A 102400-nucleotide genomic window follows, 5' to 3' on the forward strand; every position below is an offset into this window, starting at 1 on the left:
CGCCCACACCACCCCAACGCCCCTCACATCCCCCCTGTGCACCCTGTGCGCCCCTGCGCCGGCGCCACCGGAGCGCGCGCCGACGCGCTCGACGCTCCCGCGAACTGGCCCGCCGCGGCGACCGACGCCGGCCGGTTCCAGCTGGTCCCTGTCCGCCTCGCCCGCGATCTGCCGCTGATCTCCACATGGATGAACGACCCAGCAGTGGCGGCTTTCTGGGAGCTGGCCGGTCCCGAACGGGTCACCGAGGCCCATCTGCGCCCCCAGCTGGACGGCGACGGACGCAGCGTGCCCTGCCTCGGGCTGCTGGACGGTGAACCGATGAGCTACTGGGAGCTCTACCGCGCCGACCTCGACCCGCTCGCGCGGTACTGCCGCATCCAGCCGCACGACACCGGCCTGCACCTGCTCATCGGCGCGGCTGCGCACCGGGGGAGAGGGCTCGGCTCACTGCTGCTGCGTACGGTCGCCGACCTCGTACTGGATCAGCGTCCCCGCTGTGCGCGCGTACTGGCGGAGCCGGATGTGCGCAACGTCCCCTCCGTCGCCGCCTTCCTCGGCGCCGGCTTCCGGCTCGGCGCCGAGGTTCAGCTGCCCGGCAAGCGCGCGGCCCTGATGGTGCGCGACCGCGAGCTGCGCCACGAGCTCTGACCCGGTGGCCGCGTCCCGTGTGCTCCGCGGCCACCGCCACCTCAATCCACGCCTCCCCACAAGGAGCAACTCCCGTGTCCCGAAGCTCGTCCTCGTCCTCCTGCCATGATGTAGCCCCGCTAGCCGTCCCCGTGGGCATCGAGAGAGGGTCCGACCACTGGAACCGCGCGTCCCGGCGGCTGCTCGCCAAGATGCTCGCCGAGTTCTCCTACGAGGAGATCCTTCAGCCGCAGCCCGCCCCCGGTGCCGCTCCCCGGAGTTACGTCCTCCCCGTGGACGACGACCTCACCGTCCGGTTCCGGGCCCGCCGGGGAGCCTACGGCCACTGGAGCGTCGACACCGCCTCGCTGGAGCCCGGAGTGGACCCGCTGGCCTTCGTATCCCGCGCGCGGACACTGCTGGGGATGAGCGGTGAGACAGCGGGCCATTTCATCCGCGAGCTGACCGCCACCCTCACTGCCGACACTCAACTGCTGGCCTCCGAACTGCCCGTCGCCGACCTCGCTTCACTGGGCTACGCCGAGCTGGAGGGGCACATGACGGGCCACCCCTGGCTGGTCGCCAACAAGGGGCGGCTCGGTTTCTCCGGCGCCGACGCCGCACGCTGGGCGCCCGAGATCCGCACGGCACGCCCGCTGCCCTGGCTCGCAGTCCACCGGCGGTTGGCGACGTACCAGGGGGTGCCCAGGCTGGCCGACGCGGAGCGGCTGTACGCGCGCGAGCTGGGCGAGGAGACCATCGCCTCGTTCCATCAGGCGTTGCGGTCGCGCGGTGTGGCCCCTGAGGACTATTTCTGCATGCCGGTGCACCCCTGGCAGTGGGATGAGACGGTCGTGCCGCTGTTCGCCGCGCAGTTGGCCGCTCAAGAGATCCTTCCGCTGCCCAGCGACGGCGATCTGCGGCTGCCGCAGCAGTCCATCCGTACGTTCCTGAACACCAGCAGGCCCGACCGGCATACCGTCAAGCTGCCACTGGCCATCCTCAACACACTGGTGTGGCGCGGACTGCCGACCGACCGCACGCTGGCGGCGCCGTCCGTCACCGGCTGGGTGCAGCGACTGTGCGAGCAGGACGCGTTCCTCTCGGAGGAGTGCCGGGTGATCCTGCTGGGCGAGGTCGCCTCCGTGGCCGTCCCGCACCCGGTGTACGAGCCGCTCACCGAAGCGCCCTACCAGTACCGCGAACTCCTCGGCTGCATCTGGCGCGAACCCCTCACCCCCATGCTCGGCCCGGACGAGCGCGCCCGCACTCTCGCCTCCCTGATCCACACGGACGTGCACGGCAACTCCCTCACCGCCGAACTGGTGGCGCGCTCCGGCCTGGAGCCCAGGGTCTGGCTCAGGCACCTGTTCGCCTCGCTGCTCCCACCACTGCTGCACTTCCTCTACCGCTACGGCACAGTCTTCTCGCCGCACGGGGAGAACACCATCGTCGTCTTCGACCGGCAGGACGTACCGGTCCGGCTGGCCATCAAGGACTTCGTGGACGACGTCAACGTCAGCGCGGAGCCCGTGCCGGAGCTCGATGCCATGCCGGAGGATGTACGAGGCGTCCTGCTCAGCGAACCGCCCGCCTTCCTCACCCAGTTCATCCACTCCGCGCTCTTCGTCGGAGTCTTCCGCTACCTGGCCCCGCTGTGCGAGACGCAACTCGGCGTGGACGAGGACGACTTCTGGGCTCTCGTACGTGCCGAAATCGACCGCTACCACGAGCGCTTCCCCGGGCTGAAGTCCCGCTTCGAGACCTTCGACCTGCTGACCCCGCGCATTGAACGGCTCTGCCTCAACCGCAACCGGCTGCACACCGACGGCTACCGTGACCGGACCGAGCGCCCGCATGCCGCGGTCCACGGGACGGTGCGCAATCCGCTGTACTCAGGGCGGCACTGAAGACGGCAACCGTGAGTGTCCGTATGTGCACGGGGTGAACCGGCGCGTGCCGGTCCGTAGATGGCTGGAAGAAGCCGTTCGGGGTGGGAAGCAGCGGGGCGGAGTGTCAGTGGCGCCACGTAAGGTGTCGGGTCTATGAGCAAGCCCGCCGTCACCGAACTCCTCCAGGCCGCCGTCACCGCCGTCGCCGGCACGGAACGTCCAGGTCAGGCCGCCATGGCCGAGGCCGTCGCCGAGGCCGTCGAGACCGGCCGCCACCTCCTCGTGCAGGCGGGCACCGGCACCGGAAAGTCCCTCGGCTATCTGGTTCCCGCGCTCGCTCACGGCGAGCGGGTGGTGGTCGCCACCGCCACGCTCCCGCTCCAGCGCCAGCTCGTCGAGCGCGACCTGCCGCGCACCGTCGAGGCGCTGCATCCGCTGCTGCGCCGCCGCCCGGAGTTCGCCATCCTCAAGGGCCGGTCGAACTACCTGTGCCTGCACCGGCTGCATGAAGGGGTGCCGCAGGAAGAGGAGGAAGGGCTCTTCGACCCCTTCGAGAGCGCCGCCCCCACCTCCAAGCTCGGCACGGACCTGCTCCGGCTGCGCGACTGGTCCGATGAGACGGAGACGGGCGACCGCGACGACCTCAAGCCCGGCGTCTCCGACCGAGCCTGGGGCCAGGTCTCCGTCTCCTCCCGGGAGTGCCTGGGCGCCAGCAAGTGCGCATACGGCGCCGAGTGCTTCGCGGAGGCTGCCCGGGAGCGCGCCAAGCTCGCCGATGTGATCGTCACCAACCACGCGCTGCTGGCCATCGACGCCATCGAGGGCGCCCCCGTGCTCCCCGGCCACGAGGTGCTGATCGTCGACGAGGCGCACGAACTCGTCTCCCGCGTCACCGGCGTCGCCACGGGCGAGCTCACCCCCGGCAGCGTCAACCGCGCGGTGCGCCGTGTCACCAAATTGGTGGACGAAAAATCAGCCGATCAGCTCCAGACCGCTTCGGAAACCTTCGAGCGGCTGATGGAGCTCGCCCTGCCGGGCCGGCTGGAGACTCTTCCGGAGGACTTGGAGTACGCCCTGATGGCGCTGCGCGACGCCGGTCGCACCTGTCTGAGCGCGCTGGGCAACACACGGGACAAGTCCGTGCAGGACGAGGACGCGGTCCGCAAGCAGGCCAAAGCATCGATCGAGAACGTCCACGACGTCGCCGAACGCGTCCTCCACTGCTCCGAGTTCGACGTCATCTGGTACGAGCGGCACGAGCGCTACGGCGCCTCACTGCGGGTCGCTCCGCTGTCCGTGTCCGGCCTGCTGCGCGAGAAGCTCTTCACCGACCGCTCCGTCATCCTCACCTCGGCCACCCTCAAGCTGGGCGGCGACTTCAACGGGGTCGGAGCCTCGCTCGGCCTCGCACCCGAGGGGATCGGGGGCGACAGGGAGGGCGAGGAGACCGAGACGCCGCCCTGGAGGGGGCTGGACGTCGGCTCTCCGTTCGACTACCGCAAGCAGGGCATCCTCTACGTCGCCAAGCATCTGACGCCCCCGGGCCGAGAGGCCCAGCGCGGCGACATGCTGGACGAACTCGCGGAGCTGGTGGAGGCGGCCGGCGGCCGGACGCTGGGCCTCTTCTCCTCCATGCGGGGCGCGCGGGCCGCCGCCGAGGAACTGCGCGGCAGGCTGGGACTGCCGATCCTGCTCCAGGGCGAGGAGACGCTGGGAGAGCTCATCCGGCGGTTCGCGGACGACGCGGAGACCTGTCTGTTCGGCACGCTGTCGCTGTGGCAGGGCGTCGATGTGCCGGGCCCCAACTGCCAGCTGGTGGTGATGGACAGGGTGCCGTTCCCGCGGCCCGACGATCCGCTGATGAGCGCCCGGCAGAAGGCGGTCGAGGAGACGGGGGGCAACGGTTTCATGGCGGTGGCGGCCACCCACGCCGCGCTGCTGATGGCCCAGGGCGCGGGCCGGCTCGTACGGGCGACGGGGGACCGCGGCGTGGTCGCCGTCCTGGACCCGCGCCTGGAGCGGGCCCGCTACGGCGGCTTTCTGCGGGCCTCCATGCCGGACTTCTGGTACACGACGGACCCCAACCAGGTCCGCCGCTCCCTCGCCGCCATCGACGAGGCGGCCAAGCAGGCCTAGCAGGTCGGCGGGTCCGGCCGGGGGATGGGGGTTCGGGCGTGCCAAGCGCGCCAGGCGCCGGGGAACGGCAGCGGCCCTCGAACGGCTCTTCGTGTCACGGGCCGCCGGTTCCGGTGCGCACGACGGCGGGCCGCCGGTTCCGGTGCGGAGGGAACCAGCGGCCCGTGAGCCTTCAGCCCGCGTACGGGCTGCCCAGCTTTGCCGGTGCAGAGAGAGGCGCGGGGCTCAGACCCTGCGCAGTACGGCGACGACCTTGCCGAGAATCGTCGCGTCGTCGCCCGGAATCGGCTGGTACGAGGAGTTGTGCGGCAGCAGCCATACGTGCCCGTCCTCGCGCTTGAAGCGCTTCACGGTGGCCTCGCCGTCAAGCATCGCCGCCACGATGTCCCCGTTCTCGGCGACGGGCTGGCGGCGCACGGTGACCCAGTCGCCGTCACAGATCGCGGCCTCGATCATCGAATCGCCGATGACCTTCAGGACGAACAGCTCGCCGTCGCCGACCAGCTGGCGCGGCAGCGGGAAGACATCCTCGACCGACTCCTCGGCGAGGATGGGGCCGCCCGCCGCGATCCGGCCGACCAGCGGAACGTAGGAGGCCGACGGCTTTCCCGCGGTGTCGGCTGCGGCCTGGGCGCTGCTGGGGGTGTCCGAGCCGCGTACCTCGTAGGCGCGGGGACGGTGCGGGTCCCGGCGGAGGAAGCCCTTCCGCTCGAGGGCCATCAGCTGGTGTGCCACCGAGGAGGTGCTGGAGAGCCCCACTGCCTGGCCGATCTCCCGCATGGACGGCGGGTACCCGCGCCGCTGGACCGAATCGCGGATCACCTCGATCACCCGGCGCTGCCGATCGGTGAGCCCCGAACTGTCGGCGCGGATGCCTGGAGGTCGGCCGGGCAGCGATCGCTTCGCCTGTTGGCCTTCCTGAATCTCTGCGTTCATGGCGCCATTCGCGGGCTGAATTTCGTCAATTGGCTGAGCCGCTGTCGGAGCTGTGCGGTTCTGGGAGGTGATGGTGGCGCTGTCTGCGGTCGTGGTCACGTCGTCGGCCCCTCTCGAGAAGTTCTCCCTAGCTGGACAACGGTAGTTGCTTTCGAAAGGTTGCGCCAAACACACGTTCGAGTGAAAATCCGCAGTTCGCCTGACTTCTGCGGCTCAGCAGGTGTATAGGCCGCGCCGTCTCTCTCGCCGGGCGTGGCGGGTCCTTTCGGAATGTGATGACGCCGCGTATGCCGTGTGCCTCTGTCATGTGCCGCAGGTGCATCACGCAAACCTCGCGTGCGTCGTCCGTCGTGTGATTCCCGCCTGGCCGTGCTGCGTTCGCGCTGCCGTCGTGGGGGTTTCCGCGCTCTGTTTCCCGTTGCCGCCCGTTGCTGTCCGTAATTACTTATGTTGTCGAACTTTCATCCCGCCGCGTCGCCGCTTCGGGTCGGCGCCGCGCCGCTGTCTTTGCGTTCGCCACACTGCACGCAGCGGGCCGCCGCTGTTCCGCACAGTCTGGCAGGCGTCCCCCGGCGGCGTCCCGTCGCCCTGCTTCGCGTAGGCTCGTGGGCCGCGCCGGGGGGCGACACGCGTGACGGCTGACTTGACCGTCGGCTACCAGATCTAGTGGTTTGATGAGCGCACGCCACCAGAAGTTGTGTCCCCGAGTGCTCACGCCGGAGAGACTTCGCCTATGCTGGTGGCCCGTCGAGGGGCCCCTGTGACGGGGGTGCCGCGGCGTGATCTGTCATGCACGGTGAGGGCCCTGTGGGTCCTGGGAGGGTGGAAACGATGCACTGCCCCTTCTGCCGGCACCCCGACAGCCGCGTGGTCGACAGCCGTACGGCCGACGACGGAGCGGCCATCCGGCGGCGGCGCCAGTGTCCTCACTGCTCCCGCCGCTTCACGACCGTGGAAAATGCGTCACTCACTGTGATCAAGCGGAGCGGTGTCACCGAGCCCTTCAGCCGGGACAAGGTGATCGCCGGAGTCCGCAAGGCGTGCCAGGGGCGCCCCGTCACCGAGGACGCCCTCGCCCAGCTCGGGCAGCGAGTCGAGGAAGCCGTCCGGGCCACCGGGAGCGCGGAGTTGTCCACACACGACGTCGGACTGGCCATACTCGGCCCGCTCCAGGACCTCGACCTGGTCGCCTATCTGCGGTTCGCCTCGGTCTACAAGGCGTTCGAGTCGCTGGAGGACTTCGAGGCGGCCATAGCCGAACTGCGCGAAGCGCATCCACGTAACTCCGGCCCTGGAGCGCGGGACGGCGAAACCGCCGGAGGCCAGGAGGAGACCAGCGCCCGGGAGGGGGCCGGCCGGACCGGGAGGGGCCGGACGGCCGGGGCAGACGCGCAGGCGCCGTCCGGGGTGGCCTCGCCCGCGGGCGGTGCCGGAGCCCGGGCGGAGGGCTCGCCGGACGGACCAAGCCGTGGGGCCGACGAAGCTCCCGCGGCCGCTGCCGCCGACTGAGCGGCGACCGGCCCCGCTGTGCGGGGCCCACAGGCCGGGGTACGGCCTCGGCGCACACAGAGACCTGGCCTGGACACGCACCGTGTCCGGGTCACCAGACAGGCACAGTTCTCGGGGAAGAACCGGGGCACGTTGGGGCGTTATGTCCCACACAGGGAGGCGGAATGACAGAGACGACGAGCGGCCCGGCACGCGGCTCCCGCGCAAAGGGCAGCAAGGCGAACAACGGACTGCGCATCGAGCGCATTCACACGACCCCCGGAGTGCACCCGTACGACGAGGTGAACTGGGAGCGCCGCGACGTCGTCATGACCAACTGGCGCGACGGCTCGATCAACTTCGAGCAGCGTGGCGTCGAATTCCCCGACTTCTGGTCGGTGAACGCGGTCAATATCGTCACGAGCAAGTACTTCCGCGGAGCCGTGGGAACGCCGCAGCGGGAGAACAGCCTCAAGCAGCTGATCGACCGGGTGGTGAAGACCTACCGGGCCGCTGGTGAGAAGAACGGGTACTTCGCCTCCCCCGAGGACGCCGAGATCTTCGAGCACGAGCTCGCCTACGCCGTGCTGCACCAGATCTTCGCCTTCAACTCCCCGGTGTGGTTCAACGTCGGAACCAAGCAGCCCCAGCAGGTCAGCGCCTGCTTCATCCTGTCCGTCGACGACTCCATGGAGTCGATCCTCGACTGGTACAAGGAAGAGGGAATGATCTTCAAGGGCGGCTCCGGCGCCGGCCTGAACCTCTCCCGTATCCGCTCCTCCAAGGAACTCCTCTCCTCGGGCGGCAACGCCTCGGGCCCCGTCTCCTTCATGCGCGGTGCGGACGCCTCCGCCGGCACCATCAAGTCGGGCGGTGCGACTCGCCGCGCCGCCAAGATGGTCGTCCTGGACGTCGACCACCCGGACGTCGAGGCGTTCATCGACACCAAGGTCAAGGAGGAGGAGAAGATCCGCGCCCTGCGGGACGCGGGCTTCGACATGGACCTGGGCGGCGAGGACATCGCTTCCGTCCAGTACCAGAACGCAAACAACTCCGTGCGCGTGAACGACGAGTTCATGAAGGCCGTCGAGTCCGGCTCGAAGTTCGCGCTGCGCGCCCGGATGACCGGCGAGGTCGTCGAGGAGGTGGACGCCAGGAAGCTCTTCCGCAAGATGGCCGAGGCCGCCCACGTCTGTGCCGACCCCGGTATCCAGTACGACGACATCATCAACCACTGGCACACCTCGCCGGAGACGGGCCGTATCACCGCCTCCAACCCGTGCAGTGAGTACATGCACCTGGACAACTCCTCGTGCAACCTGGCGTCGCTCAACCTCATGAAGTTCCTGCGCGACGACGACAAGGGCAACCAGTCCTTCGACGCGGAGCGCTTCGCCAAGGTGACCGAGCTGGTCATCACGGCGATGGACATCTCCATCTGCTTCGCCGACTTCCCGACCGAGAAGATCGGCGAGACCACTCGTGCCTTCCGGCAGCTGGGCATCGGCTACGCCAACCTCGGCGCCCTGCTGATGGCCACCGGCCACGCCTACGACAGCGACGGCGGCCGCGCCCTGGCCGGTGCCATCACCTCCCTGATGACCGGCACCTCCTACAAGCGCTCGGCCGAACTCGCCGCCGTGGTGGGCCCCTACGACGGGTACGCCCGCAACGCCGAGGCGCACCGCCGGGTCATGAAGCAGCACAGCGACGCCAACGACGCCGCCACCCGGATGGATGACCTGGACACCCCGGTGTGGGCAGCCGCGACCGAGGCGTGGCAGGACGTGCAGCGGCTCGGTAAGAAGAACGGTTTCCGCAATGCGCAGGCGTCGGTGCTGGCGCCGACCGGCACCATCGGCCTGATGATGGACTGCGACACCACCGGCGTCGAGCCCGACCTGGCCCTGGTCAAGTTCAAGAAGCTGGTCGGCGGCGGCTCCATGCAGATCGTGAACAACACGGTCCCCAAGGCCCTCAAGCGCCTCGGCTACCAGCCCGAGCAGGTCGAGGCGATCGTCGAGCACATCGCCGAGCACGGCAACGTCGTGAACGCTCCCGGCCTCAAGCCCGAGCACTACGAGGTCTTCGACTGCGCCATGGGTGAGCGCTCCATCTCCCCGATGGGCCACGTCCGGATGATGGCGGCAGCCCAGCCGTTCCTGTCCGGCGCCATCTCCAAGACGGTCAACATGCCGGCGAGCAGCACCGTCGAGGACGTCGAGGAGATCTACCTCCAGGGCTGGAAGCTCGGCACCAAGGCGCTGGCCGTCTACGTCGAGAACAGCAAGGTCGGCCAGCCGCTGTCGGCCAAGGCCAAGGAGGAGAAGAAGGCGGAGGCGCCCGAGCCGGAGAAGGTCGTCGAGTACCGCCCGGTCCGCCGCCGGCTGCCCAAGGGCCGTCCCGGCATCACCACTTCCTTCACGGTGGGCGGCGCCGAGGGCTACATGACGGCCAACTCCTACCCGGACGACGGTCTCGGTGAGGTCTTCCTCAAGATGTCCAAGCAGGGCTCCACCCTCGCGGGCATGATGGACGCCTTCTCCATCGCCGTCTCGGTCGGCCTCCAGTACGGCGTTCCCCTGGAGACCTACGTCTCGAAGTTCACCAACATGCGCTTCGAGCCGGCCGGGATGACGGACGACACGGACGTGCGGATGGCTCAGTCGATCGTCGACTACATCTTCCGCCGCCTGGCGCTGGACTTCCTCCCCTTCGAGACCCGTTCGGCGCTCGGAATCCACTCGGCGGCCGAGCGGCAGCGCCACCTGGAGACGGGCTCCTACGAGGCGACGGAGGAGGAGTTCGACGCCGACGCCCTGGCACAGTCGGCCCCCAAGGCCGAGCAGGCGGGCCAGTCGGGGCAGGCGGGCCAGTCGGCTGTGTCGGCTTCGAAGGAGGAGGCCAAGGACGCCAAGGACGCGCAGCGTACGGCCGCCGAACCCGAGGCCGCGACGCCCGCGCCGAGGGAGGCCCACAACTCCACGGAGCTGCTGGAGATGCAGCTCGGCCTCAACGCCGATGCCCCCCTGTGCTTCTCCTGTGGCACCAAGATGCGCCGCGCCGGAAGCTGCTACCTGTGCGAGGGCTGCGGCTCGACCAGCGGTTGCAGCTGACGGCCGCGCTGACGGCAGCTCTTGGCCTCCCGGCCGGCAGCCCTTGCTGAGGGCGACGGCTGACGGCGGACGGCTGAGGGGCGCCGGGGGCCCGTATCGCTGACCGGGGCGGGGACCGACCGAGGGTCGGTTCCCGCCCCGCAGCATGTCCTGGCGGAGGTGCGAGCGGCGCCAGCCTGAGTCGGGGCGAGAGCGGGGGAGGCGCATCGGGAGCTCGCGAGGCGCACGGGGGAGCGGGGCACGTCAGTACGAGACGCGGGCTGCTCTCGTACCGGGCCGGGGGGTCGCTGAGATGGCCGTACGATAGCGCGGTGCTGGTCAAGTGGATGCGCTGCACCGTCGTCGACCGCCCGGGGTTCGCACGGGCACAGCGGAAATGGGCAGGGCTGCTCGGCGAGCCCGGTTTCCGGGGGCAGGGCGGGGGCTGGAGCCGGTCCCGCGAAGGAGTCGTCCACCTCTTCGGCTTCTGGGAGAGCCGCGCCTTCTACGACTCCTTCATGGCGCGCTCGCACGACCGGCTGCATGCCGCCCAGGTCGGAACATACAAGGACCTGCAGGTCAGGCTCTTCGAATACCGCTTCGATGTGAAGACCGGCTTCCGTCCCGTCTTCACGGACGCGGATCTGCTGCGCGTGGCCCACTGCCGGGTGCGGCCGGAGCGGATCGAGCACTACACGCTGATGCAGGAGAAGGTGTGGAACCCGGCGATGGCAGGGTCCCCCGGGATGCTGCGCGGCGTGTTCGCCCAGGCGAACACGGAGGACGAATTCCTCGTCCTCTCGATGTGGGACTCCGCCGCCGAATACGGAAAGTATCGAGTGGAGCGTGTGGAACGGCTGGCGCTACGAGCCCAGACCGGAGCCGACATCGCCCATGTCACCGGCGACGTGATCGATCTGGAGCCGTCCTGGACCGTCTGACCTAGGGTGGAGCTCATGGCACGTCCTCGCCGTATCGTCCTGCTCCGCCACGGAGAGTCGGAGGGAAACGCCGACGACAGCATCTACGAACGCGTGCCTGATCACGCTCTGCCACTGACCGAGCGCGGTCTGCGCCAGGCCGAGGAGGCTGGCAAGCGGCTCCGTGAACTCTTCGGCGAGGAGCGCATCTCCGCCTACGTCTCGCCCTATCGCCGCACCCGGGAGACCTTGGCCGCGCTGGGCATCGGCCCGGCCCAGATGCGGGTCCGTGAAGAGCCCCGACTGCGGGAACAGGACTGGGGCAACTGGCAGGACCGGGACGACGTACGGCAGCAGAAGAAGTACCGCGACGCCTACGGTCACTTCTTCTACCGGTTCGCCCAGGGGGAGTCGGGCGCCGACGTCTACGACCGTGTCGGCGCCTTCCTGGAGAGCCTGTGGCGCAGCTTCGAGGCGCCCGACAATCCACCGAACGTACTGCTGGTCACGCACGGGCTCACCATGCGGCTGTTCTGTATGCGCTGGTTCCACTGGACGGTGGAGGAGTTCGAATGCCTCTCCAACCCGCGCAACGGTGAGACCCGCGCCCTCCTGCTGGGCCCCGAAGGCCGCTACCACCTCGACCGCCCCTTCGAACGCTGGCAGGCCCCCCGGCCCTACGGAAGCCCCCGCCCCTCCGGGAGCCTCGGCTCCTCCGGGTGACCTGGCCCCCTGGGCGAGCCGGCCCCTCGGGAGGACCTGGCCCCTCGGGCGGTCTCGGCGTCTGGCCGGCCTGGTGACCTGGCCTCTCCGGGCCTGGCCCCGAGGAGAGCCCTGGTGGCTATGAAAGTCCTGGCAGCCACCGGAGTCGCCGCTAACATCGTCGGGACATGAGCGCTCGATTTCCCGCACCCAGCCACGGTGAGCGGATCTCTCACGCCCTCGCCAGCCTGCGCGGCCTGGCCGTGGGAGACGCCCTGGGCTCACAGTTCTTCGTCCCCGACAACCTTTCCGCCCTGCGCCGCCGCGAGCTGCCGCCCGGCCTGTGGAAGTGGACCGACGACACCGAGATGGCCGCCTCGGTGGTGGCCGTGCTCGCGGCGCACGGTCATGTCGACCAGGACGCGCTGGCCGCTTCCTTCGCCGAGCACCACGACTTCTTCCGCGGCTACGGCCCCGCGGTGAACCGGATGCTCCGCCTCATCCACCAGGAGGGCGGCGACTGGCGCGAGTTGGCCGCCGCCCTCTTCGACGGCCAAGGCTCCTGGGGCAACGGCGGCGCCATGCGAGTGGCCCCGCTCGGCGCATGGTTCGCCGACGACCCCGAGCGCGCCGCGGAGGAGGCCGAACGCTCCGCCACGGTCACTCATCGACACCCCGAAGCCGTCGCCGGAACCCGCGCGGTCGCCGCAGCCGCCGCCCTCGTCGCCGGCCAAGCCCAGGCCCGCCCCGAAACGCCGGGTCGGACGGGAGGGGGTGCGGACATCGGCACGGGTCAGGGCGCCGGGGAGGCCAGGCACGGGCCCGCCACGCCGAGCTCTCCGGCCGCACCGGCTATACCGCCCGCATCGGCTGTACCGACCACACCGCTCACCGCCGAGCGGCTGCTGGCCCGCGTCCAGGAGCTGGTCCCGCGCAGCGCCGTACAGGCGGGGCTGCGCCGTGCCGCCGACATGCTCGACTACGCCGACGTCGGCACGGTCGCAGCGGTCCTCGGCTGTGGCCGACGCACCAGCACGCAGGACACGGTGCCGTTCACCCTCTGGGCCGCTGCCCGGAATCTTGGCGACTTCCGCGCTGCGTTCTGGACCACTGCGAGCGCCGGCGGCGACGTGGACACGACCTGCGCCATCGTCGGCGGGATCGTGGCGGCGGGCGGACCCGCCTCGGCTCCGCCCGAGGAATGGCGCGACCGCACGGAGGGATTTCCCGGCTGGCTCCTCGACGCCGTGGGTTGAGCCCCTCAGAGCCGGAAGTCGAGAGAGTGCGCTCCATTTCGCGGACTCTCTGTCACCAATTCACCCCCATCCGCGATCACCTACGCCTTCTCGGGACTCTTTTCCTGTCTTCTTCACCGTCTTCGGCGGACTCCCCTGAACTCGCCGCCCCTACAGCGGATACGCTAGTTATTGCCATGCCGTACGAGTCTCCTACCCATCGCGTCGAGCGTTCGCTCCGCGCCACCACCGGCGCCAAGATTGTCGCCGGAGTGGATGAGGTCGGCCGTGGAGCCTGGGCGGGACCCGTGACGGTCTGCGCCGCGATCACGGGCCTGCGTCGTCCTCCCGTCGGCCTCACCGACTCCAAGCTCATCCCTGAGCCCCGCCGCAGCGAGCTCGCCGAAGTACTGACCAGTTGGGTCACCGCCTATTCCCTTGGTCACTCCACGCCGGAAGAGATCGACGAACACGGCATGACCATCGCCCTCCGGCTCGCCGCCGTCCGCGCCCTGGACGGCCTGCCCCAACGGCCCGACGCCGTGATCCTGGACGGCAAGCACGACTATCTCGGAGCGCCCTGGCGGGTGCGTACCGTCATCAAGGGCGATCAGTCGTGCGTTGCCGTCGCTGCCGCCTCCGTCATCGCCAAGGTGCGCCGCGACGCCCTGATGGCCGAACTCGCTCCCGAGCACGCCGAGTTCGGATTCGAGGACAACGCCGGATACCCCTCCCCGGTGCACAAGGCAGCCCTGGAAAAGATCGGCCCCACCCCGCATCACCGGCTGTCCTGGGCATATATGGATGCCCTGACCCGCTGGAAGCACCTCAAGCGCATCCGGAGCGAGCCCACAGAACAGATCGGCCTCTTCTGAACCGGATCGGTCGGACGACGCCGTCACGAAGTACCGGAACTCAGTCGCGGGAATACCCGCGTAACCCGTACCCGCTGACACGTCTGTTTCCGTCCTTTGATAGACAACACCTCATGCCTCTCACTCCCGAGGAGCCACAGATTTACGAGAGCGTCCCGGGCACCCGCGCATCAGCGGGAGCATCCCGAACTCCGCAGGCATCCCGCACCGCAGCCCCTATTCCCGGCCCCCGCCAGGCGCCGCGCCCAGCACCACCGCGCGGCGACAGCAAGGGCCCCAGCACTCCGGGCCGCCCAGGCGGGCCACGCCCGTCGAACCGGTCTGCTTCGGCCAAGCCGACCTCCTCCCCGGAGCCCACGGCCCGGATCCACCTCGTCTCCGCGACCGATGAGACCGCGGTGGAGGTTGCCGACGAGACCGTCGACAAGCTCCTCGACGAAGGCCGAGCACCCGGCGAGATCCTGCTGCTGACAACCGGTGACCAGCACCCGTGGGCAGAGCACGAACTCTCCTTCGGCGAGGACTCCTACTGGCGCCAACTCGCCGATGTCGAGGACGTCTTCTGTGCCCACGCCTCCGTCGTGGCCCGCACGGCACAGCGCCCCATCGTGCTGCTCGCCGTCAACGGTGGCACCGACCCGGAGGCTGCGGCAGCCCTGCCCGCGGCTCTGGAAAAGGCCACCGAGCAGCTGATTGTCTGCGGCGACCCTCAGCGCGTCCGCGCCCTGCTCTGATCCACGGCTCGCAGGCCGGCCGAGCGGAGCCCGGTGCGTCAGCCGGGTGCCTCAGGGCCGGCGCTCCGCGACAGCGTCGACCTCGGTGCGGCTCTGACCTCGACGTAACGCTGCTCGAAGGGCGAGGCGTGGGCGGAACGGCCGGTGCCGGCCTGCGCACCGACCGGACCGGGCACCCGGCACCGATTCCTTGAGCTGCACGCCGGGGACACTCCGTGAGCTGCGAGGCCGGCATTACCTCGTGCTCTGGGCTGCAAGGCTGTTGTGACTTGCAACGCTCGGCCGATGCTGGGCGATTTGGAGCCTCCTCGGCGGTCCGTCCAGGGATACCTCCCGGTCAGCCCTCGGTTGCGAGAACCAACGGCAGCACCTCCTTCGCCCCAGCCCGGCGGAGCATCCTTGCGGCTACCGCGAGCGTCCAGCCCGTGTCGGTGTAGTCGTCCACGAGCAGGACGGGGCCCTCAAGCGCGTTGAGGGACCCAGCCAGCTCCGGCGGGAGCTTCAGAGCCTCGTGGACAGCCCGCAGCCGCTGGGCTCCATTGCTGCGTGCCGCGTTCAGCATGCCGAACTCATCTGCGCATGTCAGTGCTCCGAGCAGTGGGATGCGGCCGATGCCGGCGATCCGTTCCGCGAAGGACCGCACCAGTTGCGGTCGAGTGCGGGACTCGATCGCCACGACGCCTGCCGGACGCCCGGATGCCTCTGGTGTCCCGGAGGCCCAGCCGCCAGGGCTCTTGGCCCAGTCCGAGAGAACGGTCACCGCACCGTGCAGTACGTCGTCCGGCACCGGCCCGTCTCCTCCTTGAGGGGACAGCAATGGACGCAGCCGGTTTCCCCAACCGATGTCGGACAGTCGTCCGAGAGCTCGCCCGGCCGATGCTTGCTGCTGCTCGGGGATCTTCCCCTTGAGGTCCAGGCCAACGACCTGCATACCGGTGGGCCACATCTTCCGGGGCTCGATCCGTACCCCGGGCCTGCGCAGCTCGCCGCGGGCCGCGACGACGAGGGACTCATCGACCTGTGGGCTGAATCTGCCCCCTGCGCAGTTGTCACACCGGCCGCAAGGTGCCGCCGCCTCGTCATCCAGTTCGCGCCGCAGATACTCCATCCGGCACTCGGTCGTCTCGGCGTAGCCGCGCATCGCGCGCTGCTCGGCCTTGCGCTGTCGTTCGACCCACTCGTACCGGCCGGCGTCGTAGTGCCACGGCTGGCCGGTGGCGAGCCAGCCGCCCTTGACCCGCTGCACGACCCCGTCCACATCGAGCACCTTGAGCATCATCTCCAGCCGGGAACGGCGCAGCTCAACCCGCGGCTCCAGAGCGGCAAGCGACATCGGACGGTCCGAACCCGCCAGCACATCGAGCGTGCGCCGCACCTGTTCCTCCGGAGGGAAGGTCAGGGAGGAGAAGTAGCGCCAGATCGCCTCATCCTCCTGGCCGGGCAGCAGCAGCACCTCCGCATGGTCCACCCCGCGGCCGGCCCGGCCGACCTGCTGGTAATAGGCGATGGGGGAGGCGGGAGAGCCGAGGTGGACGACGAAGCCGAGATCCGGCTTGTCGAAGCCCATGCCCAACGCCGATGTGGCCACGAGTGCTTTCACGCGGTTGGCGAGGAGGTCGGCCTCGGCGGCTTCTCGGTCCGCGTTCTCCGTCCTGCCCGTATAGGAGGCCACTTCGTGTCCGCACTGGCGAAGAAAGGCTGCCACCTCAGTGGCGGCTGCCACGGTGAGGGTGTAGATGATGCCCGAGCCAGGGAGGGATTTGAGGTGCTCTCCCAGCCACGCGAGACGGTGTGAAGCGTCGGGGAGACGTAGAACGCTCAGGCTCAGGCTCTCCCTGTCCAGGGATCCGCGCAGCACGAGCGCGGGAGCCGAGGCTGCTTGGCCGCCGCTGTCCGCTGCTGTGCCTCCGGTGCCGAGTTGGTCGGCCACGTCCGCTGTGACGCGGGCGTTGGCGGTGGCTGTGGTGGCGAGCACCGGGACTCCGGACGGCAGCTCTGCGAGCATGGTGCGCAGCCTCCGGTAGTCCGGGCGGAAGTCGTGGCCCCAGTCGGAAATGCAATGTGCTTCGTCCACGACGAGCAGGCCGGTGGAGGCGGTGAGGCTGGGCAGCACGTTATCCCGGAAGTCTGGGTTGTTGAGGCGCTCAGGACTGACGAGCAACACGTCGACCTGCCCGTCGGCCACCTCGGCTTCGATGGTTCGCCATTCCTCCGGGTTCGCGGAATTGATGGTGCGGGCCTGGACGCCGGCTCGCGCTGCCGCCTCCACCTGGTTCCGCATCAGCGCCAGCAACGGGGAGACGATCACCGTCGGCCCCGACCCGCGCTTGCGCAGAAGAGCGGTCGCAACGAAGTAGACGGCCGACTTGCCCCAGCCGGTGCGCTGCACGACCAGGGCCCTTCTCCGCTCCTCGACCAGCGCCTCGATGGCCCGCCACTGGTCGGCGCGCAGCCGGGCCGTTCCCCCGCGGTCACCGACGAGGTCGGCGAGCACCGAGTCGGCTTCTTGCCGCAGCTGTGTGTCACTCATGCGTCCATGCAACCCGATGTCGCCGACGTCCGAAGACACGGCCTGTGGAAAACCCAGAACTAATATGACAAACACAGGAGTGGGCTCGGCTGTGGATAACTCACGACCCCGAGTTTGCGATGTGCGCGACCGTCGAGCCATGACACAGCACGACCGCGAGCCTCGCGGCAACGAACCAACCCGTCCCTTCTCTCCGGACCCAACGGCCTCGCCGCAGGCGAGCGTCTCTCTGCGAGATCCCGCCGAACTCGCCGAGGCACTGCCCTACCTGCTCGGCTTCTATCCGGACGACTCCCTCGTCGTGGTGGCACTCCACGGCGAGCGCGGACGCTTCGGCGGGCGACTCAGGATCGGTATTCCCGACGCCGAGAGCAGCTGGGCAGCGTTTGCGCCACAGATCGCCGATTGTCTGGACACCAGTTCACAAGCCCGGGGCGCCCGACCCGACGGCGCCTTGATCTTCCTCTGCCAGGAGCCCGGCGAAGGCCGCACCGGCAGGGAAGTCATGGAGCGGCTTCGCCCTCTCGTGCAAGAGCTGCGACGCGCCTGCGGACATCTGGAGATGCCTGTATACGAGGCGCTGTGCCTCTCGGAAGGCAGGTATTACTCCTACGTCTGTCCCGATCCCCTCTGCTGTCCGCCTGAGGGCCTCCCCCTGGCAGAGGCAAGTACGTCGGCGATGGCCGTCGCGGCCGCATACGCCGGTGTGCCGATGCACGGTTCGTTGCGCGAGATGGAGAAGCGCCTTCTTCCGCTCGGGCCGCCGTTCGCCGAGGAACAGACTCGGGTTCTGGACGAAGTGAGTGCGGAGCTCATTCCCCGCATGCTGACCGCGGAAGGTCGGCAACGGGTACGGACCGAGACTCTGTCCCTCCTCGGCCGGCTCATGGAGCGCTTCCAGCAGCGCTCTCCCACGGCGGCGACACAGACGAGCCAGGACGCACACGACGACGGCTTGCTCAGCCATGACGAAGCGGCCTCGGCGATCCTCGGCCTCCAGGACCGCGACACCCGTGACAGGGCCGCCGAATGGATGGAGGGGGTGGAAGTGACCCCGGCCCTCCGGCTCTGGCGGGCACTGGCCCGGCGCTGTGCCGGCCCCTACACCGGACACGCCGCGGCGCTGCTCACGCTGGCCGGCTGGGTCGCCTGGTCGGGAGGTGACATTCCGACAGCCCGGGTCGCACTCGGTCTCGCGCTCCGAGCCGACCCGGACTATCTCTTCGCCCAACTCCTGCACCACGCCTGCAACGAAGGGCTGGACCCCAAGGAGGTGCGTCGTTGTCTGAGGGGCGAACCGGGAGCGAGGCCGAGCGGAGAAGGGGTGGAGCAGCAGGGCGAAGTGGAGGGCGAGACCACCTTGTGAGCACTCGCAGGACTCGCCGCGGCCGGGGAGGAATGAGGTGCGAGCGGCACCGCGGAACGGACTGTTTATCGTCAAGGAGACGACTATGATCACGCCATGCCCTATGACCCGTCGGCCTTCCCGCCTTTCGCCGTCACCGTCGACCTCGTGGTGCTCACCGTGCGCAAAGATGCGCTCTATGCCCTGGTCGTACGCCGCGGGGAGCCCCCGTATCAGGGCCGGTGGGCGCTCCCGGGCGGCTTCGTCCGAGGGGACGAGGGTCTGGAGGCGGCGGCAGCGCGTGAGCTCACCGAGGAGACCGGACTGCGGTCCCAGGCCCTGGAGGACCAGGACGCCGGTGCACACCTCGAGCAGCTCGCCACCTACGGCGCACCTCAGCGCGATCCCCGAATGCGGGTGGTCAGCGTCGCATACCTCGTCCTCGCGCCGGATCTGCCCTCGCCCATCGCGGGCGGTGACGCGCGCAGCGCGCGATGGGCGCCGACGGACACACTTCTCGGCGCGGGGGACGGAGGCGGGTGGGAGGCCGAGCAGCAGGTGCCGCTCGCGTTTGACCACGACGAGATCCTGCGGGACGGGGTGGAGCGGGCCCGATCCAAGATCGAGTACTCCTCGCTCGCCACAGCTTTCTGCCCGCCTGAATTCACGGTGGGGGAGCTGCGCCGGGTCTATGAAGCCGTGTGGGGCGTGGCGCTCGATCCGCGCAACTTCCACCGCAAGGTGACGGGTACGCCCGGGTTCCTGGTGCCGACCGGCGGGACGACGACCCGTCAGGGCGGTCGGCCGGCACAGTTGTTCCGTGCTGGTGGGGCCACGCTGCTCAACCCGCCCATGCTCCGTCCGGAGGTCTGAGGCCGGAAGGCAGCCGACGTCTTGCTTCCGCAGTAGGGCTGGCCGAGCTGTTACCCGGAAAGTCGGAAATGTCGCGTTATCTTGCAGTGGTGCGTCCGCCACGCATTCTGCAGGAGAAGCGATGATTCAGGCCATCGGACTGACCAGTGCGGTCCGGCGCAAGCGCCTGCCGCATGTCGACGACCTCACCTTCGAGGCGCGCTCCGGCAAGGTCACCGTATTGCTGGGCCCGGCTCGCTCGGGTAAGAGCGAGGCGCTGCGGCTGATGCTCCAACTTGTTCCGGGGCGTGGTGTGGCGCTCTTCCGAGGGCGTCCGGTGCAGCGAATCCCGCACCCGGCCCGGGAGATCGGTGTTCTGCTCGGTGATGTCCCGGGGCACCCGGCCCGCACCGCTCGGGCTCATCTGCGCATGCTGACCGCAGCGGCGGGGGTCCCGGAGGAGCGGGCGGACGAGGTCCTGGACGTGGTCGGGCTCAGTGGGCTGGCGGACCAACGGCTCGGTGACTTCTCGCTCGGGATGGACCGCAGACTCGGAATGGCAGCGGCGTTGCTGGGCGATCCCCACACGCTGGTGCTGGACGAACCGACCCGCGGACTGTCGCCGCGGGAGGCCAGCTGGCTTCGCGGGCTCCTGCGCGGATACGCGGAGCAGGGCGGACTGGTGCTCCTCACCTCGCGTGATCCGAAAGAGGCGGGGCGGCTCGCAGACCGGGTGGTCACGATCGACCGGGGTCGGCTCATGGCCGACCAGGAGGCGGCCGATTTCTCCCGCACCAGACTCCGTCCTCGGGTGGTGATCAGGACACCGCACGCGGAACGGTTTGCGGCCGTGCTCTCGCAGGAGGCCCGGAGCGCGGACCGCACGAAAAGCGAACGCGGGGCTGTGGAGGTGGTGTGCGAGGGAGGCAGCACGGTCCTGGTCTATGGGAGCACTTGCGCAGCGGTGGGGGAGTCCGCTTATCGGCACGGAATTCTGGTGCACAGGCTGACGGAGGAAATCGGTGACGCCGGGGACAGCACCCGGCCGGGACCGCTGAACCGGGCGGACGGACGACCCTCGCCACGGGAGGCAGGGGGCTTGGCGCTAGCTGCGACCGCCGGGAATACGGGGGAAGAAGCGAAGGGGGAAGGCGTGGGGGTCTGTTGTGAGGATGTTGATCAGGCAGAACGAGGAAGCTCCGCTATGCGGGAGGGAGGGGGAGGCGTCGTTGCTGCGTCCGGGCACGCCTCCGTTCCGGCGCCCGGCAGCTACCAGCCGGTGGGCAGTACATCAGCGCGGAGCAGCGCATCCGCACCAGAGGTGGAGCCGCAGGCCGGAACCGGAGCAAGCGCTGTTTCCGCCTCCGCGGGTGGTGAGCGGAGCGCCGAGGCGGGGCAGGGCGGGGCGCAAGCGCACCCGGCCGTGGAGGGGCGGCCCGCAGAGGAACAGGAGACGGAGCCGACGGTGGAAGGCGGCCAGCTGCCGGACGGTGCGCTGGTCCCGGCCGGGCACGAGAAGCCGGAGGCCATCGCAGGGGGTTCCCCGGGTGATCCGGTACGCCGGGGACAGCGGGCGCCGGGCCGTTCTTCGGGCGGGCCCGCGGTGTTCGGCACCGACCCGGCTTCCCAGTCGCCGACACCCGACCCGTCCCCGGTCGCCGGGGGTTCGGACTCGGGTTCGCTATCGGGCTCTGCTGAGGCTTCGGCTGCCGATGCGGTTGCAGCGGCCACAAAGGAGCCGGCTTCCGGCTCCGCTGCAATCGGCACCGGCACTACACCCTCGCCCTCTGCTGCATCCGGTACCACTGCTTCCGTCTCGTCGGATGCACCGACCAGGAGAAGCACGGAAGCGGCCCAGGCCCGAACCCACCCGGAAGACCGGGCTCAGAGCCACCGCCCGGACAGGGCGACCGCAACGGGCGGTCCTCGGCCCCGGGACGTGACCTCCGCAGCAGGCGGAGGGGCAGGCAGGCCCGGAAGTGCGAAGCGCAGGGGCGGTCTGCCTCCCGAGTTGCCTGTGGTCCGCAGGCCGGGGCCGGTGGCGCCGCTGCGGTATGAGCTGCTTCGGCTGTTCGGCGTGCGGACGCCATGGGTGCTGATCGGGCTGGCGCTGCTCACCGGACTGGGGATCTCCGTCGTTGTGGCTGGAACAGGCGCGGGGGGTGCGGCCGACGCTGCGACCGGTAGCGCGCCTGGTCTGAAGCTGCTCACCGGGTGGCCACCTGGTTCGCCGTTCTTTGTGCCGCCGGCAGCGGTTGTGGCGGGGCTGGTGGGGGCCATGGCCTTCGGGGAGGAGTTCCGGTACCCCGCGCTGGTACCGGCTCACGTGCCGGTGCCGCGCAGACTCGGGCTGCTGATGGCCAAGCTCGTGGTGACGGCTGGTACGGCAGTGGCCCTGTGTGTGGCGACGGCCCTCTGCAATGCGGCAGCGCTGATTCTGTTTTACGGAGCGGACAGCCTGGCTCTCGCCTTCCCCGAGCGCACGTTCGACATCGGCAACCTGACCAGCTTCTCCGTTCCCGGCGGTCCGGGGGCCGGAGCCGTGGTGCCCTCGTTGGGGGTGCAGGTGATGGCGGTGCTCGCGCTCTGTGTCGGATGCGCCTGGGCGGGGCTGCTGGCCGCCGGGGTGTTCAGGTCGACCGCGCTGGGTGTCGTCGCCGTTGTGGCCGTGCCCGCGCTGGTGGCACCCCTGGTGCGGAAGGTGGCGGCCGCTTCCGGAGGGGAGTCGTTCGAAGGGGTGCCGGAGCGCCTCCGCTCGGTGCTGCTCTTTCCCTGGCCTTCGGCAGTGGAGCAGTCGGGCGCGGTGGCGACCGGGATCGTGTCGCAACCGGTGGGCCGTGCCCTCGCGTTGTCGGTCACCGCACTGTTCTGTGCGTACGCGTTCATGTCTCTGCGCGGCAGGCCGAGACAGCGGTAGTCGGACGGGGAGGCCGGCAGATGAGGAGGCGGATTGCCCGTACAAAGGAGCGATGTTGAGCTGCTGCGAGCCGGAACCGGCATAAATCCGCCAGGTGTTCACATGCTGTCGGGGCCAATTCGGCACTCAAGTCCGGCAGATGGCTCTGACCACCAATGATGTGGTCCGTTCTTTCCGATAAGGCGTCAATTGTAAGGAAGCCAGCGATCACCCTTTCGTGTGCTTTTCACCAAAGCCCTCAAGACCGTCCTGACCTCGGCCGACACAAGGGTCGTGACTACCCTTGCGCACTCCATGATGACCGCGGCTCGCCCCGTCGACACCGGCCTCGCAGGCCCGGGCGAGCTGGACCGCTACGCATACGCCGAGTCCACGGGAACGGCGCGTACCACAACCAACGCCTCGGCGTGGGAGGGTTCCGAGGCTGAGATGAACCGAGTGGGCCGACGTGCGTCCGGTAGCCGAGGCAGGGGCCTGCACGGCCAACTCGTCCAGCAGCTCGGCCAGATGATCGTCTCGGGGGACCTGGGCGCGGACCGGCCGCTCGTCCCGGAAGAGATCGGCCAGCGCTTCGAGGTCTCGCGTACGGTCGTGCGCGAGTCCCTGCGCGTCCTCGAGGCGAAGGGGCTCGTCAGCGCGCGTCCCAACGTAGGCACCCGGGTCAGGCCCGTCAGCGACTGGAACCTCCTCGACCCCGACATCATCGAATGGCGGGCCTTCGGCCCCCAGCGGGAGGGGCAGCGGCGCGAACTGTGCGAGCTGCGCTGGGCCATCGAGCCCCTCGCCGCCCGCCTCGCCGCCGGACAGAGCCACGACGACGTACACCAGCGCCTCGGCGACATGGTGGAGATCATGGGCCACGCTCACGCCCAGGGCGACACCCTCACCTTCTCGCGTGCCGACGCCGAGTTCCACGGGCTGATCCTGCAGGCCGCGGGCAACCGGATGCTGGAGCATCTCTCCGGCATCGTCTCCTCGGCGCTTCAGGTCTCGGGCGGGCCGACCGCCTGCTGCGAGCAACCGACGGAGAACGCTGTGGGGCACCACCGCCGGGTCGTCGACGCGCTGGTCGCGGGGGAGGCGGCTGTTGCCGAGGCGGCCATGCGTCAGGTGCTGAGCGGGCCCGCCGAGTCGGTGGCCGCCGCGCAGCCCGCGCAGGGCGCACCTGCTCCGGCGGCCGCCTCCGGTCAGCCGGCCCAGGCGACGCCGCCCGCGCAGGCCGGTCAGCCGGGGACCCATGGGGTGCCCGCCGGGGCGGGTCAGCCGGGTCAGCCAGGCGGTGCCGGTGCCGCCGGCGGGGCGGATCATGTGGTGCCCGCCCCCCGCGAGCACTGACCGGCGCGGGCGCGCTCAGGGCCGGTCGGCCGTCTCCGGCAGCCTCCCTGGCGCCGTCCCCGGCGGCGGTTCGCGCCCGCGTCGCCTCCAGAGCTGTCTTCGGCGGCTCGGTCCGCGCGGGCAGGGCGCGGCCTCGGCGCGAGAGCGACGCAGCATCCATGCGGACGCCTGCCGGACCGGCCCGCATCCACGGTCGGCGCCGTGCGCCCGGAACGCCCCCGCGCCCTGCGGCCCGGCCTGCGCCAGTGGGGCCGGTTGCGTCCGCGGGTCCGGCTTCAGTTCGCTCCCGGGGCTCCGCACTCTGTGCGGCCGTGCTTCCGTCATCCGGTGGCACGGCCGCACGCACGGGCTCGGCTTCGCGTCGGCTCCGTCGGCGGTGGCCGGGCGTCGCGGTTCCAGTCCGGTCGAGGTCGTGCGTCCAGGCAGGCGGTCGGCTCGGCCCCGCGGCCGGGCTCCCCGCCCGAGCCTGCCTGCGTCGTACGGGTCCGAGAGTGTGTGCGGCACCTGCGGGCTCCGCAACCGGGTTGCCGTGCCCGAGTCGGCCAGCGCGAGCCGCAGCCGCGGGAACCGCGACCGGTCCGGGCCCCGAGCTCCGACGCCGAGATCCGGAAGGCCGAGCTCCGAGTCCGAGCCCCGCGCCCGCCTCCGGCCCCGGGCCACGCCCGCTCCGCGTACCCGGAGCCGACCGCATCGGATTCCGGCACCCCGAATGGGATGCGGTCGGCCCTGCCCCTCGCCCGCAACTGCCTCCGCAAACCTGCCCCGCACTCCGCGTCCGTCCCGAGTCCGCACCCGTTCCCGCACCCGCACCCGCACCTGCGCCCGGCTCCGCCCTGGACACCGGCGTTCGGCCCCTTGGGCTGTGGCCCCAAGCCAGGCACGAGCTCAACCCCGGCTTCCGGATCGCGGTGGGTCCGAGCAGCCCCACTCACCCACATGGGCAGCTGCGCTCACCCGCACGAGCACCCGGTTCATCCGGTTATCATCGCGGTTGTTCGGGTATGCGGTGTGACTCGGGCCACGTGAATTGGGCGTAACGCTTCCCGTTCCCATGCGATGACTCAAGAGGTGACAGCGGAGGAGGGAATACGGGCGCTCCGTCCGGGGCTCTTGTTCTTGCCTGTTGTTTCTCCACTGCTCCGCCCGCGCCGTCGGTTCATCCCCGCCGGCGGTCCGCCGTTTCCATCGTTCCGAGAGGTTGTTCGTGTCGGCCAGCACATCCCGTACTCTCCCCGCGGAGATCGCCGAGTCCGAGTCCGTGATGGCGCTCATCGAGCGGGGGAAGGCTGAGGGGCAGATCGCCGGCGACGACGTACGTCGGGCCTTCGAGGCTGACCAGATTCCGCCAACCCAGTGGAAGAACGTTCTGCGCAGCCTCAACCAGATCCTCGACGAGGAGGGTGTGACGCTGATGGTGAGTGCAGCCGAGGCGCCCAAACGCACCCGCAAGAGCGTCGCAGCGAAGACCCAGGCCAAGCGCACCGCCACCAAGACGGTCGCCGCCAAGACCACCCAGGCCAAGAAGGCCGCGCCCACGAGCGCGGCTCCCGCTGCCCCGGCCGCCCCCACCGCCTCCGTCGCGGGTACCGCTCCCGGGCAGGAGCCCGCAGTGGAGGAGGCCGCGCCGAAGCCCGCCAAGAAGGCCGCAGCCAAGAAGACCGCTGCGAAGAAGACTGCAGCGAAGAAGACAGCCGCCCCCAAGAAGACGGCGGCCAAGAAGTCCGTCGTCGACGAACTCCTCGAGGGCGACGAGGAACTGGCGGAGGACATCGCCGCCAAGTCCGCCGGCAAGCCCGGCCCCGAGGACGGCCCCGCTGCCGAGGTCAAGAACGAGAACGAGGGCTTCGTCATCTCCGACGATGACGAGGACGACGCACCGGCCCAGCAGGTCGCCGCTGCGGGGGCGACGGCAGACCCGGTCAAGGACTACCTCAAGCAGATCGGCAAGGTGCCGCTCCTCAACGCGGAGCAGGAGGTCGAGCTCGCCAAGCGGATCGAGGCCGGTCTCTTCGCCGAGGACAAGCTGGCCGCCGAGGAGAAGCTGGCTCCCAAGCTGCAGCGGGAGCTGGAGATCATCGCCGAGGACGGGCGCCGCGCCAAGAACCACCTGCTGGAGGCCAACCTCCGCCTCGTGGTCTCGCTGGCCAAGCGCTACACGGGCCGCGGCATGCTCTTCCTGGACCTGATCCAGGAGGGGAACCTCGGTCTGATCCGTGCGGTCGAGAAGTTCGACTACACGAAGGGCTACAAGTTCTCGACGTACGCGACGTGGTGGATCCGTCAGGCCATCACCCGCGCCATGGCCGACCAGGCCCGCACCATCCGTATCCCCGTGCACATGGTCGAGGTCATCAACAAGCTCGCCCGTGTGCAGCGCCAGATGCTCCAGGACCTGGGCCGCGAGCCCACCCCGGAGGAGCTGGCGAAGGAGCTGGACATGACGCCCGAGAAGGTCGTCGAGGTCCAGAAGTACGGCCGGGAGCCGATCTCGCTGCACACTCCGCTGGGTGAGGACGGGGACAGCGAGTTCGGTGATCTGATCGAGGACTCCGAGGCGGTCGTCCCGGCGGACGCGGTCAGCTTCACGCTGCTCCAGGAGCAGCTGCACTCAGTGCTCGACACGCTCAGCGAGCGTGAGGCGGGCGTCGTCTCGATGCGCTTCGGACTGACCGATGGCCAGCCCAAGACGCTGGACGAGATCGGCAAGGTCTACGGGGTGACGCGTGAGCGCATCCGTCAGATCGAGTCGAAGACGATGTCCAAGCTGCGCCACCCCTCCCGCTCCCAGGTCCTGCGGGACTACCTGGACTGACGGACGTCGGTGGTCTGCCGAGTCGGCACAGGCATACGCAGAGGCCGGTGAACCCGAACCACGGGTTCACCGGCCTCCGCCGTGCTGTGCCTGTTGTGCCGGTCGTACGGGCCGTCCCGAACGCGGGAAGCATCCACATCGCATGAGCCCCCGATACCCGTTCGTGTGAACGGTCCCCGGGCCCCATCTGAACGGTCCCTGGGCGCACGTCCCGGGTGGCCCGGGATGCGACCCGAGTGGACACGGAACACCCTGGGTAGTCAGACGATTCCGTATGGTCAGGAGGTCGGTCTCATGCGATCGATGCGCTGTAAGCGAACACGCGCCAGCCGCACCCCGGGGCGCCCGGGAAGTCGTCTCCTCGCCCTGGGGGCGGCGCTGATAGCGGCGCTGCTCGCTCAGGCGGCTCCACAGGCCGTCACACAGGGCGCCGCGCACGACAAGGGTCCCGACGACCGTGTCGTCATCGGTGGGGGCCCGGTGAGCGCCGAGGCGCACCCGTGGGTCGTGGCGCTCTCCAGCCGCGCCAGGTTCGGCCCGCAGCGCTCGGGACAGTTCTGCGGCGGCGCCATCGTCGGCCCGCGCACGGCGGTCACGGCGGCGCACTGCCTGAGCCGGGAGGTGCTGGGAGCGGAGCCCTCCCAGGTCGACGACCTGCGCGTGATCACGGGGCGTGGGGACCTGACGACCACGGTGGGCAAGGAGATCGCGGTGGAGTCGTCGAAGGTCAATCCGGGCTACGACTCCAGGAGCAACCGAGGCGACATCGCCGTGCTGCGGCTGGCCTCCCCCGTGCCGCAGGAGTCCGTCATTCCGATGGCCCATCATGGCGATCCCGCTTACCGTGCGGGCGCATCGGCCCAGGTCTTCGGGTGGGGCGACACCACGGGGCGGGGCAGCTACGCGAACACCCTGCACGCCACGCGCGTGAATGTGCTGCCGGATACGGACTGCCGGCGCGCCTATCCCGGCTCTGCGAACGGCACCTACGACCCGGACACCATGATGTGCGCGGGGCTGAAGCAGGGCGGCAAGGACGCCTGCCAGGGCGACAGCGGCGGCCCGCTGGTCGCCCAGGGCAAGCTTGTGGGCCTGGTCTCGTGGGGCATCGGCTGTGGCGAGCGGGGCCGTCCGGGCGTCTATACGCGGATCTCAGCGGTCGAATCGGTCATCCAGCCCCAGGAAGGCGCCCCCGCGCCCGCAGGGACCTGAAAGGCCCGCCGAGTGCGCTCGCGAACCTGGGCGTGCTCGGCGGCGCCGACGGGGCGGCCCTGGCGGGGGCGAGAGGCTGTCAGGCCAGCAGGCCGCTCGGACGAGCCGGCGCTCCGATGAACCGACGCTCAGACCGACCCGGACGGGGCACAGACCGCCGGCGCACGGAGCCGCGGCGCTGACGCCGGAAAATGGCAGGGCATGACCTCGGAAGACGACGCGATGGCGCCGGAAAATGACGAGGGCGGACGGTTCTCCCGGTCGGGAGGACCGTCCGCCGGTTCCGGCCTGTGCCGGGTTAGCTCGTCGGACGTGGACGCGAAGGCGTCGGATCAGCAGGTCATCGTTCGTCGTCGCCTGCGGTGGGAGGAGTCGCGGTGAGCTTCTCCGTCTCGTCCTGTATCTCCGCGGCGATCTTCTTGAGTTCTGGCTCGAACTTGCGGCCGTGGTGGGCGCAGAACAGCAGCTCTCCGCCGCTCGTAAGGACAACGCGCAGGTACGCCTGAGCGTTGCACCGGTCACAGCGGTCGGCTGCTGTCAGCGGAGTCGCTGGGGTCAGAACTGTAGTCACGTCGCCTCTTCTCTAGCTCGACGAGCTGTCGTACCAGGGTCAACATCCAACCAGGCCGAAAACGTTCCCGCACTGGCCTTCATTCCCGGACTTTTTTGGCCGGGAGGCCGGATAGTTGCCGGGTGGCGGCGAATGGGCCGTATTGCAGGGGTTGGGAGCTTTCCTTCGGTGGCCGTCGGTTGTGGTCCGTCGGTGTGTTCGGTCTTTTGTTGGATCTGTGACGGTGGGTGGTGGCGGGGTCTGCCAGTGGCGCTGGCAGGTCCTCGTCGTGCCGTTGTGTTGTCGTCCGACTCCGGGCCGTTCCAACCCTTCGTTGTGGAGGACGTGCCCGGAGCCTAAATGGTTCATGCCTGGATGGGAACGTGATGTGTGCGGCACCGGAGCCTGTTATCGAACAGAATATCGAAGGTGAGCTAGCATGACAGTTCCCCTGATCCGTCTCCTGGGTCGCACACTTCCGTCTCCTGGGTCGCGCAACACGTGCCGTCCTGGGCCTCGGTACCCTCTGACGCGGCAACCCAGCCGTCTCAAGCAGAATTCAGCGAGGAGCGAACCGCGTGACCGCCGACATGTCCGTGCCGTCCACCGCACTGCTGACCGGGGCAGACCGCGAGGGCGGTTCCAATTACACCGCGCGGCATCTGCTTGTCCTGGAAGGGCTGGAAGCTGTCCGCAAGCGGCCGGGCATGTACATCGGCTCGACCGACAGTCGTGGCCTGATGCACTGCCTCTGGGAGATTATCGACAACTCGGTTGACGAGGCACTGGGCGGGTACTGCGACCGCATCGAGGTCATTCTCCATGAGGACGGCTCGGTCGAGGTCGGTGACAACGGACGTGGCATTCCGGTCGACGTGGAGCCCAAGACAGGGCTCTCCGGTGTCGAGGTCGTGATGACCAAGCTGCACGCAGGCGGCAAGTTCGGTGGCGGCGCCTACGCGGCCTCCGGTGGTCTGCACGGTGTGGGCGCGTCTGTCGTCAACGCGCTCTCCTCCCGGCTGGACGTCGAGGTGGACCTCAACAGCAGGACCCACAGCATCAGCTTCCGCCGCGGTGTGCCCGGCATCTTCACCGAGTCCGGGCCCGACGCACCGTTCGACCCCTCCAGCGGCCTGCTCAAGGGCAAGAAGATCCCGAAGAACCGCACGGGCACCCGGGTGCGCTACTGGGCGGACCGGCAGATCTTCCTGAAGGACGCCAAGCTCTCCCTGGAGACGCTGCAGGCACGCGCCCGCCAGACCGCGTTCCTGGTGCCCGGACTGACGATCGTCGTACGGGACGAACGCGGGCTGGAGGACGAGGGCGTTGTCGAGGAGACGTTCCATTACGACGGCGGTATCAGCGAGTTCTGCGAGTACCTCGCGCCGGACAAGGCGGTCTGCGATGTGCTGCGGCTCCAGGGGCAGGGCACCTTCAAGGAGACGGTGCCGGTGCTGGACGACCGTGGTCACATGATCCCCACCGAGGTGCAGCGTGAGCTCGGCGTGGACATCGCGCTCCGTTGGGGCACCGGGTACGACACGACGCTCAAGTCGTTCGTGAACATCATCGCCACCCCCAAGGGCGGCACCCATGTCTCGGGCTTCGAGCGCTCGGTCACCAAGACGGTCAACGAGGCGCTGCGTACGCACCGGTTGCTGAAGGTCGCGGACGACGACGTCGTCAAGGACGACGCCCTCGAGGGACTGACCGCCGTGGTGACGGTGCGGCTGGCCGAGCCGCAGTTCGAAGGGCAGACCAAGGAGGTGCTGGGCACCTCGGCCGCCTCGCGCATCGTCGCGCAGGTCGTGGCCAAGGAGCTGAAGGCGTTTCTCACCTCCTCCAAGCGGGATGCCAAGGCGCAGGCCCGCGCCGTGCTGGAGAAGGTCGCCGCCGCTGCCCGTACGCGTATCGCCGCGCGGCAGCACAAGGAAGCGCAGCGCAGGAAGACGGCGCTGGAGTCCTCGGCGCTGCCCGCCAAACTGGCCGACTGCCGCGCTGACGACATCGACCGCACCGAACTGTTCATCGTCGAGGGTGACTCGGCGCTCGGCACCGCCAAGGTGGCGCGCAACTCCGAGTTCCAGGCGCTGCTGCCGATTCGCGGCAAGATCCTCAACGTGCAGAAGTCCTCCGTCTCGGACATGCTGAAGAACGCCGAGTGCGGGGCGATCATCCAGGTGATAGGAGCCGGGTCCGGGCGGACCTTCGACATCGACCAGGCCCGCTACGGGAAGGTCATCTTCCTTGCCGACGCGGACGTGGACGGCGCCCACATCCGCTGTCTGCTGCTCACGCTCTTCCAGCGCTACATGCGGCCGATGGTGGAGGAGGGCCGGGTCTTCTCCGCTGTGCCGCCGCTGCACCGGATCGAGCTGATCAACCCGAAGAAGGGGCAGGACAAGTACCTGTACACCTACTCGGACAACGAGCTGCGCCAGACGCTGCTGGAGCTGGAGAGGAAGAAGATCCGCTACAAGGAGTCCATCCAGCGCTACAAGGGCCTCGGTGAGATGGACGCCGACCAGCTGGCCGAGACGACCATGGACCCCCGGCACCGCACCCTGCGGCGGATCAACATCAGCGACCTGGAGGCGGCGGAGCAGGCGTTCGACCTGCTGATGGGCAGCGAGGTGGCGCCGCGCAGGGAGTTCATCAGCTCCTCCGCCGCGACACTGGACCGCTCGCGTATCGACGTCTGACCGGTTGCGGCTGCCACCGTCGCCGCCAAAGCCACCGCCACCTGTCGGTCCGTCTCCGGCTGGTGCGTCTCCGAACGGGCCCGGCTCTCCTCGGGGCCGGGCATGCGGGTGCCACCCGTCCCTTCGTCCCGTTGACAGGGCCGTCACCTGAAGGGGTGAAGGGACGGGATTGGGCTGAAGGTGATCTTGGGCCTGCGCCCATCCTGGGGCATGCGTATCGATGATCCCTGGTACGACGCTCTCGCCACAGGCGGCCCCGAGCCGGGCGATGCCTCCTACGGTCCGCCGTCCGGGCCACTGCGGCCGGCCCCGGCGGCGGCGCAGGACGTGTATCCGGTTGTCCAGCGCAGTGCGGCCTTTCAGCAGCTCCGACGCCGGTACCGGCGCTTCGTGCTGCCCGTCAGTGCGGTGTTCCTGCTGTGGTATCTCGGCTATCTCTTCCTCGCTGTGAGCGCACCCGGGGTGCTGGCGAGACCCGTGGCCGGCGTGCTGAACGTCGGCATGGCGGCCGGGCTCGCACAGTTCGCCGCAACGTTCCTGCTGGCCTGGCTGTACGCGCGCCACGCCCGGCGGCGCAGGGACCGGCTCGCGCTCGAACTGCGCTGGGAGACGCAGGAGATGACCCGCGGGGCGGTGTCCGCCGACCTGGCCGGCGGAACGGCGGCGCCTGTCGCGGCCGGGGAGGGCGGGCGATGAGCGGCAGCCATCGGATGCTGGCTCTCCTGCTGTTCGGCATCGTGGTCGTCGCCACGCTGGCGATCACCAGATGGGCGGGCAGCAGACGGCAGAGTTCCCCGGAGGAGTTCTACGCGGGTGGCAGGCTCTTCACCCCCATGGAGAATGGTTTCGCCATCGCGGGTGACTACATGTCCGCCGCCGCCTTCCTGGGCACGGCCGGACTGATCGCGCTCTACGGGTACGACGGAATGCTCTATTCCGTGGGCTTCCTGGTGGCGTGGTTGTTCGTTCTGCTACTGGTTGCAGAATTGGTGCGCAACTGCGGGCGCTTCACCCTCGCCGATGTGATCGCCGTACGGATGCGTGAACGGCCGGTCCGGATCGCGCTGGGGTGCTCCTCGGTGACCGTTTCGGTGCTGTACCTGGTGGCGCAGTTGGTCGGAGCGGGCAGCCTGGTGGCTCTCCTGCTGGGCGGTCATGGGGGAGCGGTGCGCACCTGGACGGTGCTGGGCGTGGGTGCGCTCATGACCTTCTCCATCGTCTGTGGCGGGATGCGGGCGACAACCTGGATCCAGATCGGCAAGGCGCTGCTGCTGATGGGCGGTGCGCTCGCGCTCTGTGTGCTGGTGCTGCTGCGCTTCGGTGGCGACCTGGGCGCGCTGCTCAGCAGCGCGGCCGAACGCAGCGGCCACGGCAAGGACTTCCTCGCCCCTGGCCTGCGCTATGGCGGCGCAGGCTGGTACACCCGGCTCGACGTGCTCAGTCTGGGGCTGGCGCTGATGCTCGGTACGGCCGGACTGCCGCACATTCTGGCGCGCTTCTGCACCGTGCCGACCGCGCGGGCCGCCCGTCGTTCAGCAGTGTGGGCGATCGGGCTCGTCGGCGGCTTCTATCTGATGACCATCGTCCTCGGCGCCGGTGCGGCAGCGCTGGTGGGCACCGGTGCGGTACGTGGGGCGGACCCGTCAGGGAACGCCGCCGTTCCGCTGCTGGCGGCCGAGTTGGGCGGCGGGGTGGACTCCACCGGCGGAGCCGCACTGGCAGCGCTGGTCGCCGCCGTCGCATTCGCCACCATCCTGGCCGTCGTCGCGGGCCTCACCCTGGCCGCATCCGCTGCCGCGGCCCGCGACCTGTACGGGGCGCTCACGCGGCGGGAGCGGCCCGAAGGGTGGCTGCGTGAGGACAGGTGGCGGCGGGAGGACGGGCCTCGGCGTCCGCGCGGCTGGGAGCCGGCCGTGGACCAGGGAGGGCAGGGGCCGGGGCGCAGGGAGGTGACCGTGGCACGGGTGGCCGCCCTCGTCGTCGGCGCCGTCGCCGTAGGGGTGAGCCTGCTCGCGCAGCAGCTGAATGTTGCGTTCCTGGTGGGCCTCGCCTTCGCCGTTGCCGCCTCGGCCAACCTGCCCGTGCTGCTGTACGGCCTCTTCTGGCGGCGCTTCACCTCGCGGGGCGCTGTCTGGTCGGTCTATGGGGGCTTGACTGCCGCAGTGGCACTGATGGTGCTCTCGCCGGTTGTTTCGGGCGGCCCTCAGGCGCTGTTCCCCGGACGCGACTTCGCGTACTTCCCGCTGGAGAACCCCGGGCTCGTCTCCGTCCCGCTGGGCTTCCTCGCGGGCTGGCTGGGCACGCTCCTTTCCCGTCGCGGGAGCGCCGACGCTGCCGCGTACGCCGAGGCGGAGGTGCGCTCCCTCACGGGCGCGGGCGCGGTCTGAGACCCCGGAACCCCGCAGGAACCTCACCGGCGCGGCGTGACGTCCTCCGGGTGGAGCGCTTCGGGGAGCACGACAGTGAACTCCGCGCCGCCGTCCGGGCCCTGGCCCACCCGCGCGGTGCCGCCATGGCGCTCCGCGAGCCGTCGTACGAGTACCAGACCGAGCCCACGGCGGCCGTGTGCGGGTGGTTCCTTGGTGGACCAGCCCTCTGTGAAGACGGCTTCCCGGTGCTGCGGCGGGACACCGGGGCCGCTGTCGCTCACCCGCAAGGTGAGCCCGGTCTGCCGGGTGCCGGCGTCCGGGACGAGTGCCACCGTCACCCGCGCACCAGGCGAGCCGGCCGCCGCGTCCAGGGCGTTGTCGACCAGATTGCCCAGCACGGTGGCCAGCTCCGGCGGATCCACCAGACGGTCGGGCAGCAGGGTGCCAGGGGCGATGCGCAGGGCGACCGAGCGCTCGGCGGCCACCGCCGCCTTGCCGGTCAGCAGCGCGGCGAGCATCGGGTCGCGTATGTGCTCGGAGAGCTCCTCGGACGTCGCCCGGTGCACCCCGACCGCCTCGCTCAGATAGCTCACCGCGTCCTCGATCATGCCCAGTTGCAGCAGTCCGAGCAGGATGTGCATCCGGTTGGCGTGTTCGTGGTCCTGGGCGCGCAGTGCGTCGATCAGCCCCTGGGAGCCGTCGAGTTCCCGGCCCAGAAGCTCCAGTTCGGTCCGGTCGCGCAGGGTGGCGACGGCCCCTCCGTCGGCGGTCGGCATCCGGTTGGCGACCAGTACCCGGCCGCCGCTGACGGTCAGCAGGTCGGAGCCCGGCACCTCACCGGCCAGCACCCTGGCCGTACGCCCGGCGCCCAGGGCGTCCTGCGGGGACAGTCCGATGTGCTGCTCACCCAGGTCGAGCAGCCGCTGCGCCTCGTCGTTGACCAGCCGGATACGCCCTGTGGAGTCCAGCGCGACGACGCCTTCCCGGATGCCGTGCAGAACGGCTTCCCGTTCGGCCAGCAGCGCGGTGATGTCCGAGAACGCCAGGTCGTGTGTGCGCTTCTGGAGTCTGCGGAAGACCAGCAGCGCGGCGAGTGCGCCCACGCCGAGCGCCCCGCCCGCGTACGCCAGCAGTCCGGGGACGGCGCGGGTGAAGCGGTCGCGCACGCTGTCGTAGGCGATGCCGACCGAGACGGCGCCGACGACCTTCCCCGACTCGTCGCGCAGCGGCACTTTGCCCCGTGCCGATCTGCCCAGTGTGCCCTCGTCGATGTGATGCACCTCCCGGCCGGCGAGCGCCGGTCCCGGGTCCGTGGAGACCCGGTGGCCGAGGCGGTCGGGCTCCGCGTGCGACCAGCGGATGCCGCGGGTGTCCAGCACCACGATGTAGCTCGCGCCGGTGGCGTGCCGGGTGCGCTCGGCCAGATGCTGCACGGGTCCGTTGCGGGAGGGGCCGGCGCCGTCGGCCAGCAGGTCGTCCAGGCCGGGTTGGGCAGCTGTCGCCTGGGCGATGGCCAGCGCCCGGCGGGATGCCTGGTCGTCGAGCTGGTTGCTGAACGGCGCCAGGAACAGCCCGGTCGCCACGGCGGTCACCCCGGTGACGACCGCCAGCTGCATGAGCAGCACCTGGGAGGACACACGTCGCGGCCAGCCGGGAAGACGCAGCTGCTGCCGGGGACCGCGGCGTGCGCGTTGCTGAGGGCGTACGCGGAACATGCGGCGGAACGGTATCCGCCGGGAGCCACCGGTGCACCAGGCCGGAGGCGGCGCACTGTTCGGTGGTGCGGTCGCTTTGACTCAGGCAGGGGGAGCGGTCGGCAGCTGCTCGATCCGTACGACGTCCAGCCGAACCGGGCCGGCCGGTGCGGCACCGCAGCTCGCGGGTACGGGAGGTCCGTCGGCGGTCTCGGTCAGGGTGACGCACCAGTGGCGCCCGTCCACATGGGCGACGGTCACGCTCCAGTGGGCACTTTTCGGCTCCTGCTGCGCGGCCTGCGAGCCACGCACAGTCAGCGCGTGCGCGCGGCTCTCCCCTGTGTGCTCCCTTACGGCCAGTTCGGCCGCCTGCCCCGGGCGGTCCCAGGCCGAGCGGCCGCGGCAGCCGTCCGTCAGCACATGGCCGTCCCGTACGGCGTCCAGTACGCCCTTCACCGCGGGGGCGCCGAGCCGTCCGTACGCGTAGCCGTAGGGCAGCACCAGCAGGGTGGGCGCGAAGCGGTGGCCGCCAATGTGGGTGATCTCCCAGACGTTCGCACCGCCGGACGCTTCGAGTTCGGCCGCGAGCGGTCGGCCGAGCAGGGCGCAGCAGCGGTCCCGTTTGCCGTTGGTGCACACCAGCGCCAGGGGGTCGCCCTCGTACGGCTCCCAGCCGTCACCGCGTACCGGCGCGCCCTCCAGGGTCGCGAAATCCAGCTCGCGCAACTCGTGCAACCTGTCGCTCGGCAGCACCTTCGTGCGGATCCAGGAGGCGCCCGGAACCGTGCAGGCCAGATAGACACGGTGCGGGGCGCTCGGGGAAGAGCTGTCGGCATGCCGCCCGGGGCGGCGGATCAGCGCGACCCGGCCACCATGTGCGCCGGCCGCATCGTCGAGCGCCTGCCCGAGCTCCGGGTCGAGATGGCTCTGGACCAGCGCCTTCTTGCCCCAGGGGCCCGGCTGCTCGATCAGCAGCCAGGTACGGGCCGTCGCCGCCGTCCCCGCGAGGGGTTCGGCAAGGGCCCGGGAGGCCGTCGCACACGTGCTCACACAGGTGAGCCTAACCTGGGCTGCCATGCGGCGCGCGGGCATGCGCCCGCGCGCCGCGCCACCCCTTGCCCGCCCGCGCGCTTGCCTGCTTGCACGCCTGTCCGCATGCGCGTCTGTCCGCCTGCGCGCCTACGCGGCTGCCCGCACGCCCTTCGCTGTCGCACTGCCTGCCGCTTCCACCCTCGGCCCGACGTGATCCTGAGCCGAGGCCCGGGCAGTCCGCTTCGGTACGATCGGCAGCCGTCTCGGGGCCACGGGTCGCAGGTCACAGGGAATCCGGAGCCGCGAGGCCGTGGGGACACGAACCAGGCAGGAGGGGCGGAACGCGTGGGCGATGCGGAGGCCGGTGCACGGGTCGGCACGGAGGCCGGTACACGGAGCGGCACGGAGACCGGCGAGGGGGTCAGCACGGGGAGTGGTGCGGCGACCGGCGAGGAGGTCAGGACGGAGAGCGGTACGCAGACCGATGCCCGGCGGGGCGCGGTGGGCGGCCGGATCCCGGTCCTCGTACTGGCCGGGTTCCTCGGCTCCGGGAAGACCACCCTGCTCAACCATCTGCTGCGCCGCGCCAGAGGCACCCGCATCGGAGCGATCGTCAACGACTTCGGCAGCATCGAGATCGACGCCATGGCGGTCTCAGGGCAGGTGGATTCGATGGTCTCCATCGGGGACGGCTGTCTGTGCTGCGCGGTGGACACCAGTGACATGGACGAGGTCCTGGATGTCCTCGCACGCCCCGCTGCGGGTATGGACGTCATCGTGATCGAGGCCAGCGGGGTGGCCGAGCCGGAGACGCTGATCCGGATGGTGCTGGCCAGCCGCAGCCCGTACATCGTCTACGGCGGACTGGTGGAGGTCGTCGACGCGGCGGAGTTCGAGGCCGTACGCGCGCGCCATCCCGAGCTGGAGCGCCATGTCGGTGCGGCCGACCTGCTCGTCCTCAACAAGGCCGACCGGGTGACCGGAGAGAGCCGGGAAGCGCTCCATGCGGAACTGCGGCGGCTCAGCCCCGGCACGCCCGTCGTCCCCGCTTCGTTCGGCCGCGTCGATCCCGCGCTGCTGTTCGACCGCGTACGGCGCGAGAGGCCACCGGTCGAACAGCTCTCGTTCGACTCGCTGCTCTACGGAGATGGAGACGGGGACGGCGACAGCGACGGCGGTGACGAGTGCGGCCACGGCGAGTGCGGCCACGGCGAGGGCGAGTGCCACGCGGAGCACCTGCACGCCGCCTACGAGACGGTGGAGTTCGTCTCGGACGCGCCGCTGGACCCGCGCCGCTTTCTGGAGTTCCTGGATGCCAGGCCGGAGGGTCTGTACCGGATCAAGGGCTACGTGGACTTCGGCGCGGCCGACCCGGACAACCGCTACGTGGTGCACGCGGTGGGCGGTTTCCTCCGGTTCGCGCCGGAGCGGTGGCCCCGCTCGGCCGGGCGGCGTACGGAACTGGTGATGATCGGCGCCGGGATCGAGGACGCCGCCTTGCGCGCCGGGCTCCACGTGTGCGTCGCCGGACCCGAGGGGCCGGACGAGCGCGCCGTGTGGGGCGTGCTGCGGTACGTGGACAGTGCGGGGGAGGAGGAGCCGGACGCGCTGGTTGCGGCCGCCGAAGAAGCGGCCGAAGAAGCCACCGATGACGCGGCTGATTACGCGGCAGATGACGCTGCCGAAGGCGCCGCCGAACCCTCGCCGTTGTAGGCCGTTGTAGCCGCGCGCCGTCGCCGCGGGAGGGGTGCTGGGGGCATCGCCCCAGCACCCCAGGGCCCCTGGCCGCTACACCGGTCCGGCCACCGCCGCGATCTGCTTCTTCAGCGGCAGCCCCGAACCGTCCCTGCGGGGGTCGGGTTCGGGCAGCTCGGCGGGGGTGCCGGTCCTGGTCGCCGCCAACGCCGGTGTGGCGCCCGCCCAGGCCAGCCGCAGCCGGTCCTCGCCCTTGAGGAAGCGCTGGCAGCGCACGCCGCCCGTCGCGCGCCCCTTGCGCGGGTACTGATCGAAGGGGGTGAACTTGGCAGTGCTCAGCGCGTCGTCGAGGGTGCCTTCGGAGCCGGCCGCCGTGAACACGGCCCCCTCGGTGCCCGGGTCGACGGCGCCGAAGAAGATCACCTTCGCGTCCTGGGCGAGCTTGATGCCTGCCACGCCGCCCGCGGGGCGGCCCTGCGGGCGTACCTGGCTCGCCTGGAAGCGCAGCAGCTGCGCGTCGTCGGTGACGAAGACCAGATCCTCCTCGCCGGTGCGCAGCTCGGCGCCGCCGACGATGCGGTCGCCCTCCCTGAGGGTGATGACCTCCAACTCGCCCCGGTTCGCCGGATAGTCGGGCACCACGCGCTTGACGACGCCTTGTTCGGTGCCGATCGCCAGGCCAGGTGAGGACTCGTCCAGCGTGGTGAGGCAGATCAGCGTCTCATCGCCCTCCAGCGTGAGGAACTCCGAAATCTGGGCCCCACCTGCCAGATTGGGCGAGGTCGCCGTCTCCGGCAGCTGCGGCAGATCGACCACCTGCAGCCGCAGCAGGCGGCCCGCCGAGGTCACAGCGCCGACTTCGCCGCGGGTGGTGGCCGGCACGGCCGAGACGATCACGTCGTGCTTGACGCGCTTGGCCGCCTCCCCGAACTCCATACCGCCGTTGGCCGTACGGGCCAGCAGCCCGGTGGAGGAGAGCAGCACCCGGCACGGGTCGTCGGCGACCTCCAGCGGTACGGCGGCCACCGGCACCTCAGCGGAGTCCAGCAGTTCGGTGCGGCGCGGGGTGCCGTACTTCTTGGCGACGGCGGACAGTTCGGAGGAGACGAGCTTGCGCAGCTCCGTGTCCGACTCCAGGATCCGGGTCAGCTGCTCGATCTCGCCCTTGAGCCGGTCCCGCTCGTCCTCCAGCTCGATGCGGTCGAACTTGGTGAGCCTGCGCAGCGGGGTGTCGAGGATGTACTGGGTCTGGATCTCGCTGAGGCCGAAGCGCTCGATGAGGGACGCTTTGGCCTCGGCGGCGTTCTCACTCGACCGGATGATTCTGATGACCTCGTCGATGTCGACGAGCGCCACCAGCAGACCCTCCACCAGGTGCAGCCGGTCGCGCCGCTTGCCGCGCCGGAACTCGCTGCGCCGCCGCACCACCTCGAACCGGTGGTCGACGTAGACCTCCAGCAGCTCCTTGAGGCCGAGGGTGAGCGGCTGGCCGTCCACCAGCGCGACGTTGTTGATGCCGAAGGACTCCTCCATCGGCGTCAGCTTGTACAGCTGGGAGAGGACGGCCTCCGGGTTGAAGCCGTTCTTGACCTCGATCACCAGGCGCAGCCCGTGCTCGCGGTCGGTGAGGTCCTTCACGTCCGCGATGCCCTGGAGCTTCTTGGCGTTGACCAGGTCCTTGATCTTGGAGATGACCTTCTCGGGCCCGACGGCGAACGGCAGCTCGGTGACCACCAGACCCTTGCGGCGGGCCGTGACCTGCTCGATGGACACCGTGGCCCGGATCTTGAAGGAGCCGCGCCCGGAGCGGTAGGCGTCCTCGATGCCCTCCCGGCCGACGATCTTGCCGCCGGTCGGCAGATCGGGACCCGGGATGAAGTTCATCAGGGTCTGCAGGTCGGCGCCCGGGTGCTTGATCAGGTGCCGGGCCGCTGAGATGACCTCCGTGAGGTTGTGCGGCGGCATGTTCGTCGCCATGCCGACGGCGATCCCCGACGAGCCGTTCACCAGCAGGTTGGGGTAGGCGGCCGGCAGGGTGACAGGCTCTTCCTCGCTGCCGTCGTAGTTGGCGCCGAAGTCGACGGTCTCCTCGTCGATCGACTCCACCATCAGCCCGGCGGCCGGCGCGGAACGGCACTCCGTGTAGCGCATCGCCGCGGGCGGGTCGTCGTTGCCCAGCGAACCGAAGTTGCCGTGCCCGTCCACCAGTGGCAGCCGCATGGAGAAGTCCTGCGCCATGCGCACCAGGGCATCGTAGATGGGGGAGTCACCGTGCGGGTGGAGCTTTCCCATCACCTCGCCCACCACACGGGCGCACTTCACATACGACCTGTCGGGGCGCAGGCCCATCTCGTGCATCTGGTACAGGATCCGGCGCTGCACGGGTTTCATCCCGTCGCGGGCGTCGGGGAGCGCGCGCGAGTAGATGACCGAATACGCATACTCCAGGTAGGAGCCCTGCATCTCGTCGACGACGTCGATGTCGACGATGCGCTCCTCGAAGTCCTCTCCCGGCTCCGGGGCCGGTGTACGGCTTTTACTGCGGCGGGCCATCGCGGCTGCGGCTCCTTCGCTGCTTCGTGCTTCGCTCTTGTGCTCTCGGGTCGTGCTGTGGGACCGACGTGCTTCCGGCTCTTGGCCGACGGCGGCTCGGCGACCGACGGTTCTCGGTCGACCATTGTGGACCGCCCCACTGACAGGGCTGTCGCTCGGTAGACCGTACGGGAACTTCGCACCTTGTCGGCGTGGTTGCATACAGTGACAGGGCCGCCGGTCGCGTGAGGCGCCAGGCGGTCGGCAGTTCCCGGCGCCCGGCCGGGATATCCCCGCAAGCGAAGGGACTCCACGCCCATGGGTCACACGGCCACGCCCCCGCCGGCCACCGGTGGGCTGACAGCGACGGAGCACCGGCTGGCCAACGGCCTGCGGGTGGTGCTCTCCGAGGATCATCTGACCCCCGTCGCCGCTGTCTGCCTCTGGTACGACGTCGGTTCCCGTCACGAGGCCAAGGGCCGCACCGGCCTGGCCCATCTCTTCGAGCACCTGATGTTCCAGGGCTCGGCGCAGGTGAAGGGCAACGGACACTTCGAGCTGGTGCAGGGCGCGGGCGGTTCGTTGAACGGCACCACCAGCTTCGAGCGCACCAACTACTTCGAGACGATGCCGGCCCACGAGCTGGAGCTCGCCCTGTGGCTGGAGGCCGACCGGATGGGCTCGCTGCTGGCCGCCCTGGACGAGGAGTCCATGGAGAACCAGCGCGACGTGGTCAAGAACGAGCGCCGCCAGCGCTATGACAACGTGCCCTACGGCACCGCCTTCGAGCGGATGACCGCCATGGTCTACCCCGAGGGCCACCCCTACCACCACACGCCGATCGGCTCCATGGAGGACCTGGACGCGGCCTCCCTCCAGGACGCGCAGGAGTTCTTCCGTACGTACTACGCGCCCAACAACGCGGTGCTGTCCGTGGTCGGCGACATCGACCCGGAGCAGACCCTCGCCTGGATCGAGAAGTACTTCGGCTCCATCCCCGGCCACGACGGCAAGCGCCCCCCGCGGGACGGCGCGCTGGCCGAGCTGATGGGCGAGGAGAAGCGCGAGGTCGTCGAGGAGGATGTGCCCTCCCGCGCGCTGATGAACGGCTACCGCCTGCCGCACGACGGCACCCGCGAGGCCGACGCGGCGGACCTGGCGCTCACCGCGCTCGGTGGCGGTGAGTCCTCCCGTCTCTACACGCGGCTGGTGCGGCACGACCGCAGCGCTGTGGCGGCCGGTTTCGGGCTGCTCCGGCTGGCCGGCGCGCCCTCCCTGGGCTGGCTGGACATCAAGGCGTCCAGCGGTGCGGAGATCGCCGACATCCAGGCGGCGGTCGACGAGGAGCTGCGCCGCTTCGCCGAGGAGGGGCCCGGCGAGGAGGAGATGGAGCGGGCCCAGGCCCAGTTGGAGCGCGAGTGGCTGGACCGGCTGGCCACGGTCGGCGGACGCGCGGACGAACTGTGCCGGTACGCAGTGCTCTTCGGCGACCCGCAGCTCGCACTGAGCGCCGTCGGACGGGTGCTTGAGGTGACCCGCGAGGAGGTGCGCCAGGTGGCGGCCCAGCGGCTGCGCTCCGACAACCGCGCCGTGCTCGTGTACGAACCGCTGGCGGAGGGCGAGGCGGGGACGGCGGACGCGCACGAGGCGGCGAACGAGGACGAGGAGGCCGGGCAGTGAGCGAGACACCGGCGAGCGCGGACCGGAGCGCCGCACAGACGGCGAGCACGAGCCAGAGCCCGGCGGGAGCGGCGGGCACGAGCCCCGCGGGAATCGCGGAGACAGCAGGGAAGAGCATGGAGTTCCACCCCCAGCCGCTCAGCGGCACCCCGAAGCCGTGGGCCTTCCCCACCCCGGAGCGCAGCACACTGCCCAACGGGCTGACGGTGCTGCGCTGCCACCGTCCGGGCCAGGAAGTCGTCGCCGTCGAGGTGAACCTGCAGGCGCCGCTGGACGCGGAGCCCGAGGGCCTCGACGGGGTCGCCACCATCATGGCCCGCGCGCTGAGCGAGGGCACGGACAAGCACACGGCCGAGGAGTTCGCCGCCGAGCTGGAGCGCTGCGGGGCCACGCTCGACTCGAACGCCGACCACCCGGGTGTGCGGGTCTCGCTGGAGGTGCCGGCCTCCCGGCTGCCCAAGGCGCTAGGCCTGCTCGCCGACGCGCTGCGCGCCCCCGCCTTCCCGGACAGCGAGGTCGAACGGCTGGTCGCCAACCGGCTGGACGAGATCCCGCACGAGCTGGCCAACCCGGCCCGCCGCGCCGCCAAGGAGCTCTCCCGCGAGCTGTTCCCCGCCACCTCGCGGATGTCGCGGCCCAGACAGGGCACCGAGGAGACGGTGCGGAGCATCGACGCGGCAGCGGTGCGCGCCTTCTACGAAGCCCATGTGCACCCGGCGACGGCCACGGTCGTCGTGGTCGGCGATCTGCAGGGGGTGGACCTCGAGGCAGCGCTCGCCGAGAGCCTGGGCAGCTGGACGGGTGCAGCCGTGGCGCCGCGCCCGATGCCCCCGATCACCGCGGACGACACCGGCCGGGTCGTCATCGTGGACCGGCCAGGAGCGGTGCAGACGCAGCTGCTGATCGGCCGCGTCGGCCCCGACCGGCACGACCGGGTGTGGCCCGCGCAGCTGTTGGGCGTCTACTGCCTGGGCGGCACCCTCACCTCCCGGCTGGACCGGGTGCTGCGCGAGGAGAAGGGCTACACCTACGGCGTGCGCGCTTTCGGCCAGGTGCTGCGCTCAGCCGAGGACGGCAGCGGCGCCGCGCTGCTGGCCATCAGCGGCTCGGTGGCCACCGATGTGACGGGGCCCGCGCTGGACGACCTGTGGCAGGTGCTGCGGAAGCTGGCGGCCGAGGGGCTGACCGACGAGGAACGGGACGTCGCGGTCCGGAACCTGGTGGGTGTCGCGCCGCTGCGCTACGAGACGGCAGCGGCCGTCGCCGGGACGCTGGCCGACCAGGTCGAGCAGTATCTGCCGGACGACCATCAGGCCCGGCTCTACGCCCAACTCGCCGAGACAGGCACGGTGGAGGCCACGGCGGCCGCCGTCAGTGCGCTGCCCGCCGACCGGCTGGTGACGGTGCTCGTCGGTGACGCGTCCCAGATTGCCGATCCAGTACGGGAGTTGGGGATCGGCGACGTCAAGGTGGTCTCCGGTTCCTGAGCCTTCGGGCGGGGCACGAGAGGCGGTCAGAAGTGGGGCCCGGGAGGAGGAATCACTCCTTCCGGGCCCTTCTCGATGTCCGTTTCTGTCGCGGTTGCTGGCGAGTTGGAGTGTGGCGTAGGTGACAAACCCCGGGTTTCGTTTGCCGCTCGGAGTTGGCCCCGTTTAGCGTCGGTGCCGCTGTCCGTCAGAAGTGACCGCACCCGCGGCCGACGGACAGACATCGCCGAATCCCCGAGGCGCACCTGCCGAGGGGGACCGGGGACCCAGGTCCCATTGGGGTGAATCGGACGGCCTCGCAAGAGGCGGCCCGTAGGAGACCTTCCTGCTCCGAACCCGTCAGCTAACCCGGTAGGCGAGAAGGAAGGAAAGGAGTACGCCTCCGTATGGCGTTCACCCGTGCCACTGGCAAGCACAGGCGTCCGAGCAAGGCCCGCAACAGGGCCGCTGGGGGAGCGGCAGGCATAGCCGGTCTCGCCACCGTGGGCGTCGTCGGGTCCATCGCCTCCCCCGCCTTCGCCGCGAGCGGTGGGCAGGGCAACGCCCCCGTCCAGCACGACGCCAAGATCAGCGAGGTTGTCGGCGGCCCGATCTCCGACACGCTGGACCAGCAGGCGTACGAGCAGGCCCTCCAGGCCGAGCAGACCAAGGCCGAGTCCGACGCCAGGGAAGCGGCGGCCAAGGCGAAGGCCGACGCCAAGCGGAAGGCCGACGAGGCCAGGCGCAAGGCGGCCGCCGAGAAGGCGGAGAAGGAGCGCGAGGCCAAGGAGAAGGCCGCGCGGGAGGCCAGGCGGGCGAAGCTCAACGCCTATGTGCTGCCCGTCGAGGGCTCGTACGTCTCCACCGGTTACAAGCAGGGCGGCGGCATGTGGTCGTCCGGCAGCCACACCGGCATCGACTTCCACGCGGGCATGAACACCCCGGTCCACTCCGTGGCCGCCGGCGAGGTCGTGGAGGCCGGCAACGGCGGTGCTTATGGCAACAACATCGTCATCAAGCACAAGGACGGCACGTACACGCAGTACGGCCACCTCAACTCGATCGGCGTCTCGGTCGGCCAGCAGGTCAAGCCGGGCCAGCAGATCGGCCTCTCCGGCTCCACGGGCAACTCCTCGGGCCCCCACCTGCACTTCGAGGCGCGCACCTCGGCCGAGTACGGCTCGGACATCGACCCGGTCGCCTACCTCCGCCAGCACGGTGTGAAGGTCTGACCCGACGCGAGGGCCCGCGCCCGGCGCCGCAGCACACAAAGGGCGCGCACCATCGGGTGCGCGCCCCTTGTCGATGTCGGCTGTCGATGTCGGCCGTTGTCGCTGTTCGCCGTGACGGCGTAAGCCCTTCACCTCCGGTCGGACGGTCAGACCGTCTCGGGCAGCTCATCCAGCCCTTCGGAGACCAGCTTCGCGAGCCGGTCGAGGGCTTCCTCGGCACCTTCCGCCTCGGAGGCGAGGACGATCTCCTCGCCCCCCTCCGCACCCAGGCCGAGCACACCGAGCATGGAGGCCGCGTTGACGGGGTTGCCCTCCCCCTTCCGGACGGTGACCGGAACCCCGGCCTCCGAGGCGGCACGGACGAATGTGGAGGCGGGGCGGGCGTGCAGGCCCTCGGCCCAGCCGACGGTGACGCGGCGCTCAACCATGGTGTTGCCCTTCGATCGTCGGTCTTGTCTGGTTGCCATGACTGCCGAGGTGCCCCGTGAGCCGGCGGGTGCGGGCCAGGAAGCGACGGCGTTCATGTCAGCGACGATACGACGCATCCCCGCACCCGTGAGCACGTGCCCTCCCTCCGCCGTACGCTGGCCCCATGCCGAGCCCCGAGGAGCGCGCCTACCCGGCCCACTGGGAAGCGGACGTCGTGCTGCGCGACGGCGGTACGGCCAGGGTCAGGCCGATCACTCCCGATGACGCGGAGCGGCTGGTCAGCTTCTACGAGCAGGTGTCCGACGAGTCGAAGTACTACCGCTTCTTCTCGCCCTACCCGAAGCTGTCCGACCGCGATGTGCGCCGCTTCACGCACCACGACTACGTCGACCGGGTCGGGCTGGCGGCGACGATCGCCGGCGAGTTCATCGCGACCGTCCGCTACGACCGCATCGACCACCTCGGCCGCCCCGCGAGCGAGCCGGCCGACGAGGCCGAGGTCGCCTTCCTGGTCCGCGACGACCAGCAGGGCAGGGGAGTGGCCTCGGCGCTGCTCGAACACATCGGCGCCGTCGCCCGGGAGCGCGGCATCCGCCGCTTCGCCGCCGAGGTGCTGCCCGCCAACACCAAGATGATCAAGGTGTTCACGGACGCCGGCTACTCCCAGAAGCGCAGCTTCGAGGACGGCTCGGTCCACCTCACCTTCGACCTGGAGCCCACCGAGCGCTCCCTGGCCGTCATGCGGGCCCGCGAACAGCGCGCCGAGGGCCGCTCCGTCGCCCGGCTGCTGGCCCCCGGCTCCGTCGCCGTCATCGGGGCCAGCCGTACGCCGGGCGGCGCGGGGCGCGCGGTGCTGGGCAGCCTGCGCACCGGCGGCTTCCCAGGGCCGCTGTACGCGGTCAACCACGCGCTGGACCCGGCGGCGGCGCCCACCCTGGCCGGGGTGCCCGGCCACCGGTCGGTGCGGGAAATCCCCGAGCACGTCGACCTGGCCGTACTCGCCGTCCCCGCCGATCAGCTGCACACCGTCGTCGCCGAGTGCGGCGAGGCGGCGGTGCAGGGGCTGATCGTTCTCACCGAGGGGGTCGGCCGGGACGAGCAGCGCGAGCTGGTCCGGCTGGCCCGCTCCTACGGCATGCGGCTGATCGGCCCAGGGGCCCTCGGCCTGATCAACACCGGCGAGGACGTACGGCTCAACGCCACCCCCTCCCAGCGGATGCCGGCCCGGGGCAGGATCGGCGTCTTCACCCAGTCCGGCGCCATCGGCATCGCCCTGCTCGACGGGCTGGACCGGCGCGGCAGCGGACCCTCCTCCTTCGTCTCGGCGGGCAACAGGGCCGACGTCTCCGGAAACGATCTCCTCCAGCACTGGGACGAGGACCCGGCGACCGATGTCGTGCTGATGTATCTGGAGTCCATCGGCAACCCGCGCAAGTTCACCCGGCTCGCCCGGCGCACCGCTGCCCGCAAGCCGGTCGTCGTGGTCAAGGGCGCACGGCAGCGCGGCAGCGCGCCCCCGCCGGGCCACGCGGCGCCCGCCTCCCGCACCCCCGACGCCACCGTCTACGCGCTGCTGCGCCAGGCGGGCGTCCTGATGGTGGACACCTTCACCGAGCTGCTGGACACCGGGGTGCTCCTCGCCGAGCAGCCGCCGCCAGCGGGCCCGCACGTCGGCATCCTCGGCAACACCGAAGCGATGAGCCTGCTGACCTACGACGCCTGCCTCACCGACGGGCTGCGCCCCCGCCCCGTCGTGGCGCTGCCCACCTCGGCAGGACCCGGCGACTTCGGCAGGGCGCTGCGGGAGGCGCTCAGCGATGCGGCCACGGACGCGGTGCTGGTCACCGTCATCCCCGCCGTCCCCGCCGAGCTGCCGGGCGGCACCGGCACGGCCGGTGACCAGACGCCGCCCGACGGCCAGGTCGAGGCGCTCGCCGACGCACTGCGCGAAGCCGTCGAGGCCGTCGCCGCCGCCGAGGGAGCGCCGCGCAAGCCGGTGGCCGTCGTCCACCTGGCGATGGAGGGCCTGCAGAAGGAACTCGCCAAGCGCGGACTGCCCTCCTACCCGACGCCGGAGCGGGCGGCGCGCGCCCTGGCCGAGGCAGTGCGCTACTCCCGGTGGCGGGCGGAGGCCGGCGACCCGGGCAAGGTGCCCGACCTCGACGTGGACGAGTCCGCCGCCGCTCAGCTGCTGGCCGACGCGACGCCGGCGACGCCCGAGCGCGGCCGCACCCTCCCGGACGAGGAGACGGCCCGGCTGCTGCACAGCTACGGCATCGCCGTCCAGCCCACCTTGCCCGCACCGGACGCCGAGACGGCCGTCGAGGCGGCCCGCACCCTCGGCTTCCCCGTCGCCCTCAAGACCACGGCACCCCATCTGCGGCACCGCGCCGACCTGGGGGGCGTACGGCTGGACATCGCGGGCGAGTCCGGGCTGCGCCGCGCCTACGAGGAGCTGACCCAGGCGCTGGGCGCACCCCAGGAGCTGCGGCCGGTCGTCCAGGCGATGGCACCGCGCGGCGTGGGCACCGTCGTGCGCGCCACGCTCGACCCGGCCATCGGCGCCGTGCTCTCGTTCGGTCTCGCGGGCACGCCCTCGGAGCTGCTGGGCGATACGGCGCACCGGCTGGTGCCCGTCACCGACAAGGAGGCCGCCGGGCTGGTGAGGGCGATCCGCTCGGCGCCGCTGCTGTTCGGCTGGCGCGGCGCGGAGCCCTCGGACACCGCAGCGCTGGAAGAGGTGTTGCTGCGGGTCTCGCTGCTGATGGACGATCATCCACAGGTGGTCGCCGTCGAACTCGACCCGGTCGTGGTGGCGCCCCGGGGTGTGACAGTGCTGGGCGCCTCGGTCCGCGTCGCCGAGCCGGGAACCCGCCCCGACCTGGGGGCTCGTCGCCTCCCGGCGTACTGACCGTGCGCCGGGGGCGTACGGTGGGGAGCGGGCCGGAGCTGCGCCGCCTCACGGCCCTTAGGATGGCTGTCATGGCGAAGACCGGTACGACGACGCAGGGTCTGCGTGAGGCGATCGAGCGCAGCGGCTACTACCCGGCCCTCGTAGCCGAGGCTGTCGAGGCAGCGGTGGGTGGCGAGCCAGTGGCCTCGTACCTCGTGCATCAAGAGACGACGTTCGACTCCAACGAGGTCCGCCGCCACGTCACGGTCCTGGTGCTCACCCGCACCCGCTTCCTCGTCAGCCACACCGATGAGCAGGCGGCTGACGGCACCTCGCCCTCGCCCTACGCGACCACCTCCACCGAGTCGGTGAAGCTGGAGCGGATCTCCTCCGTGGTGCTCTCCCGGGTGGTGGCCAACCCCGAGTCCTACACCCCCGGCACCCTGCCCCGCGAGGTCGTACTGACCATCGGCTGGGGCGCCGTCTCCCGCCTCGACATGGAGCCCGCCACCTGCGGCGACCCCAACTGCGAGGCCGACCACGGCTACACCGGCTCCGCGACCGCCGACGATCTCTCGCTGCGGGTCAGCGAGGCCGGTGACGGCCCGGACACCGTGCGCCAGACCCTCGCCTTCGCACAGGCGCTGTCCGAGGCCACCGCCGGAACCACCCGGGTCGGACCCCCGCAGTGACCGCTGAGAACATCCCGCACCCGCTCCCGACGGCCCCGCACCCGCTCCCCGACGGCGCCTTTCCGGACGCACCGCTCGACCCGCGCACCGCGCCCGTCCCCCGCTACGGCACCGCCTCACTGGCCGACCTGCTGCCCTCCCTCGCCGCCGGACTCGGCGTCCCCGGCATGACGGCAGGACTGGCGCTCCCGCCCGCCGACCGGGTCTGCGTCTTCCTGGTGGACGGCATGGGCTGGGAGGCTCTTCGGGCGCACCCGGACGAAGCACCGTTCCTCACCTCGCTGCTGCCGAGCTCGACCGCCGGCACCGGTGAGCCGATCACCTCGGGCTTCCCCTCCACCACGGCCACCTCGCTGGCCTCCGTCGGCACCGGCCGGGTCCCGGGCGAGCACGGACTGCCCGGCTACACCGCGCTGGACCCGGCCACCGGCCGGCTGATGAACCAGCTCCGCTGGCAGCCCTGGACCGACCCGCACGTCTGGCAGCCGTACCCCACCGTCTTCCAGCAGGCCGAGGCCGCCGGAGTGGCCACCTGCCAGGTGACGGCGCCGCACTTCGAGCACACGCCGCTCACCAAGATCGCACTGTCCGGCGGCACCTTCCTCGGCCGGCTCTCGGCCGAGGACCGCATGGACCTGGCGGCCCAGCGGCTCGCCGCCTCCGACCGCGCCCTCGTCTACACCTACTACGCGGAGCTCGACGGCAACGGCCACCGCTACGGCATGGACTCGGACGCCTGGCGCGGCCAGCTGATGTACGTCGACCGGCTCGCGCAGCGCCTGGCCGAGCAGCTTCCACCGCGCTCGGCGCTCTACATCACCGCGGACCACGGCATGGTCGACATCCCCGAAAGCCCCGAGGCCCGGATCGACTTCGACGAGGACTGGGAGCTGAGCGCCGGAGTCGGCCAGCTGGGCGGCGAGGGCCGGATGCGGCACGTCTACGCCGTCCCCGGCGCGGCGGGCGACGTGTACGCCGTCTGGCGCGAGGTGCTGGCCGAGCAGGCGTGGGTGGCCACCCGCGAAGAGGCCATCTCCCTCGGCTGGTTCGGGCCCGGCGTGGAGCCGCGGGTGCACGGCAGGCTCGGCGACGTCATCGCCGCGATGCGCGACGACGTCGCCGTCATCGCCACCCGGCGCGAGCCCAAGGAGTCCGAGCTGATCGGCATGCACGGCTCGGCGACCGCCGCCGAACAGCTCGTGCCACTCCTGGAGGTCCGCACCTGAAACGCCGCGCCCCGCGCCCGCGTCCGTACGCGTGCGCCCCCCGGCGTTCGATACGCGCCGCCCCGCCCGGGGGATCGCACTGAGGAACCGCACCGAGGAACCGCACCGAGAAAGGCCGAACCTCCCATGCCAGAGCTGGTGTTCTTCTCCGGAACGATGGACTGCGGAAAGAGCACGCTCGCGCTCCAGATCGAGCACAATCGTTCGGCGCGCGGACTGCAGGGCATGATCTTCACCCGGGACGACCGCGCGGGTACCGGCAGGCTCTCCTCCCGGCTCGGCCTGGTCGCCGAGGCCGTCGAGGTGGCCGAGGACCTCAACTTCCAGCAGCACCTGGTCCGCCATCTGACCGCCGGCGGACGCACCGACTACGTCATCGTCGACGAGGCGCAGTTCCTCTCGCCCGAACAGGTCGAGCAGCTGGCCCGGGTCGTGGACGACCTGGGCATCGACGTCTACGCGTTCGGCATCGCCACCGACTTCCGCACCCGCCTCTTCCCCGGCTCCCAGCGGCTGATGGAGCTCGCCGACCGGCTGGAGACCCTTCAGGTGGAGGCGCTGTGCTGGTGCGGGGCCCGCGCCACCCACAACGCGCGCACCGTCGGCGGCCGGATGGTGGTCGAGGGCGCGCAGGTGGTCGTGGGCGACGTGGGCGAACCCAGCGGCGAGGTCGGCTACGAAGTGCTGTGCAGGCGCCACCACCGCAGGCGGCTGACCGCGGCCTCGGCGGGCGCCGGTGCGCTCTCGCCCGACGTCCTCCCGGTGGACGAGCCCACCGCCGCACCGAAGGTGCCGCCCGGGCGCGGGCTCAGCGATCCGCTGCGACGGGCCGGATCACACTGAAGTGCGCGCCCTCCGGGTCCGCGAGCGTCGCCAGCCGCCCGTACGGTGAGTCGTCCGGGCCGCGCACCACCCGGCCTCCCAGCTCCGTGGCGCGCTGTGCCATCCCGTCCGGGTCCTCCACCGCGAAGTACGTGCGCCAGTGCGGCCCCCGGTCGCGCGGCAGTGCGTCGCCGACCCCGTGGATTCCGGCCACTGGTGCACCGTCCGCGCACAGCGTCAGATAGTCGGAGCCCGGCGCGTCGATGCTCTCCGCGTCGTAACCGAACACCGCCTGGTAGAACTTGACCACCGTGCCGGTCTCCCGGGTGACGAGCTCGAACCAGACCGGAGCCCCCAACGTCCCGCGCGGCGCCGTCCCCAGGGCCGGAACGTGCGCGTCCTGCCACAGCCCGAACGGGGCACCGTGCGGATCCGCGACGATGGCCATCCGCCCCGCCGTCTCCGCGTCCAGCGGCCCGACCGCGACCGTACCGCCGTACGAACGGACGGCCGACGCCGTCTCGTCGGCGTCGGCCGTCGCCAGATAGGGCAGCCACGCGGTCGGCAGCTGTCTGCCGTCCGCCTTCTTCCCCAGCCCCGCGACCTCGTTCCCACCCGCGACCGCCCGCACATACGGGCCCAGCTGCTGTGGTCCGGCCCGGAACTCCCAGCCGAACAGCCCCTGGTAGAACTCCTTGCCGACCTCCAGCCCGTGCACCATCAGGCTCGCCCACGCGGGTGCGCCGGGCGTGTGCCGTAGCCGAGTCGCTGCCTCGGTCATCTGCTTCGCTCCTTGACCATCATCGATGCGGTCGTGCGGGTGGAATTGCCCCGGCGTCCTTGCCGGAGCTGCGTGACTACTCGCCAGTGCAGATGCTGTCACCACCTGTCGCGCCGCGCTCCCCGGCCGCGCCGCTTTTTTGCCGCTTCCAGACGGAGAATCCCCGATCCGTGTGCCGTCACCAGGCCACCGACCCGGCGGACCGGGGGCTGCGCGAAGATGGCGCCATGACAGCCATCATCTCCGTACCGGCGCTCGCGGGCGACCTCGCGGCCGGGGCCGCACCCGTGCTGCTCGACGTGCGCTACAAGCCGGGCGACCCCCCGGGCCTGCCCGCGTACCAGAAGGGCCACCTGCCGGGAGCCGTCTACATCGACCTGGAGAGCGAGCTCGCCGCCGAGCCGGGAGAGGGCACCGGCCGCCACCCGCTTCCCCCGCTGGACGTCTTCGGCGCCGCCATGCGCCGTGCGGGTGTCCGTGCCGACCGTCCCGTCGTCGTCTACGACGCGGGCGGCCTGGGCGGCGGCTGGGCGGCGGCCCGCTGCTGGTGGCTGCTCCGCTGGGCGGGCCACCCCGATGTGCGGGTACTGGACGGCGGCCTGGAGGCGTGGCAGAGCTACCGCGACCCGGAGGGCGGGGAAGCGCTGCCGGTCAGCACCGAGACCCCTGACCCCTCACCCGGCGACTTCACCCCCTCACCCGGCGGCCTGCCCACCCTGGATGCGGACGAGGCCGCCGCGCTGGCCCGGCGCGGAGTGCTGCTGGACGCGCGCGCCGCGGAGCGCTATCGCGGTGAGGTCGAGCCCATCGACCCGGTGGCAGGCCACATTCCGGGCGCCGTCTCGGCCCCCACCACGGAGAACCTGACCGACGCCGGTACGTTCCGGTCCCCGAGCGCCCTCGCGGAGCGCTTCGAGGCCCTTGGCGCAGGACGCGACACCGAGGTCGGCGTCTACTGCGGCTCCGGCGTCTCAGCGGCGCAGGAGGTGCTGGCGCTGCACCTCGCCGGCATCGAGGCAGCCCTCTATGTGGGTTCTTGGAGCGAGTGGACGGCCGATCACGCGCGTCCGGTGGCCACCGGACCGGAACGGGGCTGAGGCTGCCGGCGATTCCGCGTATGCGGATTCAGGGAGCACGAGGGGCGCTGGGCCGACAGGCCCGGCGCCCCTACTCAAGTCCGCCGCATGGGTGCGCGACCCCGGACGGCCCGGTCACTCCTTCTTGCGGCGGGTGCCGAAGACGATCTCGTCCCAGCTGGGCACGGCGGCGCGCCGCCCGGGGCGCACGCCGTCCGCCTCGGCCTGCCGGTCCGTGTTGCCCTTCAGCCGGTCCCGGTGGGAGCCGACCGACCGCGGCATCAGCACGTCCGCGTACGCCGACCCGGCGCTCGCGGCGGGAGCGGGCGGCTCCACGGCCTCCTGCTCCTCCTCGCGCTCGCTCTCGGCGTCCTCCACGCTCTTGGCGGAGGCGGCGGCAGCCTCGTCGTCCTCGTCCCCCGCTGCGGGCCTGGACTCCGGGACCACCAGGTCGCCCCGGAAGCTGGGCACCGCCTCCAGCAGGCTGGTCAGCGAGTCCGGGGTGCCGCTGCCGTCCTCGGCGCCGGGCAGCTGATCGTCCTCGTCGCCCGGCGCCGGCGCGGGTGCCAGCGCGGCGGGCTCCAGTTCGTTCCGGCCGGAACCGGAGCGCTCGCCCCGGTCCGTGCGTTCCCGCGGCAGCCGGGCGATCCGGGGCACGAACGGGAAGCTGGGCTCCGGGGTGTCGTCGGTCTCGCCGATGAGCGCCCTGGCCTCGTCGTCCACCGCCTGCACCAGCCGGCGCGGCGGGTCGTAGGTCCAGGTCGCCGAGTGCGGCTGGGCCGCGACGCGGTAGGCGAGCAGCACTTCCCAGGTGCCGTCGTCGCGCCGCCAGGAGTCCCAGTGCACGGAGTCCTTGTCGGCGCCGCGCAGCAGCAGCCGCTCGGCGACGGCCTCACCGAGCTGCGGTCCGACGTTCTCGCCGGGGCGTCGCACGGGGGTCTTGCGGGCGCGCTCGGCCATGAACGCGCGCTCGGCGAGCACGGGGCCCTCGAAACGGCGCACGCGGTCCACGGGGATACCCGCGAGGGACGCGACCTCCTCAGCGGAGGCACCGGCTCGTATACGCGCCTGGATGTCCCGAGGCCGCAGGTGGCTCTCCACCTCGATCTCGATCTGGCCCAGCCGCGCCCGGTCGTTCCGGACGGCGGCGCGCAGCCGCTCGTCGATCGGAAGCGTGTATTCCGTGCTGTCGGCAGCTTTGAGCACCAGTCGTGTGCCGTCGTTGCTGACGGCCACGACACGCAGTTCGGGCATGGGGACCTCCCGGGTGGTGCCTGCCGACGTCACGTGCGTCGCTGCTCCCGCTAGACGAGTGTGGCCTGCCCGGGTGCAGCCTGCCACAACCTTGCCGACTTCCTCGGGGTCCGAGGCTGTGTCCAGATCGTTGTTCGAATCGTTTGGAACTGCCCGGAACCGCCGCTACGGCACGGTTACCTCCTCACAACGCACAGTGACCGCGGTGGTCACCGTGTGCAGCCAGCGCCGGGTCAGAACCGAGACCAGGGCTCGTCACACTACTCCATTAGGGCCACCCGGGTGGACCGCCGCGCCACCGAAGTTGCTCCGGAGTAAGGGAGTTGACGCCCCAAGAGTCCATTTGGCCTGGATACGGGGGTGGGAAGCGTCACAGAACCACCCGAAATGGAACCTTCGCCTTCGCTCGAAAGTCCCCTATTCGTGCACAGTGCTTGGAGTGTGCGATCAAGGGCGGTAGATGGACAAGAGCGACAAGCGATCGATATCCGGCAATGCACCCGGAAAACAGGAAGGGAGCACGAGTGCCAAGAAGCTGGATCTGAGCGTGGCCCAGGTGCTGGGCAGTGCGGTCGCCGCGGTGGTCGCCGCGTTCGCGGCCGGTCAGCTCGGGGTGTACGGCACCTTCCTGGGAGCCGGCGTCGTGAGCCTGGTCGCCACCAGTGGCGGTCCGATCTTCCAGCACTTCTTCAGCAGAACGGGCGAGCAGCTCAAGGAAGTCACCGTCCCGCCCAAGGCACGGCAGGTCCCCGTACGGGACCCGGCCGCGGGCTGGAAGCCGGAGAGCGCTGACGGCACCCGGGTGCTGCCCAACGCGGCCGCCACCCAGGCGCTGCGTACCGACGACGCGACCCGGATGCTGCACGGCGACGACGCGACCCGGATGCTGCGCCGCGACGACGCGACCCGGGTGCTGGGAACCGTCAAGCGGCCCGCGGGCGCGGACGGCGCACAGGAGCATGCCGGGGAGCGTGCCGCGGACCGTCCCGAGGGGCTGCCGGGGAACGGGGAGTTCACGCCGGCCACCACCCACGGCACCAAGTGGCGCGGATGGCGGCGCACGCTGCTGCCCGCTGTCGTGGTGTTCGTGATCGCGATCGGCGGCATCACCCTGTACGAGGCGATCTCGGGTCACAGCGTGTCCGGCGGAAAGGGCACCTCCCTCAGTGACGTCCTCCGGCCGGGCCACGGCTCGTCCACCGGGAACTCGCCCGAGGGATCCGACGCGACCCCGACCCCGGAAAGCTCGCAGGACGGCGAGAGCCCGACCCCCACGCCGGAGAGCTCGCAGCAGTCCACCGATCCGAGTGACAGCGGCAGCAGCGAGAGCGGGAGCACCGATTCCGGTGACAGCGGCAAGTCGACACCGACCCCGGACCCCTCCCCCTCCCAGCCCGGCGGAACGCAGGACCCCGGCAGCACGGACACCGGCACCGGGGACACCAGCGGCTCGGACAGCCAGAACGGAACAGAAGCGCCCCAGAGCGACAGCGCGGGCAGTGGCTCGCAGCCCTCACAGGGGTGACCCGCTTCCGGTTCGGCAGCAGGGCCGTGCGGTACGTCCCCGCGGATGTACCGCACGGCCCTCTCGGTGTCCGGATCAGTCGCCCAGCACGCGCCGCAGATAGTCGTTGCCGAAGACCCGGTCTGGGTCCAGACGGTCGCGCAGCGCCGTGAATTCGGCGAACCGCGGATAGACCTCCGCCAGATACTCGGCGTCCCTGCTGTGCAGCTTTCCCCAGTGCGGGCGCCCGGCGTGCGCCGTCATGATCCGCTCGACCGCGCTGAAGTACGCCTCATGGGGCGTGCCCCGGTACATGTGCACCGCCACATACGCCGTCCCGCGACCGCTCGCGGTGGACAGCGGTATGTCGTCGGCGGGGGCCGTACGCACCTCCACGGGGAAGCTCACCCGGAAGTCGGACCGCTCCACCAGCGCCTTCAGTTCCCGCAGCGCCGGTACCAGCGCGTCCCGCGGTATCGCGTACTCCATCTCCACAAAGCGCACCCTGCGCGGGCTGGTGAAGACCTTGTAGGGGATGTCCGTGTAGCTGCGGGCCGACAGGGCGCGGCTGGAGATGCGGGCGATGCCGGGAACGGTGGTGGGCACGGCCTTGCCGAGCGCGCAGGCGGCCTGGAAGACGCCGTTGGACAGCAGTTCGTCGTCGACCCAGCCGCGCACCCGGGGGAGCGGTGCGGCGGGCCCCGCGCTGCGGTTGTTGCGTTTGGTGTTGCAGCTGTCGGTGTGCGGAAACCAGTAGAACTCGAAGTGTTCGTTCTCGGCCACGAGTTGATCGAATTCTTCGGCGACCCGGTCGAACGGCATCGGCTCCTCGCGTGCCGTCAACAGGAACTCCGGCTCCACCGCGAAAGTGATCTCGGTGACTATGCCCAGCGCCCCGAGCCCCACCCTGGCCGCTGCGAAGACGGCCTGCTCCTCCTCGGTGCCGTCCGCCGAGCAGTGCAGCACGGAGCCGTCGGCGAGCACCAGCTCGAGCCCTTTGATCTGCCCGGCCACCGAGGCGGAGTCGCGGCCGGTGCCGTGGGTGCCGGTGCTGACCGCGCCGGAGACGGTCTGCTCCATGATGTCGCCCATGTTCGTCAGCGACAGGCCGCGTGCCGCCAGCGCGACGTTCAGCTCCTTCAGCGGCGTGCCCGCCGCCACGGTGACCGTGCTGGCGGCCCGGTCGACAGCGCGTATCCCGGTCAGCCGCTCGGGCCGGATGAGCACGCCGTCCGTGACGGCGGCAGCCGTGAACGAGTGACCTGTGCCCGCTGCCTTCACCCGCAGCCCGTCGGCGGCGGCGCGGCGCACCACCTCGGCGAGGGCTTCCGTGGTGGAGGGTGAGACCGTGCGCTGCGGTGCGGCTGTCACATTGCCCGCCCAGTTGCGCCACGTCGCCGCCCGGCCGTCCGTCGTCGACCGCATGCCTGACCGCACGCTCATCCGTGACCGTCCCCTCTCGCCGCGGCGCCGGCCGAGAGCTCGGCCGGCGGTGGCCGGGGAACCCGCCACGACCGCCGGCGCCCCCGCCCCAGCGGGCCCCCACCAGTTGGAGAGGGATCATACTCACGGCCGTCGCACAGCGACCCGGCCGTGTTCAGGCCGAGGGCGGCGGTTTTCCGCACCTGCCGGATGGCAGGATCGAGACATGTCCGATGTGCTGCCCACCGAACCTCCCGGCGCCGGGTCCGACTCCTCTCCGGCCCCCTACGACGCGCTCCTGCTGCTCTCCTTCGGCGGCCCCGAAGGGCTGGACGACGTCGTCCCGTTCCTCCAGAACGTCACCCGGGGGCGCGGTATCCCCACCGAGCGCCTCGAAGAGGTGGGTCAGCACTACTACCTCTTCGACGGGGTCAGCCCGATCAACGACCAGAACCGCGCACTGCTGGCAGCGCTCCGCGAGGACTTCGCCGCCAACGGCCTCGACCTGCCCGTCTACTGGGGCAACCGCAACTGGTCGCCGTATCTGACCGACACCCTGCGCGAGGTGGTCCGCGACGGACACCAGCGGGTGCTCACGCTGGCGACCAGCGCGTACGCGTCCTACTCGGGCTGCCGCCAGTACCGCGAGAACCTCGCCGAATCGCTCGCGGCGCTGCGCGACGAGGGACTGTCCGTACCGCGGGTGGACAAACTCCGGCACTACTTCAACCACCCGGGCTTCATCGAGCCCGTGGTCGACGGAGTGCTCGCCTGTCTCGACGACCTCCCCGCCGATGTGCGCAACAGTGCCCACCTCGCCTTCACCACCCACTCCATCCCCACCGCCGCCGCCGACACCTCAGGCCCCGTCGAGGAGCACGGCGACGGCGGCGCTTATGTGGGGCAGCACCGCGACGTCGCCGCCCTGATCACCGAGGCCGTCCGCGAGCGCACAGGCACGCAGCACCCCTGGAGCCTCGTCTACCAGTCGCGCAGCGGCCCCCCTTCGGTGCCGTGGCTGGAGCCGGACATCTGCGACCACCTGGAGGAGCTGCACGGGAAGGGGGTGCCCGGTGTGGTGATGGTGCCGATCGGTTTCGTCTCGGACCACATGGAGGTCCGCTACGACCTGGACACCGAAGCCATGGCCAAGGCGTCCGAACTGGGCCTGCCCGCGCGCCGCTCGCCCACCGTCGGCGCCGACCCGCGGTTCGCCGCAGCCGTCCGGGAGCTGGTGCTGGAGCGGGCCGCCGCTGAGCGGGGCGAGACGCCCACCCGGTGCGCGCTGGGTGCGCTGGGCCCCAGCCACGACGTGTGCCCGGTGGGCTGCTGTCCTGCGCGGTCGCCGAAACCGGCGGCGGCCGGCGCCGACGCACCCGCCCTGTGAACGGTGGCCGGTTCGCCACCCGCACCCGCCACATACCGATGACTGGAGCAGCGACAACAGTGACTGACACCTCGCCGTCCGCACCCGAGCGTGCCGACGACGCGCTCAAGGCCGAACTGCTCGCCCTCGCCCAGGAGGCAGCAGCCCGCGCGGGCGCCCTCCTGCGGGACGGCCGACCCGCCGATCTGGGCGTGGCCGCGACCAAGACCAGCCCCATCGACGTGGTCACCGAGATGGACCTGGCCTCCGAGAAGCTGATCACCGGCTATCTGACCGAGCACCGCCCGCACGACGGCTTCCTCGGCGAGGAGGGTGCCACCAGCGACGGCACCTCCGGCGTCCGCTGGGTGATCGACCCGGTGGACGGCACCGTCAACTATCTGTACGGCCGCCCCGACTGGTCCGTCTCCATCGCCGCCGAGTACCACGGCGAGCGCGTCGTGGGCGTCGTGGCGGCCCCCGTGCTCGGGGAGACCTGGCACGCGGTGAGCGGCCAGGGCGCCTTTCTGAACGGGCACCGGCTGCGCTGCCGCCCGTCGCCTCCGCTGGAACAGGCGCTGATCGGCACCGGCTTCGGCTACATCACCGAGCGGCGGGTCGCCCAGGCCGCCGTTCTCCAGGAACTCCTGCCACGGGTGCGCGACATCCGCCGCGCCGGGTCGGCCGCCGTCGACCTGTGCGATGTCGCCACCGGACGGCTGGACGGCTACTACGAGCGCGGCCTCAACCCCTGGGACCTCGCAGCGGGGGAGCTCATCGCCCGCGAGGCCGGTGCCGTCACGGGCGGCCGCCCCGGACAGCCCGCCGACGGCGACCTCACCATCGCCGCCTCCCCTGGCGTCTTCGAGGCCCTCCAGCCCCTGCTGGAGCGCCTGGGCGCCTGGCACGACTAGGGAGCACAAAAAGGTGCGGCCCCCATCCGGGGGGCCGCACCGTGGTGGAGTGGAACTCGCCGTCAGGCGACCTGTACGCCGTGTTCGGCGGCGAGGCGGTGGAGGTCTTCCAGTTCCGACTGCTCGACGTCCACGAGGAAGTCGTCGCCCGATTCACGTGCGCGGTGCAGGTCGGACTCGGTGGTCCGTATACGCTGCAGGATGCCTGCGGTGAATGCGTCCATGGTGTGCCCCCTCGTCGCGGGTCGGTGGCACCGGGGAGTGCCGAGGGTTTGTGGTGCTTCCGCGATCACGGCGTGGTCCCCGCATCTTGCGTCAGCGGTGCGTCGTGGCACGCTGCGCACAGGGCGTGATCGTGGGTGGTGCTCAGGTCCTCCCCAACGGGAACCTCAGAGAAACCTCAAGCGCTGCGAAAAAGTGCCAGGGTCCCGTGCCGGAGTCCGCTCCCAGCCTCTCACCTCGGCTCTTACCGCCGATTTACCGGGGCCCGGTGCACGATGGGAAGCAGGGTCCCCGTCCATGTCCAGGGGATCCCGCATCCGTACCCAGGAAGGAACAGCGCCGTGCGCGTACTCGTCGTCGAGGACGAGCAGCTGCTCGCCGATGCCGTGGCGATGGGTCTCCGCAGGGAGGCCATGGCCGTCGATGTGGTCTACGACGGCGAGGCGGCGCAGGAGCGTATCGACGTCAACGACTACGACGTGGTCGTACTCGACCGCGACCTGCCCCTCGTCCACGGCGACGACGTCTGCCGCCGGATCGTCGAGCTCGGCCTGGCCACGCGGGTGCTGATGCTCACGGCCTCCGGTGACGTCAGCGACCGGGTGGAGGGCCTGGAGCTGGGTGCGGACGACTATCTGCCCAAGCCCTTCGCCTTCTCCGAGCTGACGGCCCGCGTGCGCGCGCTGGGGCGGCGTACGACGACGCCGCTGCCGCCGGTGCTGGAACGTGCCGGGATCCGGCTGGACCCGGGCCGCCGCGAGGTCTTCCGGGACGGTGAGGAGATCCAGCTGGCGCCCAAGGAGTTCGCCGTGCTGGAGGTGCTGATGCGCGGAGAGGGCACCGTCGTCTCCGCCGAGCAGCTGCTGGAGAAGGCGTGGGACGAGAACACCGACCCGTTCACCAACGTGGTGCGGGTGACGGTGATGACGCTGCGCCGCAAGCTGGGTGAGCCGCCGGTCATCGTCACCGTGCCGGGCGCCGGGTACCGGATCTGACGTCGATGGCCTCCTCCACCTCCTCCACCGGGGCAGGACCGGGCGCGAGCGGCGGCCCGGGGAACGGCCAGGGCAGCGGCGGCGCCGGCGGCGGCCAGGTGCCTCCGGCTCCGCCCAAGCCGAACTGGGACCCGCGCGAGACGCCCCGCTCCTCGCCCTGGCTGCGGCCCACCATCCGGATAAGGCTCACGCTGCTGTACGGCGGCATGTTCCTGATCGCCGGCATGCTGCTGCTGACGATCATCTATCTGCTGGCCGCGCAGGCGCTGGACGACGCCAGCCAGCTGCCGTTCCGCATCCTCAACGGGAACGCGCAGCCGACCTCCGACCGCTGTCCGGGGCTGACCGGAACGCTCCCCAGCGATGTGTTCATGCAGCGGCTGTCGGCGTGTGCCGAGGAGCAGCGCAGGATGGCGCTGGACGGGCTGTTGCGCCGCTCCCTGCTGGCGCTGCTCGGGCTGGCGGTGGCCGCTTTCGCCTTCGGCTATGTGATGGCGGGCCGTGTGCTCTCGCCGCTGGGCCGCATCACCCGAACGGCGCGTCAGGTCGCCGGTTCCGATCTGCACAAGAGGATCGAGCTGGAGGGCCCGGACGACGAGCTGAAGGAGCTGTCGGACACCTTCGACGAGATGCTGGACCGCCTGGAGCGGGCCTTCACCGCGCAGCAGCGCTTCGTGGGCAACGCCTCGCACGAGCTGCGCACCCCCCTGGCGATCAACCGCACGCTGCTGGAGGTGCAGCTCGCCGACCCGGACGCGTCGCCGGAGCTGCAACAGCTGGCCAAGACGCTGCTGGCCACCAACGAGCGCAGCGAGCAGCTGGTGGAGGGGCTGCTGCTGCTCGCGCGGAGCGAGAACGAGCTGGTGGACCGCAAGCCCGTGGACCTGGCCGAGGTGGCCTCGCAGGCCGTCGAGCAGGCGCGTGGCGAGGCCGACACCAAGGGCATCGAATTGCGCGGCGTGCGTCAGCCCACATATGTGCAGGGCAACGGGGTACTCCTGGAGCGCGTCGCACTGAACCTGGTGCAGAATGCCGTGCGCTACAACCTGCGTGAGGGCGGCTGGGTCTCGGTGAGTACTCAGGCGCAGCCGGGGCAGGCGGTGCTGGTCGTCGAGAACACCGGTCCCGTCGTCCCCGCCTACGAGGTGGACAACCTCTTCGAGCCGTTCCGGCGTCTTCGCACGGAGCGGACGGGCAGCGACAAGGGCGTCGGGCTCGGGTTGTCGATCGTGCGCTCGGTGGCGCGGGCGCACGGCGGTGCGGTCTCGGCCGTGCCGCGCGAGGACGGTGGCCTGGTGATGCGGGTGACGCTGCCGCTGTGAGAGACGTGGAGGTGACGAAAAGTGGCCAGAAATAGCCCAACGTAGGGTGAGCAGCCCGGAAGCCTGTTCGCTATATGCGGAATTATCGGCCTTCCCGCACCTTACGGCCGAGCTGTGATCGATCACACACACGATTTCTCGGGTGGGTGCGCAGCGTGGCCGACGAGCGGGAAGAAATCCCGGAAAGTCCGGGTTTTCGCAGGTGGAGATCGTGGGCAGTACCCGGGATGGCGTGTGCGGAGCACCACCGGGGACCGTTTATGGTCCTCCTCGACAACCGACATGATCACCTCTTCAGGGGTGCGGTTGGGTGTCGATTGAGTAACAGACCTTGATGTGAGGCAAAATCTCCGCCTCGGGCCGGGCACAAGTCCGGCCTCTCACGCGTTACGTGCGCTGGAGACACCACAGACACCCAGAGGGGGAGAGCGACAATGGCTACGGATTACGACACTCCACGCAAGACCGACGACGACGTCAACGAAGACAGCATCGAGGAGCTGAAGGCCCGGCGGAACGACAAGTCCGCGTCCAATGTCGACGTGGACGAGTTCGAGCAGGCCGAGGGCCTCGAGCTGCCCGGCGCCGATCTCTCCAACGAAGAACTGTCCGTGCGGGTCCTGCCCCGCCAGGCGGACGAGTTCACGTGCATGAGCTGCTTCCTGGTGCACCACCGCTCCCAGCTCGCCGCGGAGAAGAACGGCCAGCCGATCTGCCGCGACTGCGCGGCCTGAGAACGGACCGACTGCTCGTGGCGGTCGAAGGCGCGCGTGACGACGAGCGAGGCCCTCATGACCGGTCGGCCTCGCTCGAGTCGTACGAGCCCGGGTCGTACGAGCCCGTGGCGTACGAGCACGGCCTCGTACCGCGCGGAAGCGGCCGTGAGCCGCACCGGCGCGGCCCAAAGCCGTGCGAGGGCGGGAGGGGGCCGTCCGCACTGCCCGGGGGCGATCCGCAGGGGGCCGCGAGCGATCGGCGCGGCACCGGCTTGTGGCGCACACGGGGGCGCCGCACTCAGGCGTTTCTGCGCACTGTCGCCGAGCGCGTCATCGAGACCGCACCCTGCGTGCCGGTACGGGATCTGGAAACGCTCCGCTCGCAGTTCCCTGGGCTGAGCACCGAGGAGCTGGCGGACAAACTGGTCGCAGGAGCCACCAAGGGCGCTGCGACCGTGGGTGCCGGTGTCGGTGCGGGGGCGATGCTGCCGGTGCCGCCCGCGATGCCCGCCGAACTGGCGGCGGAGATCGTCGGCCTAGCCGCTGTCGAGCTCAAACTGATCGCCGAGCTGCACGAGGTCTACGGCCGCCGCGCGCCCGGCAACGCCCGCGAGCGGGCCACCGCCTATCTGGGGTCCTGGGCCTGGGAGCGCGGTATCGAGGCCATCAGGCCCGGCAGCCTGAGCGCGGCCGTGGGCGGGGAGCTCCGCCGTCGGCTGCAGCACCGGATCATGAAGCGCATGCTGCGCAATCTGCCGAACCTTACGCCGTTTCTGATCGGCGCCGCCGTCGGCGCCTTCACCAACCACCAGGACACCGCGAAGCTCGCCGCCCGCGTCCGCGCCGACCTGCGCGGCACCACCGAGCTGCGCGCGGAGCTGCGCGGCACTGCGGACGAGGCGGGGCAACTGCCCGGCGCCTGAGCTACGAAGCGGACGTCTCCCGGGCCGCGCGCAGGGCCGCCGCCAGCTGCTCCGGGTGCCGGGTGGAGACGTAGACGTACGGCGTCGGGTCCTCCGGGTCGGTCACCTCGATCCGCACCGCTGTCGGAACGTAGCCGCGCAGCACCATGTGTGCGCGCATGTCCGCCTTGTGGGTACGCCAGGCGCGCGCCTCGTCGGCGTCCAGCGGCTCGGCTTCGCCCAGCGCCGACACCGGAATCCGCGCGTCCCCCGCGACCAGCGAGCCCGCAACCACGCGTACCCGCACGCTGCCGTAGGCGCTCACGCACACCGCTGCCAGCGCGGTGCCGGCCACCAGCCCGCACAGCAGCGGCAGCGGGCCGAAGGGGAACAGCATCAGGGCGCAGGCGACACCGAAACCGGCGGCGATCAGCCACCAGGAGCGGGGAGCCGTCAGGCGTTCGTCGTAGGGCGGGGCGGCGGGAACCATGTGTCCAGCTTGGCACGGCGCCCTGGGGCCGCTCGCGCGGCGGTAAGGTCTGCACCCGTGAGTTCCGTCAATCCCCCCAGTCCCCCGAAGACCTCGCTGGAGCCGCCGCCCGACGCCGTGGCGCCGGTACGGCACCCCGAGGCCCCCGCACCCGGTGAGCCGCTGGGTGCCCACTACGAGATGTGCTTCGGCTGCGGCGGGGGACAGCCGCACGGGCTGCACTTGGTGGCACGGGCCGGCGACGGCGTGAGCGTCACAGCCGAGTTCACCGTCAAGCCCGCCCACCAGGGCGCTCCGGGGCTCGCCCACGGCGGGGTGCTGACCAGCGCGCTGGACGAGACGCTGGGCTCGCTCGGCTGGCTGATGCATGTGATCGCGGTGACGGGCCGGCTGGAAACCGACTTCGTGCGTCCGGTTCCGGTGGACACGCTGCTGCACATCGAGGCACACGCCACCGCCGTGCACGGGCGCAAGATCTACTCCACGGCCACCGGCCGGATCGGCGGCCCCGACGGGCCGGTGGCCGTACGCGCCGACGCCGTCTTCATAGAGGTGAAGGTGGACCACTTCATCGAGAACGGCCGCGAGGAGGAGATCCGGGCGGCCATGGACGACCCCGACCAGATCAGGCGCACCCGCGCCTTCGAGGTGAACCCATGAGCGACAGCGTCGAGATCCTGCTGCGGCGTACGGACCCGGAGGTGCCGATTCCGTCCTACCAGCACCCCGGGGACGCCGGCTGCGATCTGGTGACCACCGAGAGTGCGGAGTTGGCGCCCGGGGAGCGGGCCGTACTGCCCACCGGTATCTCCCTCGCCCTGCCCGAGGGCTACGCCGCGTTCGTCCACCCGCGTTCCGGTCTCGCGGCCCGCTGTGGCGTCTCGCTGGTGAATGCACCGGGAACGGTGGATGCCGGGTACCGTGGTGAGATCAAGGTGATTGTGGCCAATCTGGATCCGCGCGAGGCTGTGCGGTTCGAGCGGTTCGACCGTATCGCCCAACTCGTCGTCCAGCAGGTGGAGAAGGTGCGTTTCCGCGAGGTTGAGGAGCTGCCCGGCTCGGTACGTGCGACGGGCGGGTTCGGCTCCACGGGCGGCCACGCGGCAGGCCGCCCGGCCCGGCAGAACGCCTCTGCCGACGAGCCGGGCGTCGCCCGGCAGACAGCCGCACAGCAGAAGGATTACGTTGCGGTCGGTGCCGATCGAGCTTCCGACCTGAGAGGACAGTGACGTGTTCGGACGTCGTCGCAAGAAGAGCGAAGAGCCTGAGGGCACCTCGGACGAGTTCGAGACGGAACAGGACGGCCAGGACGAGCCGCAGGACGGCGTGGAAGCCGACGCCGCAGGGAGCGGCGAGACCCGCATCAAGCTGCCCCCGGCCCCCCGTCCGGACGGCCCCTGGGACATCGAGGAAGTCACCGACCCCAGCTCCGGCAGGGTCGACCTGGGCGGCCTCTTCATCCCCGGTGTCGAGGGGATGGAGCTGCGGGTCGAGGTCGCCGGTGACGCGATCGTCGCGGCGACCGTCGTGCTGCAGGACAGCGCCATCCAGCTCCAGGCCTTCGCCGCGCCCAAGCGCGAGGGCATCTGGGACGAGGTGCGCGAGGAGATCGCCACGGGGATCACCCAGCAGGGCGGCGTCATCGACGAGGCCGACGGCCCGCTGGGCTGGGAGCTGCGGGCCCAGGTGCCGGTGCAGCTGCCCGACGGCACGGGCGGCGTCCAGGTCGTGCGGTTCGTCGGCGTGGACGGGCCGCGGTGGTTCCTGCGGGGCGTGATCTCCGGCCAGGGCGCGGTGCAGCCGCAGGCGGCCGGGGTGCTGGAGCAGATCTTCCGGGACACGGTCGTGGTGCGGGGCGACGGGCCGATGGCGCCGCGCGACCCGATCGTGCTGAAGCTGCCGGAGGACGCGCAGATGGTGCCGGACGGCGTGCAGCAGGAGACCGTCGAGGAGGGCTCCCGCTTCGCGGGCGGCCTCGACAAGCTGCAGCGCGGACCGGAGATCTCCGAGGTGCGTTGAGCGGGTGCGTCCAGCGGGCGCGCTGAGCGCCCAGCGCTTGAACGGGCGGGGATGAAGGTTCCAAGTCTTGGAACCTCTGACTCTGAGCCCCCAGCGCGCGCAAAGGCCGGGCCTTTTTCGGGGCCCGGCCTTTGTTGTCCGCCTTGCCGTGCGCGATGGGCCTTGGCGCGGTGATCCATACGGAACCCTGACGGCCGGTGGGCCCGCACGCGGGCAGGTTGGCCCGCGCAGCGAGGACAATGGGGTCATGTCGTCTGGAGTGCAGCCGCGCCGGGGTCGGCTGCGGGTCTTCCTCGGCGCCGCGCCCGGTGTCGGTAAGACCTATGCCGTGCTCTCCGAGGCGCACCGCCGGGTGGAGCGGGGCACCGACGTGGTGGTCGGGTTCGTCGAGCACCACGACCGGCCGCGCACCGAGGTGCTGCTGCACGGGCTCGAGCAGGTGCCGCGCCGCGAGATCACCTACCGTGGCGCGGTGCTCACCGAGATGGACACGGACGCGGTGCTCGCGCGCCGTCCCGCCGTGGCCGTCGTGGACGAGCTGGCGCACACCAACGTGCCGGGCTCCCGGAACCACAAGCGCTGGCAGGACGTCGAGGAGCTGCTGGCCGCCGGGGTAGACGTCGTCTCCACCGTCAACATCCAGCACTTGGAGTCGCTCGGCGACGTGGTGGAGTCGATCACGGGCGTACGGCAGCGGGAGACCGTGCCGGACGAGGTGGTGCGGCGTGCCGACCAGATCGAGCTGGTCGACATGTCGCCGCAGTCGCTGCGCCGCCGCATGGCGCACGGCAACATCTACGCGCCCGACAAGGTCGACGCCGCGCTCTCCAACTACTTCCGGCCCGGCAATCTGACCGCCCTGCGGGAGCTGGCGCTGCTGTGGACCGCCGACCGGGTCGACGAATACCTCCAGCAGTACCGCTCCGAGCACCGCATACGCTCCACCTGGCAGGCCCGGGAGCGCATAGTCGTCGGCCTCACCGGCGGGCCCGAGGGCCGCACCCTCATCCGCCGCGCCTCCCGGATGGCGGCCAAGGGCTCGGGCAGTGAGATCCTGGCCGTCCACATCTCCCGCGCCGACGGCCTCACTTCCGCCTCGCCCCAGGAACTGGCCGTCCAGCGCACCCTGGTGGAGGACCTGGGCGGCACCTACCACCACGTCATCGGGGACGACATCCCCCAGGCCCTGCTGGAGTTCGCGCGCGGCGTCAACGCGACCCAGATCGTGCTCGGTTCCTCGCGCCGCAAGGCATGGCAGTACGTCTTCGGGCCCGGAGTGGGCGCAACCGTCGCCCGGGACTCGGGCCCCGACCTGGACGTGCACATCGTCACCCACGAAGAGGTCGCCAAGGGGCGCGGACTGCCGGGGGCGCGCGCGGCACGGCTGGGCACGGCACGGGTCGTCGCCGGGTGGCTGACCGCGTTCGGAGCCCCACCGCTGCTGACGTTCCTGATGCTGGCCTCCGACCCGGGCATCGGCTTCGCCAACGACGTACTGCTCTTCCTGGTGCTCACAGTCGCCGCGGGGATGGTGGGCGGGCTGCTGCCCGCGCTCGCCTCGGCCACGGTCTGCTCGGCGCTGCTGAACTTCTACTTCACCGATCCGGTGCGTACGTGGACGATCAGCGACGGCCGCAACGTGGTCTCGATCGCGGTCTTCTTCGGCGTCGCCGTCGCCGTCGCCTCGGTGGTGGACCTGGCGGCCCGGCGTACCCAGCAGGCGGCCAGGCTGCGCGCCGAGTCGGAGATACTCTCCGTGCTGGCGGGCAGCGTGCTGCGCGGCGAGGCACAGCACGGCACCGGAGCGCCCGGCAGCGGGTCCAGCCTTGAGGCGCTGCTGGAGCGGGTGCGGGAGACCTTCGCCATGGACTGCGTCGCGCTGCTGGAGCGGGCCGACGAGCGGGCCGCCTGGACGTGTGCGGGCAGCGTCGGCACCACCGAGTCCGACAAGCGGCTGGCCCTCCCCGAGCACGGCGACACGGACATGCCCGTAGGCGACAACATGATGCTGGTGCTCTCCGGACGGGTGCTGCCCGCGGAGGACCGCAGGGTGCTCGCCGCCTTCGCCGCGCAGGCCGCCGGGGTGCTCGACAGGCAGCGTCTGCTGGGTGAGGCGGAGCAGGCGCGGGAGCTGGCAGAGGGCAACCGCATCCGCACCGCACTGCTGGCCGCCGTCTCGCACGACCTGCGCACCCCGCTGGCCGCCATCAAGGCGTCCGTCTCCTCGCTGCGCTCCGGCGACGTCGAGTGGTCGGCGGAGGACGAGGCGGAGCTGCTGGGCGCCATTGAGGAAGGCGCGGACAAGCTGGACAACCTCGTCGGCAATCTGCTGGACATGTCCCGGCTGCAGACCGGCACCGTCAAGCCCCACATCAAGGACATCAGCCTTGAGGAGGTCGTCCCCAAGGCGCTGGGCTCGGTGCCCGAGGGCAGCGTCCGGCTGGCCGTCGCCGAGGCGCTGCCGCTGGTCGCGGTCGATCCGGGACTGCTGGAGCGCACCGTGGCCAACCTGGTGGAGAACGCGGTCAAGTACAGCCCGGACGGCAAGAAGGTGCTGGTGAGGGCGAGCGCCCTGGCCGACCGGGTGGAGGTGCGGGTCACAGACCGCGGCCCCGGAGTGCCCGACAGCGACAAGGACCGCATCTTCGAGCCTTTCCAGCGCTACGGCGACGCCCCCGGCGGCGCCGGAGTCGGACTCGGACTCGCCGTCGCCCGCGGCTTCGCCGAGGCGATGGGCGGCACCTTGGAGGCGGAGGACACCCCGGGCGGCGGGATGACCATGGTGCTCACCCTGTGCGCGGCGCACGGGCGCGGGCCGGTGCGCCCCCGGCCGTCCGCGCGTACCGGCGCGCCACCCGGGTTGCAGGCCCAGCAGCAGTCGCAGCCCCAGCCGCAGCGCTCCGGCGCCTGAGCGGCCACAACGGAATCGAGAGGAAGCAAGCATGCACCGGGTGCTCGTGGTCGACGACGAACCGCAGATCGTCCGCGCCCTCGTGATCAACCTCAAGGCCCGCAAGTACGAGGTGGACGCCGCGCACGACGGCGCCACCGCGCTGCGCATGGTCGCCGACCGGCACCCCGACGTCGTCGTCCTGGACCTTGGCCTGCCCGACATGGACGGAGTGGATGTCATCCGCGGCATCCGCGGCTGGACCCGGGTGCCGGTCCTGGTGCTCTCCGCGCGGCAGACGTCCGACGAGAAGGTGGAGGCGCTGGACGCCGGGGCCGACGACTACGTCACCAAGCCGTTCGGCATGGACGAACTGCTGGCCCGGCTGCGCGCCGCTGTCCGGCGTGCCGAGCCGCCGGCCGGGATGCCGGACGGTGTCGGCGTCATCGAGACCGACACCTTCACCGTCGACCTCGCCGCGAAGAAGGTGCACCGTGACGGCGGCGACGTACGGCTCACCCCCACCGAGTGGCACCTGCTGGAGGTGCTGGTCCGCAACCCCGGCCGCCTGGTGAGCCAGAAGCAGCTCCTCAAGGAGGTCTGGGGCCCCTCGTACGGCACCGAGACCAACTATCTGCGCGTCTACATAGCCCAGCTCCGCCGCAAACTGGAGACCGACCCCTCGCATCCGCGGCACTTCGTCACAGAGGCGGGGATGGGGTACCGGTTCGAGAGGTGAGAACCCTTTCGGCTGTGGATCCGTGTTCAAGGGCGGGGGAACCGGGGCGGCATGCGGCGGTACCCTGGCGGTTATGACTGGCGCCACCCGAGAACAGCGGGGCACGGGAAGCGGGCGGTTCCGGAGGTTCCTGGAACGGCTCTCCTCCTCCGAGGAGGACCTGCGCTCGGCCGAGCTGCGTGAGGAAGCGGAGGTCACGGGCTGTGCCCGTATCGCCGAATGCAGCGACCGCGACATGGTGCGGGTAACCGGTACGCTGCGCACCGTGACGCTGCGGCCACGTGCCGGAGTCCCGACTCTGGAGGCCGAGCTGTTCGACGGGTCGGCCTCGCTGGACGTCGTCTGGCTGGGCCGCCGTTCCATCGCGGGGATCGAACCGGGCCGCAAGCTGATCGCCTGGGGGCGGATCACCGTCAACCACGGCCGTCCCGTGATGTTCAACCCCAAATACGAGCTGCGACCCCTCGGACAGGAGTAGCGGGTGACCCCTCCCGACAAGCAGACCGAAGCGGAGGCGCCGGACGGTCGGCAGGCCGGCGCTGCCGGATCGCAGGCCGTGACGGAAGCGGCGCTGTTCGAGGCGTTCGGCGGTGTGCGGGGCCTGGTCGAGACGACCGTGCCAGGACTGGTGTTCATCGCGATGTACACGGTGACCCAGGACATCCACCTACCCGCCATCACCGCTCTGGCGATCTCCGCCGTGATGGTCGTCTTCCGGCTGTTCCGCAAGGACACCGTCAAGCACGCGTTCAGCGGGATCTTCGGAGTCGGCTTCGGTGTGCTGTTCGCGATGATGACCGGCAACGCCAAGGACTTCTATCTGCCGGGCATGCTGTACACCCTCGGCCTGGCGCTCGCCTACCTCGTCACCTCCATGGCCGGTGTGCCGCTGCTCGGGCTGGTGCTCGGGCCGGTGTTCAAGGAGAACCTCTCCTGGCGCAAGCGCAACCCCGGCCGCAAGAAGGCGTACACCAAGGCGAGTTACGCCTGGGGCCTCATCCTGCTCGGCAAGTGCGCCGTGCTCTTCCCGCTGTACTTCTGGGGCGACACCACGCAGTTCGGCTGGGTGACCGTCATCCTGAAGATCCCCCCGTTCCTGCTTGCGGTCTACCTCACCTGGATCTTCCTGGCCAAGGCGCCGCCGCCGATCAACGTCATCGCGGAGATGGAGGCCGAGGAGGAGGCCGCCAAGGCCGCCAGCTCCTGAGAGCGGGCGCGCTCGTCACGGGCGCGCTCCTCGCGGTCGCGCCCAGCCGCCGAGGGGCGAGTGTCCGGTGGTCCTTCGTCGCCGCTGCCAGTACGCTCGGTGACGGAGGCGACACGGTATGGCAGAGCCCATCCGGGCCGGGCGGCCCGCACACGGAGCGACACGGCGCAGGACGCTGCTGCGTACCGCGCTGGCGATCGGCGCCGGCGGAGCCCTCGCCGCCTGCCGGTCCGGCGACGACGGGGAGGACGCGTCCCCGTTCACCGGCGAGCGGCGCACGGGCGACCACGTACTGGCCGTGAAGGTCGACAACGTGGCAGCCGCCCGCCCGCAGACCGGGCTCCAGCACGCCGACATCGTCTACACCGAGGAAGTCGAGGCGGGCCTCAGCCGGATACTGGCCGTCTTCGCCTCCGACGTCCCCGCCACCGTCGGGCCCGTCCGCAGCGCACGGGAGTCCGACATCGAGCTGCTGCGCCAGTTCGACCACCCCGCGCTCGCCTTCTCCGGCGTACAGGGCAAGCTCCTGCCGACCCTGGAAGCGGCCCCGCTGCGGCTGCTGCCACCCGGCGAACTGAGCGACGGCTACGAACGGGACCCGGCCCGCCGCGCCCCGCACAACCTCTACCTCAAGGCCCGGCGCGCCGAGCGGGCCGCTGACGACGCCTCGGCGCCCCGTGACATCGGCTTCCGCTTCGGCGCCGCGCCCAAGGGCGGCCGGTCGACGGCCGGGGAGACGGTCAGCTATCCAGCGGCCCGCTTCGATTTCACCTGGTCGCAGGAGCGCCGCCGCTGGCTGGTGACGATGGACGGCACCCCGGCCCGCTCCCGCGGGGACGGCCGGCTGGCGCCCGCGACGGTGGTGATCCAGCACGTGACCGTGCGCCAGTCGCGCTTCCACGACCGCTCCGGCAGCAACACCCCGTTCACCGAGACGGTGGGCTCGGGCGACGCGCTGGTGCTGCGGGACGGCAAGGCGTACGAGGCGCACTGGTCGCGCCCGTCGGCGAGCGGCGGCACCACCTTCACCGAGGCCGAGAGCGGGCGCCGACTGCCCTTCGCCCGCGGCCAGGTGTGGATCGCGCTGGTGAAGAAGGGCTGACGGCGCCCGGCCCGAACAGGCTGCTGCGCGGGCCTTGTCCCCGGGCCTCGTCCGCGGGTCTCACCCCCCGGGCTTCACCCCCGGGCCGAGAGCAGCTCCTCCAGCTGTTCCTCGCGGGCGGGTGCGGCGACGAAGAGGAGCTCGTCGCCCGCCTCCAAGGCGTCGTCCGGGTCCGGCGTCAGCACCCGGGTGCCGCGGATGATGGTCACCAGCGCGGTGTCCTCCGGCCAGCTCACATCGCCCACGCGGGTGCCGGCCAGGGTGGACTCGGGCGGCAGCGTCAGCTCGACCAGGTTCGCGTCGCCCTGCGAGAAGCGCATCAGCCGCACCAGGTCACCGACGCTGACCGCCTCCTCCACCAGCGCCGACATCAGGCGCGGCGTCGAGACGGCGACGTCCACGCCCCACGACTCGTTGAACAGCCACTCGTTCTTCGGGTTGTTGACCCGGGCCACGACGCGCGGCACGCCGTACTCCGTCTTGGCCAGCAGGGAGACCACCAGGTTGACCTTGTCGTCACCCGTCGCGGCGATCACCACATGGCAGCGCTCCAGCGCCGCCTCGTCGAGCGAGGTGATCTCGCACGCGTCGGCCAGCAGCCACTCGGCCTGCGGCACCCGCTCGACCGAGATGGCCGTCGGCGCCTTGTCGATGAGCAGCACCTCGTGCCCGTTCTCCAGCAGCTCGCCCGCGATGGAGCGGCCCACCGCGCCGGCTCCGGCAATAGCGACCCTCACGACTCCGGCCCCCCAGTGAAAACTTCCTCGACCCGCGCGACCTCGTCGCAGCGCATCATCACATGCACCAGGTCGCCTTCCTGGAGGACGGTTTGGGACGTGGGCAGTATGGCCTCGCCCAGCCGGGTGAGGAAGGCGATGCGCACTCCGGCTTCCTCCTGGAGCTTGCTGACGCGTTCACCGACCCACGCCGGGGAGGTGTGCACCTCGGCGAGCTGTACGGCGCCGCTCGGGTCCCGCCACAGTGGTTCGGAGCCGGACGGCAGCAGCCTGCGCAGCATCTGGTCGGCGGTCCAGCGCACGGTGGCCACCGTGGGGATGCCGAGCCGCTGGTAGACCTCGGCGCGCCGGGGGTCGTAGATCCGCGCGGCCACGTGCTGTGTGCCGAACATCTCACGTGCCACCCGGGCCGCGATGATGTTCGAGTTGTCGCCGCTGCTGACCGCTGCGAATGCGCCCGCTTCCTCTATACCGGCCTCGCGCAGGGTGTCCTGGTCGAAGCCGATGCCTGTGACCCGGCGGCCGCCGAAGCCCGAGCCGAGGCGCCGGAATGCGGTGGGGTCCCGGTCGATGACCGCGACCGTGTGGCCCTGTCGCTCCAGGGTCTGCGCGAGCTCTGCTCCTACTCGTCCGCAGCCCATGATCACAATGTGCAACGCCCGTCCCTTCATCCCGTACAGCGGGCCGTATCAGCATCGCACGACTGACCGCATACGATCCTCTGCGTGTCCAGGATGACCGACGTACCGAAACGACTCCTCCTCGGGAGGGCGCTGCGCAGCGACAGGCTCTCCGAGACGCTGCTGCCCAAGCGTCTCGCCCTTCCGGTGTTCGCCTCGGACCCGCTTTCCTCCGTCGCGTACGCGCCTGGTGAGGTACTGCTGGTCCTCTCGGTGGCAGGGGTCTCCGCCTACAGCTTCAGCCCGTGGATCGCCGTCGCGGTCGTCGTGCTGATGTTCACGGTGGTGACCTCCTACCGGCAGAACGTCCGCGCCTACCCGAGCGGTGGCGGGGACTACGAGGTGGCGACCACCAACCTCGGCCGCAGAGCGGGCCTGACGGTCGCCAGCGCGCTGCTGGTCGACTACGTACTGACCGTGGCGGTGTCCATCTCCTCCGGGGTGGAGAACCTCGGCTCGGCCATCCCGTTCGTCGTCGAGCACAAGACACTCTGCGCGGTCGTGGTGATCGTGCTGCTGACGCTGATGAACCTGCGGGGCGTACGCGAGTCCGGCAAGCTCTTCGCCGTTCCGACCTACTGCTTCGTCGTCGGTGTGCTCGGGCTCCTGATCTGGGGGGCGGTGCGCGGCGTCATCCTGGGCGACGAGATGCGCGCCCCGACCGCGGACTACGAGATCCACACCGAGCAGTCCGGGGTCGCCGGTTTCGCGCTGGCGTTCCTGCTGCTGCGCGCCTTCTCCTCCGGCTGTGCGGCGCTGACCGGTGTCGAGGCGATCAGCAACGGCGTGCCCGCCTTCCGCAAGCCCAAGTCGAAGAACGCAGCGACGACGCTGGCGATGATGGGCCTGATCGCCGTCACCATGTTCTGCGGCGTCATAGCCCTGGCCCTGAGCACCCATGTGCGGATGGCCGAGGACCCGGCCAAGGACCTGCTGATCAACGGTCACCCGGCGGGTGCTGACTACACCCAGAACCCGGTCATCTCCCAGGTCGCGGCAGCGGTGTTCGGCGACGGGACGCTTCCGTTCGTCTACCTGGCGGCGGCCACCGCACTGGTGCTGTTCCTGGCCGCCAACACCGCATACAACGGCTTCCCGCTGCTCGGCTCGATCCTGGCGCAGGACCGCTATCTGCCGCGCCAGCTGCACACCCGCGGCGACCGGCTCGCCTTCTCCAACGGCATCGTGCTGCTGGCCGGGGCCGCGACGATACTCGTGGTGGTCTACGGAGCCGACTCCACCCGCCTGATCCAGCTCTACATCGTGGGCGTGTTCGTCTCGTTCACGCTCAGCCAGACGGGCATGGTCCGGCACTGGAACCGGCTGCTGACCACCGAGACCGACCGCGCGCGCCGCCGCCACATGTACCGCTCGCGCGCCATCAACGCCTTCGGAGCCTTCTTCACCGGGCTGGTGCTCGTGGTGGTGCTGGTGACCAAGTTCACCCACGGGGCCTGGGTCTCCCTGGTGGGCATGGCGCTCTTCTACGCAGTGATGACCGGCATCCGCCGGCACTACGACGGCGTCGCCGAGGAACTGGCGGCCGAGGACCCGGCCGAGGCCAAGCTGCGCCCCTCGCGGGTGCACTCCTTCGTACTCGTATCGAAGATCCACAAGCCGACGCTGCGCGCCCTGCGCTACGCCAAGCTGCTGCGCTCCGACACCCTCGAGGCCGTCACCGTCAACATGGACCCGCACGAGACGGAGCAGCTGCGCCGGGAGTGGGACGAGAGCGGCATCGACATCCCGCTCACCATCCTCGACTCGCCCTACCGGGAGATCTCGCGCCCGGTCATCGCCTACGTGAAGCGGCTGCGCCAGGAGCAGCCCCGCGACGTGGTCAGCGTCTTCATCCCCGAGTACGTGGTCGGCCGCTGGTACGAGCACCTGCTGCACAACCAGAGCGCCCTTCGGCTCAAGGGGCGGCTGCTGTTCACACCGGGCGTCATGGTCACGTCGGTGCCCTACCAGCTGGAGTCCTCCGAGGTCGCCAAGAAACGGGCCCGGCGGCGCGAGCAGTGGAACGCCCCCGGCTCGGTGCGCCGCGGCCCCGTCATCCAGCCGCGGAAGGCGCAGAAGGACGGCAGGAACGGGAAGAGCGGCAAGGGCGCCAAGGAGGGCGAGAGCGTCAAGAGCGCCCGGACCGGCGAGGGCGCCAAGGCCGGCGAAGGCACCGGGAGCGGGCCGGAGGCGGCCGGGGGCCTGACCCGGCAGCGGGGGAAGTAGCCGCGAAGTAGACTCGGCAGCTGCGGCCACGTCTGCCCAGCTCCCCGCAGCCCCATAGTTCTCTGGAGTCACCCCCTGATGCCCGAAGCCAGCGCGTCAGCGCCCGCGTCCGACCAGCTCGCCGCCTCCCTGGTGGGGGAGGAGTACGAGGTCGAGGTCGGTCCTGTGGCGCACGGCGGCCACTGCGTCGCCCGTACGGAGAGCGGCCAGGTGCTCTTCGTACGGCACACGCTGCCCGGCGAGCGGGTGGTGGCACGGGTGACCGAGGGCCGCGCCGACTCCCGCTTCCTGCGGGCCGACGCGGTGCGGATCCTCGACCCCGCGAAGGACCGTGTCGAGGCCCCCTGCCCCTTCTCCGGCCCCGGACGCTGCGGCGGCTGCGACTGGCAGCACGTCAAGCCCGGCGCACAGCGCCGGTTCAAGGCCGAGGTGCTCACCGAACAGCTGCAGCGGCTGGCCGGTATGACCCCCGAGGACGTCTCCTGGGACGGCACCGTCGAGCCCGCGCCCGGTGACAAGGTCGCTCCCGGCGAGGTACCCGCCTGGCGCACCCGGGTGCGCTACACCATCGACGACGAGGGCCACGCCGGGCTGCTCAAGCACCGCTCGCATGAGGTCCAGCGCATCGACCACTGCCTGATCGCCGCGCCCGGCGTGGAGGAGCTGGGCATCGAGGCCCGCGAGTGGCCGCAGATCGCCACCGTCGACGCGATCGCCGCCACCGGCTCCGCCGACCGGCAGGTCGTCCTCACCCCGCGCCCCGGCGGCCGGCTTCCGCTGGTGGAGCTGAACCGCGAGGTTTCCGTGCTTCGCGTCGGCGAGAAGGACCGGGCCGTGCACCGCGTACACGGCCGGGACTTCGTCCGCGAGCGCGCGGACGGCCGCACCTGGCGGGTCGGCGAGGGCGGCTTCTGGCAGGTGCACCCGCAAGCCGCCGATCTCCTCGTCGACGCCGTGATGCGCGGGCTGACCCCGCGCAAGGGCGAGACGGCGCTCGATCTGTACTGCGGCGTCGGCCTGTTCGCTGGAGCGCTGGCCGACCGCATCGGCGAGAAGGGCGCGGTGCTCGGCATCGAGGCGGGCAAGCGGGCCGTGGCCGACGCCCGCAAGAACCTCCAGGACTTCCCGCGCGTCCGCATCGAGCACGGCAAGGTCGAGAAGGTCCTCCCGCGCACCGGCATCACCGAGGCCGACCTCGTCGTCCTCGACCCGCCCCGCACCGGCGCCGGCAAGCAACTCGTCAACCACGTCGCGGGCCTCGGCCCCCGCCGCATCGCCTACGTCGCCTGCGACCCGGCCGCCCTCGCCCGCGACCTCTCCTACTTCGCCACCGCCGGCTACCGCCCCCGCTTCCTCCGCGCCTTCGACCTCTTCCCGATGACGCAGCACATGGAGTGCGTGGCGATTCTGGAGCCTGCCGGGAAAGCGGCCTGACCTGCGGGTTCATAGCGTAGGTGAGTCGCTCGACCTGTTCCGTTCCGTGCAGCGTTCGAGCGAACGAATTGCCCGTTGAGACCTTCCTGACCTGCGAATTCGTAAGGGAGACACCTGCATCGGCGGCGCCTTCTCGCCGCGTCGACCGTCTCACCCACGCCGTCGAGCGCGGCGACGAGCACCTCGTGGCACTGTCTGCGGAGGGCGAGGATCCGGGTGCCGTCGTTGACCGGGCCAGCGGAAACCGGGCCCCGCTTCGCGTACCGGGACAGCCCGGCGCACGGGCCGGTCGTCGAGCTGATCAAACAGGCCGGCCCGTGATCGTCAGCCCGCGGACGGACTCGGTTCGGGGCGCCGTCCCGGGACGGCCTCCCACTCCTCTGCGATGCGCATGAGTGGTCCGTTCCCCCGCTCGTACGGAGCCCAGCCCGGGTCTCCGGTCGTGGCGAAGGCGATCCATGCCGCGTGTGTGCGGGTGGCGAGTTCGGCCGGCGGCGTCCCGGCACCGAGCAGGTTGTGGGGACCGAGCAGACCGGGCTGGTCGGTCACATCGAAGACGAAGGGCACCTCGACGGTGTGCGCCGCGCCCAGTTCACCGCCCAGAGCGGGAGAACGCCAGGCGAACTCGTAGCGGAAGGTACGGGAACCCTTGTGTGCGGCATGCGCGTCGGCGAGGTCGCGGCTGCCGGCGACGAACAGGGCCTCGGCGATGAGGGCGGAGCGCAGTTCGCCGGCCGTGCCTCCTGGACGGCTGCGGCGGAAGGACGCGACATACCGCGCGGGGTCGGGGCGGAACAGGGCGGCGGTGGCCTCCACATCGGCCATGGTCGACGTGCCGAGCGCGCCGAACGGGGCCAGGTAGAGATTGCCCTCCTCGGCGTTCGTGCCGATCAGCAAGTCCACGCTCGCGCCCGCTCCGTCGGCGACGGCGTCGGCGGGCTGACGGTCGAGCACCACGCTGAACGGGCTGAGCCCGATGAGCGGATCGCCGGCGGTCGTCGTGCGCAAGTCGATCCCTGACAGGCCCGGCATGATTTCGACGAGACGTTCGTCGGTGATTCGCGCGAACGCCTCGGCGTACGGTGCGACACCCAGCTTCACGGCCGCGGCGGCCGTCACCCGCGCCGCCTGCTCGGGCGTGAACGCCCCCCGTCCGTTGCCGCTCTGGACGATCGCGCGCGCGACGAGTCCCTCTGCCGCGGGATCGGCCAGGACGGCACAGGTGAGGGTGGCACCGGCCGACTGACCGAACAGCGTGACGTTCCCGGGATCCCCGCCGAAGGCGGCGATGTTCTCCCGCACCCAGCGCAGGGCTTGGAGCACGTCGAGCAGACCCCGGTTGCGGGGGGCTCCGGACAGGTCGAGGAAGCCGGGGATGCCGAGCCGGTAGTTCACGGTGACCAGCACGACGCCGTCACGGGCGAAGCGGCTGCCGTCGTAGAGGGACGACCGGTTGGAACCGGCGACGAAGGCGCCGCCGTGCACGAACACCATGACCGGCGCACCGGGCCGCGCGGTCCGGGGTGCCCAGACGTTGACGGTGAGGTATTCCGGCCCTCGTACCCATCCGGACCCGAAGTAGGCCGTCATCTCCAGTGTGCCGAGGCGGCGCGGCGCCTGCGGCGCGGTCGGTCCCCATTTCGTGGCGTCCAGAACCCCCTCCCACGGATCGTGCGGTCGCGGGGCCGCGAAACGGGCCGCGCCGACGGGAGGCGCGGCGTAGGGAACACCGAGGAACACGGCGTGGTCGTCGCTCAGGGTGCCACGGACCGCGCCCTGCGCGGTTTGCACGACGAGGTTGCGGTCGGTCAACGGAATCTCCTTGCCGGTCGGTGAGTCGGTGAGTCCGGCAGGGCTGTCCGGGGAGGCTGCCGGGTGCGTGACGGTGCGGTCTCAGACCGCCGGGTTGCCGAAGACCCAGCGGGCGATGTTCGAGACGGTGCTCAGCAGGTCGTACGCCCGCCCTGGACAGCCGCGACCCAGGCTCGTCGGGTGACGCGGTAGCCGGACATGTCGAGGACCGCGGTCGTGTTCTCCGGGTTCCTGGGCAACGTGGTGGACGAGGGGGTTCCTCCTTGCAGGACGGGCGGTCGGATCAGGTGCGGGAGAACGGCGCCCAGTTGGTCAGCTCGAAGCCGGAACCCCGGCGGCGCATTTCGAAGGCACCGTGTCCGGGCAGGTGCGCCGGGAGCACGAGGGCGTTGTTGTCCGCGGCGTGCGCGAACATGCGCGCACGGCTGGCGCGAGCACCGTCCTCGTCCTCTTCGAAGCAGCTGTTGATGTGCGGCTCGTGCACCTGGATCGCGCCGTGCAGAAGGTCGCCGGCGAAGATCGCGCGGTCGCCCCCGGACTCCAGGTGGATGATCGAGGCGCCGGGGGTGTGGCCGGGTGCCGATTCGAGGCGGAGGTGGGAGTCGATGGTGTAGGACTCGTCCCAGGTCTCCACCAGACCGGCCTCGACGACCGGGTCGATGCTGTCCTCGTAGACGTTCTGGTTGCCCCGCCCGAATACCGTGTTGTGGAGGTTCTCGGGCCTCCAGTACTCGAAGTCACGCTGCGGCATGAGGTAGGTCGCGTTGGGGAAGGTGGGGACCCAGTCGCGGCCTTCTAGCCGGGTGTTCCAGCCGACGTGGTCGTCGTGCAGGTGGGTGTTGACGACGATGTCGACGTCTTCGGGCCGCACGCCGACAGCGGCGAGATTCGCCAGGTAGTCGGTGCTCAGATAGGACCAGATCGGTTGCAGCGGGCGGTACTTGTCATTACCCGCGCCGGTGTCGATCAGGATGATCCTGCCCTCGCTGCGCAGCACCCAGGACTGGGTGGCGGCTCGGGTGAGATCGGTGTCCGGCTCCCAGTGGTGGGGCGCCAGCATCTCGGTGTGCCGCTGCCACTCCTCGGGCTTGCTGCCGGGGAAGAAGACATCCGTCGTCATCGGAGTGGTGTCGGAGTACTCCATGACGCGGTGGATCCGCACCTCACCGAGTTCGATGGTGCTCACCGTCGGCGTCCCGGTCTCGGTGGACGGGGAGGAATGGGGGGTCATTGTTCTCCTTCGAAGGTTCGGACGTCTTCCAGCCTGCGAGCATGCGGTGCCTCGGAGGTATCGGACACATGACTGCACTTCTCCGGGGTGGCGGGCCCGCGGCCGTCCCCGGTGCGGACGGGCAGGCGCGCGTGGGGCTTCATGTCCACGGTGGCCCGCAGGGTCCTGGGCGCCGACCGCAGGCGCCGTCCGTCATGTGACTGCACCCGGGGTACACCGAGAACGCCCTGGTAGCGTCGATGCGCGGGATGCGGTGATCGGAGGCGTAGCGCCCTGGAAGATCCCGCCACATCTGGAGAACCGGTGGACGAGTACACAGTGACAACCGCCTGCGGCCTCAGCGGCACCGCCGTGATCAGAGAAGCCGAGTTGGACAGGCTGGTCGCAGCGGTGACCACGCCGCGTGCGGCGGAGTCCGTGACGAGGCCGGTGGACGCTCTGCTGACCGTGGTGGGAGAGTTCGGAGCGGGCAAGACCACCCTGGTGGAGGCGGTCGTGGAGCGTTTCGCCGCGGACGGCGGCCGGGTACTCAGGGCCGACAGCAGCCAGTCCGAGACCCACCTGGCGTTGTCGGGGCTGCACCAGCTGCTACGTCCGGTCCGCGGGCGGATCGACGCCCTGCCTCTCAGGCAGCGCGGGGCGCTGCACGTCGCTTTCGGAATGGCGGAGCGAAGCGAGGCGCCGGACCCGATGCTCATCGGGACAGCGGTCCTCACCATGCTGTCGGACCTCGCCGCCGAGCGCCCGCTGCTGGTGGTCGTGGACGGCGCCCAGTGGGCCGACCGCGCCTCGCTGGACGCTCTCTCCTTCGCCGCCCGGCGTCTGGCCGGCGAACCGGTGACGCTGCTGGTCGCCACCAGGGACCCCACGTTGCGCGGGCTCGCCGCTCAGGAACCGACCCTCACCCTGGAGCCCCTCGACCGCGGCGCGGCGGAACGGCTGCTGGACCTCCAACCGCGGGTGCCCGCCGGACTCACCCGGGCATCCATCCTCGACCAGGCCGAGGGCAACCCCCTCGCCCTGGTGGAACTGGCCCGGGCCGTCGGCGACCACGACAGCACGTCCCGCGCGATGCACGGCCCGCTTCCGGTCACCGAACGGCTGGGGCGGGTCTACGCCGACCGGCTGGCCGCACTGCCCGCCGAGACGCGCCGCGCGGTGGTGCGCCTGGCCACCGTCGACAACGAGGACCCGTCGCACACCGTGCTGTCCTGGCTTCCCGACATCGGCGATCCGGTGTGGGCGCCCGCCGAGGAGGCCGGACTCGTCCGGCGAAGCGGGGGACGACTGCGCTGCGACCATCCGCTCTCCCGCCTCGCGATCTACCACACGGCCCCTGCCGAGGAGCGGCGCGCGGCGCACCTGGGGCTGGCCGAGCTGTTCGGCGACCAGGATCCCGACCGGCACGCCTGGCACCTTGCCGCCGCTGCCTCCGGCCCGAGCGCGGCGGTTTCGGCCCGGCTCGAAGGCAGTGCGAACCGGGCACGTCACCGCAGTGGCTACGCGGCTGCCGCCCACATGCTGGAACGGGCCGCGGACCTGCACCCCGACCGGGGGGAGAGCACCCGGCTGCTGGCCGCCGCGACCAGTGCGGCGGTCCTGACCGGCAGGCTCGCCTCCGTCGAACGGCTGGCCGCACGCACCCGCGCCGCCACCGACGACCCGACGGCCGCTGCCCTCGCCGCCCTCCAGGTCGGCCGGCTCATGACACTGACCAGCTCGCACAACGCCGCCTTCGGACAGCTGATGCGCCCCGCCGCCGCCCTGGCCGACACCGATCCCGCGGCGGCGTCGGAGGCCCTGGCCGCCGCCGCTGTGGTGCGCTTCTACTCCGGTGACCCGGCCCAGTTGTACGAGATCGAACGCCTGCTGCCCCTGGCCTCGGCGCCCCCCGACCACCGGCTCGGAGAGCGGGAGAGACTCCTGGCGGGCTGGGCCGGGGCCGTCGCGCATCCGGAGGCCGCCGACGCGCGCTTCGCTCTGCGGCTGCCCGCCCTGGCCGCGGTCGCGCGAGAGGAACCGCAGACGCTGATCCTGCTCGCCGCCGCGGCCTGGCTGCTGGACGAGACAGAACTGGCCGCGCGCACGTACGACGCGGCGCTCGCCTCGTGGACCGCGCAGGGACCGCTGCCGGACGGCCTCGGCGGGGCAGCCGCCCTCGCCTATCTGGAGCAGGGCCGGTGGGCCCGTGCGCAGACGGCCTGCGCCGAACTCGCGGCCGTCGCGTCGTCGGCCGGTCTCGATCACGCCGCAGCCTGTGCCGCGGCGACGGAGGCGCTGCTGTGCGCGCTGCGCGGTGACGTGGCCGGGGCCCACGCCCGGGCGCGGTACGCCCTCTCGCTCGTCGACCCGCGGGAGAGCCGTTCCGTCCTCGTTCTCGCCCACCGCGCGCTGGGCACCGCCGCCGCCGCGGAAGGCGATCACGAGACCGCCTACCAGCACTGTCGTGTGCTCTTCGACGACCGGGGCAACCCCACGCACTACCACCTCTCCTACCCGGCGTTGCCCGAGCTGGCGGCTGCCGCGGCCCGGGTCGGCCGTCGCGAGGAGGCCACCCGGATCGTGGACGGAGCCGAGCGGTCATTGGCGGACGCGGGCGCGCTGGCGCCGCGCAGGGCCGCGCTGGTCCGTCTGAGCCGGGCGGCGCTCGCCCCGGCCGAGGAGGCCGAGCACCACTTCACGGCGGCTCTGGAGAATCCCGCGCTCGCCCGCCGGCCTTTCGAGCGAGGCCAGGCGCTGCTCGCGTACGGGGAGTGGCTGCGCCGCCGCCGCCGTATCTCCGATGCCCGTCCGCCACTGGTCGACGCCGAGGCCGTCTTCCGGCGGCTGGCCGCGCAGCCCTGGGTGGCGCGGGCCCAGTCCGAACTCAGGGCCGCCGGTGCCCAGAGCGGCACCACGAGACCGGACTCCTTCGCCGGCCTCACGCCACAGCAGCAGCAGATCGTGCGGCTGGCGGCGCTCGGACTCACCAACCGTGAGGTGGCCGAGAAGCTGCATCTGTCCCCGCGTACCGTCAGCTCGCACCTTTACCGAGCGTTTCCCAAGCTGGGCATCACCGTGCGCTCCCAACTCAGGCATGTGGTCGATGCCATGACCGCCGGCAGCGAGGCGGGTCGGGACACCGACGCGAGGGGCAGGGCATGATCGCCGCGCACCACGGCTGGCGGTCCAGCCGGGATCTCGGGAGAAGAGGCAGTCCTGTCGGCACCGCGCCGTGAGCGGACGAGCAATGTGCGGGAGGCATGACGCTCGTTTGACGCTCCGAGCCTTGACACGTGGGAAGTGGGGGCGAAGCATGGGCGTGACCTGCGGTTTTGTTGCAGTGCACGCTGCGACGTCTTCCCGATGACGCAGCACATGGAGTGCGTGGCGATTCTGGAACCGGTGGCCAAGGACTCCTGAACTGCGTATACGGACTGCTCACAGCCGCCCTCACCTCATGTGCTCAGCCTCGGGGTTGTAATGTCCGCGGGGATGGACGGCTCAGCAGGAGAACCTCAGCCGCCGTGGGATGCCGTGGCCGGGCTGGTGCGGGCGGCGCGGGCAGGCGATGCGCTGGCGATGGACGAGGTGCTGACCGTGGTGACGCCGTATGTGACCCGGCTGTGCCGGCCGATCGCCCTGTCGCATTGCGAGGATGCCGTCCAGGATGCGCTGACCGCGGTCTTCGTCGGGATGCGGGGGCTGCGCGATCCCCAGGCGTTCTACGGCTGGGTACGCACCGTCACCGTGCGCGAGGCGGTGCGGGTGGCGCGGCGCACCGCCGTCGAGCAGGCCGTCGACCCCGACGAAGTCGCCCGCCTGCGCGGTCTCGTCGGCGTCGGTGACGCCGAGCTGTCGGCACAGGTGAGGGATGTGCTTGCGCGGATGCCCGTGCATCACCGCGCCGTGCTCGTCCTGCGCGAGCTTGAGGAGCTTGATGAACGAAGTGCGGCCGAGGTACTGGGCATCGCGCCGGGCACCGTCAAGTCGCGGCTGCACCGCGCCCGTTCGGCATTCCGGAAGGCGTGGCAGCAATGAGCGTTGATACCGTCACCCGGCTGCGGCTGCTGGCCGCGGGCCTGCACACCACGTTGTACGCGGAGGAGCGCCTGGAGCTGCCGTACGACAAGGTATGGGCGGTCGCCTCGGATCTGGCGGGCGAGCTGCCGCACCTCGTGCCTCTGTTGCGCGAGTTCCGCGTCCCGCCCGGCGACGCCGATCGCAAGCGCGCCCTGGCGGTGGGTCCCCTGGGCTGCCGCAGCGCCTTCGAGGTGCGGCTGGCTCCCGGCTGGTGTCTGATGCAGTCGCGGCTGGTGGTGGGGGGTATGGCTGCCGAACCTGAGGGTGACGGCACGCGCTTCGCCATGCTCGGCGCGGCACGTCCCGCCGCCCTGCGGCCGGTTCAGTGGGCGTACGCTCTCGGTGGCCGCCGCAGCCGGGCCTTCATCCGGAAGGTCGCGCTGCGGGCGGCCTTGCGCCCCTAGTCTTTCAACGCCCCGTCACGAACAGCTCCCGCATCGCCCCGGCGACGACGTGGGGACTCTCCCGAGGCAGAAAGTGGCCGACGCCCGGCACGATCCGCACGGTGAGATCGTCCGCGTGACTCTCGCCCCCGGCCAGCATCGACGGCGGGAACACGTTGTCCCGCTCGCCGCCCAGCAGCACGGTCGGGACGGTCAGCCGCTCCCCGCGCCATCTGCCGCGCAGCAGCGCCGGGATCTCCCGGACCACGTACTGCCAGAACATGGCCTGCCCGGCATGCGCGCCGGCCTGGGCCGCAGCGCTGAACTCCGCGAGCTCGTCGGCCTGCCAGACCGACTGGCCGGCGACCTGGTGACGCAGCAGGAAGCGGCAGAACCCCGGCCAGCGGCGCAGCACGGCCCGGCCGATCACCGGATACTCGACGAACGCGGTGTACCACTGCCGCCACAGGTTCGGCAGGATGGCCCGCTGCCGGGCCCACGGGTGCGCCACATTGAGCGCCAGGTAACCACGGAACCGCTCCGGTGCCCGCAGGCACAGCCGGAAGCCGACGTGGGCACCCCAGTCGTGCCCGACCAGATCCACGCGATCGAGCCCGAGTGCGTCCAGCAGCGCGAGCATGTCGTCGGACAAGCCATCGATGTCGTAGCCGCGCCGGGTCTGCTCCGACCAGCCGAAGCCCCGCAGATCCGGGCAGATCAGCCGTCGTCCGGCCGACAGGACGGCGACCCGGTGCCAGGCGAACCAGTGCTGCGGGAAGCCGTGCAGCAGCAGGACCGGCGCCCCGGTCCCGTACTCGGCGATATGCAAGCGGACGCCGCGCACCTCCAGCCAGCTGTGCTTCGCCCCTTCAGCGTTCGGGAGCGGTCTGTCGACGGCAGCCGTGACCGAGGTCGTGCTCGATGTCATGGGAACACCTCTCGCCTCCGGCGGGTCTCCTGAGGGCCCGCTTCGGCATGACAGGAGGCAGGACCGGGTCAAAACGTTCCCCCGCTTTTCCTGGTTGAGAGCTGTCCCGCAATGCCGGACAGGGGAAGGGGCGGTGGTCACCGTGCCGGGAAGGGGGCACCCCAGGCTTCCTCCTCCAGAAGGAGCCCGTTGGCCAGGTCTGCCCAGGGATCTGCCTTTGGTTGCCGATCGCGCACGGCCTCGTCGGAAGACCACGTACCACTTCGTCAGGAGAAGCTGACCGGCAGGTGATCGAGCCGGGTTTCCCAGGTGGAGGCGGTGTCCGTGAGGTCGGTGGGGTCGGCGTCGAGGCGGAGACCGGGGAGCCGTCGGAGCAGCACCTCCACGGCCGCCTCGATGATGGTTTGGCCGATGGCCTGGCCCGGGCATTCGTGCGGGCCGCTGCTGAACGCCAGGTGGGCCTGGTTGCCCTGCACCGTGGTACCCGTGTGCGGGCGGATCTCCGGGTCCAGGTTCCCCGCGGCCAGGCCGAGGATGAGCAGGTCTCCGATCTTCAGATGCTGACCGCCGAGTTCGCAGTCGGCGGTGGCGAACCGGCCGGGGAGCACGGCCAGCGGCGGCGAGTTCCACATCATCTCCTCGATGATCGCCGAGACGGTCAGCTGTCCGCTCACCACCTTGGCGAGGTGCGAGTCGTCGCTGAGGATCATCTGCAGCACCCGCGCCAGCAGGTTGCTCGTTGTGGTGTGGGCCGCGATCAGTACGAGGCGCAGGTGGTTCTGGACCTCGTCGTCGTCCAGGCAGGCAGGGTGCTGAATCAGCCCCGTGGCGAAGTCCGGGCCGGGTTCGGCGCGTTTGTGCGAGGTGAGCTCGGCGAGCACCCGGCCGATCCGGTCGTTGTGCGCGATGGCGTCCTCGCCGCCCTTCATCATCTGCGCGCAGGACGTCACCAGGCCCTTGCCCTCGCTCTCCGGGAGCCCGAAGAGCCGCGTCAGGACGAGCATCGGCAGGTACTGGGCGTACTGGAGCACCAGATCGGCGCGTCCGGTGTCGGCGAAAGCGTCGATCTGCTGGTGGGCGAAGTGGAGGACATGGCGCCGTATCCCGCGATCGGCGACTGTCCGCATGCTTTCGGTGACCGCCGTGCGCAGCCGCTGATGCGGCTCCCCGTCCTGCGAGAGACAGTCCGGACGCCAGCCCAGCATCGGAATGAGCGGCGAGGTCTCCGCGATCCGCCCTTCCTGCCAGTCCCGCCATCTGCGCGAGTCCCGGCTGAACTGATCGGGGTTGTCCAGCACCCGCCGGTTCTCCCGGTAACCGAGTACGAGCCAGGCGGGCACGTCGCCCTCCAGCAGCACCGGCGCGACCTGCCCGTACTGCTTGCGCAGCCGCGAGTAGGTTCCGTACGGGTCGACCGTGGTCTCCGCCGCGTACAGCCTCGTCGGGGCGCCGGCGTGCCGCACAGGACAGCCTGCGGACGGGTTCGGCGGGTCAAGGCGCTGACCGTCGGAGGGCTCGGCGTTCATCGCGGCTCCAATGCGGCAGCAGACCGTTCCTTGATGTGGCGGATGAGCGCGATCAGAACATCGCGGCTCGAAGCCCGGTCGCGCGCGTCACAGGTGAGGATCGGTGTGTGCGGGTCGATGGCCAGGGCCTCCCGCACCTCCTCGGCGGGGTAGCTGCGGGCGTCGGGGAACATGTTGAGGGCGATGACGAACGGTACGTTCAGCCTCTCCATCTCCTCGATGGCCCGGAAGCTGGACTGCAACCGCCGTGTGTCCACCAGGACGACCGCGCCGAGAGCGCCCTTGAACAGGCCGTTCCACAGAAACCAGAACCGCTCCTGCCCCGGCGTGCCGAACAGATACAGCACCAGTTGCTCGTTGAGGCTGATCCGGCCGAAGTCGAGGCTGACGGTGGTGCTCTTCTTGTCCGCCACGCCGACCAGGTCGTCGACGCCGACGGTGGCCTGCGTGAGGGTTTCCTCGGTGGTGAGCGGCACGATGTCGCTGACCGAGCCGACCATGGTCGTCTTGCCCGTGCCGAAGCCGCCGGCGACCATCACTTTGACCGACCGGCTTCCCGCGTGCAGCGCTCCCGCCCGTTGCGGAAATGCCGGCCGGTCAAAGCCGTTGAAGTCCACTGAGTACCTCCTCAAGGAGCGCGAGGTCGGGCGCGCCGTCGCGCGTACCTGCGATGGGATCACGGGCTTCCACGCCGCCTGCGTTGAGCAGGTCGGCCACCAGCACCGAGAGAACGTTGAAGGGAAGCTCCAGATACGCGCCCAGCTCGGCCACCGACAACGGGTCGCGGCAGTTCCGGAGGATGGCTTCGTGCTCGGGTCTGCTCCCCGGTTCGGGCGCGGAGCGGGCGACGATGAGGGTGGCCACATCGAGGCCCGTCGCCTCAACGGTGGGCGCGCTGCGGCCATCGGTGAGTATGTAGTAACGCTCCAGCCCGGACGGCACCGGGCCCGGCTTCCGTCCGGTCATCCAGGCTGCTCCTGGCGCGGAACGGTGCCGAGGAGGTCGCCCATCCTGCGGGCGCAGTCCCTCATCTGGTGCCCCAGCAGCCCCTGGTCGATCCCCGTTTTGGCCAGCACGCCCAGGTACGTCTCGTTCCCTGCGCGTACGACGAAGAGGTGTCCGCCGTCGACCTCGATCCCGGCGAGCCGCAACTGGCCCCTGTGCTTGGGGAACTGTTCGGCGACGGGCTGGGCCAGCGACTGCAGGCCGGCGACGATGGCGGCGAACCGGTCGGCGTCGTCGGGGTCGGCGCCGAACGCGGTGATGGCCTTTCCGTCCGAGGACGCCACCACGGCGAAGCGGATTTCCGGGATGCTGTCCGCCAGGTCGCGAAGCGCCCAGCTCAAGTCGGGCTGATGCTGCGTCATGTGGCTAATCACTCTCTTGTTGCTCGTCGAGGCGGTCGTGCGTGGCGGGCCCGTTCACCGGGCTGCTGTTGCCGGACACATCTGCCGGGCTGTTGCTGGACACGAAGGCGGCCAGTCCGGCGAACGACTCCTCGGGCGGAACGCTGGAGGTGTCCACTCCCGGCGCGGCATGGACGCCGTTGCCGGGGCCCGGTACGCCCATGGCCGGTTTGCTGCGCTTGGGCAGGCCGCCCGGCGTGGTGCCGTCCGGGACCGGATCCTCGTCCAGGGTGTCCGGACGGTCCTGACCGGCTGTTGCCGTCGGGCCGCCCGGTGCGGCGTCGGAGCCGGCCGGGACGGGTTCGGGCCGGGCCGCGGCGGGTTCGGGCCGAGCCGGGACGGCGGGGTGGGGGCGCCGCTGGAGCCTGGCGGCCCGGGGCGGGTCGGAGTACATGGGCTTGTCGAGAGGCTTGAAGTACTTGTGGGGGACCACAACGACCGCGGCGGTGCCGAGCCATGGCGAGTCGTCGAAGGTGACCGTGATGCCGTACTTGCGGGCGAGGTTGCCCACCACGCGCAGGCCGATCTGCGCGTCCTCCGCCAGCCCGCCGGGCCCGGAGCCGATGGCCACGCCGTTCAGCAGCCGCATCGCCTGCTGCCGCTTCTCCGCCCTGAGCCCGGTGCCGGCGTCCTGGATCTGGATGCCCAGACCGTTGGGCACTTCCTTGGCGGAGACGATCACCGGTTCCGCAGGGGGCGAGTACCGCGTCGCGTTGTCCATGAGGTGGGCGAAGATCAGCGTGAGGTGGTCGACCAGACTGCCGTCCACACCCAGCTGGGGCAGCCGGCGCAGCTGAATCCGCTTGTACTCCTTGATGCGCCCCATGCCGCCGCGGACCACGCTGATCAGCGGCTGATGGGTCTGCCACTGCCTGCCGGGGTGGTCAGCGCCGCCGAGTACGACGATGCTGGCGGCCAGGCAGTCGGCCGGGCCGAGCTCCTGGTCGAGCTGCATCAGGTCACGGGCGACCGTCGGAAGCCTGCAGTGCACGCCCTGCATCTCGTGCAGATCGGCACGGATCTTGTTCGTGTAGACCTGCATCCTGCTGCCGATGCTCACCACCGAGTTGCGGGCGGAGGAGCTGCGGTCGAACTCCTCCTCGATGGCGAGCATGGCGGACCGCAGCAGCTTCCTGAGCGTGGGCTTGAACTCCTGCGGTACGTCGGGGTCGTCGGCGAGCGGACGCAGCAGATCGTCCATCGCCTCGCCGGCGCGCAGTTCGTCGACGGCCTTGGGCAGGAACTCCTCCGCGATCCTGACCAGTTGCGCCTTGTGGAACTCGGTCAGCTGGGAGAGCTGCGAATGCAGCGCGGAGACCTCGGCGGCGTGCTTCTGCTGTACGGAGGCCAGCCAGTGCTCCGCCTGCACTTTGTCCGCCGCCGCCTGCGCGTGGTGGTTCCCGGCGGCCTGCCGGGCGCGGCGTTCGCAGTTCAGCAGGCGCTCGACGCAGATGGCCGTGGCCGCGGTGGCCGGCGCTCCGACGAGAAGAACGGTCGGCCGGTCTTGGGGCGCCCCCACGACCAGCACCACGGCCGTGGCCAAACATATCGCTACGGGCAGTGACCACCACGCGTGCCAGGCAGCGGGCAGCCGGGCCGCGGGTGCGTTCGTGGCTCGTTCCATCTGGGTCCTCAACCATTTTTCAAGCGGGGCTGGGTCGGAAACGCACTCGTCGCACGGCAACTGCCGTACAGGTAGGCGGCGCGCTCACCGAATGGCCTGCTGGCGGTTCTGGTTCCTTTTCACTGCGACACCAAGTCGTTGACGGCAGGCCGACGGCGCCCTGCGAGTGCGTCAACTCGCCGGGAGTCGGGGAGCTTAACGAGAAGACGGACCGCCTCGCAGGAGATGCTGTGTTCTGCCATCCGTATCGGATTTCCGTTCGAATGCGGCAAGGGAAATCCCAGGTGCCGTGTGGTGCGGTGTGTTGTCGGCGACTCATTTTTATGTTGGCGGCAGCGCTTTCCGACTTCCTTTGTCCGTGAAATGCCAACCGCTTGACCGCCTTTGCTCATTATTGATCGGTCACGGCAGCGAGCGTGCACCTGTCGTACAGCTGACCTGGACACCTCGCATATTTCTGAGGAAACTGCCTAGGGCAGGTGGCTACCCCCCACGCCAGTCGTGTGACCTGGCCCAACAGATCGTCAGTCGACAAGTGCACCCGACAGTGCTCCCCCCGACGGAGGGGAGTGCTGCGCCACCGCACGCCCGCGCACCACGCGGGACCGGCATGTACCGCAGCACCGACGTGAGCGTTTCCACGAGTAGGAGGACTCACCGATGGGACGAAGCGGAATCAGCACCGAACTGGCAGGCATGGTCAGAAACTCTGTCAAGAGCTGCACGGACGATTACAAGCGGCGCGAGGAATCCGGTGTCGCGCGGAGCAACAGGGCCGCGGGCGGAGAGGAGCCGTACGGCGGCGGCCTGACGTTTCCGGTGGAAGGGGTGCTGGTCCGCGCGCCCAGGGAATTTCCCGCACCCGATGCTCACGGTGTGGAACGCCTGCGCGAGCTGGACGCGTGTCTCGCCGTCATAGAGCGGGCATTCCCCGGCGTGCAGTCCAGCCTCCGTCTGTGCCGGCTCTCCTGCGAACTACTGGAAGGTGCCTGGCGCGAGCGGGCGGAGAGCACGGATGTCGCGCCCGATGACGACTCGTGCGGCTGCACGCTGTGCGCCCATTTACCCAAGCCGCTCATACGCAGTCTGGACGACTACGACTGGCGTAGAAGTGATGGACGCCCGCTCCCGGTCAAAACATGGCCCTTCCGAAAAGAACTGGACAGCGTGTTGACCGGCGGCTGGGTGTGGACCAGAAAGATGAACGACTCCGACCGGGACCTCGGACTCCGCTTCCGGCACGAGGACGACATCCTGGTGCTCCACGAGTACAAGCGCGTCGAGGCGGCGATCCAGGTGTCCGACACCGCCCGGGTTGTCGAGCAGCGCCTCGCCGAGGACCGTACGACCAACGGGGCGCGCGCCCTGATATCCGGGCTCTACGCCGCCTACAAGCGGTCCGTCGACGAACACTGGCTCAGGCAGCACGTGGCGGGCACCGTCGAGCTGCCCCCGACCACGCCGCTCGACCACTCGACCTACTCCCTGCTCCAGCTCATGGACTGCCTGTTCTGGCACGTCTCGCCCGAGGCCGAACTCTGGCAGGAGGAGCACCTCGCCTCGCTGGTGCTGTGCCGGGTGCTCAACGACATGACCGACGTACGCGCGGACGCCGTCACCGGGGAGGCCAGCAACTTCTGGCTGAGCTCCATGTCCACGCACGAGAAGGCCCTCTACGGGGCGTGCGTCGTCGCGCTGATCAAGTACGGGTGCATGCCGGAAGCGCATGGCCTGCTGTGGAACACGTGGCTGATGGACACCACGATCGTCTGGGAAGGGCTGACCGGCCGGCATGCCCTGTGGTTCGACGGCATCACCAACGGCCTGCCCCCAAGGGACGGTTGCCCACTGTGCGGCATCGAGCCCAACGCCTGCACCGGCCTGCTGACCGACGGCGTCACCTTGCGCATCGGCCGTACGCCCATGGTGGACGGTCTCGGCGAACGCGCGGCCCGCCTCTCGGCCCGCTGCCGGAGCGAACACCCGGAAGTGTGGCGGCTGTTCGACCAGGAGCTCGCCGTTTTCGAGGCGCTGCACGGGGAATGGCACGGTGACGTCGGTACCGTTTGGGTGATATTGCGCCGCACCTACATAGCCGCCGTCCTCGCCTCCCTGGCGGGCGGCGAGGGGGCGCGCGACGTTCAGGTCGACTCCGGCAACGTCGGAGCGGACCTGTTCCACGCGCTGCACCGGCCGCCCACCTGGAAGGAGGACACGGCCCTGCTGGCCTACATGTTCGGCTGCGCGCACCCGCACTTCCTGTGGAACGCCCAGTCATTCGCATCGGCCACTGTGGGCGGTGACTGGCTGGACGGCTGACCGGAGCCCAGCGGCGCGGCCGGCTTGGGGAAGAATGCGGCACGCGTGCCTCCCGTCCGACCGGCGGAACCCGCGGCACGACGCGAACCCTGCGAAGAAGAGAACCGTATGAGCGAGGACGAGCGGCGCGAGCAGTACGCGGTGGCGCTGTACAGCACTCTCGGGCACAGCGCGGAGCGCCATCCCTGGGCCGGGCTGTCCCCGGCCCGGCGCGAGGTCTGGTATGTCCGCGCCGACGCGGCCATGGCCGTCGCAGACAGGGAGATCGCAGAAGCGTTGCGTACTTCCGGGTCGAACGGGTGAACCGCTGCCGCACGGCCGGAGTCGCGGGAGCCGTTTGATCTCTTCTGCGACTGGTGAGGCGGTCAGGGTGTACGGAAGCCGCGGAAGGTCACGGGCCGGCGCACCTTGAAGCCGAGGTGTTCGTAGAGCGCGACGGCCGCGGTGTTGGCCGCGGCCACATGCAGGAAGGGGCGTTCGTTCCGTGACTCGATGCGCGCGACCAGGGCGCGTACCAGCCGGGCGGCGTGACCGCGGCCGCGTGCCTCGGCGGCGGTGCAGACCGCGCTGATCTCGGTCCAGCCAGGCGGTCGCAGCCGCTCGCCGGCCATGGCGACCAGTGCCCCGTTCTCGCGGATGCCCAAGTAGGTGCCGAGTTCGTGCGTGCGGGGCCAGAACGGTCCCGGGCTCGCCCGTGCGACGAGGGCGAGCATCTCCGGGACGTCGCCGGGCCCGAGCTCGACCGGCTCGGGTCCCTGCGCGGGGGCGGGAGCGCCGGCCGCAAGGTGGATCATCTGGAGGCCGTCGAGGGAGAAGACCGGCTCCCAGCCGTCCGGGGGCTGCGCGGGGCAGCTGAACATGTCGGCGAGCTCGCCGTGCCCGAGCAGGGAGGCGAGATCGGCCCATGCGGAGGAGCCCGGTTCCAAGGGGACCGTGGCGAAGGTCGCGACGTCCGGCAGGTAGGTGGCCGCCCCACCGAGCCGGCGGGCCAGGTGGGCATGGCAGCCGCGGAGCGACGCGCCGACAGGGTCGTCCAGTGCCGGGTCGTCATGGGGGATGTGCATCCTGTGGCCTGCTCCTCCTGCTTCCCTTCTGCCTTCCTTCAGCGGTCCATCCGATCCATGCGTGCCCTCCGCGATCGTTCTGCGTGCGGTCGTGCCCTCCCAGCAGGGCGCCCGGCGATCGCCGTCAGCCCTTCAGTGCTGCGGCGATGCTGTCGGCGAGCGGGGTCGTCGGGCGGCCGATCAAGCGGCGCAGATCGTCGCTGCCGCCCTGGAGCAGACCGCGGCGGATGCCGTTGACGTCCACGTCGACCAGGATCTCGGCGAACGGTTCCGGCATCCCGGCGCCGACGAGGACCTGCCGGAACGCCTCGGGCGCCAAGTCATGGTAGGCGACGGAAGTGCGGGACTGACGGGAGAGTTCAGCGGCGTACTCGGCGAGGGTCCACGCCTGGTCGCCGCTGAGTTCGTACGCCCTCCCCTCGTGGCCCCCGGTGGTGAGGACGACCGCCGCGGCTGCCGCGAAGTCGGCGCGGGCCGCCGAGCCGACGCGTCCCTCACCCGCACTGCCGGCCACGCCGTGCTGGAGCTGGACGGGGATCTGCTCGGTGTAGTTCTCGGTGTACCAGCCGTTGCGCAGGAAGGTGTGGGGCAGGCCCGAGCCGAGGACGGCCTCCTCGGTCTCGGTGTGCTCGGCGGCGAGCGCGAAGTCGGCGGCGGGCCCGCCGAGGACGCCGGTGTAGACCAGGCGCGCCACGTCGGCGGTCTTCGCGGCTTCGATGATCGCGGTGTGCTGCGGGGTACGCCTGCCCACCTCGTTGCCGGAGATGAGCAGGACGGTGTCGCCGGGCCGGAAGGCGTCGGCCAGGGTCTGCGGCTCGTTGTAGTCGGCCACGCGCAGCTGGATGCCGCGCTCCGTCAGTGACGCGCCTTTGGCCCGGTCGCGGACGACGGCGGCCACCTGGTCCGCGGGCACCCTGGCCAGCAGCTCGTCGATGACGAGGCGGCCCAGCTGCCCGGTGGCTCCGGTGACGACGATGCTCATGGTGGTGCTCCTGTGGTTGCGTGCGGTTGTTGTGGGGCAATGCGCCCGGCTGCGCGCTGTTGCGCCGTGCGGCGCGGTTGAGCGTGCACTAACCGTAGGTGGGCTACTAACCGAAAGGTAGTACCCACCTTCACGTAAGCTACTGGTATGAAGGAGAGTACGGAGACGGCCGCGGCGCCGGGCCGGCTGCCCGATGTGACCGCGGCGGACTGCCCCTCACGGCTGGTCCTGGAGCACGTCACCAGCCGCTGGGGCGTCCTCGTCCTGTGCGTGCTGCTCGAGGAGACGCGGCGCTTCAGTGAGCTGCGCCGGCTGATCGGCGGCGTCAGCGAGAAGATGCTCGCGCACACCCTCCAGACCCTGCAGCGGGACGGACTGGTGCACCGCGAGGCGTACCCGGTGATCCCGCCCCGCGTCGAGTACTCCCTCACCCCGCTCGGCGTCGCCGCCGCCCGGCAGGTGGCGGCCCTCACCCACTGGGTGGAGGAGCACCTGCCCGACGTTCAGGCCGCGTGGGGAAGCTACGACGCCGCCAAGCAGGCCGGGACGGCGTGAGGGCACCGACCGTGTGGGCACCGGCCCGGCGCCGCCTGCGGTTGCGGATCCCCGGCGCGGTGAGACGCTGAATCCGACGGTCGCCATGTCCCACCCGGGGGGCCTTTTTGGAGGCTTCATGTACAGCAAGGCCACGATCGCCGGTCACCCCGTTCACCCCATGCTGGTCGGCTTCCCGGTCGCCTGCTACACCGGGACCCTCGTGGGGTTCGCCGTCTACGCGGCGAACGGGGCCCAGTTCTGGCTCAATCTGGCGATCGCGCTGAACGTCGTGGGCGTCGGCAGCGCACTGCTCGCCGCGCTCCCCGGCTTTGTGGACTGGGCTTTCGGCATCCCGCGCGGTTCGGCGGCCAAGACCGTCGGTCGGGCTCATGCGGGCCTCAACGTCGCCGCGCTCGCGCTGTTCGCCGTCAGCCTGGGCACCCATGTGACCCACTGGAACGGGCCGGCCACCGGGGCAACTCTCGGCCTGGCGCTCTCCTCGGCAGGTGTCGCCTGCACCGTCGCCGCCGGGTTCCTCGGCTGGATGCTGGTGCAGGACTACCACATCGGTATCCGCCTCACCCCCACCCAGGAGCGCGACGAGCCCGCGGTGCAGAACGTGCACCGGATGGAAGCCCGCCGCGAGGACCGCGCGGCCTGACCCGTCTGACTGCCTGACCGACCGCGTCCCGTGGTGCGGCTGCTGCGAGGCGGCGCGCGAGGGCGGCCCAGCAGGGTGCGGTTGTCCAGTGCCGTGCGTATCTCGTCCCGGAGGGCGGCCGTTCGGCCGGGTGCGGCAGCGACGAGTACGGCGTCGGTGCGCGGCTCCCGCGCGGACGCATCGGCCTGTGGCTGCGGTACGGCATCCAGCGGCAGCAGCGCGGGGGTGAGGGAGCCGGGGCTCGTAGATCGCGACGACCGGGAGGGCGAGTTCCGTTCGGGTGCCGTCGACGGGTGCCGTCGACGGTGCCGGTGACGCGGGAGCCGGCCTGCCAGTTGTGGGCCCGTGCCTCCTGCCGGGTGACCGCGATGCCGCGACCGTGCGGGGGTCGACGGCGGTGGCGTCCAGATAGCCGTCCCGGGGCAGTTTCACGGGTGCGGAGACGGCGGGGGGCGGTGACGGCGGCGGTGTCCGGCAGCCGGGCGACGCGCTCCGCGGTACCGGGGCCGATCTCCGCGTGCTCGACGGGGGTCACTTCCAGGTCGGGGACCATCGCCTGCCGCGCCTGCTCGGCGGCGGCACGGCTGCGCGTCGCGGTCGCCACCGTGGCGGCGCTGACCAGGGCGAGCCCGATCATCAGGGTGGCGGCAGTGGCAGCCGTACGGCGGGGATTGCGGCGGGTGTTCTCCACGGCGAGCGTGCCGTGGACGCCGAACGGCCGGGTCAGCGGACGGCGGAGCAGCCGCGTGACGCCGAGGGCGAGGGCCGGGGTGAGCACGATGAGGCCGAGCAGCAGGACCGCGTCGGCGAGGGCGACGACACCGAGGTCGTCGGTGCCGGACGCCGCCGCGGTCAGGAGCGCGCCCGCGGCGGTGACGGCCACGCCGGCGAGGGTGCGGCGCCGTAGCGAGGCGGGGCCGGGGGTTCGCCGCTGCGCAGCGCCGCCACGGGCGGTACGGCTGCCGCGCGGCGGGCCGGCAGAAAGGCGGCGAGCGCGGTGACCACGACACCTATGCCGAAGGCGGCGACCGCGGGCTGCGGCGCGAGGAGGCGCAGTGGGACACCTGGCCCGTCGGTGGTACCGAACAGCCGGGCCGGCACGGCCGCCACCCCCCCATGCCGAGCAGATGGCCGAGGACGGCGGCGACGGTCCCCACCAGCACGGCCTCCGTGAGGACCAGGCGCAGCACATGGCGGCGGGTCGCGCCGATCGCCCGCAGCAGCGCGTGCTCGCCGGCGCGGGCCGCGCTGAGCATGGCGAAGGCGTTGGCGACCAGGAAGGTGGCGACGAACAGCGCGATCCCGGCGAAGCTCAGCAGGACGGAGGTGAGTTTCCGCTGGTCGTTGCCGGCCGTCGCGGTGGCCTCCGCGTCCAGGGCCTGCCGGGTGACGGCTCGCAGCCCGTCCGGCAGCGCTGCCTGTGCCCGCGCGGCGAGCCGACTCTCGGCGACGCCGGGGTCCGCTGTGAGGGTCAAAGCGGTGTAGTTGCCCGGGCCCGTGGCGAAGTACCGCTGTGCGGTGGCCGTGTGGAGAAGGGGCAGCGTTCCGCCGGAGACCAGCCGGAGTCATGGGCGGTGAAGATACCGACCAGCCGGTCCGTGCGGGCACTGCCGCCGACGACGATCCCTACCCGGCCGCCGACGCGGAGCCCGGCGCGCCGCGTGGGCCGATCAGCTCGCCGCCGGGGCCGACGACGAAGGCGGTGCCCTCCGCCGTACCGCGAACGGCCGCCGCGCCGGGCAGCGTACGCAGCCGGTTCAGGAGCCGGTCGTCGAGCCGGGCGCGTGCACCGCGCGCCGCGTCGTCGGCGGAGGTGTCCGGCCGCACCGCCACGGAGACATCGGGCTGCGCGGTGGCCTGTGCCTGTTCCAGTGCCGTACGGACGGACTGGGTGTACAGGAGCGAGCCCGAGGTGAAGGCCACCCCGAGCACGACTGCCACGGCCGGCAGTTGGAAACGGCGTTTGTGGGCGTGCAGATCGCGCAAGGCGGAGTGGAACATCGGCGACTTCCGGACGGGTCGGAGGCAGGAGCGGGCCCGGCGAACACGGCCCGCGGCTCGATCTTCCGGTCCGGACGGCATCCGGCGGATCAGCCGTATTGCCGACCCGGCGCCGCTGCAACAGCGCTTCGGCCGGCCGAAAGACCGACGCCGGCCGCGCGTCTGCGTCGTAGCGTGAGGTGCCATGATCGAAGCGCTCCGGACTCGTCCGCTCCTCCGGCAGGCCCTGTTCTGGGCGGCTGGTGCCGCCGTACTCGCCCTGCTCGTCGCCGAGGGCATGGAGACCGGCTTCCTCCCGACGACCGTGGCGACCGTGGTGACCGGCGCGCTGTGCGTGGCGGCCCTGGCCCTGCCCACCCCGCGCTTCTGACTCGTCGCGGCCGCTGCGGTGGCCGCGTCCGGCACCCTGACCGTCGTCACCGTGCAGCTGGCCCAGCGGCGGAGACCACGCCGGGCATGACCGAGGTGGGTGCACTGCTGCTGATCGTCACCCGGGCCGTGCGCCGGCTGCCGCTGCTGCGGGCCGCCGTCCTCGCCGCCGCGAGCGCCTTCGCCGCCGAACTGCTGCTGTTGCGGCTGCCGGAGACCGACTGGGACATCGCCGGGGCGTTTTCTCGGGCCGCTCGTCCTCGTCGCTGCCGTCCTGACGCTCGTCCTGGGCCTTTATCTCCGCCTGCTGGACACACTGCGCGAGCGTCAGCGGCTCGCGGACCGGCAGGACCAACGTCTGGAGTACGCACGCGAGTTGCACGACTTCGTGGCCCACCACGTCACCGCGATCGTCGCCCAGACCAAGGCCGTACGGTTCGCCACCGCATCCGGGCACGCCCCGCCGCCCGCCGAACTGGACGCCATGCTCGGCCGGATCGAACAGGCCGGTGCGGAGGCAGATCGACTCGATGCGCAGCATGGTCTCCGTCCTGCGTACGCCCTCGGAGCCGGCTGCCACCGGGCCGGGCGGCACCCTCGCCCGACTGCGCCCTCTCGTCACGGACTTCGCCGGCACCGGCCCGCAGGCTCACCGTCGCCAACGGCGGCGGGGGCTCCCGCCTGTCGGGAAGGGGCGGCGGCTACTGGGCTGCTCGGGCCGGCCGAACGGATCGAGGGCGCCGGCGGCCGGCTCACCGCGGGGCCGGTGGCGGGGAGCGGCTGGCGGGCCACGGCCGAACTGCCGCTGCGGGGCGCGTACACGGCACGGGGCGCCCCGAAGGGGCGCGGGGAACTGCGCGAGCAACCCCGAACCCAGCCGCACCCCGCACGGCACCGGAAGGGGCACCCCCTTCCCGGACAGCCGCCGGGAGCCCGCGAAAACAGGGCTGCCACCATGGGCGGCATGACGATCCGAGTACTCATCGCCGACGACCAAGGGTGATCCGGACGGCGCCACCGCCGTCGAGCCGGCTCGCAGGCTGCGCCCGGACGTCTGCCTGCTCGACATCCGGATGCCGGAGCTCGACGGACTCCAGGCCACCCGGGAGCCGGCCGGGCCGGATGTGCCCGATCCGCTGCACGTACTGATCGCCACCACGTTCGACCTCGACGAGTACGTCTACCGCGCGCTGCGCCACGGCGCGTGCGGGTTCCTGCTCAAGGACGGCGCGCCCGCGCTGCTCACCGAGGCCGTGCGGGCGGCCGCCCAGGGGGAACTCGCTGATCGCCCCGGCCATCACCGTGCGGCTGCTCCAGCACGTGTCCCTGCCGGAGCGCTCCCGCACCACCGCCCGCGACCGGGCCGCCACCCCCTTGGCCGAGCCCCTGACGGAGCGGGAGCTCGACGTCGTACGGCCGCCTGGTGGCCCGCGGCCGGACCAACGACGAGATCGCCGCCTGGGCCTGGGAGAACGGCCTCTGCGACGGCGCCTGGCGTGCCGGTGGGCGCCCGTGAAGGGCGCGGAGAGCCCGAACGAGGGGCGCTCGAAAGTGAGTTGAGGTATCTGTTCAGCGGCGCGTGGTGGTGTCAAGCTTGGCTCGCCCCGGCGAACCCCACCTGGCCTGGGCATCGCGGGCTCGTCCCCCTCCGGAGGTCATCATGCGAATGCGCCGCCGTCATGCCGTTCCCCTCGCCGCCGTCGCTCTTGCGCTTCCCGCCGTACTCATCCCCGCCGGCTCCGCGTCGGCCGTCCCCGCCGACAAGTTGCAGGTCCTCAGCTCCTGGACGCAGACCAGCGCCGCCAGTTACGACGCCTGGTGGTCCGCCCGGCAGAACCAGGGACAGTGGGCGGCCTACGAGTTCGACTGGTCCACCGACTACTGCAGCTCCTCGCCCGACAACCCGTTCGGCTTCCCCTTCCAGAACGCCTGCGCCCGCCACGACTTCGGCTACCGCAACTACAAGGCGGTCGGTGCTTTCGAGGCGAACAAGTCCCGCATCGACTCGGCGTTCTACGAAGACCTCAAAAGAGTGTGCAACCGGTACTCCGGAGCCACGAAGACGGCCTGCAACTCGACGGCGTGGACTTACTACCACGCCGTCGACATCTTCGGCCTGAAGGGCGCTGACAAGGCGGCCTGACAGTGCGCCCCGAAGGGGCGTGGGGAACCGCGCGCCCAGCCACAACGCATCTGCACCCGGGACTCGGCGCAAAGCCCACCCTCCCTTCGGGGTGCATCCCCCATACCGGGCAAGAGGGCCCTCACCTGCGGGGGAACACCCACACCCGGAAGAGAACGAACCGCAGCACCGTCGCAGCGAGGTTGGCGCACACCAGCACGGCCAACTCCGCACTGCGCGGCGCCCCCGCCGCGGCAGTGCCCAGGGCGGCGAGCGAACCGCTGGTCAACGCCAGCCCGACGGCGAAGACGAGCAACCCCTGCGCCTGGTGCCGCACAGCGCGCTCGCGCCCCCGTACGCCGAAGGTCAGCCGCCGGTTCGCGGCGGTGTTGCCCAGGGCCGACAGCAGCAGCGCCAGCGCGTTCGCGGCCTGTGCGCCCATGCCCTGCCGCAGCAGCGAGTAGAGCGCCAGATAGAGCAGCGTGCTGAGCGCGCCGACCAGACAGAAGCCGATCAGCTGGCGCGGCAGTCCGCCGGGCACATCGGCCAGGTGACGGTCGCGCGGGTCGTCGCCGAACGGCCGCCGCAGCCGGTCCAGCGGCAGCGCACCGCTCGCCAGCGCGCGGCCGACCCGCCAGACGCCCTTGAGGTCGTCGGTCACCGTACGCAGGATGTCCACCCGCGAGTCCGGGTCGTCCACCCAGTCGACCGGTACCTCGTGGATCCGCAGCCCGGCGCGCTCGGCCAGCACCAGGAGCTCGGTGTCGAAGAACCAGCCGTTGTCCTGCACCAGCGGCAGCAGCCGGTCGGCCACCTCACCGCGTACGGCCTTGAAGCCGCACTGCGCGTCGGAGAACCGGGCGGCCAGCGAGCCGCGCAGCAGGAGGTTGTAGCCGCGCGAGAGAACTTCGCGCTTCGGGCCGCGTACGACACGGGAACCGGAGGCCAGCCGGGTGCCGACGGCCACGTCCGAGTGGCCGGAGATCAGCGGCGCGACCAGCGGAAGGACCGCGTTGAGGTCGGTGGACAGATCCACGTCCATATAGGCGCGTACGGGCGCGTCGGAGGCGGCCCACACGGTGCGCAGGGCGCGCCCCCGCCCCTTCTCCTCCAGCCGCACCAGCGAGACGGAGTCGAACTCATCGACCAGCTCGCGGGCCACCTCCTTGGTGCGGTCCCGGCTGGCGTTGTCGGCGATGGTGATCCGGAAGCCGTAGGGGAAGTGGCGGGTCAGGAAGGTGTGCAGCCGCCGTACGCAGGGGCCCAGGGAAGCCTCCTCGTTGTAGACGGGCACCACCACGTCCAGCACGGTGGTGGGCGTCCGGGAGGGCAGGTGGCGGCGAGCCGGAAGGGCTCCGCCCGCGGTGAGATCGGTTTGTACGCTCATGCCACCGACCGTCGCGGGCGGGCCTGTCAGCCCGGTGTGGCCAGGCTGTGAGCCACCTGTGAGGTGCCGGATCCGGCCGGACTCGCCGGCAGCCGCACGGTGAAGACGGTGTGCCCCGGGCGGCTCGCGACCTCGACCTGGCCCTCGTGCGCGGCCACAACGGCCGCCACGATGGCCAGTCCGAGCCCGGTGCTGCCGCTGTTGCGCGAGCGGGAGGCGTCGCCCCGCGCGAACCGTTCGAAGACCCGCTCCTGGACGTCCGCGGGGATACCGGGACCGTCGTCCACGATCCGCACCGCCACCTGGCCGCCGTCCAGGGCCAGTTGGGCGCTGACCGTCGTACCGGGCGGGGTGTGGGTACGGGCGTTCGCCAGCAGGTTGGCCAGCACCTGCCGCAGCCGTCCCTCGTCGCCCGTCACCAGCAGCGGCGAGGCGGGCATCTCCAGGCGCCAGACATGCGCCGCCCCGGCCACCCTGGCGTCGCTGACCGCGTCCACCACCAGCGCCGAGATGTCCACCGGGCGCCGCTCCAGCGGGCGCCCCGCGTCGAGCCGGGCCAGTAGCAGCAGATCCTCCACCAGCGCGGTCATCCGCAGGGCTTCGGACTCGATCCGCTCAAGGGCGTAACCGGACTCCGGGTCCGCATCGGTGCCGGCCCCTCCGCCCTGTCTGCGGCGCGAGAGTTCCGCGTAGCCGCGGATGGAGGCCAATGGGGTGCGCAGCTCGTGGCTGGCGTCCGCGATGAACCGGCGCAGCCGCACCTCGCCCTCGTGCCGCGCCGCCAGCGCCGAGCCGACGTGGCCCAGCATCCGGTTCAGCGCCGCACCCACCTGGCCCACTTCCGTCTCCGGGTCGGTGTCCCGCTCCGGTACGCGCTCGCGCAGCTGCACCTCACCGCTGTGCAGCGGGAGTTCGGAGACCCGCGTGGCCGTGCGCGCCATCCGCCGCAGCGGGCGCAGCGCGACACGTACGGACGCCGCTCCGGCGATCCCCGCGCCCACCAGCCCCGCCCCGGCCACGCACACCTCGACCAGGACGAGGGTGCTGATCGTGTCGTCGACCGACGCGGTGGGCAGCCCCACCAGCAGCGTGCCGTCCGCGACATGTACGGACGTCACCCGGTAGCTGCCCACCTGCGGCAGCTCGGCCGTGTGCGGTCGGCCATCCCGTGGCACCGAGGCGAGCGCCGCTGACTGTGCGTTGGTGAGCGGCTTGATGTCGACTCCCGGCCTGCCGTCGGCCGGCTTCTGCTGCACGCTGCGCGCAGCGGAGCTGAACGCGGCAGCATCGCCGCTCGTCTTCTCTGCGAAGGCGCCGACGGTCCCCAC

At 71.0% G+C, this 102400-nt stretch carries 84 protein-coding genes, 2 pseudogenes and 1 riboswitch; of the genes and pseudogenes, 57 read left to right on the forward strand and 29 right to left on the reverse strand.

What is annotated here, in order from left to right; all coding sequences use genetic code 11:
• The first annotated feature begins 27 nt into the window (after nt 1-27).
• The 3 genes from ITI46_RS00525 (at nt 28) to ITI46_RS00535 (ending at nt 4658) form a co-directional block, all read left to right on the forward strand.
• The gene (locus ITI46_RS00525) at nt 28-651 is read left to right on the forward strand and encodes a GNAT family N-acetyltransferase (protein WP_209237179.1); all 624 of its coding nucleotides are present in this window, start codon (nt 28-30) and stop codon (nt 649-651) included.
• 74 nt (nt 652-725) lie between these two features.
• Nucleotides 726-2540, forward strand: coding sequence for an IucA/IucC family protein (locus ITI46_RS00530; protein WP_372451820.1), 1815 nt, complete (start codon nt 726-728; stop codon nt 2538-2540).
• A gap of 135 nt (nt 2541-2675) precedes the next feature.
• Nucleotides 2676-4658 carry an ATP-dependent DNA helicase gene (locus ITI46_RS00535; RefSeq protein WP_209237097.1) on the forward strand — a complete coding sequence of 661 codons (1983 nt, stop codon included), beginning with the start codon at nt 2676-2678 and terminating at the stop codon, nt 4656-4658.
• 225 nt (nt 4659-4883) lie between these two features.
• On the opposite strand, the gene lexA is transcribed toward ITI46_RS00535, so the two are convergent.
• Nucleotides 4884-5693, reverse strand: coding sequence for a transcriptional repressor LexA (lexA, locus tag ITI46_RS00540; protein WP_209237098.1), 810 nt, complete (start codon nt 5691-5693; stop codon nt 4884-4886).
• 732 nt (nt 5694-6425) lie between these two features.
• On the opposite strand from lexA, the pseudogene nrdR reads away from it, so the two are divergent.
• The 7 genes and pseudogenes from nrdR to ITI46_RS35670 all read left to right on the forward strand — a co-directional run.
• Nucleotides 6426-6953 (forward strand): annotated as a pseudogene (nrdR, locus tag ITI46_RS00545) (transcriptional regulator NrdR); the annotation flags it as partial.
• Between the two features lie 314 nt (nt 6954-7267).
• Nucleotides 7268-10198, forward strand: coding sequence for a vitamin B12-dependent ribonucleotide reductase (locus ITI46_RS00550; RefSeq protein ID WP_209237100.1), 2931 nt, complete (start codon nt 7268-7270; stop codon nt 10196-10198).
• A gap of 311 nt (nt 10199-10509) precedes the next feature.
• Complete coding sequence (locus ITI46_RS00555; RefSeq protein WP_209237101.1) at nt 10510-11118, forward strand: YdbC family protein; 609 nt, start codon at nt 10510-10512, stop codon at nt 11116-11118.
• A 15-nt stretch (nt 11119-11133) separates the two neighbouring features.
• Nucleotides 11134-11820: a histidine phosphatase family protein gene (locus ITI46_RS00560; protein WP_209237102.1), complete on the forward strand. Its 687-nt coding sequence runs from the start codon at nt 11134-11136 to the stop codon at nt 11818-11820.
• A 167-nt stretch (nt 11821-11987) separates the two neighbouring features.
• The gene (locus ITI46_RS00565; protein WP_209237103.1) at nt 11988-13055 is read left to right on the forward strand and encodes an ADP-ribosylglycohydrolase family protein; all 1068 of its coding nucleotides are present in this window, start codon (nt 11988-11990) and stop codon (nt 13053-13055) included.
• 176 nt (nt 13056-13231) lie between these two features.
• A complete protein-coding gene (rnhB, locus tag ITI46_RS00570) occupies nt 13232-13909 on the forward strand; it encodes a ribonuclease HII (RefSeq protein ID WP_209237104.1) in 678 nt (225 codons plus the stop codon).
• Nucleotides 13910-14307: 398 nt separating this feature from the next.
• The gene (locus ITI46_RS35670) at nt 14308-14643 is read left to right on the forward strand and encodes a hypothetical protein (RefSeq protein ID WP_307808000.1); all 336 of its coding nucleotides are present in this window, start codon (nt 14308-14310) and stop codon (nt 14641-14643) included.
• Between the two features lie 337 nt (nt 14644-14980).
• Here ITI46_RS35670 and ITI46_RS00580 read toward each other — a convergent pair whose 3' ends face one another.
• Complete coding sequence (locus ITI46_RS00580) at nt 14981-17173, reverse strand: RecQ family ATP-dependent DNA helicase (RefSeq protein WP_209237106.1); 2193 nt, start codon at nt 17171-17173, stop codon at nt 14981-14983.
• Nucleotides 17174-17312: 139 nt separating this feature from the next.
• On the opposite strand from ITI46_RS00580, the gene ITI46_RS00585 reads away from it, so the two are divergent.
• From ITI46_RS00585 to ITI46_RS00610, 6 genes are all read left to right on the forward strand, one after another.
• Complete coding sequence (locus ITI46_RS00585; protein ID WP_209237107.1) at nt 17313-18539, forward strand: DUF4192 domain-containing protein; 1227 nt, start codon at nt 17313-17315, stop codon at nt 18537-18539.
• A 96-nt stretch (nt 18540-18635) separates the two neighbouring features.
• Nucleotides 18636-19391, forward strand: a complete 756-nt coding sequence (locus ITI46_RS00590; protein WP_209237108.1) for an NUDIX hydrolase — start codon at nt 18636-18638, stop codon at nt 19389-19391.
• 121 nt (nt 19392-19512) lie between these two features.
• Complete coding sequence (locus tag ITI46_RS36200; RefSeq protein WP_209237109.1) at nt 19513-22287, forward strand: ATP-binding cassette domain-containing protein; 2775 nt, start codon at nt 19513-19515, stop codon at nt 22285-22287.
• A 294-nt stretch (nt 22288-22581) separates the two neighbouring features.
• Complete coding sequence (locus tag ITI46_RS00600) at nt 22582-23622, forward strand: FadR/GntR family transcriptional regulator (RefSeq protein WP_247745268.1); 1041 nt, start codon at nt 22582-22584, stop codon at nt 23620-23622.
• Between the two features lie 1204 nt (nt 23623-24826).
• Entirely contained in the window at nt 24827-26434 is a 1608-nt protein-coding gene (locus tag ITI46_RS00605; RefSeq protein ID WP_209237111.1) for an RNA polymerase sigma factor, read from the forward strand.
• Nucleotides 26435-26737: 303 nt separating this feature from the next.
• The gene (locus ITI46_RS00610) at nt 26738-27646 is read left to right on the forward strand and encodes a serine protease (protein WP_372451821.1); all 909 of its coding nucleotides are present in this window, start codon (nt 26738-26740) and stop codon (nt 27644-27646) included.
• A 340-nt stretch (nt 27647-27986) separates the two neighbouring features.
• On the opposite strand, the gene ITI46_RS00615 is transcribed toward ITI46_RS00610, so the two are convergent.
• On the reverse strand, nt 27987-28217 hold the full coding sequence (locus ITI46_RS00615) for a DUF7455 domain-containing protein (RefSeq protein WP_209237113.1): 231 nt from the start codon (nt 28215-28217) through the stop codon (nt 27987-27989).
• 557 nt (nt 28218-28774) lie between these two features.
• On the opposite strand from ITI46_RS00615, the gene ITI46_RS00620 reads away from it, so the two are divergent.
• The 3 genes from ITI46_RS00620 (at nt 28775) to ITI46_RS00630 (ending at nt 33285) form a co-directional block, all read left to right on the forward strand.
• Complete coding sequence (locus tag ITI46_RS00620; RefSeq protein WP_209237114.1) at nt 28775-30898, forward strand: DNA gyrase/topoisomerase IV subunit B; 2124 nt, start codon at nt 28775-28777, stop codon at nt 30896-30898.
• Between the two features lie 210 nt (nt 30899-31108).
• Nucleotides 31109-31594, forward strand: coding sequence for a DUF485 domain-containing protein (locus ITI46_RS00625; RefSeq protein WP_209237115.1), 486 nt, complete (start codon nt 31109-31111; stop codon nt 31592-31594).
• Nucleotides 31591-33285: a solute symporter family protein gene (locus tag ITI46_RS00630; RefSeq protein WP_209237116.1), complete on the forward strand. Its 1695-nt coding sequence runs from the start codon at nt 31591-31593 to the stop codon at nt 33283-33285. The genes ITI46_RS00625 and ITI46_RS00630 overlap by 4 nt, the downstream gene beginning before the upstream one ends.
• 23 nt (nt 33286-33308) lie before the next feature.
• Here ITI46_RS00630 and ITI46_RS00635 read toward each other — a convergent pair whose 3' ends face one another.
• Together ITI46_RS00635 and ITI46_RS00640 are read right to left on the reverse strand one after the other, a co-directional pair.
• The gene (locus ITI46_RS00635) at nt 33309-34883 is read right to left on the reverse strand and encodes a sensor histidine kinase (protein ID WP_247745260.1); all 1575 of its coding nucleotides are present in this window, start codon (nt 34881-34883) and stop codon (nt 33309-33311) included.
• 180 nt (nt 34884-35063) lie between these two features.
• Nucleotides 35064-36011, reverse strand: coding sequence for a ferredoxin family protein (locus tag ITI46_RS00640; RefSeq protein WP_209237118.1), 948 nt, complete (start codon nt 36009-36011; stop codon nt 35064-35066).
• A gap of 483 nt (nt 36012-36494) precedes the next feature.
• Between ITI46_RS00640 and ITI46_RS00645 the strand changes: the two genes are divergently transcribed.
• Nucleotides 36495-37706, forward strand: coding sequence for a CobW family GTP-binding protein (locus tag ITI46_RS00645; protein ID WP_209237181.1), 1212 nt, complete (start codon nt 36495-36497; stop codon nt 37704-37706).
• 75 nt (nt 37707-37781) lie between these two features.
• Here the strand turns inward: ITI46_RS00645 and ITI46_RS00650 are convergent, their stop codons facing one another.
• Nucleotides 37782-40241, reverse strand: a complete 2460-nt coding sequence (locus tag ITI46_RS00650) for a DNA gyrase/topoisomerase IV subunit A (RefSeq protein ID WP_209237119.1) — start codon at nt 40239-40241, stop codon at nt 37782-37784.
• 297 nt (nt 40242-40538) lie between these two features.
• Here ITI46_RS00650 and ITI46_RS00655 point away from each other — a divergent pair, with 297 nt between their 5' ends.
• The 3 genes from ITI46_RS00655 (at nt 40539) to ITI46_RS00665 (ending at nt 44598) form a co-directional block, all read left to right on the forward strand.
• Nucleotides 40539-41900, forward strand: a complete 1362-nt coding sequence (locus ITI46_RS00655) for a M16 family metallopeptidase (RefSeq protein WP_209237120.1) — start codon at nt 40539-40541, stop codon at nt 41898-41900.
• 116 nt (nt 41901-42016) lie between these two features.
• Nucleotides 42017-43387 carry a M16 family metallopeptidase gene (locus ITI46_RS00660; RefSeq protein WP_209237182.1) on the forward strand — a complete coding sequence of 457 codons (1371 nt, stop codon included), beginning with the start codon at nt 42017-42019 and terminating at the stop codon, nt 43385-43387.
• Between the two features lie 214 nt (nt 43388-43601).
• A riboswitch (cyclic di-AMP (ydaO/yuaA leader) is annotated at nt 43602-43759 on the forward strand.
• A 14-nt stretch (nt 43760-43773) separates the two neighbouring features.
• Nucleotides 43774-44598: a M23 family metallopeptidase gene (locus ITI46_RS00665; RefSeq protein WP_209237121.1), complete on the forward strand. Its 825-nt coding sequence runs from the start codon at nt 43774-43776 to the stop codon at nt 44596-44598.
• A gap of 146 nt (nt 44599-44744) precedes the next feature.
• Here the strand turns inward: ITI46_RS00665 and ITI46_RS00670 are convergent, their stop codons facing one another.
• The gene (locus ITI46_RS00670; RefSeq protein ID WP_209237183.1) at nt 44745-45026 is read right to left on the reverse strand and encodes an HPr family phosphocarrier protein; all 282 of its coding nucleotides are present in this window, start codon (nt 45024-45026) and stop codon (nt 44745-44747) included.
• Between the two features lie 164 nt (nt 45027-45190).
• Between ITI46_RS00670 and ITI46_RS00675 the strand changes: the two genes are divergently transcribed.
• The 4 genes from ITI46_RS00675 to ITI46_RS00690 all read left to right on the forward strand — a co-directional run bounded on the left by ITI46_RS00675 (nt 45191) and on the right by ITI46_RS00690 (nt 50681).
• Entirely contained in the window at nt 45191-47938 is a 2748-nt protein-coding gene (locus ITI46_RS00675; RefSeq protein WP_209237122.1) for a bifunctional acetate--CoA ligase family protein/GNAT family N-acetyltransferase, read from the forward strand.
• Between the two features lie 71 nt (nt 47939-48009).
• Complete coding sequence (locus tag ITI46_RS00680) at nt 48010-48612, forward strand: DUF5998 family protein (protein ID WP_019359788.1); 603 nt, start codon at nt 48010-48012, stop codon at nt 48610-48612.
• An 11-nt stretch (nt 48613-48623) separates the two neighbouring features.
• A complete protein-coding gene (locus tag ITI46_RS00685; protein ID WP_209237184.1) occupies nt 48624-49838 on the forward strand; it encodes an alkaline phosphatase family protein in 1215 nt (404 codons plus the stop codon).
• 126 nt (nt 49839-49964) lie between these two features.
• On the forward strand, nt 49965-50681 hold the full coding sequence (locus ITI46_RS00690) for a thymidine kinase (RefSeq protein ID WP_209237123.1): 717 nt from the start codon (nt 49965-49967) through the stop codon (nt 50679-50681).
• On the opposite strand, the gene ITI46_RS00695 is transcribed toward ITI46_RS00690, so the two are convergent.
• Complete coding sequence (locus ITI46_RS00695) at nt 50647-51441, reverse strand: VOC family protein (RefSeq protein WP_209237124.1); 795 nt, start codon at nt 51439-51441, stop codon at nt 50647-50649. The genes ITI46_RS00690 and ITI46_RS00695 overlap by 35 nt on opposite strands.
• 227 nt (nt 51442-51668) lie before the next feature.
• Here ITI46_RS00695 and ITI46_RS00700 point away from each other — a divergent pair, with 227 nt between their 5' ends.
• Nucleotides 51669-52538 carry a sulfurtransferase gene (locus ITI46_RS00700; RefSeq protein WP_209237125.1) on the forward strand — a complete coding sequence of 290 codons (870 nt, stop codon included), beginning with the start codon at nt 51669-51671 and terminating at the stop codon, nt 52536-52538.
• 114 nt (nt 52539-52652) lie between these two features.
• Here ITI46_RS00700 and sepH read toward each other — a convergent pair whose 3' ends face one another.
• The gene (gene sepH, locus ITI46_RS00705) at nt 52653-53771 is read right to left on the reverse strand and encodes a septation protein SepH (RefSeq protein WP_209237126.1); all 1119 of its coding nucleotides are present in this window, start codon (nt 53769-53771) and stop codon (nt 52653-52655) included.
• A 460-nt stretch (nt 53772-54231) separates the two neighbouring features.
• On the opposite strand from sepH, the gene ITI46_RS00710 reads away from it, so the two are divergent.
• A complete protein-coding gene (locus ITI46_RS00710; protein WP_209237127.1) occupies nt 54232-55296 on the forward strand; it encodes a hypothetical protein in 1065 nt (354 codons plus the stop codon).
• Nucleotides 55297-55371: 75 nt separating this feature from the next.
• Here the strand turns inward: ITI46_RS00710 and ITI46_RS00715 are convergent, their stop codons facing one another.
• Nucleotides 55372-56700: a D-arabinono-1,4-lactone oxidase gene (locus ITI46_RS00715; protein WP_209237185.1), complete on the reverse strand. Its 1329-nt coding sequence runs from the start codon at nt 56698-56700 to the stop codon at nt 55372-55374.
• 223 nt (nt 56701-56923) lie between these two features.
• Here ITI46_RS00715 and ITI46_RS00720 point away from each other — a divergent pair, with 223 nt between their 5' ends.
• Together ITI46_RS00720 and ITI46_RS00725 are read left to right on the forward strand one after the other, a co-directional pair.
• The gene (locus ITI46_RS00720; RefSeq protein ID WP_209237128.1) at nt 56924-58084 is read left to right on the forward strand and encodes a ferrochelatase; all 1161 of its coding nucleotides are present in this window, start codon (nt 56924-56926) and stop codon (nt 58082-58084) included.
• Nucleotides 58085-58122: 38 nt separating this feature from the next.
• The gene (locus ITI46_RS00725) at nt 58123-58977 is read left to right on the forward strand and encodes an inositol monophosphatase family protein (protein WP_209237129.1); all 855 of its coding nucleotides are present in this window, start codon (nt 58123-58125) and stop codon (nt 58975-58977) included.
• A gap of 62 nt (nt 58978-59039) precedes the next feature.
• On the opposite strand, the gene ITI46_RS00730 is transcribed toward ITI46_RS00725, so the two are convergent.
• Entirely contained in the window at nt 59040-59201 is a 162-nt protein-coding gene (locus ITI46_RS00730; RefSeq protein WP_181856676.1) for a hypothetical protein, read from the reverse strand.
• Between the two features lie 339 nt (nt 59202-59540).
• On the opposite strand from ITI46_RS00730, the gene ITI46_RS00735 reads away from it, so the two are divergent.
• From ITI46_RS00735 to ITI46_RS00750, 4 genes are all read left to right on the forward strand, one after another.
• On the forward strand, nt 59541-60194 hold the full coding sequence (locus ITI46_RS00735; protein ID WP_209237130.1) for a response regulator transcription factor: 654 nt from the start codon (nt 59541-59543) through the stop codon (nt 60192-60194).
• Between the two features lie 5 nt (nt 60195-60199).
• The gene (locus tag ITI46_RS00740; RefSeq protein WP_247745262.1) at nt 60200-61516 is read left to right on the forward strand and encodes a sensor histidine kinase; all 1317 of its coding nucleotides are present in this window, start codon (nt 60200-60202) and stop codon (nt 61514-61516) included.
• Nucleotides 61517-61950: 434 nt separating this feature from the next.
• Nucleotides 61951-62250 (forward strand): DUF4193 domain-containing protein, encoded by a 300-nt coding sequence (locus ITI46_RS00745; protein ID WP_016470291.1) that lies wholly within the window; start codon nt 61951-61953, stop codon nt 62248-62250.
• Between the two features lie 17 nt (nt 62251-62267).
• Nucleotides 62268-63155, forward strand: coding sequence for a hypothetical protein (locus ITI46_RS00750; RefSeq protein WP_307808001.1), 888 nt, complete (start codon nt 62268-62270; stop codon nt 63153-63155).
• Between the two features lies 1 nt (nt 63156).
• Here ITI46_RS00750 and ITI46_RS00755 read toward each other — a convergent pair whose 3' ends face one another.
• The gene (locus ITI46_RS00755) at nt 63157-63624 is read right to left on the reverse strand and encodes a DUF3093 domain-containing protein (RefSeq protein WP_209237131.1); all 468 of its coding nucleotides are present in this window, start codon (nt 63622-63624) and stop codon (nt 63157-63159) included.
• A gap of 57 nt (nt 63625-63681) precedes the next feature.
• Here ITI46_RS00755 and ITI46_RS00760 point away from each other — a divergent pair, with 57 nt between their 5' ends.
• The 8 genes from ITI46_RS00760 (at nt 63682) to ITI46_RS00795 (ending at nt 71581) form a co-directional block, all read left to right on the forward strand.
• Complete coding sequence (locus tag ITI46_RS00760; RefSeq protein ID WP_209237132.1) at nt 63682-64284, forward strand: PaaI family thioesterase; 603 nt, start codon at nt 63682-63684, stop codon at nt 64282-64284.
• Nucleotides 64281-64853 (forward strand): dUTP diphosphatase, encoded by a 573-nt coding sequence (dut, locus tag ITI46_RS00765; RefSeq protein WP_209237133.1) that lies wholly within the window; start codon nt 64281-64283, stop codon nt 64851-64853. The genes ITI46_RS00760 and dut overlap by 4 nt, the downstream gene beginning before the upstream one ends.
• 1 nt (nt 64854) lies before the next feature.
• Nucleotides 64855-65643 (forward strand): DUF3710 domain-containing protein, encoded by a 789-nt coding sequence (locus ITI46_RS00770; protein ID WP_209237134.1) that lies wholly within the window; start codon nt 64855-64857, stop codon nt 65641-65643.
• A gap of 247 nt (nt 65644-65890) precedes the next feature.
• Nucleotides 65891-68554, forward strand: coding sequence for an ATP-binding protein (locus tag ITI46_RS00775; RefSeq protein WP_209237135.1), 2664 nt, complete (start codon nt 65891-65893; stop codon nt 68552-68554).
• Between the two features lie 31 nt (nt 68555-68585).
• Nucleotides 68586-69272: a response regulator gene (locus ITI46_RS00780; protein WP_209237137.1), complete on the forward strand. Its 687-nt coding sequence runs from the start codon at nt 68586-68588 to the stop codon at nt 69270-69272.
• A gap of 73 nt (nt 69273-69345) precedes the next feature.
• Entirely contained in the window at nt 69346-69750 is a 405-nt protein-coding gene (locus ITI46_RS00785) for an OB-fold nucleic acid binding domain-containing protein (RefSeq protein WP_209237138.1), read from the forward strand.
• Between the two features lie 3 nt (nt 69751-69753).
• Nucleotides 69754-70479: a DUF3159 domain-containing protein gene (locus tag ITI46_RS00790; RefSeq protein WP_209237139.1), complete on the forward strand. Its 726-nt coding sequence runs from the start codon at nt 69754-69756 to the stop codon at nt 70477-70479.
• Nucleotides 70480-70597: 118 nt separating this feature from the next.
• A complete protein-coding gene (locus ITI46_RS00795; RefSeq protein ID WP_209237140.1) occupies nt 70598-71581 on the forward strand; it encodes a DUF3048 domain-containing protein in 984 nt (327 codons plus the stop codon).
• A gap of 74 nt (nt 71582-71655) precedes the next feature.
• On the opposite strand, the gene ITI46_RS00800 is transcribed toward ITI46_RS00795, so the two are convergent.
• On the reverse strand, nt 71656-72318 hold the full coding sequence (locus ITI46_RS00800; RefSeq protein ID WP_209237141.1) for a potassium channel family protein: 663 nt from the start codon (nt 72316-72318) through the stop codon (nt 71656-71658).
• Nucleotides 72315-72974 (reverse strand): potassium channel family protein, encoded by a 660-nt coding sequence (locus ITI46_RS00805; RefSeq protein WP_209237143.1) that lies wholly within the window; start codon nt 72972-72974, stop codon nt 72315-72317. Before ITI46_RS00805 ends, ITI46_RS00800 begins: the two co-directional genes overlap by 4 nt.
• Nucleotides 72975-73043: 69 nt before the next feature.
• On the opposite strand from ITI46_RS00805, the gene ITI46_RS00810 reads away from it, so the two are divergent.
• Nucleotides 73044-75224: an APC family permease gene (locus tag ITI46_RS00810; RefSeq protein WP_307808002.1), complete on the forward strand. Its 2181-nt coding sequence runs from the start codon at nt 73044-73046 to the stop codon at nt 75222-75224.
• A gap of 78 nt (nt 75225-75302) precedes the next feature.
• Nucleotides 75303-76658 carry a class I SAM-dependent RNA methyltransferase gene (locus tag ITI46_RS00815; protein WP_209237145.1) on the forward strand — a complete coding sequence of 452 codons (1356 nt, stop codon included), beginning with the start codon at nt 75303-75305 and terminating at the stop codon, nt 76656-76658.
• Nucleotides 76659-76982: 324 nt separating this feature from the next.
• Here the strand turns inward: ITI46_RS00815 and ITI46_RS00820 are convergent, their stop codons facing one another.
• Together ITI46_RS00820 and ITI46_RS00825 are read right to left on the reverse strand one after the other, a co-directional pair.
• Complete coding sequence (locus ITI46_RS00820) at nt 76983-78470, reverse strand: carboxylesterase/lipase family protein (RefSeq protein WP_209237146.1); 1488 nt, start codon at nt 78468-78470, stop codon at nt 76983-76985.
• A 283-nt stretch (nt 78471-78753) separates the two neighbouring features.
• Entirely contained in the window at nt 78754-79701 is a 948-nt protein-coding gene (locus tag ITI46_RS00825; protein ID WP_209237148.1) for an MBL fold metallo-hydrolase, read from the reverse strand.
• Nucleotides 79702-80004: 303 nt separating this feature from the next.
• Here ITI46_RS00825 and ITI46_RS00830 point away from each other — a divergent pair, with 303 nt between their 5' ends.
• The 3 genes from ITI46_RS00830 to ITI46_RS00840 all read left to right on the forward strand — a co-directional run bounded on the left by ITI46_RS00830 (nt 80005) and on the right by ITI46_RS00840 (nt 84167).
• A complete protein-coding gene (locus ITI46_RS00830; protein ID WP_209237150.1) occupies nt 80005-82845 on the forward strand; it encodes a helix-turn-helix transcriptional regulator in 2841 nt (946 codons plus the stop codon).
• A gap of 372 nt (nt 82846-83217) precedes the next feature.
• Nucleotides 83218-83721, forward strand: coding sequence for an RNA polymerase sigma factor (locus ITI46_RS00835; protein ID WP_307808003.1), 504 nt, complete (start codon nt 83218-83220; stop codon nt 83719-83721).
• Nucleotides 83718-84167, forward strand: a complete 450-nt coding sequence (locus ITI46_RS00840; protein WP_209237154.1) for a hypothetical protein — start codon at nt 83718-83720, stop codon at nt 84165-84167. The genes ITI46_RS00835 and ITI46_RS00840 overlap by 4 nt, the downstream gene beginning before the upstream one ends.
• A gap of 4 nt (nt 84168-84171) precedes the next feature.
• On the opposite strand, the gene ITI46_RS00845 is transcribed toward ITI46_RS00840, so the two are convergent.
• The 6 genes from ITI46_RS00845 to ITI46_RS00870 form a co-directional block, all read right to left on the reverse strand.
• Nucleotides 84172-85074: an alpha/beta fold hydrolase gene (locus tag ITI46_RS00845; RefSeq protein ID WP_209237156.1), complete on the reverse strand. Its 903-nt coding sequence runs from the start codon at nt 85072-85074 to the stop codon at nt 84172-84174.
• Between the two features lie 266 nt (nt 85075-85340).
• Nucleotides 85341-86600: a cytochrome P450 gene (locus tag ITI46_RS00850; protein WP_209237158.1), complete on the reverse strand. Its 1260-nt coding sequence runs from the start codon at nt 86598-86600 to the stop codon at nt 85341-85343.
• The gene (locus ITI46_RS00855; protein WP_209237160.1) at nt 86597-87217 is read right to left on the reverse strand and encodes a GTP-binding protein; all 621 of its coding nucleotides are present in this window, start codon (nt 87215-87217) and stop codon (nt 86597-86599) included. Before ITI46_RS00855 ends, ITI46_RS00850 begins: the two co-directional genes overlap by 4 nt.
• Nucleotides 87198-87566 (reverse strand): DUF742 domain-containing protein, encoded by a 369-nt coding sequence (locus ITI46_RS00860; RefSeq protein ID WP_209237162.1) that lies wholly within the window; start codon nt 87564-87566, stop codon nt 87198-87200. The genes ITI46_RS00855 and ITI46_RS00860 overlap by 20 nt, the downstream gene beginning before the upstream one ends.
• Nucleotides 87563-87967 carry a roadblock/LC7 domain-containing protein gene (locus tag ITI46_RS00865; RefSeq protein WP_209237166.1) on the reverse strand — a complete coding sequence of 135 codons (405 nt, stop codon included), beginning with the start codon at nt 87965-87967 and terminating at the stop codon, nt 87563-87565. Before ITI46_RS00865 ends, ITI46_RS00860 begins: the two co-directional genes overlap by 4 nt.
• A gap of 4 nt (nt 87968-87971) precedes the next feature.
• Nucleotides 87972-89630 (reverse strand): sensor histidine kinase, encoded by a 1659-nt coding sequence (locus ITI46_RS00870; protein WP_209237167.1) that lies wholly within the window; start codon nt 89628-89630, stop codon nt 87972-87974.
• Between the two features lie 696 nt (nt 89631-90326).
• Here ITI46_RS00870 and ITI46_RS00875 point away from each other — a divergent pair.
• On the forward strand, nt 90327-91949 hold the full coding sequence (locus ITI46_RS00875) for a hypothetical protein (protein ID WP_209237168.1): 1623 nt from the start codon (nt 90327-90329) through the stop codon (nt 91947-91949).
• Nucleotides 91950-92057: 108 nt separating this feature from the next.
• Nucleotides 92058-92252: a hypothetical protein gene (locus tag ITI46_RS00880; protein WP_209237169.1), complete on the forward strand. Its 195-nt coding sequence runs from the start codon at nt 92058-92060 to the stop codon at nt 92250-92252.
• A gap of 62 nt (nt 92253-92314) precedes the next feature.
• Here ITI46_RS00880 and ITI46_RS00885 read toward each other — a convergent pair whose 3' ends face one another.
• Together ITI46_RS00885 and ITI46_RS00890 are read right to left on the reverse strand one after the other, a co-directional pair.
• Nucleotides 92315-93013: a GNAT family N-acetyltransferase gene (locus ITI46_RS00885; protein WP_209237170.1), complete on the reverse strand. Its 699-nt coding sequence runs from the start codon at nt 93011-93013 to the stop codon at nt 92315-92317.
• A 124-nt stretch (nt 93014-93137) separates the two neighbouring features.
• The gene (locus ITI46_RS00890; protein ID WP_209237171.1) at nt 93138-93995 is read right to left on the reverse strand and encodes an SDR family oxidoreductase; all 858 of its coding nucleotides are present in this window, start codon (nt 93993-93995) and stop codon (nt 93138-93140) included.
• A 147-nt stretch (nt 93996-94142) separates the two neighbouring features.
• Here ITI46_RS00890 and ITI46_RS00895 point away from each other — a divergent pair, with 147 nt between their 5' ends.
• The 3 genes from ITI46_RS00895 (at nt 94143) to ITI46_RS00905 (ending at nt 96100) form a co-directional block, all read left to right on the forward strand.
• Nucleotides 94143-94550: a winged helix-turn-helix transcriptional regulator gene (locus ITI46_RS00895; protein WP_209237172.1), complete on the forward strand. Its 408-nt coding sequence runs from the start codon at nt 94143-94145 to the stop codon at nt 94548-94550.
• Nucleotides 94551-94668: 118 nt separating this feature from the next.
• Nucleotides 94669-95193 (forward strand): DUF2231 domain-containing protein, encoded by a 525-nt coding sequence (locus ITI46_RS00900; RefSeq protein ID WP_209237173.1) that lies wholly within the window; start codon nt 94669-94671, stop codon nt 95191-95193.
• Between the two features lie 517 nt (nt 95194-95710).
• Nucleotides 95711-96100: a hypothetical protein gene (locus tag ITI46_RS00905; protein WP_209237174.1), complete on the forward strand. Its 390-nt coding sequence runs from the start codon at nt 95711-95713 to the stop codon at nt 96098-96100.
• A 103-nt stretch (nt 96101-96203) separates the two neighbouring features.
• On the opposite strand, the gene ITI46_RS00910 is transcribed toward ITI46_RS00905, so the two are convergent.
• Both ITI46_RS00910 and ITI46_RS00915 read right to left on the reverse strand, forming a co-directional pair.
• Nucleotides 96204-96668 carry an ABC transporter permease gene (locus ITI46_RS00910; protein WP_209237175.1) on the reverse strand — a complete coding sequence of 155 codons (465 nt, stop codon included), beginning with the start codon at nt 96666-96668 and terminating at the stop codon, nt 96204-96206.
• A 151-nt stretch (nt 96669-96819) separates the two neighbouring features.
• A complete protein-coding gene (locus tag ITI46_RS00915; protein ID WP_209237176.1) occupies nt 96820-97194 on the reverse strand; it encodes a hypothetical protein in 375 nt (124 codons plus the stop codon).
• A gap of 184 nt (nt 97195-97378) precedes the next feature.
• Here ITI46_RS00915 and ITI46_RS34460 point away from each other — a divergent pair, with 184 nt between their 5' ends.
• Nucleotides 97379-97564, forward strand: a complete 186-nt coding sequence (locus tag ITI46_RS34460; protein WP_247745264.1) for a hypothetical protein — start codon at nt 97379-97381, stop codon at nt 97562-97564.
• A 46-nt stretch (nt 97565-97610) separates the two neighbouring features.
• Here ITI46_RS34460 and ITI46_RS34465 read toward each other — a convergent pair whose 3' ends face one another.
• Nucleotides 97611-97793: a hypothetical protein gene (locus ITI46_RS34465; RefSeq protein WP_247745265.1), complete on the reverse strand. Its 183-nt coding sequence runs from the start codon at nt 97791-97793 to the stop codon at nt 97611-97613.
• Nucleotides 97794-97921: 128 nt separating this feature from the next.
• Here ITI46_RS34465 and ITI46_RS35975 point away from each other — a divergent pair, with 128 nt between their 5' ends.
• The 3 genes and pseudogenes from ITI46_RS35975 to ITI46_RS00930 all read left to right on the forward strand — a co-directional run bounded on the left by ITI46_RS35975 (nt 97922) and on the right by ITI46_RS00930 (nt 99706).
• Nucleotides 97922-98566 carry a histidine kinase gene (locus ITI46_RS35975; RefSeq protein WP_372451822.1) on the forward strand — a complete coding sequence of 215 codons (645 nt, stop codon included), beginning with the start codon at nt 97922-97924 and terminating at the stop codon, nt 98564-98566.
• Between the two features lie 4 nt (nt 98567-98570).
• Nucleotides 98571-99079: pseudogene (locus tag ITI46_RS00925) on the forward strand (response regulator); the annotation flags it as partial.
• A gap of 150 nt (nt 99080-99229) precedes the next feature.
• Nucleotides 99230-99706: a phospholipase gene (locus ITI46_RS00930; RefSeq protein ID WP_209237188.1), complete on the forward strand. Its 477-nt coding sequence runs from the start codon at nt 99230-99232 to the stop codon at nt 99704-99706.
• A 121-nt stretch (nt 99707-99827) separates the two neighbouring features.
• On the opposite strand, the gene ITI46_RS00935 is transcribed toward ITI46_RS00930, so the two are convergent.
• Both ITI46_RS00935 and ITI46_RS00940 read right to left on the reverse strand, forming a co-directional pair.
• Nucleotides 99828-101072 carry a bifunctional glycosyltransferase family 2/GtrA family protein gene (locus ITI46_RS00935; protein ID WP_209237177.1) on the reverse strand — a complete coding sequence of 415 codons (1245 nt, stop codon included), beginning with the start codon at nt 101070-101072 and terminating at the stop codon, nt 99828-99830.
• A gap of 26 nt (nt 101073-101098) precedes the next feature.
• Nucleotides 101099-102400, reverse strand: a 1302-nt coding sequence (locus ITI46_RS00940) for a sensor histidine kinase (RefSeq protein ID WP_209237178.1), incomplete at its 5' end; no start/stop codon positions are given.

The organism is Streptomyces oryzae (genome assembly GCF_017676365.1).
Classification (GTDB): Bacteria; Actinomycetota; Actinomycetes; order Streptomycetales; family Streptomycetaceae; genus Streptomyces; species Streptomyces oryzae.

Excerpts from the sequence above, each read along its gene's own strand:
- ITI46_RS34465 (WP_247745265.1), bottom strand. The coding sequence starts at position 97,793 with ATGTCCCAGTCGGTCTCCGGCAGCCGCAACAGCAGCAGTTCGGCGGCG.
- ITI46_RS00885 (WP_209237170.1), bottom strand. The coding sequence starts at position 93,013 with ATGCACATCCCCCATGACGACCCGGCACTGGACGACCCTGTCGGCGCG.
- ITI46_RS00825 (WP_209237148.1), bottom strand. The coding sequence starts at position 79,701 with ATGACCCCCCATTCCTCCCCGTCCACCGAGACCGGGACGCCGACGGTG.
- ITI46_RS00775 (WP_209237135.1), top strand. The coding sequence starts at position 65,891 with ATGTCGTCTGGAGTGCAGCCGCGCCGGGGTCGGCTGCGGGTCTTCCTC.
- ITI46_RS34460 (WP_247745264.1), top strand. The coding sequence starts at position 97,379 with ATGATCGAAGCGCTCCGGACTCGTCCGCTCCTCCGGCAGGCCCTGTTC.
- ITI46_RS00560 (WP_209237102.1), top strand. The coding sequence starts at position 11,134 with ATGGCACGTCCTCGCCGTATCGTCCTGCTCCGCCACGGAGAGTCGGAG.
- rnhB (WP_209237104.1), top strand. The coding sequence starts at position 13,232 with ATGCCGTACGAGTCTCCTACCCATCGCGTCGAGCGTTCGCTCCGCGCC.
- ITI46_RS00610 (WP_372451821.1), top strand. The coding sequence starts at position 26,738 with ATGCGCTGTAAGCGAACACGCGCCAGCCGCACCCCGGGGCGCCCGGGA.
- ITI46_RS00860 (WP_209237162.1), bottom strand. The coding sequence starts at position 87,566 with ATGACCGGACGGAAGCCGGGCCCGGTGCCGTCCGGGCTGGAGCGTTAC.
- ITI46_RS00550 (WP_209237100.1), top strand. The coding sequence starts at position 7,268 with ATGACAGAGACGACGAGCGGCCCGGCACGCGGCTCCCGCGCAAAGGGC.
- ITI46_RS00535 (WP_209237097.1), top strand. The coding sequence starts at position 2,676 with ATGAGCAAGCCCGCCGTCACCGAACTCCTCCAGGCCGCCGTCACCGCC.
- ITI46_RS00880 (WP_209237169.1), top strand. The coding sequence starts at position 92,058 with ATGAGCGAGGACGAGCGGCGCGAGCAGTACGCGGTGGCGCTGTACAGC.
- ITI46_RS00720 (WP_209237128.1), top strand. The coding sequence starts at position 56,924 with ATGTCCGATGTGCTGCCCACCGAACCTCCCGGCGCCGGGTCCGACTCC.
- dut (WP_209237133.1), top strand. The coding sequence starts at position 64,281 with ATGAGCGACAGCGTCGAGATCCTGCTGCGGCGTACGGACCCGGAGGTG.
- ITI46_RS00565 (WP_209237103.1), top strand. The coding sequence starts at position 11,988 with ATGAGCGCTCGATTTCCCGCACCCAGCCACGGTGAGCGGATCTCTCAC.
- ITI46_RS00935 (WP_209237177.1), bottom strand. The coding sequence starts at position 101,072 with ATGAGCGTACAAACCGATCTCACCGCGGGCGGAGCCCTTCCGGCTCGC.
- ITI46_RS00665 (WP_209237121.1), top strand. The coding sequence starts at position 43,774 with ATGGCGTTCACCCGTGCCACTGGCAAGCACAGGCGTCCGAGCAAGGCC.
- ITI46_RS00590 (WP_209237108.1), top strand. The coding sequence starts at position 18,636 with ATGCCCTATGACCCGTCGGCCTTCCCGCCTTTCGCCGTCACCGTCGAC.
- ITI46_RS00730 (WP_181856676.1), bottom strand. The coding sequence starts at position 59,201 with ATGGACGCATTCACCGCAGGCATCCTGCAGCGTATACGGACCACCGAG.
- ITI46_RS00915 (WP_209237176.1), bottom strand. The coding sequence starts at position 97,194 with ATGTTCCACTCCGCCTTGCGCGATCTGCACGCCCACAAACGCCGTTTC.
- ITI46_RS00635 (WP_247745260.1), bottom strand. The coding sequence starts at position 34,883 with ATGCAGCTGGCGGTCGTCACCGGGGTGACCGCCGTGGCGACCGGGCTG.
- ITI46_RS00650 (WP_209237119.1), bottom strand. The coding sequence starts at position 40,241 with ATGGCCCGCCGCAGTAAAAGCCGTACACCGGCCCCGGAGCCGGGAGAG.
- ITI46_RS00670 (WP_209237183.1), bottom strand. The coding sequence starts at position 45,026 with ATGGTTGAGCGCCGCGTCACCGTCGGCTGGGCCGAGGGCCTGCACGCC.
- ITI46_RS00895 (WP_209237172.1), top strand. The coding sequence starts at position 94,143 with ATGAAGGAGAGTACGGAGACGGCCGCGGCGCCGGGCCGGCTGCCCGAT.
- ITI46_RS00815 (WP_209237145.1), top strand. The coding sequence starts at position 75,303 with ATGCCCGAAGCCAGCGCGTCAGCGCCCGCGTCCGACCAGCTCGCCGCC.
- ITI46_RS00660 (WP_209237182.1), top strand. The coding sequence starts at position 42,017 with ATGGAGTTCCACCCCCAGCCGCTCAGCGGCACCCCGAAGCCGTGGGCC.
- ITI46_RS00630 (WP_209237116.1), top strand. The coding sequence starts at position 31,591 with ATGAGCGGCAGCCATCGGATGCTGGCTCTCCTGCTGTTCGGCATCGTG.
- ITI46_RS00675 (WP_209237122.1), top strand. The coding sequence starts at position 45,191 with ATGCCGAGCCCCGAGGAGCGCGCCTACCCGGCCCACTGGGAAGCGGAC.
- ITI46_RS00865 (WP_209237166.1), bottom strand. The coding sequence starts at position 87,967 with ATGACGCAGCATCAGCCCGACTTGAGCTGGGCGCTTCGCGACCTGGCG.
- ITI46_RS00695 (WP_209237124.1), bottom strand. The coding sequence starts at position 51,441 with ATGACCGAGGCAGCGACTCGGCTACGGCACACGCCCGGCGCACCCGCG.
- ITI46_RS00725 (WP_209237129.1), top strand. The coding sequence starts at position 58,123 with ATGACTGGAGCAGCGACAACAGTGACTGACACCTCGCCGTCCGCACCC.
- ITI46_RS00715 (WP_209237185.1), bottom strand. The coding sequence starts at position 56,700 with ATGCGGTCGACGACGGACGGCCGGGCGGCGACGTGGCGCAACTGGGCG.
- ITI46_RS00600 (WP_247745268.1), top strand. The coding sequence starts at position 22,582 with ATGATGACCGCGGCTCGCCCCGTCGACACCGGCCTCGCAGGCCCGGGC.
- sepH (WP_209237126.1), bottom strand. The coding sequence starts at position 53,771 with ATGCCCGAACTGCGTGTCGTGGCCGTCAGCAACGACGGCACACGACTG.
- ITI46_RS00745 (WP_016470291.1), top strand. The coding sequence starts at position 61,951 with ATGGCTACGGATTACGACACTCCACGCAAGACCGACGACGACGTCAAC.
- ITI46_RS00655 (WP_209237120.1), top strand. The coding sequence starts at position 40,539 with ATGGGTCACACGGCCACGCCCCCGCCGGCCACCGGTGGGCTGACAGCG.
- ITI46_RS00680 (WP_019359788.1), top strand. The coding sequence starts at position 48,010 with ATGGCGAAGACCGGTACGACGACGCAGGGTCTGCGTGAGGCGATCGAG.
- ITI46_RS00930 (WP_209237188.1), top strand. The coding sequence starts at position 99,230 with ATGCGCCGCCGTCATGCCGTTCCCCTCGCCGCCGTCGCTCTTGCGCTT.
- ITI46_RS00900 (WP_209237173.1), top strand. The coding sequence starts at position 94,669 with ATGTACAGCAAGGCCACGATCGCCGGTCACCCCGTTCACCCCATGCTG.
- ITI46_RS00580 (WP_209237106.1), bottom strand. The coding sequence starts at position 17,173 with ATGAGTGACACACAGCTGCGGCAAGAAGCCGACTCGGTGCTCGCCGAC.
- ITI46_RS00710 (WP_209237127.1), top strand. The coding sequence starts at position 54,232 with ATGGACAAGAGCGACAAGCGATCGATATCCGGCAATGCACCCGGAAAA.
- ITI46_RS00870 (WP_209237167.1), bottom strand. The coding sequence starts at position 89,630 with ATGGAACGAGCCACGAACGCACCCGCGGCCCGGCTGCCCGCTGCCTGG.
- ITI46_RS00850 (WP_209237158.1), bottom strand. The coding sequence starts at position 86,600 with ATGAACGCCGAGCCCTCCGACGGTCAGCGCCTTGACCCGCCGAACCCG.
- ITI46_RS36200 (WP_209237109.1), top strand. The coding sequence starts at position 19,513 with ATGATTCAGGCCATCGGACTGACCAGTGCGGTCCGGCGCAAGCGCCTG.
- ITI46_RS00690 (WP_209237123.1), top strand. The coding sequence starts at position 49,965 with ATGCCAGAGCTGGTGTTCTTCTCCGGAACGATGGACTGCGGAAAGAGC.
- ITI46_RS00795 (WP_209237140.1), top strand. The coding sequence starts at position 70,598 with ATGGCAGAGCCCATCCGGGCCGGGCGGCCCGCACACGGAGCGACACGG.
- ITI46_RS00845 (WP_209237156.1), bottom strand. The coding sequence starts at position 85,074 with ATGACATCGAGCACGACCTCGGTCACGGCTGCCGTCGACAGACCGCTC.
- ITI46_RS00755 (WP_209237131.1), bottom strand. The coding sequence starts at position 63,624 with ATGGTTCCCGCCGCCCCGCCCTACGACGAACGCCTGACGGCTCCCCGC.
- ITI46_RS00780 (WP_209237137.1), top strand. The coding sequence starts at position 68,586 with ATGCACCGGGTGCTCGTGGTCGACGACGAACCGCAGATCGTCCGCGCC.
- ITI46_RS00875 (WP_209237168.1), top strand. The coding sequence starts at position 90,327 with ATGGTCAGAAACTCTGTCAAGAGCTGCACGGACGATTACAAGCGGCGC.
- ITI46_RS00890 (WP_209237171.1), bottom strand. The coding sequence starts at position 93,995 with ATGAGCATCGTCGTCACCGGAGCCACCGGGCAGCTGGGCCGCCTCGTC.
- ITI46_RS00740 (WP_247745262.1), top strand. The coding sequence starts at position 60,200 with ATGGCCTCCTCCACCTCCTCCACCGGGGCAGGACCGGGCGCGAGCGGC.
- ITI46_RS00625 (WP_209237115.1), top strand. The coding sequence starts at position 31,109 with ATGCGTATCGATGATCCCTGGTACGACGCTCTCGCCACAGGCGGCCCC.
- ITI46_RS00700 (WP_209237125.1), top strand. The coding sequence starts at position 51,669 with ATGACAGCCATCATCTCCGTACCGGCGCTCGCGGGCGACCTCGCGGCC.
- ITI46_RS00840 (WP_209237154.1), top strand. The coding sequence starts at position 83,718 with ATGAGCGTTGATACCGTCACCCGGCTGCGGCTGCTGGCCGCGGGCCTG.
- ITI46_RS00785 (WP_209237138.1), top strand. The coding sequence starts at position 69,346 with ATGACTGGCGCCACCCGAGAACAGCGGGGCACGGGAAGCGGGCGGTTC.
- ITI46_RS00585 (WP_209237107.1), top strand. The coding sequence starts at position 17,313 with ATGACACAGCACGACCGCGAGCCTCGCGGCAACGAACCAACCCGTCCC.